The following is a 115,343-nucleotide window of genomic DNA, read 5'->3' on the forward strand; positions in this document are numbered from 1 at the left end:
TGGTGCCGGTGTGGGCCATCACGTCTTCGAGGCGTACCTCGTCGACGCCGCGCTCGCGGATCTCGGCTGCGGCGCCGGCGACGATCCGCGCCCGGGTCGCCGCACCCTTGCGGGTCAACGCGCGTGTCATGGCCCCCACCGTAGCGCGGGTTTTGGACTTGCAGGTCCATTTTTGGCGAGCAAAGGTCGGGTCCGCGCGGTCCGCTCCGCGCCCCCATCACGATCGAGAGGGCACCACGATGAACCACTACTACCTGCTCGGACGGTCGGGCCTGCGGGTGAGCCGACTGGCGCTGGGCACCATGAACTTCGGCGTCGACGGGTTCCACGCCGCGTACGGCAAGACCGAGGAGGAGGCCGAGCCGATCTTCCGGCGGTACCTGGAGGCGGGCGGGAACCTCATCGACACGGCGGACTTCTACACCGCTGGGGAGAGCGAGAAGATCCTCGGCCGTCTCATCGACAAGGCAGGCGTCCGCGAACGACTCGTGCTCACCAGCAAGGCCACCAACACCGTCGACCCGACCGACCCGAACGCCAGCGGCAACGGCCGCAAACACGTCATGCGGGCCGTGGAGGCGTCGCTGCGCCGGCTCGGCACCGACTACATCGACCTGTACCTGCTGCACACCTGGGACCGGATCACCCCGGTCGAGGAGGTCGTGCACACCCTCGACGACCTGGTGCGCTCCGGCAAGATCCGGTACGCCGGCCTCTCCGACGTGCCGGCCTGGTACGCGGCCCGCGCGCAGAGCTACGCCGAGGCGCACGGGCTCGCCCCGATGATCAACGTGCAGCTGCCGTACTCCCTGGTCATGCGGGACATCGAGGCGGAGTTCGTGTCCATGGCCCAGACCCTGGGGATGGGCATCACCGCGTTCAGCCCGATCGGCGGCGGCCTGCTCAGCGGCAAGTACCGGCGCACCAGCGAGGGCCTGAGCGGTACCGGACGGTTGACCACCCCCAACGCCGCGGGTCGGGAGATCAGCCCCAACGACTGGAAGGTCATCGACGCGCTGGAGAGCGTGGCCGCCGACCTGGGTCGCAGCATGGCGCAGGTCGCGATCAACTGGGTGGTCACCCAGCCCGCCGTCGGCTCGGTGATCATCGGAGCGAGCAGCCCGGAGCAGGTCGGCGGCAACTTCGGCGCGCTCGACTTCGAGATCCCGGCCGACGCCCGCCGCCGACTCGACGAGGCCAGCGCCCCGACCCTCGGGCCGCCCTACGGCATGTTCACCCCGCAGTACCAGTCCTGGGTGGTGAGCCCCGGCCTCGGCGTCGGCGACAAGCCCGCCGGTTACGCCCCGCCGGTGTTCAACGGTGCCCGGGAAGCGGGACAGGCGGCGGCGCGGTAGTCGCCGCGGACGGCGGTGCGCCGCGGAGGCAGGTGGACGACTCCGCGGTGCGCCGCCGGGCGACGATCGCGCTCAGCCGCCGACGCTGACGGTCCCGACGAGCCCGGACGTCGACGCCGGACCGCCCTCGTAGAGGTCGACGTACAGCCGGAGCAGTTCGTCGGCGTCGGTGCCGAGTGCGGTGAGGTCGAGGGTGTTGTGGCGGACACCCCACGCCTGCGGCAGCGCGCAGACCCGCAGCGCGACGCCGTTCGCCCGCGCGATGCGGCGCGGCACCCGCACCGCCGCGGCGGGGTCCACCACCGCGTCGAGCGGGCTGATCGCCACGGCCGCGCTCAGCAGGCCGGTGCGCCGTGGCGGACGCGGCAGCGTCCGTGCGATCGTCAGGTACTGGGTGACGGCGGAGAACGAGTATCCCCGCGAGTTGACGCGGTCGCGCAGGAGGCGACGCCCGTACAGCGTGATGAGTGGTCGGACCGCGAAGGCCGGGGCCTGGCGGGGATCCGGGCCGAAGAACGGCGACAGCAGCAACAGCCGCCGGACGACGTCACCACGGACCTGGGCCAGCCACGCGGCGAGCACCGCGCCGCCGGAGATGCCCACGACACCCACCTCGTCCCCCAGGCCCGCCGCGACGGTCACGGCCTGGGCGGCGTACGTCGTCAGCTCGGCGGCCTCGACCCGGTGGTGGGCCCGCGGGTCGACGGTGCCGTGGTGCGGGGCCCGCGGAATCCACACGTTGTAGCCCCGGGCGAAGAACACCTCGGCCAACGCGTCGTACTGCTCCGGCGCAAGGGTGTATCCGTGCAGCAGCAGCACGGCCCTGCCGGTACGGGAGCCGTGGCTCAGCAGGCGGCTGCGCGACTCCGGCCGGATCTCCGGATCGGCGGTCTCCGCCGCCCTGATGGTCTCGGCGATGCGGGTGGCGGCGGCGAAGTCCAGCGGATCGCCCGGTGCGGGCCGCAGCTCGCGGCGGCGCAGCGGCCAGAGGTAGAGCCCGGCGACCGCCGCCACGACCAGCGCCGATCCGCCGACGATGAGGGCGATGATCTCCGGCATGGGCACAGATCCTGGCAGGAGCCGGCGGTGCCGCCGGTGCGGGGTGCGCCCCGGGTGACGCGGGGCGCACCCCGGACGGGTTACGCCTTGTCGGCCGGCGGCGCGAACAGCACGCGCGTGCGGAGCTGCCGGAACCCGGTCCGCTCCAACTCGGCGAGCACCGCGACGCGGTGGGCGTCCACGTCGGCGATCACCTCCCGGGCGCCTCCGGCGGCGAGCACCCGAACTGCCTCGGCCAGCAGCTCACCGCGCGCCGCGTCGTCGAGCAGACCGAGGTACGCCAGCAGGGGGTAGCAGGCGTCGCCGGCCGTGCCGACCAGGCCGACCGGCTGCCCGCCCGCCACGCCGACGCGCCACTGGTCGGTCGACTCCCCCAGCCAGGCCAACGGATCGGTGGCCAGGTCGACGCCGCTGACGGCCCGCGCGATCTCCGCGCCGGTCAGCACGTCCGGTTGGGCGACCCGGGCGACCAGGGCGTTGATCTCCGCCACGTCGACTGGCGGTCGGAACGTGTACCGGCCGGAGGTCGTCGGCAGCGGCGTGCCCGTCCACGAGCACCGCAGCCGCTCACCCACCTCGACCAGGCCGGCGAGTCGGGCCGCCTCCATCGGCGCGGTGACCACGGCCAGCACCTCGGGTCGACGCCGCCAGTGCGCGGGCAGGGCCGCGTAGTACCGACCGGGACCTCCCAGCGCCTCGTGGGCGGCGTGCAGCAGCGCGGCCCCGACCTGCGGCTCGGCGGCCAGGTCGAACCGCTCCAGCCAGGGAGCGCCCACCGCTCCGGGCGGGAGGAGCCAGGCCGCCCGCCCGACCATCCGGCCGTCGCGCAGGGCGATCCAGGTGTTCTCGGGTCGGTAGCCGCCGCCGGTGATGCCGTCGGCGTACGCGATCTGCCGCAGTTGGGGCAGCGGGTCGGTCATGGAGTCGAACAGGTTCTCCTCGCCCGCGACGAGCGGGCGGATGACGAGACTGGTCATGGCGGACCTCCGGAAAGCGAGCGCCCCGGGTCAGATCCGCGTGGACGCCGGTGCGCGGAGGGGGCGCAGAACATCGGACATTGTTCTGACCTCCTCTCGGCTCGACGGCGTGCCCGCCAACCTACGCGAAGCGCCGGCAGTCCCACAACGTTGCGCGGGGCCCGGCTCACAACGTCGGGTTGGTCTCCGCGCCGCGTTGGTGGAGCCGCCCGTCGGCGAGGGCGATCCCGGCCAGGATCAGCGCCGCCGCGGCGGTCACGGCGACCGGCGGGAGAAGGACGCTGGGCAGGGCCGCCACGACCAGCGCCAGCGCGCCGACGAACAACATCCAGCAGCGCGGCGCGGAGCGGTGCGTCCGCTCCAGGTAGCTCCGCCCGATCAGGAACAGCACCGGGCCGCCGAAGATGATGGCCACCAGAGCCCAGTCGATGGGCGGGTGGGGATCCTCGATGACCTGCCCGAAGCCGACTGCGGTGCAGATGATGCCGCCGACGATGAGCAGCAGGCTGTAGCTCGCCCACCGGGACAGTTGCAGGCCCTCACCGCCGGCGCTGCCGGTGGCCTGGCGGCCCGGCCCCACGTGGTAGAAGTAGATCCGCCAGAACGAGACCACGGCCACGAAGGCGGCCACGAGGGTGATGGTCCGCTCGGTCGAGAAGCCCGGAAAGCTGACGGCGGCGCCGGTTTCGAGCACCACCTCGGCCAGCGCGATCATGAAGAACTGGTTGTACCGCTCCGCGAGGTGCACCTCGGAGACCGTGACCAGGTTGGCCAGCGGCACCCGGCCGATACGCGGCACCGGCCAGTCGGAGGCCGCGCCGACGAGCTCGATGGCGAGCGCGAGCGTCCAGAGAACGCCACGGCCGAGCCCGCCGTCGATGCCGCCACTGATCCAGAACACGCCGGAGACCGTGTGCCAGGCCAACACCCGGTACGAGAACATCTGGGCCGGGTGACCCCGCAGGGCGAACGCCAGGTAGAGCGGTCTGCCGAGCTGGATGACGACGTACGTGCAGGCGAAGATCATGCCGCGTTGGCCGAACGCCTGCGGCAGCGAGACCGCCAGCACCAGGGTGCCGAACATGGTGGCGAGAAGGACGACCTGGATTTCGACCCGGCGCGGGTCGTAGGTGCTTGCCAGCAACGCGTTCAGCGACCAGATCATCCACATCGCCGTGAAGAACAGCAGCGTCTGGCCCGCCTCGGACAGCAGCGTGTGCCGGACGATGGTCAGGTCGTCCGCGACCCGCCCGGCGAGGCGGGCGAGCGCGAAGACGTACACGATGTCGAAGAGCAGTTCCAGGACGGTCGCCGAGCGTGGGCTCCTGCTGTCGGCCAGCCCGCGCATCCAGGTGCGCGTCAGCATGGCCGCACCCCCTCGCCGACCGGTCCCGCCTCGTACCCGTTGAGGGGACTTTATCCCGGTCTGTCGGTACGCCCGGTGGTTATGCCGGATCGCCCGGAGGACTGTCGGCGCCGCGTCCCCAGCGCCTCGTTCGGGCGGTCCGCCGCCTCGTCCGGGTCCGCCGGGCCCGCCGGTCGGCGCGCAGGCCGGCGCGGCCGAGCAGCCGGATCAGCAGCCAGCAGAACAGCGCCAGCGTGCCGAACAGGGCGATGGTCACGATCCGCCAGCGCATGCTGTTGACCTGGAGCATCTCGGGCAGCAGCGCCGCGACGCCGGCGACCGCGGTGACCGAGAACAGCCACTGGAGGCGCTGCTGGAACAGCGCCGTCTGCAACCCGAAGAGCTGGCTCAGATTGCTGCGCAGCAGTTCGAGGCGCTGCCGGGCGGCCTGCAGGTGCCGGGGAACCCGCAGCCCGTCGATCAGGAACGTGGCCACCGCGATGCGCATGGGGTCGCGGTACATGAGGTCCACGTTGCCGACCTCGGCCAGCCCTCGACTCAGTTGCAACTGCACCCGGGCCAGCTGGGTGATGCGCGCGCCGAGCGAGTGACCCGGCCCGACGAGTTCGTCGCGGTCGTTCGGGTCCACACCCACCCACAGTTGGCAGAAGAACCACTGGGCGTGGATCTGGCCGTACATGTCCTGGACCATGCGGGCCGCCGCCGACGCTCCCCGTACCCCGTCGTGCAGGACCGCCACGGTGGACCAGCCGGTAGTGCGGACCAGCAGGCCGGGCAGGCGCAGCGGCCCGTCGTCGGCCGCCGCGCCCGCGGTCACCGGCAGGGCGGAGAGCCGCAGCAGCGACTCCACGAGCGGGTCGTTCTCGGACCGTTCGGGACCGCGCAGGACGAAGAACTGACGCATGTTCTGGAACGGGTAACGGCGCTCGCGGGGTTCGAAGCCGGCCGACTCGCCCAGGATGGCGCGCACCGCCTGGACGTGGGCGGACACCGTCAGCCCGCCGTGCTCCCGGGGCTCGGCCTCGATCATGCTCAGGTGCCCGGCCAGGTTCGGCGGGAAGGTGTCCAGGTCGCGCAGGTGCCGGAAGTAGTCGAGGGTGTTCTCGCGGACGAGGTCGTCGTAGAACCGGCAGATGTCCTCGGTGCTGACGGCGGGCTCCGGCGCGGCGAACCGCAGGTCCACCGAGATCACGCCGAGCGCCGGGTAGATGACGATCTGGGTGCTGGTCGCCCACGTCGTACGGCCGATGCGGACCGCCGACGTGCCGAGGGAGATCTGCAACACCGGCGGATGGGTGGCCAGGTAGGAGATGTTGTAGGCCCGGGTCTCCTCGTGCTGGACGACATCGACGGAGGTGGCACCCAGTCTGGCCAGCAGCGGGAGCGCTGGTTCCACGTCCTGCACCGTGCCGCCGAGGTCGAACTTGACCGGCACGTACACGTGATCGATATCGAGGCTCACGCATACATTCTGACCGTGCGGCACAACCGGGTTACGTGCTGAGACGGCCTACAACTGGTCGACGTGGTCGCGCCACGAGTGCCGGGGCTCGTAGCCCAGCAGCCGCCGCGCCTTGTCGATGCTGAGCAGGGTCTCGTGCTCGCCCAGCTCCTTGCGGATCTCGACACCCGGATACACCTCGGCCATCAGGCTGGCGCTCGAGGAGGTCATGACGGTGTCGGCGTTGGCGATGATGAACACCTCCGCGCCGGGCTGGTCGTACGCGAGGGCCCGCTCGACCGCCTGGGCGCCGTCGCGGGCGTCGATGTAGCCCCACAGGTTCCACCGCCGCGAGCGCGGATCGGCGTCGAAGGAGGGGAACTGCAGGTAGTCCTCGACGTCCATCACGTTGGAGAACCGCAGGCCCACCATGACCAGCTCCGGGTCCCACCGGCAGAAGTGCCGCGCCATCTCCTCCTCGAGGGCCTTGTTCAGCGAGTACGTCGACTCCGGCCGGGGCGCGTACTCCTCGTCGACAGGCGCGTACGGCGGCGGGGTGTCGAACGGCAGCCCGAGCACCGTCTCGCTGGACGCCCACACCACCCGCTTGATGCCGGCCGCGCGGGCGGCGGCGAAGACGTTGTACGTCGCGGCGGAGTTGTTGGCGAACGTGGCCGCGTTGGACAGCAGCCCGGGCGCCGGGACCGCGGCCAGGTGCACGACCGCCTCGACGCCACCGGCGTGCTCGTCGGTGCCCCCGGTGAACGCCTCGACCACCTGCCCGTAGTCGGTCAGGTCGCACAGGAGGAACTCGCCGTCGACGTCGCGGGGGTCGCGCCCGCCGACGCGGTCCATCGCCAGCACGTCCACGCCCAGGCCGCGCAGGTGGGCGACCACGGCCCGGCCGAGCTTGCCGGTGGCGCCGGTGACGACGACGCGTCCGGGCAGTACGGGATCGGTCATGGCCCCATCCTCTCCGGCCGGCTCGGGCACGCCGCAGGCGGGTGCATGCGCGCCCGGCACCGCCGCATCGATCAGGAATCGAGAAGTACGCGCCGACGGCCCTACCTAGCATGGCCAGCATGGACATCACCATTCACACGACAGTTCTTCCGCACGTCGACCCGGACGCCTCGGTGGCCTTCTACCGCGACGTCCTCGGCTTCGAGGTCCGCAGCGACGTCGGCAAGGGCACGATGCGGTGGATCACCGTCGGCCCCGTCGACCAGCCCGGCACGTCCATCCTGCTGGCCCCGCCGGCCGCCGACCCCGGCATCACCGAGGACGAGCGGCGCACCATCGCCGAGATGATGGCCAAGGGCACCTACGGGTGGATCCTGCTGGCGACCCGGGACCTGGACGGCACCTTCGAGAAGATCCAGTCCGGCGACGCCGAGGTCGTCCAGGAGCCGACCGAGCAGCCGTACGGCATCCGCGACTGCGCCTTTCGCGATCCCGCCGGCAACATGGTCCGCATCCAGGAGGTGCGCTGAGCCATGTGCCTCGCCGCCTGGGGGCGCGCACGCGCCGAGGAGCAGAGCCTGAACGACCTCGCACGGCTGCGTCACGTGCCGGACGTGCCGTTGGTCGCGGCGGGGGCGACCGAACCGATCGGGGAGCACGAGGTCGACGGGGGCAGACGTGGCGAGCGCGCCACCGCGGGGGCGTGAGGAACGCCTGAGGGACACGCGCAGGAGACTGGAGAACGACGTCGACCTCTGGGTCGCCACGTCGGGCTCCCCGGACGGCGTGCACCTCATCCCGCTCTCCTACCTCTGGGACGGGAGCGTGTTTCTCATCTCGACGCCGCGCGCCTCGGTCACCTGCCGCAACCTGCTCGGGGACGGTCGGGTGCGGCTCAGCCTGGGGACGACGCGCGACGTCGTCATCGTCGACGGTGCCGCCGAGCCGGTGGACACCGCCGAACTGGGCGACGAGAGGCGTACGGCGTTCGCCACCAGGACCGGTTTCGACCCGAGCGGAATCGCCGAGCCCTACCAGTACTTCGTGATCCGGCCGCGGCGCATCCTGGCCTGGCGGGAGGCCAACGAGCTGCGGGGACGCGTCCTCATGCGCGACGGCAGTTGGCTCGACTGAGCCCTTCGGCCTCCTGCCCGCCGCGATCCGCGTCCTGCCGTGCGCGGGCCGGGCGGGTGCGTACCGTGCAGGGGTAAACGCTCATGCGAGGAGGAGCCTTCATGTCCAAGCCACCGCTTCCCGAGGCCGCGGTCGAGATGCTGCGCAAGCCGAACCCGGCCGTCATGACCACGCTCCGCAACGGTGGTCAGCCGGTGTCCGCCGCGACCTGGTACCTGTGGGAAGACGGCCGGATCCTGGTCAACATGGACGAGAGCCGCCGCCGGTTGGAGCACGTCCGCAACGATCCTCGGGTGTCGCTCACGGTGCTGGACGAGGCCGGCTGGTACACCCACGTCAGCATCATCGGGCACGTCGCCGAGCTGCGCGCCGATGAGGATCTCGCCGACATCGACAGGCTGTCCCGGCACTACACGGGCAATGCCTACCCACGGCGGGAGCGGGGTCGGGTCAGCGCCCTCATCGAGATCGACCGCTGGCACGGTTGGGGCTCGCTCAAGGACAACAGCCAGGTCGGCTGACCGTCCGACGCGGGGACGGCGGCACAGCGGCGGCTCTTGACCGCAGAGCGTGATCGGCTTAACTTCATCAATCAGATAAGTGTCTTTACTAATTCTGCTTGATCCCTCGTGGGAGTGCCGATGCGACAATTGCGTCACCGCCGCCTCACCGCCGTCCTCGCCGTGGCGACCCTGCTGCTCACCGCCGCCCCGCCCACCGCGGCGAGCGCCGCCGCCCGGCCCGACCGCCAGCCCGGCTACCACCGGGTCGGCTACTTCACCCAGTGGGGCATCTACGGCCGGGCCTTCACGATCAAGAAGCTCGACGCCTCGGGGGCCGCGAGCCGCCTCACCCACCTCAACTACGCCTTCGGCAACGTCAGCGAGGACGGCCGCTGCTATGTGGACGGCGGGCCCGGCGAGGGCGACGCCTGGGCCGACTATCAACGGCCGGTTTCCGCCGACGAGAGCGTGGACGGCGTCGCCGACGCCCCCGGTCAGGCGCTCAACGGCAACTTCGGCCAGCTCGCCAAGCTCAAGGCCAGGCACCCCGGCCTGAAGGTGCTGATCTCGCTGGGCGGGTGGAGCTGGTCGACGTACTTCTCCAACGCCGCCCGCACCGACGCCTCCCGCAAGGCGTTCGTCGCGTCCTGCATCGACCTGTACCTCAAGGGCAACCTGCCCGGCGCACCCGGCGCGGCAGCGGGCGTCTTCGACGGCGTCGACCTCGACTGGGAGTGGCCGAACTGGGACGGCGAGCCCGGCAACGTCATCCGCCCGCAGGACCGGGAGAACTTCACCAAGCTGCTGGCCGAGTTCCGCCGGCAGCTCGACGCGTACGGGCGCACGACCCGCGCGCACCACCCGCTGACGGCCTTCCTTCCGGCCAACCCGGCCACGATGGACGCCGGCTACGAGGGCCGCAAGATCTTCAAGTACCTCGACTTCGCCACCGTGCAGGGGTACGACTTCCACGGCGGCTGGGAGGCCGTGGCCAACCAGCAGTCCGCGCTGCGCGTGCCGGCGGGCTCGCCGGACAACCCGGACTTCTCTGTCGAGGTGGCCATCGACGGCTGGATCGACCGTGGGGCGCCGCGCGGCAAGCTGGTCCTGGGCATCCCCTACTACGGTCGCGGCTGGACCGGCGTCACCGGCGGCGGCACCGGCCTGTTCCAGCCGGCCGCCGGGCCCGCGCCGGCGACCTTCGAGGCCGGCTACGAGGACTACAAGAACCTCAAGGCCCTGGCCGGCAACGGCTACACCGTGCACCGCGACCTGCGGGCCGGGCACGCCTGGCTCTTCGACGGTACGACCTTCTGGACGTACGACGACCCTGCCGTCGTGTTGCAGAAGATGCTCTACATCCGGCGGGCCGGCCTGGCCGGCGCGATGGTCTGGTCACTCGACGGCGACGACGACAACGCCACCCTGACCAGGACGATCGACCTCGGCCTGACGACCCGGTAGGCGTACCCGACGCCCGTGATCACATGCGGCCCGCGCCGCACGGGGTCACGGGCGTCGTGCCTCCGGCGTCACCGCGCGCACGGTGGCCTCGATGAGCGCGGTCACCTGGGTCATGTCCCGCGCGCGGGGCACGTCCAGGTCGGCCGACCAGCCGTCCCGCCGGCTGAACCCCACCGACACGTCGTCGCGGCGGTTAGTGAGCCACCCGACGACCGCCTGCACGAGCACCATGGCGGTGCCGGCGTCCTCGACCGCCACCCGCAGCACGTCCGCGCCGCCCTCGGATGTCCCCTCCGGTGGCGTCAGGGCGACCCCGTCCCGGAGGCGGTCGTCGGCGCGCAGCCAGGACGCCAACGAGCGCTGGACATCGGCGGTCGGAAGATCCGGACGAACCGCGATCGTGATCGCCTCCGGCACGTTCTGCTCCCTCCAGGACGACGCTGAGTCACACCACCATCCTGCCAGTCGCTCCCGGAGCCGGCATCCCGTGCAGTCATCGGTGTCGATCAGACCTTGACCGCCGTGTCGGCCGTTCATAGGCTCCGGCCACTGCGAGGCTTTCCCCCAAGAAGGGAACCCGAGACATGGCCCCATCATCGCGTCCGTTCTGGACGGTCCCGCCCAGGCGGCTGGCAGGCGTCGCCGCGATCGCGCTCCTGCTCGGCACGACTCCCCTGCTCGGCGGCACACCATCGGCGAGCGCCGCCCCACCGTCGCGCTGCAGCACCGACCCGGGCGCACGGCTGGGCGGCGTACCCACCCCGGAGGCCGTGCTCGGCTTCCCCCTCGGAACGGGACAGGATCGGGTCGTCACCAACGACGAGGTCCGCACGTACCTCGGGGCCGTGGACCGGGCCTCCGACCGCGTCGTCACGGGCGTGACGGCCACCAGCGTGCTCGGCCAGCCCCTGCCGTACGCGGTGGTGTCCAACGAGCGCCACGTGCGGCCCTCGGCCCTGCGAAAGATCGCCGACGACGTACGCGACCTGCGTGACCCCCGCCGGACGAGCGCACGGACCGCCGCGCGGACGGCGAAGGACAGCCCGGCCATCGTCTGGGTCACCGCTAACGTGCACGGCGGTGAGAAGAGCGGCACCGACGCGGCCCTCAAGACACTGTACGAGTTGGCCGCCGGCCTGTCCTGCGAGGTCGCGCGCCGCAACGACAACCTGGTCACCATCATCGTCCCGACCCAGAACCCGGACGGCCGCGACGCGACCCGGCGGCAGAACGAGTACGGCTTCGACCTGAACCGGGACTGGTTCGCCCGCACCCAGCAGGAGACGGACGGCAAACTCGAACTGCTGCGCCGCTACCCGCCGCAGGTCTTCATCGACGCGCACGAGATGGGCGGCCGGGAGTACTTCTTCCCGCCCAACGCCGACCCGATCCACCACGAGATCGCCGGCGTGGCGGTGGACTGGATCAACCGGATCGGCGAGGCCAACAAGGCCGGCTTCGGCTACAACGGCGCGTGCGACGACACCGTCACGACCGAGTGCTACTTCAACTACGACACGTACGACATGTTCTTCATGGGGTACGGCGACACCGTGCCGACCACCGGTTTCGGCGCGGCCGGCATGACGTACGAGAAGGGCAGCGCCTCGGCCGTCGCCGACCGGGTGCAGCAGCAGTTCCACACCCAGTGGTCGACGCTCGGCTGGGCCGCCGCCAACAAGCGGGAGGTGCTGGACGGCTACTTCGACATCTGGACCGACGCGCTCGCCGAGGGCCGGGCGGGCGCCCTTGAGCCGAACGAGGTGGTGCAGCCCACCAACGAGGTCCAGTTCCCGGTGCCCGACATCACGATCCGCTCGTACTTCCTGCTGCCGGACCGGCAGCTCGCCGACGTCCGCCGGCTCGTCGAGCGGCTACGCCGCATGGACGTCGAGGTGTACGAGGTGCGCAAGCCCACCCGCGTGCCCACCGCCCGGGTCTTCGGCGGCCGCAGCGCCACAAACGTGACGGTGCCCAAGGGGGCGTACTGGATCCCGATGGACCAGCCGCAGAAACACTGGATCCAGGCGATCATGGGCGAGGACCCGTACGTGCCGTTCCCGTACTTCTACGACGTGTCCTCCTGGAGCAACCCGCTGCTGATGGGCGTGTCCACGATCTACACGGGCGACGACGTCCGGCCGAACGCCCAGCTCGTCCGGGAGATCACCGGCGGCCGGAGCGGCCTGGCGTGGCCGTGGGGCTCCTACACGTACCCGCTGGACTCGGCAGCCGCCGCGGAGTTCACCTTCACCCTGCTCGGCCGCGGCGTGCCGCTCGTGCGCGACCTGGCCACCAGCCGCGTCGCGATCCCGGCGAGCCGGCTGAGCCGTACGGTCGACGACCTGGCCGAGGCCGCCGGGGTCACCCTCACCCCCGGTGGGCGCCCCACCGGGACGCGCCTCGACCTGCCCGACGTCGGGCTGTTCCAGGGCACCGGCATCTCCACCACGTCCGGCTCGCACGGCGAGGCCCGGTACGTCCTCGGCAAGCGGTGGGGACTTGACCTCACACCGGTCACCACTGCCGACATCAACGACAACACCGCGGCGTTCACCGGGCGTACGGTGCTGCTGGTCCCCGACGGCAGCAGCGCCACCGGCGGACTGACCGCCGCCGGGCAGGCCAACCTGCGCGACTGGATCACCCAGGGCCACACCTACGTCGGGCTGCGCAACGAGGGCACCCGGCTGGCCCGCGCCGCCGGGCTCACCTCCACCACGGAGAAGACCAAACCGGCCGACTACCTGGTGATCGGCTCCCACCTGCGGGTCGACGTCGACACCGACAACCCGGTCGCCCTCGGCCGCCCTGCCGAGGACTTCGAGTTCAACAACAGCGATCCGATCCTCAACCCCAGCACCACCGGGACGAACGTGCTCACCTACCCGGCCGGCGACACGTTCTGGGCCAACGGCTACACCGTCGGCGCGGACATCCTCAAGGGCACGGCGGCGGTCGTCGACGAGCCGACCGGCGCCGGCAGGTCGGTGCTGTTCGCGTTCAACCCGCTCTTCCGCGCGTACAACGAGAATGGTCTGCACCTGGTGGCCAACGCGCTGCTCTACCCGCCGGGCGCACCCGACGCCCGACGCACGCCCGGCACCGACGCGGCGCGCGCCAGCGCCGCCGCAGCGCCGGTCGCGGCGGACCTGGGCGGCGGATGGCGGCCGATCACCATCGAGGTCGCGGCGACGGACCTGGCCCGCACGCGGGCCATCGTCGAACGCTTCACCACCGACGCCCGGACGTCCGCGAAGGGCACCTCGGCGTACGTCGTGCTCCCCAACCCGCAGGGCCTCCAGGCCGACGAACACCCCTTCACGAACGATCTGGTACGCGCGCTGCGCGCCGCCGGAGTGCCACTGCGGTCGGTGGTCGCCTGACCAACCCGCACGACGATCCGCCGAGCGACGTCCTGTCCCGAACGACCTGTTCGGGACAGGACCGAACTCACCCCTGACCGGGGCGGACAGACGCGGCCCGTGCGGAACAGACGTCGACTCTGGAAACGTGCCAAAGCGCGCCAATACCGTGGGGTCGGGCCGGCGGATCCGTCGGCCAGACAGCACCACTCGTGGAGGTCGCACATGCAGGTCCAGCGTCTCGCGCTCACAATGTCGATGGCGATCGCGGCGGTCGCCGGTGCCCTGGTCGTCGGCGCCTCCCCGGCCTCCGCGGCCGGCAACGACGACCATGACGTGACCTATTGGGACGACTACGCGATGTGCGAGGGCGGTCGGCTCGACTTCGTCGACTACGGCGAGGGTGCGCCCGGCGGCGGCATGAACGACGACTATTTCGTCGTGCGGGACACCTGCGCCAACGGCGACGGAGTCCTGGGTCGGGTCTACGTCAACGGCGTCCTGAGGGGCACCAGGTACAACGGCGGCGGCTCCGGGAGTTCGGTCATCTGGGACCCGGCTCAGGTCTACGCGAACGACGTGGTCCGGATGGAGATCTGCGGGGCGAACGGTCCTGAGGACTACTCGGGTTACTCCTGCGCCTCCAACACCTTCCGCAGCATCGACGGCTGACGAAAGGCGCTCGCCAGCACCGAGGATGTCGACCACGTCGCCCCGCGTTCGCACCCGGGGCGGCAATGGAGGCTGTGGAGCTGATGTCGTCGACGAATCAGGCGCGACATCAGCTCCACGGCGTTCATTCGATGGCGCCGCCCTCCCGTACCGGGGCGGTCCTCCGCCCGCCGGCTACGACCGCCCGGCGACCTGGGTGACGAACGCTTGCCACGACGCCGGCCCGAAGACCAGGGCCGGCCCGTCGGGGTCCTTGGAGTCCCGCACACCGACGATGCCCGGCAGGTTGTCCGCAACCTCGACGCAGTCGCCGCCGCCGGAACCACTTCGGGTGGACTTACGCCACACAGCTCCGATCAGGTCCATGAAGTCACCACTTCTTTCATCAGATCGAGGGACTGGCGGCGGGGTAACGCCTCATTGCGAACCGTCTCCCACCTAGAGATCAGAGTATCCACGTCGTCGTCGCGGTCGATGACAACACCGCCGAGCTGGTTCTCCATCTGAGCCACCCATTTGTGGTCGGGAAGGCGTGCCAGGCTGAACGGCCCGGTCAGGCCGACGTGCATGCTGACCTCGTCCGGTAGCAGATGGACGCTGACGTTCGGTCGCTCCGCGAGGGTGGTCAATTGCTTGATCTGCCCGGCCATGGTGTCGCGGAAGTCTGTGCCGGCGCGGCGGAGCACCGCCTCGGCGATGACCGCGATGAACTGCGGGGCGTTCGCTCTCGTGAGGACCGCCTGCCGATCGATCCGGTGCGCCAGCCGCTTCTCGACCTCGTCATCGCTCAACGTGTCATCGCAGCGGATGACCGCGCGGGCGTAGGACTCGGTCTGAAGCAGACCCGGGACGAGGCTCGGTTGAAAGCACCGCAGCTGCGTCGCCGTGCGCTCCGCGTCGAGCCACGGCAGGAACCACGATGGGGCGCCGAGCTTGCCCACCATGCGTTCGAACAGGCCGCCGTTCTTGAAGGCGCGGTCGGCGCCCTTGATGAAGTCCATCGTGAGCGCCCGGGTCTCGCCCTCGACGGCACTGACATGCGAGGCACTGAAGCCGGCACCCCGACCGAACGCCTCCTGCGTCATCCCGGCGGCTCCTCGGGCGCGACGGATCTCGCCCACGATGAACGCGGCGAGCGGGTGCGGCAGATCAGCCATTCAAAGCTCCCCAAGCCGGAAGATCAATTACTCACGCCACTGCCCGGCGTGGAACGTTTCGCCAGCTCAGCCCGAGCCGGCGAACCACCTTCCGAGCGTAATGGACTCCACAGCAGAGTGTCACCAGCGGCGCGGCCGGTGGAGGACCCGAGACCCGGCGGACGCGTTCGTACCGGGGCCGTCCTCTGGGCGAGCACTCACGGGGCGGCCCCTCCCAACGCCTGCCAGGGGGATGACCATGCCCATCGACCAGCCACCGCAGGTGCGGTCCGGTGACCTTCTGTACCTGACCCGCGCCGCTAGCCCGCAGTTCGCCCGCCCCATCACCGTTCGCGTGATCCGCGCCCTCATAGACCGGCACACGTACCACGGTTGGTTGTGGATAGACGCCTACCAGCTCGGCCCAAACGGCGACGCCATCGCCCGCCGCGAGCTGTACCTGATGCTGGCTCACCTCCCCGCCCACCGCGCCCTCCCGGCCCTCCGCACCCACCCGGCCCACGTCCTCGGGACCCGCCGCGCCCTCCCCGCCCGGTGCTCGGCGACCGATCCGGCGCGGCCCGGTACGGGTCGGCTGATGCCCCGTCGCGCTCCCAACCACCAGCCGGCCCGTCCGACGTGGCGCTGCGGCACGTGCGGCATCGCGTGGCCCTGCTCGCCCGCCAAGCTCCGCCTCCTCGCGACATACCGGCTGGATCGCCCGGCCCGACTGGCCCACCTGGCGGCGCTTCAGGCCGAGGCCGCCGCCCACCTCGCCGCACTCAACCCGAGCACCCCACCCCCACCCGCCAAACTGACCGAACGCTTCACCGCCTGGGCCTCCCCTCACAGCGTCCGCGCAGATCTTGGACAGTTACCGTCCTCTGCGGACGGTAACTGTCCAAGATCTGGTGGCGCGGGGACCAACCAACCGCAACGCTCGACGACATGCTGCCCGCCGATGACGCTGACGCTCTCGAATGGCTCGCCTTCGAGCAGGCGGGCGTGCTGACGACCGCGCAAGCCGCGCGACTGCTCGGCGAGGGGGTGGTGCGGAGCCGGATCCGCACCGGCCGCTGGCGGTCGATGTGCCGAGGGGTCCTGTTGACCGGCAACGGCCGGCTGACCCGCGACCAGCAACTGTGGGTGGCCGTGCTGGCGGCGGGCGCGGGAGCAGTCCTGGCCGGGGCAACCGCCGCCGCCGAGGCCGGGGTACGGGGACTGCGGCGTGAACCCCTGCACGTGCTGGTGCCCGCCGACCGTCGCGCCGCGCGGACCAGCCTGCGGCGGCTTCCGATCGACATGCCCGCCGTGCTGGTCCATCGCACCACGGTCCTCCCCGACGCTCATCTCCAGCTCGCCCGCCCGCCGCGCACGACGACCGCACGCGCCCTCGTGGACGCCGCCGGATGGGCGGCCGGTGTGGACGAGGCGCAGGGGGTGCTGGCCGCCGGTTGCCAACAGCGCCGCGTGCTGCCCGCGGAGCTGGATGCCGTGCTCGACGTCCTGCCCCGGGCACCCCGCCGACGACTGATCCGGCAGACCGTCGGCGACATCAGCGGCGGCGCGCAGGCGCTGTCCGAGATCAACTTTGTGCGGCTGTGCCGACAGCATCGGCTGCCCGCACCGGACCTGCAACAACACCGGGTCGACGCGGCGGGCCGCAACCGCTGGCTGGACGCGTACTGGAAACAATGGCGGGTGCAGGTGGAGATCGACGGCGCGCACCACATGGACGCCCGGCAGTGGGCGGCCGACATGCGTCGGCAGAACGACGTCTGGACCAGCGGCGACCGGATCCTGCGCTTCCCGGCCTGGCTCGTCCGCGCCCGCCCCGAGGAGGTCGCCGAAGCCGTCCGCCGGGCTCTCGTCGCGGGCGGCTGGACCCCAACCTCAACGCACTCCGAGGTACGGCCGGCGCGACGTACCCGCTGATCCCGAACGGACCGGGCGACTACGCCCGCCCGCCGCTGCGGTCGACGCCAGATCGACACCACCCGGCCCGGCGCGGTCCGGCGCGGCTCAGGGTGCTGCCACCTGCACCAACACCGGGGTACGACCGGTGGAGAGGTAGCCGCGCCCGGGTGGGCCGGTGAGGTACTGGTCGGGTTCCAGGGTGATGTTGTGGGCCACTGCCGTCGTCCGGTTGCCCGGGGCCAGCACGAGGCGTGTCCCGGCCAGCATGACGGCGTTGACCAGGCGGGTGAGCGGGCTGGGGAAACCGGTCAACAGGGGCGCGGCGTCGGCGCTGACGATCAATGCCCGCCGGCCGCGAGCCGCCGGTTGGACGATGTCGTCGAGGAGCGTGGGGCTGCTCGCGAAGCCCTGTTCGGTGGGCAGCACGGTGACCCGGTCGACGTCGTCGACGACCACCGCGTACGGCCTGTCGCCGAAGGCCACGACGGCATCGCGGAGGTCGGTGTCCCTGATCGCGACGCCGGTGACCAGCCGGAGCCCGGGGTCGTCGGAGAGCAGCGCCGGCAGCGGGGACTGTGGCGGCGCGACGGCGAGTACGCCGATGCCGCGTCGGCGCAGCGCGTGGACCACAGTGGCGGCGGCCGTCGTACGGCCGGTCCCGCCGGTCCCGGAGATCAGCATCAGGTGCGGCCCGGCCTCGAACAGGTCGACGCCGATGGTGGTCGTGTCGGGCCCACCGACACCCAGCGGTATCCACGTCGACCGGCCCTGGGCCGCCGCGGTGGTGTCGAGCGCGGCGAGGTCGACGCGGGACGGCAGGGCGGGGAACCGCCGGGGCCGCCGGTGCGCAGGCGTGTCGTGCGGCTCGGCGGCGACGTCCGCTACCGACCGGGTCGGTAGGCAGATCTGCACGTGCCGCCCGCTGCCGGCGTCGATGGCCCTCCCGGGGAGGACGGGCGGACTGGTCATGCTGGTCAGCAGCTGCATCCGCCGGGTCTCCTCCTTGGGAAACGGCAGGAGCAGCCGACGGTTGTAGAGGGTCGGCAACCGGTGGGTGAGCATGTCCTGACCACCGATCGGCACGACGTGCACTCCGAGCGGCGTACCCGCGCTGATGACGCCGCGCAGGGTGGCGACCAGGGACGTCTCGACGAAGGTCGGGTCGCCGTGGTCCTCGAAGTGCTCCCAGCCGTCGATGACGACCACGATGTACGGTCGCGCCGCGTCCGGCGGGGACGCGCTGCCGGAGCGGCGCTGGATCTCCTCGTCGAGCCAGGTGACCAGGCGACGGATCCGGTCGGGCTCGGCGGGCGAGAAGACCCCGCCGCAGTGCGGCAACGCCGCGTACTCGGCCAGGCCCGCCGGGTGCCGTTCCACGACGTACAGGTGGGCCTGGTCGGGCTGGAAGCGGCCGACCAGGCCGGTGATCAGGGTCCGGGCGAAGGTCGTCCGCCCGGACTGCGGGCCACCGGCGACGAGGAGCCGGTCGACCCCGGCGAGGTCGAGGAAGTCGGCCGGCTGCGCCTGGCGTGCCGGGTCGTCGGCGAGGCCGAATGGTACGGCTGTCCTCGGCGCGGCGGAGGTCCACTGTGCGGGAAGCTCGTCCGCCGTCAGCGTGGCGGGCAGCGGGGGCAGCACCGGTCGGAAGGGGGCCGGTAGCCCGGACCGCTGTGCGGCCTCCTCGATCGCCGCGATGGCGAGTTCCTGGTCGGTGGGCCCGCTGCCGGCTCTCGGCGCGGCGGTGGGTCGCGCGGCGCCGAGGTCCGTCGGGCTCAGGACCCGGACCAGAGCCGGGGTGGCCCCGCCCGCCGGCGGCGGGTCGCCGAGATATCCGGACTGGAACGGTTGCGGGACGCGGCTTTCGGCGGTGGTGCACAGGATCATGCCGCGTCCGCGCAGCGCGCCCGGGATGCTGGCGGCGTCCGGCACGCCGAGGACCTCGGTGCTGTCGGCAGGTTCGTTCTGCCGCAGGCTGATCCGCAGGGACACGTTGTTCTTCAATTCCGGCGACAGCTTGCCCTGCAACGACTGCGTGGCCAGCACGAGGTGCATGCCGAGCGAGCGGCCCTTCGCGGCGACGTTCACCAGTTCCTTGACGAAGTCGGGAGAGGCGTCCAGCACCCGGCCGAACTCGTCGAAGATCAGCACCAGTCGGGGCAGCGGCGGCAGGGCCGTCCCGCCCAGGCGCTTCTGCCAGTACCTGTCGATCTCGCCGTCGTGGCGGGCCAGCAGGGACTCGCGCCGGCTCACCTCCGCCCGGAGCGAGGCGAGGACCCGGGCCGCCGCCGCGTCGTCGAACACGTCGGCGGGGGTCTCACCGGTGGACCGGATGAGGGCGACGACGTGCGGGCAGTGTTCGAACGGCAGGAAGGCGCTGCCGCCCTTGAAGTCGACGAGCACCAGGTTGAGCTCGTCCGGCCGGTTGGCCAGCAGCAACGACGTGACCAGGGTTTGCAGCAGGATGCTCTTTCCGGCGCCCGTCGCGCCGCCCAGCATGGTGTGTGGGCCCTGGCCGGCGAGGTCGACGGCCACCGGCCCGGTCGCGTCCGCGCCGAGCAGCACACGGGTCCGCGGACCCCGACCCCGCTCCCACAGCTCCAGCACGTCGGCGGCGGTGGGCGTGCCGAGGCCGAGGAGATCCAGCAGACGCACCGACCGTGGGATGGCGTTCTGGGCCGCCCCGCGGGTCGCCCGGTCCCGCATCGGCGCCAACGCCCGCGCCAGCCGCTCGGCGGTCGTCGCGTCGACCCCGTCGGCGTCGACAGTCACCGCCTGGCCGTCCGGGCTGGCGGTGAGGCGCGTCGGGTCGCCCGACGTCTCGATCAGCCCCCGGCACTCGTTCATGCTGTGCCGGTCGGCGCAGATCAGGTACACCCCGACCGCCGGCCCGTCCCGCAGGACCTCGTCCATCCCGGGCAGGTCGCGCAGCGCCAGCGCGCCGTCGAGGACGACGACCACGTCCACGAACCGCTGCGGGTCGCGTTCGGCACGCCGGGACGCGACGAGGGTACGCAGCTCCCGTACCCGCTCGGTGCGGGTGGCGGCGGTGTTGCCGATCCGGCACGAGTACGCCGCCGCGTCACCCGCGTCGACGTGCGGCAGCCAGCGCGCCCAGGTCAGGCCGCCGACCTCCGCGGCGCTGAGCAGCACCATCCGCAGATCGTCGGGGGCGCGCAGGGTGGCCAGTTGCAGCAGCAGCCAGCGCAGGACGTCGTGGACCGCCTCGTCCGCGCCGGTCACGCCGAGCACACCGACGACGCCCAGGTCCACGGTGATCGGGACCGCCGACAGTTTCGGGGTGCGGAACTCCGGCCAGGGCTCGCCGCGGACCGTCACCGACGCCGGCTCGTCGGCGACGCCAACCCGCAGCGCCAGCGCGTGCGGTGCCCCGGCGCGGCGGGTCCACAGGCCGGACCGCACACCGCCGGCGATCTCGACGATCTCGGCGGGGCTCGGCGCGAGCGTCCGGCGTACCCGCTGCTCGGCCTCGACCTGGGCGGCGACAGCCGATTCGACTGCCTTCTTCGCCTTGGTGAACTCGGCCTGGCGTTCGGCGTCCTGCTTCTCCTGCGCCGACTGGTTGAGCAGGAGAGCGCCGACGGAGATCGCCGCGCCGAGCAGCAGGATCGGCGTGTGGGTGAACAGGGCGGCCGCCACGGACCCCGCGCCGCCCAGCAGGATCCCGGCGGCCACCGGCCCCCGGGCGACGATCGGTCGCACCGGCATGGACACCTCGACGACTCCGATCACCGGTGCGCGGGCGAAGGCGCGGTCGAAGTCGACCCGACCATCCGCGGCCCGGACCGTCCGCCGCGCCTCGGCGGGCAGGGGTGTCCACCGCAGCTCGTTCCCGCCGATCTGGAGTGCGCTGGTCGGCGCCACGGCGGTCAGGTGCGTGATCCGGGCACCGTCGACGAACGTGCCGTTGCTCGATCCGCCATCGGTGAGGGTGGCCGTGCCGTCCGCCGACACCTCCAGCAGGGCGTGCGTGCGGCGCGAGACGTCCGGGTCGCGCAGCGGCAGCGCCGCCGAGGACGTGCGAGCAATCGGGTGGGTTCCGGGCCGCAACGCGACAGCCAGGCCCGCGTCCGGTCCGGCAACCACCTCGAGTACGCCCACCGCGCCGTCGGTGACGAGACGACCGGCCGGTCCGGGGCCACCCACACTGAGCACCGAGCCGGCCAGCAGCGGGGTGTCCGCCAGACGCGCGGCCGGATCCAGCGCGACGGCCCCGGCGAAGCAGCGCCGGCCGGTGGCCGCGATGGGCAGCGCGGCCAGCAGGGATCGCACGCTGGTGGCCGGTGCGGCGCTCACCTCGATGTCGTGCGTCGCCCCCGTGTCGGCGTCCCGCACGGTCATTCGCAGGATCATCGCCGAGTCCTCACCGGGACGGGCCGTACGTCCACAGCCGCAGCCCCTCGTCGCCGCCGAGGGCGACGACCTCGCCGCGCGGCGCCATCACCACCGCCTCGGACGGCAGGACGTCGGAGTCCAGGAAGCCCTCCTTGTACCTGTGGACCGTCCGGGCGGTGGTGGTGTGCCAGATCCGCACCTCGCCCCGCTCAGCCGTGACGAAGAGGTCGCCTGGCCCGAACGCGGCCGCGTCGGGAGGCGTCGTCCCGCCGTCCAGGGTCGCCACGACGGCGCCGGTGCCGGAGGCACGGATCACCGTGTCACCGTCGGACCTGAATTCCGCCCACGGCGCGATGGGCCCGGTGATCCGGGCGGCGCTGCGGCCGCTGGCCACCTCCCAGGCACGCACCCCGCCCTGCCCGTCGATGCCCACGAGAACACGTCCGTCCGGAGTGAAGCGAATCGTCTGCACCCCCATGTCCCCCGCCGACAGGTCGACCGGCTTGCCCAACGACGCCATCGGCCACACCTTGACGTCGCCGGAACCGACGGCCGCGATGCTGTCCCCACCGGGAGAGAACAGCAGCCGGGTCACCGTGTCGTACTCGCCGAAGACGAGTGTCGCCCGGACCTGCCGGCTGGCGACATCCCAGAGCTTGACGACACCGTCCCGCCCACCACTGGCGAGGGTCTTGCCGTCGGGGCTGAAGACGAGCACCTTGATCTCCTCGCGGTGCCCCGCGGCGACGGCTGCCGTCTTGCGCGTCGCCACATCCCAGAACGTGATCGCGAAGGTCCCGGCGTCCGCGCTGGCGAGCGTCACGCCGTCCGGGCTGAACGCCACCGCGCTGACCTCGGCGTCGTCGAGCGTCACCATCGTGACATTCCGCTGGTGCACAAGGAGATGACCGCACAGGATGAGGCTGGCGACCACCACGAACCGCAGCAGCAGCCCCGGCCGCCGGGGGCCGAGCGGTTGGAACGCCCGAGCCGACCAGACCGGCACCTCCCGGGACTGATCGATCCGGACGTCCTCAGGGACGAGGGTGCCCAGTCTGGCTGCCATCGATCTCGGGCCTATGCCGATGTCCCCGACGACCCACATCGGCCCTCGGCCGTCCCGCTGCGGGGGCCCCTGGAACACCCTCCCGTGCGCCGGCGCGGGCGTACGCGCCGACAGCTCGATCCCCAGCCGCGAGGTGCCGGTCGACGACCCGGCGCCGGGCCACACCGCGATGCTGGCGACATGCTCGAAAGGCAGGTCGGGCGGTGATCCGCGCGCGCCCTGGAAGCGGAGGGAGTCCGGGCCGAACCGCAGCGTGCCGTGCCAGGGCTCGACGATCGCCTCCGCCGCCGTCCAAAACGCCAGCACCCCGATGGTGAGGGCGGCGGGGATCGGCATCCACTCGGGGAGGACGCTTGCCGTCACCACCTCGACGAACAGGACAACCGCCCAGATCGTGAGGACGATCAGGGCCAGCTGAGCCAGGACGAGGGCGCCCCGGGTCTTCTCCGGCACCTCGACCGGGAATGTGGTCGCCACCGCCCCGGTCGACTGTGGTGGTGACGCCGCGCTCTCCCGCTGGCGAGGTGGCGTGGACCGGTCCGGGTGCACGGTCGTGGCCTGCCGCTCCCAGGACTCGCCCACCGGCTCACCGTCGGCCTCGGCATCGGCGTCGGCGTCGGCGTCGGCGTCGGCGTCGGCGTCGACCGAGGCGGGTGGGTCCGGGTCGGCGGCCGCCGTGGAGGCGGTGGTGTCCCGGCGGCCGGTCGCTCCGGCGTCGACCGGAACGGCGAGCAGATCGCGGGCTCGCTGGACGGTGAGCCGGTGCGCCACATCCCGCGTGAGCAGGCCACTGATCACCGTGGCCAGCGGATCCCCACACGTCATGGCCGGGATGTCGTCGTACAGGACGGCGTGCAGGGTGGCCGCGGTGGACGCCCGCTCGAACGGCAGCTCACCGGTGACAGCCTGGGCGAGCGTCACGCCCGCCGACCAGAGATCGGCCGCCGGCGTGGGATCGCTGCCGTGGAACAGCTCCGGTGCGAGGTACCCGGTCGAGCCCATCATGCCGTGCCGGGTCAGGCGCGCGTCCCCCACCGCCTGCGCGATGCCGAAGTCGAGCAACTTCACCGCGTCGCCGGGGAGCACCATGATGTTGCCCGGCTTGACGTCACGGTGCACGACACCTACCGAGTGCGCGGCGTCCAGCGCGTCCAGCATGCGTACGGCGATCGCCGTCACCCGGGCCGGCGGCAACGCCCCCTCCCGTTCCAGGAGGTCGGCCAGCGTGGGGGCGTCCACCAGCTCCGTCACGATGTAGACGGCCTCGTCGTCACCGCCGGCCGGCACCAGGTCGTGGATCGCCACGACCGCCGGATGGTTGATCTGCCCGGCGGTCCGCGCCTCCCGCAGCGCCCGCTCGCCGAACAGCAGGCGTTCCTCACCAGTCAGGCCGGCCGGTGCGCGGACCTCCTTGACCGCGACGACGCGCCCGATCAGCTCGTCGGTCGCGCGCCACACGACCCCCATGCCACCCCGGCCGAGCACGCTCTCCAACCGGTAGCGACCCGCGACGAGCCGCTGCGCCGGCTGGGGATCTGACACCCTCGCGCTCCTTGCCGTCGAGCACTACAGTCGGCGCGTACGATACTCCGCCCGGTCACGGGCCGGTGTCCGTCCACAACAGACCGACCCGCCCGGTGGGTCCGTCGCCAGTGGTCCGCGAGGCCGACTCCGATCGCCGGAGACACGGCTTCCCGAAAGGGTCACGGGGCGATGGCAACCGGGTTCGGTTTTGATCGGGACGCGGTCGTCGACGCCGCCCGACAGTTGACGCACGTACGCTCGGATCTGGAGTCGACCGGGCAGCAGACCCCGCGCCTCGCGGCCACCGGTTCGCGAGACGTCGACGTCGCCCTCACGGACTTCACGACGGCGGCGACGCGGCACCGGGCCGGCCTGCTGGCTGCCGTGGCGGCGGCCGCGGCCCGGCTCGACGGTGTGGTCGCGGGCCACGCCCAGCTCGACAGCGCACTCGGCAGTCAGTTGCCGACCAACCAACCTTCGAAGGGGAAGACTCATGAGTGACGTCAGCGTCGGCTACGAGGGTCTCCAGTCGGCGGCCCGGAGCCTGACCAGCGGGCAGGAGGAGATGACCCAGAAGCTGAACGCCCTGAAGGCGATGATCGACCAACTGGTCAACAGCGAGTTCCGCACCCAGCTGGCGTCGGGCCGTTTCCAGGACTCCTACCAGCAGTGGACCACCGGCGCCCAGAACATGATCGGTGGGCTGGAGGGCATGTCGTCGTTCCTGGTGGGGGTCGTCCGCGAGCACCAGGAGCTGGACGCCCGGCTGGCCGGGGGCATCAACGGCTGAGCACCTGCCGACATGGACGACTGGCAGGTCCTCGACCTCTACGACGGTGATCCGACCCCCGGCGAACCAGCCTCGATCCAGGCCATGGCGGCCGATCTCCAGCGCCGGGCCGCGGCGGCCGACGGGCACCACGTCCGACTGCGGTCCATCGCGGCGAGCAGCGGCGCGCTGGCCCTGCGGGGCGACTTCGCCGCGACCGTGGACCGCGAACTCGCGCAACTGCCCGACCAGGCGAAGGCCCTGGCCGACGCCTACCTCGCCGGCGCACAGGCCCTGTCCGCCTTCGCGAACGAGCTGGCGCGTGCCCAGGCACAGTCCCGGGCCGCGCTGCGCCTCGCGATGGCCGCGGACAGTCAGTACCGGAACCTGCTCGGTCAGTTCTGCGGCCTGACCGGTCGGCGCACCTACGGGCCGGGTGTCTGGCGCGGGCTCAACGAGTCGTACGCGGCGGGGCAACGAGAGCCGGTCTTCACGATGGTCGTCCGCATCGGGCAGGCCGCGCGGTTGTGCGAGGCGGAACGCGAGCAGGCTCGGGCTTCCGCGCTTGCAGCGAAGAGCCTCTATCAGGCCGCGGCGGCTCGCTGCGCCACCGCGATCCGCGCGGCGCTGGCGCCCCTCGGCCGTCCGCAGCCCGGAGGTTCGCCGATCTCCAGTGGCCCCCCGACGACGGTGCGGATGTCGCAGCAGCGGCCCCGGGCCGGGTCGAGCGGCTCGGGCGCCACCAACTCCGCCCCGACGCAGCGCAGCGCACCGCGCACGCCGCCCGCGTCGACGCAGCCCACCCAGCCAGCCAAGCCGACGCGGCCGCCGAACCCGGGCGACATCCGGTACACCGATGCGTCCAAGAAGCACATCATCGAGGGTGACGGCGGCCGGCAGGGCGGCCACCTCGCGGGCACCGGCTTGCGCGACAAGACGGAGTTCCCGAAGACCTGGGACGAGTCGAAGATTCGCGACGCCGCGATTCAGGTGACGCAGCAGGGCCCACCGGTGAAAGGGCCGTACCTGACCAAGGACGCGGACGGCAATCGGCGGTGGGCGTACGACTACGAAGGCGCTGTAGACGGCGTCAAGGTCAAGACGACGGTGCTCGCCGACGGCGAGATACGCACGTCCTACCCGGTGGACCCGAGCGACCCGGGCGTCATCAAGAACCCGAATGCGCCGACCCCCGCTCCCCGGGGAGTCCCGGGCAGCGTCGCGCCTCGTTACAGTAATCCCGCTGTCGGCGGCGACGGCAGTTGGACCTGGGAAGGCCCGAAGGGCAGAAGGATTGTCAGGGTTGTCCAGGACGCCCAGGGGAACGTCACGACGACCGATCTCGGCCCCTACAACAAGAGATGAACACCATGGATGTGAAGTCGTACGCGGCGGTCGCCGAGGTGTGCCGCCGCCTCGCGGGGCGGCTGGCCGACGACACCCTCGGCGCCGTGCGGGAGCACTATTCCGCAGGTGAACTGGACCTGGCCGACGACACGCTGCTGCTGAACCTCGCGTACCACGGGGTCGGCATCACCGCCGAGGAGCAGGCCCTGATGCGCTCCTTCCTCGGTGACCCGGACGGCAGCGACCTGGCCGAGGTGCCGATCATCGCCGAGGTGCCGGCCCCGCCCTACCGGTTCAGCCCCACCGGCCCGGCGGACGCCCCCGACCCGACACCGGCCGACGACCTTCTGTCCACCGATGCCCCGCGTCGGGGTGGCCGCAGCCTGCACCGCGTCTGGCGGGCGCCGCTCGACGGCGCACCGGACAACGCAGCCTGGCTGTACGTGTTGCAGGTGGCCGAGGGCGCCGACGAGCTGGCGACGTACTCGGGAGTGATGGCGCAGTTGTGGACGACGCTGCGGCAGAAGTGGCCGGTCGAGGTCATCGCCGACGGCTCAACGCGGACGCCGTACCACGAAGCCGCACTGGCCGGCGCGGCCGCGATCTGGCGCCCCTGACGGCCGCGCCCGGCCGTCGGGCGCGTCGGCTACTGGACATCCGCCGGGCCGGATGACGACAGCGCTCACCCGCACCTGCGGCGCAGGCTGGCCGGTATCGCCGACGACGGACGTCGGTCCGAGGAGGCGCGCGGCCCATGGGCGTACCCCGGGCAGGGTCGGCAGGGCGGGCGGCGCTCGCCGGCTGCCTCGCCGTGCTGCTACTGGCCACGACTGTCGGATGCCGCCGGTCGCGTCCCGCGCCGGCCCCCTCCGGCGGTACGGCGACTGTCGGCCTCACCGTCACGGCGTCGCAGCCCGCGTACCGGGTGGGTGAACAGGTCAACCTGCGGCTCAAGCTGGTCAACAACCGGGACGCCGAGTGCCGGCTGAGCCGGGTGCCGGACGGGGCGGTGACGGTGCTGTCGCTCACGCGCGACGGAGCGCCGGTCGCCCCCGCCATCGGTGCTGCCGCCTACTACCGGGACTTCACGGCGTACCTCATCGAGAACCTGGTCCCGGTGCCACCGCGCGGTTCGGTGGAGCTGACCCTCGGCAGTGACCCGCAGAGCCCCGTCGGGGCGGCGCTGACCACCTCCGCCTCCGACGGGCGCGGCGGCGCAACGGTGACGTGGTGGCCGGTGGACCAGCCGGGGGCGTACCGGCTGGTGGTGGGCTACCTGCGGGCACCCCTGCCGGATGTGCCGGCGGACGCCTGCGCCGCGACGGCCGAGCAGGGCCCTGTCGACTTCGAGGTGAGGGGCGGGTGACCGGCGTGCGCGCGATCCGTCTGGGCGTGGTCCTGGCCGGGGTGCTGGTGCTGCTGGCCCCCCAGTCGGCGTCCGCCGTGATCAGCGTCAACTCCGACGTGCAGACGGAGTACGCGGGCTGCGTCGGGCAGATCCGCGGCTCGGGCAACGGCGCGGTGCTCGACGCGTTGCAGGCCCACAAGAAGACGATCAAGGTGCGCCGGCCCATCGTCGGCAACGAGAGCGACACGACGACGTACGTCCCGGGCAGCGACGTGCAGATCAACTGGGTGCCGGAGAACGACGGGCGCGCGTTGCCGGGCGAGGGGAAGGACTTCACCGAGGACCAGTGCGCCACCCTCATCCACGAGATGAACCACGCCCTAGACCTCACCAACGACACCGATCGGGGTCAGTTCTGCACCCAGGGCGGCCAGTTCGCCAGCGGCGTGGATCCCGGCGAGGTGCACGCGGTCCTGGCGGAGAACGCGTACCGCGCAGGCGCCGGGTTGCCGCTTCGCACGACGTACAGCGGCATGAAGCTGCCGGCGAACGGCAAGGACTGCGATCCGCCCGCGCCGCGCCCGCCCTCGGGCGGGGGTTGTTCGATCTCCGTGATCGGCAAGGGTTACCGCTGCGCGAACAGCAACGGCGACCCGCACCTGCTGACCTACGACGGCCTCCGGTACGACTTCCAGGCCGCCGGCGAGTTCGTGCTCAGCCGCTCGACGACCGACGACTTCGAGGTCCAGACCCGACAGACGATGTTCCCGGCCAGCTCGACGGTGGCCGTCAACTCCGCGGTCGCGGCACGGGTGCGCGGCGACCGGGTCGCCGTGTACGCGACGCCCGGCGGCCCGGTCGTCCGGGTGAACGGCGCACCGGCGACCGTCGCGCCGACCGGGACGAAGCTGCCGCACGGCGGCACGGTCACCACCTGGTGGGACGGCACGGTGACGGTGGACTGGCCGGACGGTACCCGGCTCACCGCGCACCCCCTCGGCGTGTGGGGGCTGAGCGTGAGCGTCAGCGCGCCGGACGCCCGGGCCGGGACGCTGGAGGGTCTGCTCGGTGACCACGACGGTGACCCGGGCGACGATCTGACCGTCCGCGACGGTAAGCGGGTGGCCCAGCCGCCCACGTTCGAGGCGCTCTACCCCGGCTTCGCCGACAGTTGGCGCGTCGAGGCCCCCCGGTCGCTGTTCGACTACGAACCGGGTCAGGACACCGGCACGTTCACCGACCGGCGCTTCCCCGACCGGCTGCTCACCGTCGGCGACCTTCCCAACCGGGCCACCGCCGAACTCATCTGCCGGCGGGCCGGCGTCACCGACCCGCGGACCCTCGCCGACTGCACACTCGACGTCGCCCTCACCGGACAGGTCGCGTTCGCCACCGACGCCGCGCGGGCCCAGCGGGACGTTCCCGGCGTCGGCGACGTCACCCTGGAGGTCACCCGACCCGGTGCCACCGCCGCCCTGAAGGTGCCCGGCCGCGCCGGTCAGAAGATCTTCGTCGGGGTGCCGGCCGCCACCACGCCGGACCGGTGCGGCATCCTGCTGCTGCTCGACCCGCAGGGGCGTCAACTGGCGACCGGCTGCGTCATCTCCGGTGTCGGCTTCATCGACACCACCACGCTCACCGAGACCGGCGACCACCAGGTGGTGCTCGACCCGGCCGACGCCGACCTGGGCCGCGCGACGGTACGGGTCGTCACCGTCACCGACGAGGAGAAGACACTCACGCTGGACGGGCCGGCGGTGCGGGCGACGCTCGCCCAACCGGGGGCGGTGAGCCGCCTGGCGTTCGACGGGCGTGCCGGCCAGAAGGTCTTCCTCCAGGTCACCGCCGCGACCCTGCCGGACCGGTGCGGCGTGCTGGGCCTGCGCGACCCGGCGGGAGTGGAGGTGGCCACCGGCTGCGTGATCGGCGGCCAGGGCAACGTGGACGGGTTCGTCCTACCGGCCACGGGCCGCTACGTCCTGGAGGTCGACGGGACCTCCACCGACACCGGCTGGGCGGACGTGCGGCTGCGCGACGCGCACGACGAGCAGGCCGACACCGTGGCGGACGGGCGGGCCGTCACGTTGACCGTCGGCCGGCCGGGCGCGGTGAGCCGGCTGCGGTTCCCCGCCGACGCCGGTCGCCGCGTCACCGTCGAGGTGACCGGCGCCAGCCTGTCCGACAGGTGCGGAATCCTGCTGCTGAACGGTCCGGACGGTGCGACGGTGGCCACCGGTTGTGTGATCGGCGGCAGCGGCAGGTTCGAGGCGGGCCCGCTGCCGAAGAAGGGCACGTACACCCTGGTTCTCGACCCGTGGGCGGACGACACCGGGACGGCCACGGTGACCGTACGACAGGCGGGCTGACCACGGCGGGCAGTTCCTGTCCTGACGAGCGTGATGCCTGTGAGTCATCTAGATGACGCACAGGCATCACGCTCATCGCGGCGGTGTCAGCCGCTCGTGCAGACGGTGCCGTTGAGGGTGAACGCGGTGGGCAGCACGTTCGGCCCGCTGTAGGCGCCGACGAATCCGGCGCTCACGCTCGCGCCCGGAGCGATCTGCCGGTTGTCGTCGGTCGGCGTGACGCGCACTGCCGTGCCGACCTGCTCCCAGCCGGCGCTCCAGCCGCTGCTCACCTGCTGCCAGCCGGTCGGCCAGGTCCAGGTGAGCGTCCAGCCGGTGATCGGCTTCGTCCCGTTGTTGGTGATCTCGACGCCCCCGATGTAGCCGTTGCCCCAGTCGTTGGCGGCGGTGAAGCGGACCGTGCACGCGCTGGTCGCCGGGCTGCCGGTGGCGAACGTCAACGGCGGTGAGGCCCAGGACACCCGGCCGGCCGTGTCACGGGCCAGCACGTTGACGGTGTACCTGCTGCCCGGCACCAGGTTGCCGACCGTGAACGACGTCGTCGCCGTCTCGCCGAGCTGCTCGCTGACCGCGCCGTTCTGCCGGTACACCTCGTACTTGGCGATCGGGCTGCTGCCGGCGGTGGCCGCCGGCCAGGTGATCGTCGCGCCCCGGTCGGTGACGCCGCTGGCGGTGGGCTGGCCCGGGGCCGACGGCCGTCCGGCGGTCGTGCCGGCCGGGCGCAGCACGAGCGTCGTCAGCGAGTACGGCGGAAGCGTCCTGCTGGTCGCCGAGCCGGACTGGTCGGTGGCGATGCCCGTCGCGCCGTTGGTGAGGGTGGACACCGTCGGCGCGGCCGTCGACGGCGTGAACCCGGCGTAGTCGATGGCGACGTCGTGGGCCGCCTCCGGGTCCTTGTTGATCAGCAGCACGGCCAGGTCGCCGTTGCCCCGCCGAACGGCGTGCGCGCTGACCAGTGGCTCGTCGGTGCCGGCGCGCACGAACTGGTCGCCGGTCTTCGCGAAGAGCTTCATCATCGTCAGAGCGTGGTACGGCGCGAACGGCGTGTTCAACGGTGGCTCGCACACCGAGCCGTCCGCCGTGCAGCCGCCGCTGGACAGCATCCCGAAGTCGCCGTAGTCGGTCTGGCCCGCCACCTCGCTCACGGTGCCGATGCCGTTGTGCACGTTCCACCACTGGGCGGTGAAGACGCCGTTCTCCAGCAGCCCGCTGTACGCGTCGGCCAGGAACAGCGCCCCGGGCTGGGTGTTCTGGCCGGCGCCGACGTTCAGCTCGGTGAAGCTGATGCCGATCCGGTCGGCGTTCGGGCCCGCGTACCTGCTGAGCTGCTGCCGGAGCAGGTACGTCGCGTCCGGTAGCTGGTTGGTGCGGGTCAGCGACTCGGCGGCGGTGCCACCCGGGTACCAGTGCACGTCCACGAAGTCGATCTTCGGGCCGGCGATTGAGAGCACCGTCTGGTTCCAGGAGCCGGGGTCGCTGCCGGCGGTGATCCCGTCCGGCCAGTTCCCCGGCATCGTGAGCACCGCGCCCACCCTGATGCTCGGGTCGACCGCCTTCATCGCGTCGGCGTACTCGACGACCAGCCGCGCGTACTGGCTGGCGCTCTTGTCCGGGTGGTCGTCCGCCTCCCACGCCGACCCGTAGTGCCCGTTGCCGTAGTTCTCGTTGCCGATCGTCCAGTACTTCGCGCCGTAGCCCTTGGTCACGTTGGCGTAGCGCACCCAGTCGGCGGCCTCGGCCGGCGTACCGGTGCCGTAGTTCGCGATGATCATCGGTTGGGCGCCGACCCGCCTGACCGCCGCCATGAACGTGTCGAAGTCGGTGTCCGGGGCGACGTACCCACCGGGCGCGCTGTGGTCCTTCCAGTGGTAGATGTCGGCGTACGAGCCGCCGGGATAGCGCATCATCTGCACACCGGCGTCGCGCAGCAGGTCGGACGTCTCGGCGGTGCCCAGGTTCTGGTCCCAGATGGCGTGGTTGACGCCCAACGCGGTGTCGGACACCCGCGCCAGCCCGGCGCGGGCGTTCACGGTCACGGCGACGGTGTCGGGGTCGGCTGCCGCGCTGGCGTTGGGTGGGTCGATGCCGGGGAGTGCGGTCGCGGCGAGCAGCACGCCCGCCAGGAGCGCCGCACGGCGGATCGGTTTGCGCATGGTCGGGTTCCTTTGCGTGAACGACAGTGGGTCACCCGGCCGGCATGCAGCGACGCGGCGGCGGGCGGACTCGTGGACGGACAGGCCCCGGCGCCCCATCGCTCGTGCTCCGTCCCCCGGGATCCGTGGTCCGGTCCCGGCTGCCCAGTGGACGGGCGTCAGCCCCGCGCGCAGCGAGTTATCGACGGCCAAGAATGTCATGGCCGAATCGGGGATCTCAAGTGGACCCGCTCGCACGGGTGAATTGACGTCATACGGCACGCCTTGACGAACCGAATGTTATCGCTCACAGTCGATGCGTCCGGGCCTTCTTTCCGCACGCTTCACCGCCACCGCCGCACGCACACTGTGAAGGAACCGCCGATGAGAACAAGGCTCGCGCTGCTGGCCGCCGGGTTGGCGACGGCCCTGGCGACGATGACGGCAGTGGTCACGCCCGCCACGCCGGCGTCGGCCGCGACGCTCACCCAGGTGAGCAACTTCGGCACCAACCCGACGAACCTGCAGATGCACCTGTACGTGCCGGACCGGGTCGCGGCCCGCCCGGCGCTGCTGCTCGCCCTGCACTACTGCACGGGCAGCGGCCCGGCCGTGCACACCGGCTTCGGCCTCAGCGCCCTGGCCGACCGCTACGGCTTCATCGTGATCTACCCGTCGGTGACCCGCAGCAGCAAGTGCTGGGACGTCTCCTCCCCGCAGGCCCTGCGCCGCGACGGCGGCAGCGACCCCGTCGGCCTCAAGTCCATGCTCGACTACGTCCGCGCCCGCTACCCGGTCGACCCGACCCGGATCGCGGTGGGCGGCTTCTCCTCCGGCGCCATGATGACCAACGTCATGCTCGGCCTCTATCCGGACGTGTTCAGCGCCGGCTTCAGCTCCTCCGGAGTCCCGTTCGGCTGCTTCGCCACCACCAACGGCGCGGAATGGAACAGCGAATGCTCCGGCGGACGGATCACCCGCACCCCCCAGCAGTGGGGTGACCTGGTCCGCAACGCCTACCCCGGCTACACCGGCGCCCGCCCCCGCGTCCAGATCTGGCACGGCACCACGGACACCACGCTGAGCTACGTCAACTTCGGCGAACAGATCAAACAGTGGACCAACGTGCTGGGCATCTCGCAGACCCCCAGCTACACCGACTACCCGCAGACCAGCGCCACCCGCACCCGCTACGGAGGCACCGGCCCGACCGCCCCGGTCGAGGCGATCAGCTTCCAGGGCTACGGCCACTCGATCCCGTTCGACGCCGCCCAGGCCATCCGCTTCCTCGGCTTCGACACCACCACCCCCACCACCCCGCCGCCGGGCGGCACGGCCGCGCCCCTGCGCAACGTCAACGCCGGCCGGTGTCTGGACGTCCCGTCCCGCTCGCAGACGAACGGCACCCAGGTGGCGCTGTGGGACTGCAACGGCGGCACCAACCAGCAGTGGACGTCGACGGCCGGCCGGCAACTCCAGGTGTACGGCACCAAGTGCCTGGACGCCGAGGGCGCCGGGACGACCTCGGGCACCCGGGTGATCATCTGGGACTGCAACGGTGGCGCCAACCAGCAGTGGAACCTCGGATCCGACGGCACGGTCACCGGGGTCCAGTCGGGTCTGTGCCTCACCCCGAACTCCGCCGGCACCGCCAACGGCAGCCCGGTGGTCCTCTCCACCTGCAACGGCGGGACCAGCCAGCGGTGGACCAGAAGCTGACACGGTAGCCCGACCGCGCGGCCCGGCCCCGGGCTCCGTCCGGGGTCGGGCCCGCGGTCCCCCGGGATCCGTGGCCCGACCCGGCCGCACAGTGGACGGACGGCCATCCGCGGGACAAATGTCCTGGCCGACCGCGTACCGGTGGCTCTGCCCGCGTCGCCGGAGCGTGCATAGCGTGACGGGCATGGATGACACAGCCGTACGCCTCAGCGGCCTCACCCGGCGGTTCGGTCCCGTCCGGGCCGTCGACGGGCTCGACCTGAGCATCGCGCGGGGCAGCACGGTGGCCCTGCTCGGCCCCAACGGCGCCGGCAAGACCACCGCCCTCTCGCTCCTGCTGGGTCTGGACCGGCCCGACAGCGGCACCGTGACCCTGTTCGGTCGACCCCCCGCCGAGGCGGTGCGGGCGGGACAGGTCGGCGCGATGCTCCAGGACGCCGGCTGGGTGCCGAGCGCGACGATCCGGGAGGTCGTCGACCTCGCCCGGGCGCTCTACCCCCGAGCGGTGGCCACCGACCGCGTACTGGCCCTGGCCGGGCTGACCGAACGCGCCGACCGCCGCCTCGACAAGCTCTCCGGCGGTGAGGCGCAACGGGCGCGGTTCGCCTTCGCGCTGGCCGGCGACCCGGACCTGCTGGTCCTCGACGAACCCACGGCCGCGCTGGACGTCGCCGCCCGGCAGGCGTTCTGGGCGGCCATCCACAGGTACACCGCCGACGGGCACACCGTCCTGTTCAGCACCCACCACCTGCACGAGGCGGACGAGTTCGCCGACCGCGTCGTGGTGCTCGCCGCGGGGCGGGTGGTGGCCGACGGACCGCCGGCGCAGATCCGGGCGCTTGCCGGCGGCCGTACCGTCTCCTTCGACCTCGCCGGCGGGCCGGTCGACGGCCTCGACACGCTCCCCGGAGTCCGGTCGGTGCAGCTCCGGGGCGAGCGGGTCGTGCTCACCACCGACGACGCCGACGCCACGGTGCTCGCGCTGGCCGGCACCCGCGGCTTCCGGGGCCTGGAGGTCACCGCCGTCGCCCTGGAAGCCGCCTTCCTCACCCTCACCACCACCTCGACGGAGCACTGACATGCGCGCGTACCTGCGATTCGAGCTGCGCCGGCTGGCCCGCGACCCACGGCTGCTGCTGTTCACCGTCCTCTCACCGGTGGTCACGTACGTCATCTTCTCGTCGGTGGGCCCCGGCGACGACCGGCTGGAGGGCGTCGACGCCGCCGCCGCCCTCATGGTCGGCCTGGCCGGCTACGGCGCGGTGGCGGGTGTGCTCTCGGTGGGCGCGTCGGTCGCCCACGAGCGCGCGTCGGGTTGGCTGCGCCAGCTGCGTGTCACCCCGCTGCCCGCCTGGCAGGCGGTGACCGCGAAGGCCCTGGTCTGCACGCTCAGCGGCGTGCCGTCGGTGCTGGCGGTCGGCTGCGCCGGACGGATCCAGCACCACGTCGAGCTGGGCGCCGGCCGGTGGGCGGCGCTGCTGCTGCTGATGTGGGTGGGCACGGTGCCGTTCGCGCTGCTGGGGCTCGCCATCGGGTACGGCCTCACCCCGCAGTTCGCCCAGTCGGTCAACTTCCTCGTCTTTCTCGGCCTGTCGGTCCTCGGCGGCCTGCTCGTGCCGGTGGCGTACTTTCCCGCCGTGCTGCGTCACCTGGCACACGCCCTGCCGACGTACCGGTTCGCGGAACTCGGTTGGCGCTCGGCAGCAGGTCTGGCACCCACCCCGTCCGGGCTCGCCGTGCTCGCGGGGTGGACCGTGGCGTTCCTGGGCCTCTCGGCCTGGGCGTACCGGCGGTCCACCGCCCGCCGGTGACCCTCGATACGGTGTCCAGCATGTCGTCCGGGGCCGCCGCGCTCAGCCGGAACCCTCGTGGGTTCGTGCTCGTCGCGGCCCACACCCTCTGGCTGTGGCTGCTGCTGACGCCGGCCGCCGCGATCGTGCGCGGGCAGGTGCACCCCGCGACTCCGGCGGCGGTGGGGCTGGGCGCCTTCGCGCTGCTCTATCTCGCGCTGGTGGCCGTGCCCGTGGCCGACCTGGTCGTCCGACCGGCGGTGCACCACGCCGGGCTGGTCGCCTTCGCGCTGCTCGGGGTCGGGCTCGCCCTCGCGTACGCCGGCGGCCCGGAGGGCTGGCTGGTCCTGCTCCTGTACGTCGCCACGGCCGGCGCGGTCGGTTTCGTGCGGGTGGCCTGGGGGTTCGCCTGGGTGGGCGGATCTGCCGCCGCCGTCGTGATCATCGGTGTGGTGGACCGGGCGTCGGCCACCGACACCGCCCAGATGGCGCTGATCACGGTGCTCGCGGGCGCCCTGACGTTGGCGTTCGCCCGGACGGCCCGACTGGTCGAGGAGCTGCGCCGCACCCAACGGGAGCTGGCCCGCACGGCGGTGGAGCAGGAACGGCTGCGCTTCGCCCGGGACCTGCACGACCTGCTGGGCCACACGCTGTCCCTGGTGGTCGTGAAGGCGGAGGTCGTACGCCGGCTCGCGCCGACGGACCCGCAGCGGGCCGCGGCGGAGGCGGCGGACATCGAGCGGATCGGACGGACGGCACTCACCGAGGTCCGCGAGGCGGTCACCGGCTATCGGGAGCGCAGCTTCGCGCGGGAACTCGACGGCGTCCGGACGGCCCTGGCCGACGTCGGCATCACCGTCAGCGTGTCCGACATCGACCGCCCGCTGAGCGTGGAGGCGGACGACGCGTTCGGCTGGGTGCTGCGGGAAGGGGTGACGAACGTGGTGCGGCACAGCCGGGCATCGCGGTGCGATGTCGACGTCACCTCCGACGCCGACGAGGCGGTGCTGACCATCCGCGACGACGGGGTGGGCGGTCGTCCGCAGTTCGGCAACGGTCTGCGCGGCCTCGCCGAGCGGTTGGCGCAGGCCGGTGGGACGCTGCACGTCGGCCCGGCGCGCGGTGGGGGCCTGCTGCTCACCGCCCGGATCCCCCACTCCCCCACGGGACGGTGGGCGCGGTGATCCGACTGCTGCTCGCCGAGGACCAGGGCATGATGCGCGGGGCATTGGCCCTGCTGTTGAACCTCGAACCCGACATCGAGGTGGTCGCCGAGGCCGCGACCGGGGCCCAGGCGACGGAGGTGGCTCTGCGGGTACGTCCCGACGTGGCGCTCCTGGACATCGAGATGCCCGACGGCAGCGGCCTCGACACCGCCGCCGCGCTGCGCGACCAGCTGCCCTCCTGCCGGGTGCTGATCCTCACCACCTTCGGGCGGCCCGGCTACCTGCGCCGGGCGATGGAGGCCGGCGCCCACGGCTTCCTCGTCAAGGACGGGCCGGTGCAGGAGCTGGCGGTGGCCGTCCGACGGGTCCTGGCCGGCGAGCGGGTGATCGACCCGGCACTGGCCGCCGCGGCCCTCGCGGCCGGCCCGAACCCGCTCACCGACCGGGAACGCGACGTGCTCGCCGCCGCCGTCGACGGGGCAACCGTCGCGGACATGGCCGCCGGGCTGCACCTGTCCGAGAGCACCGTGCGCAACTACCTCTCCGCCGCGATCGGAAAGACCGGCACCCGCAACCGCATCGAGGCCGCCCGCACCGCGCGGGCCAACGGCTGGCTCTGAGCGGGCCGGACTAGTCTCGCCCGAATGCGGGGACGTTTCGGTGTGGCGCGGTGGTACGGGGAGCACCGGCGGCTCGTCCGTCGTACCCTCTTCGTTCTGGTGGTGGGTGCGGTGGTCCTGGCCGGCGGCACCGTGGCCAGCGTGTCGTGGGTCCGCGACGAGTCGGACGGCCACCTCTTCAGCGAAGCCGACGTGCCGGCGGCGCCGGTCGCCCTGGTGCTCGGCACCAAGGTGGACAGCGACGGTACGCCCTCGCCGGTCCTCGCCGCCCGGTTGGAGATCGCCCGGCGGTTGTTCGGCGCCGGCCGGGTGGACGCGATCCTGGTGTCCGGCGACAACATGAACGCCGACTACAACGAGCCGGAGGCGATGCTGCGCTGGCTGGTCGACCGGGGGGTGCCGGCGCGCAAGGTGGTCCTCGACTACGCCGGCTTCGACACGTACGACTCCTGCGCGCGGGCCCGGCAGATCTTCGGCGTGCAACGGGCGACGGTCGTGACCCAGTCGTTCCATCTGCCCCGGGCCGTGGCGTTGTGTCGGCGGCTCGGCATCGACGCCCAAGGGGTGGGCGACGACAGTGCGAAGCGGTACGCGACGACGTGGCGGTTCGGTTCGCTGCGCGAGACCGGCGCCTGCCTGAAGGCCGCGGTGGAGGTGTTGTCGGGCCGGGAGCCCGCTCACCTCGGTCGCCGCGAGACGGGCGTCGACGACGCCCTGCGCGACGCCTGAGCGCAGCAGGCGGGGTGCCGCGACGGTCGTGCGGTCAGCGGGGCGGGCCGGCGCTGTCGCGCACGACGAGTTCGGTGGCGAGTTCGATGCGCGGGCTCTCGGTCTTCTCGCCCCCGGCGAGACGCAGCACGGTCCGGGCGGCCAGCATGCCCATCTCGGCCAGGGGCTGGCGGACCGTGGTCAGCGGCGGGGAACACCAGCGGACCTCCGGCAGGTCGTCGAAACCGACCACGCTGACGTCGTCGGGCACCCGCAGGCCGCGTTTGCGGACGGCCTCGTAGACGCCGAGCGCCATCTGGTCGCTGGAGGCGAAGATGGCGGTCGGTGGGTCGGGCAGGGCCAGTAGTTGCGTACCCGAGGTGAAGCCGGCCTCGTGGTAGAAGTTGCCGGGCCTGATCAGGGCGTCGTCGACGGCGACGCCGGCGGCGCCGAGCGCCGCGCGGTACCCGTCCATCCGGGCCCGGCTGCACATCAGGTGTGGTGGTCCGGCGATGAAGCCGATGCGGCGGTGCCCGAGGCCGAGCAGGTACTGGTTGGCGCTCAGGCTGCCCGCCCAGTTGGTGGCGCCGATGGTGGGCGACTCCTGCGGGTCGACACCGGCGGGGTCGATGATGACCACCGGCAGGTGCAGCCGGCGCAGCTCCGCCTGCAGAGGTGGGTTCACCATCGAGGTCACGAAGATGACGCCCTCGGTGGAGCGGGTACGCATGTTGTCCAGCCACTGCTTGGCCGACGAGATCCGCCAGTGGATGGCGGAGACGACGGTCCCGACGCCACTGGCCCGGGCGACGTCCTCCACCCCGCGAATGATCTCCACGGCCCACGGGCTGTCCAGGTCGTTGAAGACCAGGTCGATCAGCGCGGCCTCGGTCCGCCGGGCCTGGGTGCGCCGGCGGTAACCATGGTGGTTGAGCAGCCGCTCGACGCGCTCCCGGGTCTCGGGAGCGACGTCGGAGCGACCGTTGATGACCCGGGAGACCGTGGGCACTGACACACCGGCCAGCCGCGCGATCATCGCGATGGTGACGTTTCGGCCGTTGTCGGAGCCCACGGTCCGCTCCTTTGTCTGGCGGGACGCTTCAGGTGGGTTGACGATCCGGTGTCGTCACCCCTTGACACTGCCGGTCAGGCCGCCGATGAGTTGGCGTTCGGCCACGGCGTAGAAGCCCAGGGCGGGAATCATGGACAGGACGACGTAGGCGAGCACCCGGGCGGTGTCGTCGGCGTACTGGCCCTGGAACGCCTGGACCCCGACGGGGAGCGTCCACCAACTCTGGTCGCTGAAGACGACAAGCGGGAGCATGAAGTTGTTCCAGCTCGTCACGACGGCCAGCACCGAGACGGTGGCCAGGGCGGGACGGGCCATCGGCAGCAGGACCCGCCAGAAGAACCCGAAGGAGCTGCAGCCGTCGAGGACGGCTGCCTCCTCCACCTCGGCGGGGATGGTCCGGAAGAACTGGCGCAGGATGATGATGGTGATCGGCAGCCCGAACGCGGCCTGGGGCAGGATGACACCGAGTGGGTTGTCCAGCAGGCCCAAGCCCCGGAGCAGGACGAACAGCGGCAGGATCGCCACCGCGAACGGGAACATCAGGCCGATCGCGAACAGGGTGACCAGAAACTCACGGCCCCGGAAGGCGTAGCGGGCGAAGACGAACGCCGCCATCGCCGCCGCGGCGACCACGATGAACGTGCTGCTGACGGCGATGAGCAGGCTGTTGCCGAGCTGCCGCCAGAACACACCGGAGGCGAAGAGGTCGGTGTAGTTCTCCGGCACCCACGGGTCGGGCAGGCCCAGTGGGTTGGTCGACAACTGGCCGTTGTCCTTGAAGCCGCCGATCACACCGAACCAGACCGGCACGACGATGAGCGCGCCGACGCCGATGCAGATGAGGTGCAGGACGAGGCTGCGGGTCCGCTGGGCGCTGCTGGTGGTGGCGGTCATCGCTGGCCTCCCTGGTTGGTGATCGCGCCCGCGGTGTCCCGACGCAGGACGATGCGCTGGTAGAACAGGGCGAAGACGAGGCTCAGCAGGAACATGACGATGCTGATCGCGCTGGCGTAGCCGACCTCGAAGCGGCGGAAGCCGTACTGGTACATCGTGACGGCCATGGTCTCCGAGGTGTGGATCGGGCCACCGCCGGTCAGCACCCACACCATGTCGAACAGTTGGATGGTGCCGATGACCGACAGGAAGATGCTGATGCGGATCGTCGGGCCGAGCAGGGGCAGGGTGACGTGCCGGAACGCCTGCCAGGCGGTGGCGCCGTCGGTGACCGCGGCCTCGGACAGCTCCTTCGGGATGCCCTGACGGGCTGCCAGGAAGAGCATCATGTAGAGGCCGAAGTACTTCCAGGACACCACCAGGAAGACGGCGAACAGCACGGTGTCCGGGTCGGCGAAGACGGCGCCCGCGTCGGCGCCCAGCCAGCGGGAGACCGACTCGCCCAGGCCCCGGTTCGGCGAGAACACCAGGGTGAACAGGACGGCAGTGGTGACCTCGGAGAGCACGTACGGGGCGAAGAAGATCAGCCGGTACACGGCCCGGCCGCGCAGCGGCTGGTTGAGGAGCATGGCCAGGGCCAGCGCCGCGGGCAGCTGCACGGCGAGGGACAGCAGCACGAGCACGAGGCCGCGCCACAGGTCACCCCGGAAGGTCGGATCGCCGAAGGCACGGGTGTAGTTGTCCAGCCCGACGAAGTTCTCGGGCAGCCCGAAGCCGTTCCACTTGTAGAGGCTGGCGTAGCCGGCCACCAGGATGGGCGCGACCACCAGCAGCAGGAACAGCGCCAGGGCGGGCGCCAGGAAGACGGCGAGGACGCCCCCCCGCCCCGGCCGGGGCTGGCGGCCACGCTGTCGCGTGGTGCCCGGCCCCGGTGCCGGCGGATCGGTCGCCGTGTCGCCGCGCCTCGTGTCCGACACGGTCGATGGCCTGGTCATGCCTGCTCCACTCGGGTTCTATCGCCGGCTAGGGATGGATACGGGGTCACGGTCAGACGGTCTTGGCCACCTGCGTGATGTCCTTGAGGATCGCCGCGGGCGCCTTCTTGCCGGCGATGATCTCAGCGACGCTGTCGTTGATCTGCTGCCCGAGCGCGGGCGCGTACGCCTGGTCGAGGTAGAGCTGGAAGCCGGTGTTCTTGGCCAGGGTCTCCGCGACGACCTTGTTGTTGGGGTCGCTGATGGCGTCGGTGGCCTCCTTCACCGTGGGCAGCACCGCGCCGGTCTTCGCGGAACGACGCTGGTTGTCGGCGCTCAGCAGGAACTTCAAAAAGTCGATGGTGGCGGCCGGCGCGTCCTTGCCGACGGCGAAGCCGTTGCCACCGCCGAAGACCTCGGTGGCGGTGCCCTTGCCGCCGTCGACGGCGGGGAACGGGAAGAAGCCCAGCTTGTCGCCGAGACCCTTCTTGCTGGTGGAGCTGGACGCCTGGACCGCCGGCGCCCACTGCCCCATCAGCTCCATGCCGGCCTTGCCGTTGCCCATGGTGGCGGCCTGCCCGTCGGGCGAGCCGAACTCGGCACCGAGGAAGCCCTTCTGGAACGGCTGGAGGTCGACGAGTTCCTTGAGTCGCTCACCAGCGGCGGCGAGGTCGGGGGTGTCGAAGTTCTTGTCGTCGACGGCCTTCTGCAGCGCGCCGACGCCGCCGATACGCATGGCGAGGTAGGACCAGTAGAAGTGCGCCGGCCACTTGTCCTTGCCGGCCAGGGCGACCGGGGTGATGCCTGCGGTCTTGAGCTTGCGTACCGCGTCGAGCAGGGCGGCCCAGGTGGCGGGCGGCTCGGTGATGCCGGCACGGGCGAAGTGGTCCTTGTTGTACCAGAACCCGACCATGCCGATGTCGAACGGGATGCCGTAGATCTTGCCGTCGATCGTGTACGGCTGCATGGCGGCGGGCAGGATGCCGCCGACCAGGTCCTTCACGTCGTCGGTGAGGTCCTTGACCAGGCCCGCGTCGACCTGCTGCTTGAGCACGCCGCCGCCCCAGGACTGGAAGAGGTCCGGCGGGTCGCCGGCCTGGGTGGCGGTGGTCAGCTTGGCCTTGAACGCCTCGTTCTCCAGCGGCTGGATGGTGAACGTGACGTTGCTGTGCGCGGTCTTGTACTCGTTGGCCATCGCGGCCCACACCGGCAGCATCGGCTCGGTGTTCTGGATGTGCCACCAGTTGATGGTCTGCGGGGCGTTCGGGTCGCTGGACTTCTCGTCGCCACTGCAGGCGCTCAGCAGGTAGGCGCCGGCGCCGGCGCCGGCGAGGCCGAGCAGCGATCGGCGGGAAAGGTGCGCTGTCATGATCCATCCCTTCGGGGACTCACGGGGTGCTCGGACGCCGGCCGAGCCGGCAAGGGTTCGAACCTGGATCTCCGGAACTTTCATTGCTTCGTCGGTATTACCGATCGATGGCCGGGACGCTACGAGCAGTTCCCCCAGCGGTCAAGACCCCTGTCCTATCGCGATAAGACCGGCTACCGTACGAGGGGCTTCCAGTGATCTGGTCCCTGCAAGTTTCCGGAAGTTTCATAGCCGCACAGAGGAGCCCCCGTGTCGACCGACACCGCTGACGTGGCGACCGCTGCCTGGTCGATCCGCAACCCCGTCCTCGCCGGGTTCCACCCGGATCCGTCGATCCTGCGCGTCGGCGATGACTTCTACCTGGCCACCTCGACCTTCGAGTGGTATCCGGGGGTCCGCGTGCACCACTCGCGCGACCTCGTGAACTGGCGCCCGTTGGGCGGGATCATCACCGACCGCCGCCTGCTCGACCTTCGGGGCTGCGGCGACTCCAACGGTGTGTGGGCGCCCGACCTGACGTACCACGATGGGGAGTTCCACCTCGTCTACAGCGACGTGGCCAGCTTCGCCAGCGGTTACTGGGATCCGCAGAACTTCCTGATCACCGCACCCGACATCGCCGGCCCCTGGTCGGATCCGGTGAAACTGCACGGGCGCGGCTTCGACGCCGCCCTGTTCCACGACGACGACGGCACCAGCTGGCTGCTGAGCATGAGCGCCGACTGGCGTCCTGGCCGCGACCGCTTCGGCGGCATCGAGATCCAGCAGTACGACCGGGCGGCGCGTCGTCTCGTCGGCCGGCCCCGCATCCTGTTCACCGGCACGCCGGTCGGGGTCACCGAGGGCCCGCACCTGTACCGCCACGACGGCTGGTACTGGCTGATCACCGCCGAGGGCGGCACGAGCTGGGAGCACCAGGTCACCGTGGCGCGCTCGCGGGAGTTGTTCGGTCCGTACGAGGTGGACCCGGACGGTCCGTTGCTCACCTCTGTCGGTCGGCCGGACCTGCCGTTGCAGAAGGCCGGTCACGGCAGCCTGGTCCAGACCCCGGACGGCGGGTGGTACCTGGCCCACCTGGTCGGCCGCCCCTACTCACCGCTGGGCAACTGCGTGCTCGGCCGGGAGACGGCGATCCAGCGGGTCGAGTGGCCCTCGGGCGGTTGGCCCCGGATTCCCGGCGGGGTCCCCGCCGAGGAGGTCGCCGGGCCCGACCTGTCCCCGCACCCGTGGCCCACGGAGCCGGCCACCGACGACTTCGAGGCCGCCGAGCTGGCTTCCTGCTGGTCGACGCTGCGCCGGCCGGCCAGCGCGGACTGGATCGACCTGACGTCGCGCCCCTCGCACCTGCGGGTGCACGGTGGACAGTCACCGGTGGGTCGGCAGGCGCCGAGCCTGGTCGCGCGACGCGTCGGGGCGACGCACTGCTCGCTGGAGACAGTCGTCGAGTTCGACCCGGTCGACCACCGTCAGCTCGCCGGGATCACCGCGTACTACAACACCCTCAACTGGCATCACCTCTACCTGACCCGCGCCGACGACGGCCGTACGGTGCTGGAGCTGCTCAGCTCCGACAACGGGCGGCGCACCCCGTACCCCGAGCTGACCGTCGATGCCAGCGGCGTCGACCGGGTCGGTCTGCGGGCGGTGTTCGACGGGCCCGTGGTGCGCTTCGACTACGACCTCGGCGCGGGCTGGCAGCGGCTGCCGGTCGATCTGGACGCGACGATCCTGTCCGACGAGCACGCCGCTCTGATCATCGACGGGGAGCCGGCGGCGTGGGGCTTCACCGGGGCGTTCGTCGGCCTGTGGGTGCAGGATCTGGGCGGCGACGGGGTGTACGCCGACTTCGACCGGGCCACCTACCGGGAGCACTGACCGCGCGGACGCGGCCCGGCGGGCGCCGTCCGGTCACCTCGACGTGCTCGTCAGCTCGTCCAGGTGCCGGAGCGCCCGCCGGGCGGCGTCCGGACCGGCGGGCACCAGCGGCAGCCGTACGCCGGCCGTCGGGATGCGACCCTGCGCGTGGAGCACCGACTTGATCACTGTCGGGTTGGGTTCGGCGAACAGCGCCGCGGACAGGCCGGCGAGCCGATGGCCGAGCGCCCGCCCCCGCACGAGGTCCCCGGCCTGCCAGTGCGCGACCAGTTGGACGAAGTCCGCGGGGGCGACCTGGGCCGAGGCCACGATGGCGCCGTGCGCGCCGAGGGCGAGCAGCGGCGAGATGAGCGGGTCCTCGCCACCGAGCACGGCGAAACCGGGCCGGATGTCGGCGAGGAAGTCGACGGTGTCCCCGTCGATCCCTCCGGTGGCGTACTTGATGCCGATGACGCCGGGCAGGCTGGCGAGTTGCCGAAGGTCGTCCGGGCTGAGCTGCTGCCCCGTGCGGTACGGGACGTGGTAGACGACCAGCGGCACCGGGCTGGCCTGGGCGAGGTGGGCGAAGTGGGCGTGCACTCCCGCGCCGCCCGGCCGCAGGAACGGGGGCACCAGGCTGAGCGCCGCCGTCACCTCGGCCCGGTCGGACAGGGCGCGCAACGCCTCGACGGTGTTGGCGCCGACGAGCAGGTGCGCGCGGCGGGCACGGCAGACCGCGGACAGGACGTCGAGCACCGAGCCGCGCTCGTCGTCGCTGAGGGCGGCCGGCTCTCCCGTCGTGCCGAGAGCGACCACGCCGGCCGCGCCGGCGTCCAGGGCGTCATTCGCGAGGGCCGCCAGGGCGTCGATGGCGACGCCTCCCGCGAGATCGAACGGGGTGATGAGCGGAACGTACAGGCCGGTCAGGGTCATGCCTCCACTCTCGGCCGACCGACCAGGAAGGTCCAGTTCCGATTGCTCCACCTATCCGTAAGCTGAGCTGATGCTTGATGTCCGCCGCCTGGTCCTGCTGCGGGACCTGGGCCGCCTCGGCACCATCGCCGCGGTCGCCCAGGCCCACGCCTACACGCCGTCGGCCGTCTCGCAGCAGCTGGCCGCCCTGCAACGGGAGGCGGGCACCCGGTTGCTGGAGCGCACCGGACGCCGGGTCAGCCTCACGTCGACCGCCACCGCGCTCGTGCAGCACACCGAGGTCATCCTCGCCGCACTGGAGGCCGCCGACGCGACAGTGGCGGCCGCCCGAACCGGTCTGCGCGCGAGCGTACGCATCGGGGCCTTCCCCAGCGCCGTACGCACCCTGCTGCCGGCAGCCCTGGCCACGCTGGCCCGCGAGCATCCCGCGCTCGATCTCATGATCAGTGAGCTGGACCCGGTCGACATGCCGGCCGCCCTGCGGAGCCGACGGCTCGACGTCGCGCTGCTGCACGACTACGACATCGCGCCGACCCCGCCCGATCCGACGGTGGACTCGATCGCGCTGCTGCAGGAGACGGTCTTCCTCGCCGTGCCCCGCACCACCGCCGACGACACCGCCGCCGAGCCGATCAGCGCGGCTCGCGACGCGCAGTGGATCCTCGGCAGTCCCGGCACGCTCTGCCACTCGGTAGCCCTGCACGCCTGCCAGTTGGCCGGCTTCACGCCGGCGGTGCGGCATCACGCCGACGATTTCACCGCAACGCTCGCTCTCGTGGCCGCCGGTCAGGGCGTCGCCCTCATTCCGCAGCTCGCCATCGCGCAGCCCTCCCCGCAGGTCCGGCTGCTGCCGCTGGCCATGCGCCGCCGCACGCGCGTCGCCTACCGCAGGGGCGCGGGCGGCCACCCCGCGGTCCTCGCGTGCGTCTCCGCGCTGCGGGGCGCCGCCACCGCCTTCCGCGATTGATCCCGATAGTCGCCGATCGACAGTTGATCGACGTACCGCTATCTGTTAATACTGTTTCCTGAAGCTCGCGGTGCCCGCCGGGGCCGATCGCCGCGTCGGGCACCGACCGGCCGGCGGCACGCCGCCCCTTCCCCGAGGAACACCATGGTGCGCAAGAGAACAGCCGCCTACGTCGTGGGCACCCTGCTGACCGGCGTCGCCGCGGTCGGCTACGGCCTCCCGTCGGCCAGCGCCGCGACCGCCGGCCCGATCACCGGCCTCGGTGGCAAGTGCGTCGACGTCGCGGGCGCCAATCCGGCCAACGGCACGCCGGTGCAGCTCTACGACTGCAACGGCAGCGCGGCCCAGACGTGGACGGTCGGCAACAGCGACAGCTCGATCCGCGCGCTCGGCAAGTGCCTCGACGTCACCGCCGCGTCGACCGCCAACGGCGCCAAGATCCAGCTGTACGACTGCAACGGCACCGGCGCCCAGAAGTGGAGCGCCGCCAGCGGTGGCGCCCTGATCAACACCGCTTCGGGCAAGTGCCTCGACGTGACCGACCGGAGCACCGCCAACGGCGCCCGACTGCAGATCTGGACCTGCGGCGGCACCACCAACCAGCAGTGGACCCTTCCCGGCGGCGGCACCCCCACCCCCACGCCGACCGCCACGGTCCCGGCCGGCACCAACCTGGACGACCCGGCGAAGAAGGACGTCGCCATGCAGCTCGTCTCGGCGGCCGAGAACTCCTCGCTCGACTGGCGCGCGCAGTTCTCCTACATCGAGGACATCGGCGACGGCCGCGGCTACACCGCAGGCATCATCGGCTTCTGCTCCGGCACCGGAGACATGCTCGAACTGGTCCAGGCGTACACCAACACCAAGCCGGGCAACGTGCTGGCCGGCTACCTGCCGGCGCTGCGCGCCGTCAACGGCACCGCGTCGCACGCCGGCCTCGACCCCAACTTCCCCCGCGACTGGCGCACCGCAGCCAACGACTCGGTGTTCCGCGCCGCGCAGGAAGCCGAGCGGGACCGGGTCTACTTCAACCCCTCGGTCCGCGACGGCAAGAACGACGGGGTACGCGCACTCGGCCAGTTCGCCTACTACGACGCGGCGGTCATGCACGGGTACGAGGGGATGCGCCAGATCCGCAGCCGCGCCCTCGCCCGCGCGAAGCCGCCGGCCCAGGGTGGCGACGAGCGGACCTGGCTCAACGCGTTCCTCGACGAGCGGGTCATCGAGATGCGCAAGGAGGAGGCGCACTCGGACACCTCCCGCGTCGACACCGCCCAGCGGGTGTTCCTCAACAACGGCAACTTCAACCTGAACACGCCACTGACGTTCGCCGTCTACGGCGAGCAGTTCCGCATCGGCTAGTACCCCCACGGCACACGCACCGACGCTCAGGGCGCCGCACCGCGGCGCCCTGAGCCGTGCCCGGGCACGACCCTTGCCTTGACGCTGACGACAAGGTTTAGCGTGGTCACGACGGGCTGGGCGAGGAGGTTCGATGCTGATCGGCGAGCTGGCTGAACGGGCCGGCACGAGCACCCGGACGCTGCGCTACTACGAGGCGCACGGGTTGGTACGCCCGCAGCGCTCGGCCAACGGCTACCGCGTCTACGACGAGGCGGAGCTGCGGGTCGTCCGGGAGATCCGGGCGCTGCTCGACGTCGGCTTCGGCCTCGACGACGTCCGACCGTTCGTCGCCTGCCTGCGCGCCGGCAACGCGTCCGGCGATGTCTGCCCGGACTCCGTGCTGGTACTGCGGCGCAAGCTCGCCGAGGTCGACGACTACCTCGATCGGCTCACCGCGGTCCGTCAGCAGTTACGCACCCAGCTCACCCACGCCATCGCGCACCGGGAGAAGACATGCCCCAGGAAACGACAGTCCGCCCCCTGACCACCGTCACCGACGCCACGTTCGCCGAGCTGGTGCTGGCCAGTGACCGGCCCGTCGTGGTCGACTTCTGGGCCGAGTGGTGCCCGCCCTGCAAGATGATCGAGAAGAGCCTCGTCGAGCTGGCGCAGGAGTTCGGCGACCGCATGACCATCGCCAAGCTCAACTCCGACGACAACCCGCAGACCACGCGCCGCTACGCGGTCATGTCGCTGCCGACGCTGCTGGTGTTCCGTCGGGGCGAGGTCGTCGGCTCGGTCGTCGGCTCCCGGCCGAAGCTCCACCTGCGGCAGAGCCTGACCCTGCACGCGGGCCTCTGACCGCCGTGCCGGATCACCGGCTCAGCTCTCGACCCAGCCGTGTGATCTGGCGTGGTCGACAAGCGACTGTCGGATCGCGGAGAGCTGGGCCCCGGTCAGCGTCGGCACCCGCTCGATCAGCAACTCCGTCACCTCGTACGTGAACTCGCGCGGCGACAGGACGTCGCACATCCCGTCGTCCTCGCCGGCCAGCCCGGTCCGGCTCGGTGTGACGGTCGGCGCCCGTTCCGGCCGGGAGACCCCGACCGGCTCGATGATCCGCAGGGACGCCACCTTCAGACCGCGCTCACCGGACTCCACCTCGTACTCGACGCGCATGCCGGGATGCACGAGATGCCGCTGCTCGCCGAAGTCGTTCGCGTGGACGAAGATGTCCTCTCCACCCTTCGACGGCGCGATGAACCCGTAACCACGGGCGTCGTCGAACCGGATGACCTTACCTACCGCACCCACCGCCACCACCCACTCCACCACCCGACCAGGCCCCCGACCCGGCTCGCACACGGTCTGCCAACGGTACCGGAGCACAGTGGGTGGCCCGTGGTGAGCGATCTCGTCCGATCGGACGATCCGCGTCAGTGGTGGCACCGGCCCGGTACGCGGCGACGCCCCGACCGCTGTGACTGATGCGGTCGGGGCGTCGCCAGTCCTGGTCAGTCGTCGTCGCCGGAGTCGTCGTCATCGTCGTCGGACTGGTCTCCCTTGTCGTCCGACCGGTCGCCCTTGTCGTCGTCGTCGACCGGCTCCTGCTCGGCCTTGATCACCGAGCCGTTGTCCCGGTCGACGTCCACCTCGTGCTCGGTGCCGCCGGCGACGATCTCGACGCTCCACACCGGGCGACCGTTCTCCTGCTCGGCCTCGACCTCGACGATCTGGCCGCCACCGGCCCTGGCGAGCGCGATCTCACCGGCGCGCTGCGCGTCGACCGCGCTGCCCGTCGGCGCGGTGCCGGCGGACGGCGTGCCGCTCGACGGCGTACCCGACGGGGTTGCGGCCGACGGCGTGCCGCTGGCTCCCGGCGCGACAGCGGTGGCGCTGTCGTCCGGCGCGTCCGTGCCCGTCGGCGCGATGGTCGCCGCGGCGAGCGCCGTGTCGCCGCCCCGCGTGTCGTTCGCGGCGGCGACGCCCAGCGCGATCCCGGCCACGGCCAGCACCGCCGAACCGCCGACCGTCGCCAGAAGCAGATTGGTGCGCTTCATCGTGGTGTCCACCTCTCCTCGGTTGTCGACTCCGAGGATCGGTCGGATCGCGATAGCACCGCGCTGTCCGGACCCTAAGGCCGGGTTAAGTCCCTCAGCCGCGTCGGTGGAGTTCCGCTTCGAGCCGCTGGACGAGCGTCTTGCGGTCCTTGCCGGCGTGCTCGTTGCGCAGGGCCGTTCTGAGCTGCCGCGTGTCGAGTCCACGGACCAGCTTGCTGGCCTCGGCGACCGACATCTCCGACATCCGGCCGGCGGTGGTGGCGTCCCGACGTGCCTTCTTCGCCGGCCCGGTGTTGGCGACGTACTGCCTGCCGGTGCGGGAGGCCTCCCGCTTCTTGGTGTCGGTCGCGCGCTTCTGGCTCTCCGACATCTCGTCCCAGGCCTTCTTGGGCAGGTAGCGGCTCGTCGTGCCGTCCTTGCGCGCACGGGTGTCGCCCTCTTTGGTCTGCCACTTCTCGTTGCCCCAGCGCTGGAGCGCTTTCTGCCGCTCGTCCTTTTCGCCCAGGAAACCGCCGCCGCGCTTCTTGTACTCCTGGGTGACCAGCTGTGACTTGCGCGCCGACCACTGTCCCGGCCGGCCGCCCTTGTCGGACGCCTTGATCTCTTCCTTGATCTGCTCTCTGAGCTCGGGTTTCGTATACCGCGCCATGGGTGGCAGCTACCCGGCACCGCAGCGGCTATGCCTCTCGACGCGACGTCGGCGGGCCGAGCCGGAGCAGCACCTGCGCCCCGCCCTGCGGACCGGACCGCAGCTCCAGCCGACCGCCGCCGGCCTGCGCGGCGCGGCGGGCGATGTCCAGGCCGAGCCCGGTCGACCCGGCCGCGCTGGCACCCCGCCGGACCGCGCCCGACGGCATGCCCGGTCCCTCGTCGGCGACGGTGAGCAGCACCTCGCCGTCGTCGCGCGCGAGCCGGACGGTGAAGGGTGTGCCGTCGGGGGTGTGCGCGAAGACGTTGCCGAGCAGGGCGTCCACGGCGGCCGTCAGATCGTCGGCGGGCACCCCGACGGTGAGGGGGCCGGGGGTCAGGTCGAGGTGCACGGCCCGACCGGTGTCCTCGGCCAGCACCGACCAGAACGCCACCCGGTCCGCGACGATCGCCGCGGCATCCGACGCGGCCGTCCCCGTCGTCGGCACGCGACGCCAGCGGGCCTGCTGGATCAGACCGGTGACCGCCCGTTCGAGCCCGTCGGCGGCGGCGGCGATCCGGGCCGCGTCGTCCGGGTCACGCAGCGACTCCGCCTCCAGCCGCAGCGCCGTCAGCGGCGTCCGCAGTCGGTGCGACAGGTCGGCGACCTGCTCGCGCTCCTGCACCAGGAGAACCTGGATCCGGGCCGCCAGGTGGTTGAGAGCACCGGCCACCTCACGCAGCTCCGCCGGGCCGGCGGGCGTGACCCGGGCGTCCAGCTCGGCGTTCGCCAGCCGGTGCGACACGGCGGAGAGGTCGCTGATCGGCCGCACCAGCCTGCGCGCCAGCCGATCAGCGACCGCCAACCCGATCAGCACCAGCACCACACCCAGCAGCGCCAGCACCAGCCAGGCCCGGGTCACCCCGGCGGTCAACTCCTGCCGCGGCACCACGATGCGGATCACGCCGGTGCCGTCCGCCCGGCCCTGCACGGCGATGACCACCTCCCGGCCGGCCGCCGACTCCCCGGTGAGGCTCTGGCCGCGCGCCGCCAGCGCCACCGCGGGCGTACGGGGTGCCTGGGCGCCGAGCACCGTGCCGTCGGGCAGGAAGACGCTCACCTGTCGACCGGACTCCGCGGCGAGCTGCTCGACGGTGAGCCGGATGGTCGACGCGTCGGCGGTGCCGACCACCGGCACGAGGCTCTGCGCGTCGGCGGTGGCCCGCACGGTGGCCCGGTCCTGGGCGACGGTGCGGACCAGCAGCGCCAGCGGCACCAGGAAGGCGACGAGCGTGAGCACGCTGACCGCCGCGACCAGCAGCGCGAGCCGCGCCCTCACGGCGCCTCCAGTCGCACTCCGACGCCGCGCACGGTGTGCAGGTAGCGGGGCTGTTGGGCGCTCTCCCCCAGCTTGCGGCGCAGCCAGGACAGGTGCACGTCGACAGTCTTGTCGGCGCCGCCGTACGGGATCTGCCAGACCTGGGTGAGCAGCTCGCGTTTGGTGACCACCTGGCCGGGCCGGCCGGCCAGGTGGTGCAGCAGGTCGAACTCGCGCGGCGTCAGCTCCACCGGCGTGCCGTCCAGGGTGACCTGCCGGGACCGGGGGTCGATACGCAGCCCGCCCACGACGAGGGACGGGTCCTGCGGGTCGGCGCTGGTGGGGCCTCGTCGCAGCACCGCTCGGGCGCGGGCGTCGAGCTGCGCGGCGGTGAACGGCTTGACCACGTAGTCGTCGGCGCCCGCGTCGAGGACCCGGACGATCTCGGTCTCGTCGTCGCGGGCGGTGGCGACGATGACCGGCACCGAGCTGACCGCGCGCAGCATCCGCAGCAGCTCGCGTCCGTCCAGGTCGGGCAGGCCCAGGTCGAGCACGACCAGGTCGGGTCGGTCCTCCAGCGCGTCGCGCAGCCCGGCCATCGCGGTCGAGGCCGCGGCCACCGCATGGCCGCGTTCCCGCAGTGCCCGAATCAGCGGCGTACGGATCGTCAGGTCGTCCTCGATGAGCAGCAGGCGGGCCACAGCAGGCAGGCTAGCCGCTGCCGGTGCCGGCGGGACGCACGTTAACCGTGCCTTAGCCTCCGGATGTGCTGCCGACAACCACCGATCGGGGATAGTCGGTGGCATGAGCCGTCGTTCTGTCCTCGTCGCCGCCGGATGGGTCGCCACGGTCGCCGTGGCAACAGTGATCGGGCTGGGCGCGATCCGGCTGGTCGGCGAGAGCATCACCGGCACCCCGGGCGGGATACGCAGCGAGGCGGAGATCGAACGGGCGCTCGCCTCGCCGGAGCCGGTGCCCACCGGCAGCACGGGCACCGGCCCGGCCGCACCCGGCACCGCGTCACCCGGCCCCGGCACCGCGAGCGCCGCGTCACCGAACCCCGGGGTCCGCCGCAGTTTCGCCACCGGCGGCGGCACGGCCGTGGCCGAGTGCGGCCCCGCCGGCGTACGCCTCGTCTCCTGGGCGCCCGCACAGGGCTATCGGGTGCACGAGGTGGACCGGGGCCCGGACGACGACGTCGAGGTCACGTTCGAGGGTGCGGCCGGCAGGCACGAGTTGAAGGTCCGGTGCATCGGCGCCGAGCCGGTGGCCGTCGCCGACGACTAGCGGGCCCCGCGCCGTGCACCGGGCTGCTTGTCGAACCCCCGGTGGGCGTTCGACAAGCAGCCCGACCCGAAGTCCAGCAGCTGAGCGACGGGCGTGGCCGGCAGGGGATGCCGTGCCGGCCACGTCGTCGCTGTGGTTCAGCTGCTGTACGCCTCCACCTCCCAGAGCGAGTGGCCGTAGCCGGTCCCCCGGGCCGTGCCGTAGATGCGCAGGTAACGGCCGTTGGCGCCGAGGCCGCTGTGCTCGTCCACGCCACCGTCGGCGCCGGTAACCGTCTTCACCGTGGTCCAGGTGGTGCCGTCGTTCGAGGTCTGGATCTGGTACGCGCTGCTGTACGCCGCCTCCCAGCTCAGCTTGACCCGACCGATGGCGGTCGGGCTGCCGAGGTCGACGCGGATCCACTGCGGGTCGGAGAACGTGCTCGACCAGCGGGTGGTGAGACTGCCGTCGACCGCCTGCGCGCCGGTCACGTCGGCCCCCTCGGTGCTGGACGTCGTCGTCGGCTTGTTCAGCAGCAGGTTGCCGCCGGTCGGGCCGCCGGCGCTCCCGTACACCTCGAACTCGTAGAGCGAGTAGCCCCACGCCGTGCCGCGGGTGGTGCCGAGGAGCCGGACGTACCTGCCGGAGCCGGTGAGCCCGGTCAGGTCGTCCACCCCGCCGTCGCCGCCGGTCACCGTCCGGACCGTGGTGAAGTTGACCCCGTCCGTCGAGGTCTGGATCTGGTACCCGCTGCCGTACGCCGCCTCCCAGGTCAGCTTGACCCGGCTGAGGGCGTACGTGGCACCCAGGTCGACGTCGATCCACTGTGGATCGCCGAAGGCGCTGCCCCAGCGGGTGCCGGCCACGCCGTCGAACGCGTTCGCCGCGACGAAGGCGCCCTCGTAGCTGGATGCCCGCGCCGGCTTTCCCTTGGCCAGGTTGGTGCCGGGGTCCGGGTCGGGGTCCGGGTCCGGCCCGGGACCGCCGGGGCTGGTGGAGAGGGTGAACTCGTCGATGTCGAACCACGGCCCGGCACCCTTGAAGACCAGGTACAGGGTGCGGGTGCCGGTCGGCGCGGTGACCCCGCCGGTGACCGTGGCGAAATTGGCGTACCCGCCGGTGGGTGTGACAGTGGCCGAGCCCACCAGCGGCCCGGTGGGCGAGTCGACGCGCAGTTCCAGCGTCCCGCCGCCGCCGGCCGGGGCGCCGACCCGTGCGCTGAACGACTGGATGCCGGTCAGGTTGTAGGGGCGGAACGAGATCCAGTCGTTGTTGTCGACGTAGCCGACCGCCGCGCCGCCGTGCCCGGCCGCCCCGGCGACGATCTGGACACCCGAGGAGTCGCCGAAGTGCTCGGCCTGGCGCACCCGCGGTTGCAGCACGGCCTGGGTGTGCGTGGTCAGCGCCGGTTGGCCGCCGCCGCCCAGATCCGTGTACTCGGCGTCGATGATGCCGAAGATGTTCGCCGCCGTGTCGTGCTCGCCGTCGGCCGAGGTCTGGATGACCCCGGTGCAGCCCTGCACGCTGCCGAGCTGGTGGCCGTGCGAGTCGTGACCGAGGACGTAGTTCACCTTGACCCGGGCGCAGTTGATCGCGCCGTCCTGTGCGTCGGTGACGGTGACGCTGAACGGCACCGCGTCGCCGAAGGTGAAGGTCTGCCCGTTCAACGGGGTGTTGACGGTGACGACCGGGGCGCTGTTGCCGACGGTGACGACCACGCTCGCGGTGGCGGTCTTGCCGGTGGTGTCCCGGACCGTCAGGGTCGGGCTGCGGGTCCCGTTGGTGGTGTACGTGAAGCTCGGGTTCGGCGCGGTCGAGTCGGTGGTGCCGTTGTTGTCGAAGTCCCAGGCGTAGGTGAACGGGTCGCCGTCCGGGTCGAGGGTGCCGGCCGAGGAGAAGGCGACGGTCAGCGGCGCGGTGCCGCTGGTCGGGGTGGCGGTGACCTTCGCGACGGGCGCCCTGCCCTCGCGGGCGTACTCGATGCGGTAGAGCGCCGAGTTGGCGTCGCCGTTGAACCAGCCGGTGCCGTAGTCGAGCACGTAGAGCGCGCCGTCCGGGCCGAATTCCATGTCCATGACCTGCGTGCCGGTCCACGGGAACGGGTTGATCTTCAGTGGCTGGCCGGTCGCGTCGAGCTTGACGTTCTTGATCCAGCGGCGGCCGAACTCACCGGCGAAGAAGGTGCCGTCGTAGTACTGCGGGAACGCCACGGCGGAGGTGTTGTTCGGGTCGTACCGGTAGACCGGTCCGGCCATCGGTGACAGCCCACCGCCGGTGAACTCCGGCGGGGAGCCCGAACCGCCGTACGGCAGCCAGGCCGGGACGGCCGGCGGCAGCTGGGTGATGCCCGTGTTGTTGGGCGAGTTGTTGACCGGCCCACCCGCACAGTCGAACTTCGGACCGGACGGCCCGGACGGGAACGTGTAGTCGTTGTAGGCGTCGTTGCGGGCGGTGCAGTACGGCCAGCCGTAGAAACCGGGCCTGTCGATCCGGGCGAACTCCACGTTGCCCGCCGGCCCCCGGTTCGGGTCGGCGGTGCCCGCGTCGGGGCCGTAGTCACCGAGGTAGACGACGCCGGTGGCCTTGTCCACGCTCATCCGGAACGGGTTGCGGAACCCCATCGCGTAGATCTCCGGGCGGGTCCGCGCGGTGCCGGGCGCGAACATGTTGCCGGCCGGGACGGTGTACCCGCCGGCCGCGCCCGGCTTGATGCGCAGCACCTTGCCGCGCAGGTCGTTGCTGTTCGCCGCCGTGCGCTGGGCGTCGAAGGCCGGGTTACGACCGGCCCGCTCGTCGATGGGGGTGAACCCGGCCGAGTCGAACGGGTTGGTGTCGTCGCCGGTGGACAGGTACAGGTTGCCGGCCGCGTCGAAGTCCATGTCGCCGCCGACGTGGCAGCACATGCCCCGGCTGGTGGGCACGTTGAGGATCAGCGTCTCGCTGGCCAGGTTGATGGTGTTGTCCGCGTTCACGGTGAAGCGGGACAACCGGTTGACGCCGTCCCAGACGGCGAAGTCGGCAGGCGTGCCGGTGGCCGGGGCGCCACCGCCGGGTGTGCTCAATGGGGGCGCGTAGTAGGCGTACACCCAGCGGTTGCTGGCGAAGTTCGGGTCGGCCTTGATGCCCTGCAGGCCCTCCTCGTCGCCGGTGTAGACGGCCAACGTGGCGGCGATCTTGGTGTTGCCGGCCGCGTCGGTGTGCCGGATCACGCCGTCGCGCGAGGTGTGCAGCACGCCCCGGTCGGGCAGGACGGTGAGGCTCATCGGCTCGCCGGTCTCGGCAGCCCCCTTGGCCAGCTCCACCTGCTGGAAGTTGGTGGTGACGGTGGGGCCGCAGTCGGCGTCGACCGCCCCGGCCGCGGTCTGGATGCCGCCGAGCAGGTGCTGACGGAAGGCCGTGTCGGTGTACGAGGCGTCGGTGTGACCGAGGCCGGTGTACCAGGCCCGCCCGCCGGAGTAGTTCTGGCACCAGGAGATCGGGTGGTCGTACCCCATGCTGCCGCCGGTGTAGGTGCTCTCGTCCAGGGTGGCCAGCACGTGCACGTTGCCCCGGGGGTTGGCGCGGTAGTTGTACAGCTCGTCGAACCGGCTCCACCGCTGCGGCAGCGCCCGGGTGGACGGGTGCGCCTGGTCGGCGACCGTGACGGTGGCGGTCTGCTCGGCCGGGTGCGAGGCGAAGTACGCGCCGACGAGCCCGCCGTACCAGGGCCAGTCGTATTCGGTGTCGGAGGCGGAGTGCACGCCCACGTACCCGCCGCCGCCGGTGATGTAGCGCTCGAACGCCGCCTGCTGTGCGGCGTTGAGCACGTCGCCGGTGGTGGACAGCCAGATCACCGCCGCGAACCGGTCCAGGTTGGCGTCGGTGAACTGGGCGGCGTCCTCGGTGGCCTCGACGGTGAACCCGTTGGCGGCGCCGAGCTGCTGGATCGCGGTGATGCCGGGGGTGATGGATCCGTGTCGGAATCCGGCGGTCTTGCTGAAGACCAGCACGGTGAACGGCGCGGCGCTGGCCGCGGGTGGGGTGGCGACGACGCCGCCCACCACGAGGATCGCGCTCAGCGCAGCGCCGAACCACGCTCTCAGGGATCTGCGCACGGGTAGGTCCTTTCGCGGATGCGGGACGACGTGCGCCGATCACGCCGGGTGGTGGTGTCCATGCATCGTTGCGGCTCGATACCCGGCGCGTCAAGGGTTCTCGCACCATCCGTGAGAGCGTTATCTCCGCAGCTCACAGCGACTCTCAGCGGAAAGATCAGATTACGGTTTCCACGCCGGCTCGCGACCCTCGCAGCGCCGGCAGCGCCGGCGCGAGCGCCACCAGCATGCACAGCCCGCCCAGGGGCAGCAGGTCGAGCGTGACGGCCGGCAGGACGATGCCCACGAGCAGCACGGCGACGCTCCACCACGGCAGCCGCCCGCGGGCGGCGAGCAGGCCCGCCAGGACGACCAGACCGAGGAAGAACAGCTGCGGTACGACGTCGTAGAAGACCACCTCGACACCGGGGACGTCCTTGAAGTCCGCCCCGAGCGCCGACATCTCCGCCCGGTCGGCGGCCAGCAGCCCTTCGACGATGTCCGCCCCGAACTGCACCATCGTGGCGGCGAGCCCGACCAGCGTGACAGCCACCACCGTCGTGCGCCACGGGCTGCGGCGCAGCAGGCCGGCCAGGGCCAGGACCACCGGCACGAAGCACACCATGCCCGCAAGGCCGATCAGGTGCGCCGCCTGCCAGTCGAACCCCGGGCCGTACGTCCCGTCGGACTTTCCCCACAGGCGTACGAGCCCGTAACCCACGATGCAGGCCGGCCCGGCGATGACGAAGAATGCGGCGCGTCTCATGGCAGCCATCGTCAGGTGGAGGGCACACGGCTGACCTCCGGGCGCAGCCCCGGTGCGGCCCCGGTTTCCACCTCAGGTCTTCCACCGAGCAACCCTGAGCCCCGTCACGCCGGTGACGGCGGCTCATCGACATCGCGCAGGTGGCTGACCAGCGTGTCGGCCCCGCCGACGAGGCCGAGCACCACGGCGGCCAGGACCAGTACCGCCAGGCCGGGCGGGCGGGCCACAGCAGGCAGGCTAACCGTTCGTCATCAGGACCATGCGATCTCACCGTGACGGTCGACGAAGCGGCCCGAGCGATGGCCGGGCCCCTCCGTGGCGAGGATGACGATGGCGTCCGTGCCCTCGGTGACGGTCTGTGGCCCGCTGTGGCCGTTGAGGTCCGTGGCGGTGTAACCGGGGTCGGCGGCGTTGATGCGCACGTCTGTCAGCGCCTTGGCGTACTGGGTGGTCAGCATGGTCAGCGCCGCCTTCGACGAGGTGTAGACCGGGGCGATGACGCCCGACTCGGCCCGCGACGGGTCGTGCGTGGCCAACAGGGAGCCCATCGCGCTGCTCACGTTGATGATCACGGGGTCGGTCGAGCGGCGCAGCAGCGGCAGGAAGGCGGTGGTCGTCCGCACCACGCCGACGAGGTTGACGTTGAGGACGTCGAGCAGGACGTCGCCGGTCAGGTGGCTCGGGTCGCCGAACGGCCCGTGGACGCCGGCGTTGTTGACCAGTACGTCGATGTGGCCCTCGTGCCTCTCGACATCGGCGGCGGCAGCGGCGACGGATTCGTCGTCGGTGACGTCGATCTGCACGAACCGCGCGCCGAGGGTGTCGGCCGTCGCGGCGCCGGCCTCGGGGTCACGCGCCCCGACGAGAACGGTGTGACCCAGGCCGATGAGGCGGCGGGCTGTCTCGCGGCCGAGGCCCTTGTTGGCTCCGGTGATGAAGGTGATCGTCATGCGGTCCATCGTTTGCCGTGGCGCATCGCCGTGCCAGAGACGTCACAACGGTAGGACAAGCGATACCACCCTCATGGCCAGGGTGTGCGTGACAATCGAGACGTGATGACGCAGGCCGCGGGGCTGGGGGCGACGATCCGCGCCTGGCGTGACCGCCTGTCGCCGGCCACCACGGGTCTGCCCGCCGGCCGTGGGCGCCGGGCCGCCGGACTGCGACGGGAGGAACTGGCCGAGCTGGCCGGCGTCTCGGTCGACTACATCGTGCGACTGGAGCAGGGCCGGGCGACCACACCCTCGGCGCAGGTCACCGCCGCGCTCGCCCGCGCCCTCCAGCTGACCACCGCCGAGCGCGACCACCTGTTCCGGTTGGCTCACCTCGCTCCCCCGGCGGCGGACCAGATCTCCGACCACATCCCGCCGGGTGTGCAGCGGGTGGTCGGTCGCCTCGGTGACGCCGCCGTCGCCGTCTTCGCCGCCGACTGGCAGGTGATCTGGTGGAACCGGAGCTGGGCCGCGCTGCTGGGGGATCCGTCGGCGTCCCCGCCGGGCCTGCGCAACTTCGCCCGCGACACCTTCCCGGTGACCTCCGACGGGCCGGCCATGTCGCGCTGGCCGGTGATCTCACTGGACGCCGACGCCACGAGCGCCGCAGTCGTCTCCGACCTCCGGCGTGCCACCGGCCGGTTTCCACACGACAGACGTCTCGCGAAGCTCATCCGCGACCTCACCGAGGGCAACGATCGGTTCGCCGAGTTGTGGGCCGCCGGGACGGTCGCCGCACACCGCGAGGACCGCAAGATCGTCAAGCACCCGTCGGTCGGTGCCGTCACTGTCGACTGCGACGTTCTGACCGACGGCGACGCCGAGCTGAAGATCGTGATCCTCACCGCGGCGCCCGGCACCAGGGACGAGGCCAGCATGCGCCTCGCCGCGGTGGCCGGGGTGGCCAGCCCGTCCGAGCCCGTTGGTGAGGCCGCCCGGCACGACCTGCGTTAACCCCGGCCCAGCGGCCCGCCACGGCGCCGCCGGGCGCGAGGGCGGACGGTCGAGTCGCCACGCGGACCGGGATCGGCTCGACCGCCAACCTTCGGCACACCTTCCGGCGCGAGCTGGGGGTATCGCCCCAGGCGTACCGCGCCCGCTTCCGTGCCCGCCACGCTTCGACCGGGACCGCGTGAGCGCCTGTGGAGGCCGGCCCGGCCGGAGGCCACAGAGTGGACGACGCCGCAGGTCAAGGCCGGGAAGCATCGAGATCTGTCAAGTTGGCGACACTTCGTCGATCACACGGTTCCGGCCTCGACTAATACCATAGGCCCATGTCACCAAAGGTCTCGATTGTCGTCACGGACCGCCACCGTGATCTGGGCCCGAGAGCCGGTGCCGACGTGACCTTTCTGCCGCTCGGCGAGGACGACGGCGTCCCGGTCTACCCCAACTCGACCCCGACGCTGATGCGGGAGCTGGCGGCCGCGGGTCTGGTGGCCGAGACCTGGCATCCCGCCGCGGAATGCGAGTTCGTCGCGTCGCGTGGTCCGGTAACCGACACTCTGCTCCAGATCGTCGCCGGGGTGGGCTCCTCCGCGGGGTGGTATGCCCTGCTGTCGCTGCTGCGCCGGCGCACCGGGCAGGTCACCGTCCGCGCCGTCGTGGACGACGGCGTCCAGCGGCGGCGCGTGGAGGTGACCGGCGAGGCCGCCGACGTCGTCGAGGCGCTGGGGATGCTCGACCCGTTCCGGTCGGAGCCCTCCTGATGGCGCTGGCCGGGATGGCCCGCCGAGTCCCCGCCAGTGAGCGGTGACATGAGGCCCGCCCGGGAGGCCTCGCGGCGCTACTCACCGGCCGTCGTGGACGAACGCCGCCGGCTCGTCGGGCAGATCGCGACAGTCATGGAGACGTCCTCGATCATCCGTGACCCGGGCAGCCGGCAGTTGCTGCTCCAGGAACTGAACCACGCGTTGGCCGGCGCGCTGGGCTACCGGGAGCTGAGCCTGCTGCGACCCCAGATCGTCGAGCTCGTGACGGTGTGCGTGGATCGCCCGGGCTGGCTGCGCCGCCTCGTCGACTGCATGGAGCTACTCGAACCAGGCAGTGAGCACACCATCACGCTGCTGCGCCTGGCCGACGAGTGGCACACGGTCGAGCTGTTCATCGACCACGACGTCCCCTGGCTGCGCGACGCGCTGTCGGCCGTCGACGTGACCGGGGAGCTGCGGCGGTTCGTCGCCGAGACCCGCGCGACCCCTCCCCCGCCCTGGTGCCGGACGGCGTGGGATCTCCTCACCCACCTCGCGTCGGCGAACTCGCACGCCTCGGTGCCGCCGTGGCTGGCGCTGCTGGACAGGGTGACACCTGCCGTACCGGAGGCGGTTCAGGAGCGGATGCGCGACCTGGTCACGCAATTGGCCCGGGACTGGGGGGCCACCGAACAGATCGAGGCGTCCCAGCCGGAGCTTCCCGCGCCCGTCGGCACCGCCTATCTGGTCATCCAGTTCGAGAAGTACGGCGGCGACGACGACAGCTACATCATGTCGCACTGGTATCAGTGGTCGTCCCCGGTGTGGCAGCCGATTCGCGGCGAGGACCGGCGCGTCTGGTACGGGGAGCTCGAGGCGGCCGTCGACCAGGTCATTAACGAGACCGAACGCCGGTGGGCGGATCAGAGCGGTGCGGTGACCATTGAGTTCGTGCTGCCCTGGCAGCTGATCAACGAGCCGGTCGACACCTGGCGCAAGGAACTCCAGTCACCGCTGCCCAGCCCGCTGACGACGGAATATCCGCTGGTGATCAGGAGCCTGGACCGCATCCGCGCCGGCCACTGGCACCGGGTCTGGCGCAACCGGTGGCAGGCCCTATCCGGAAGTGACGGCGACCGGCAGCTGATCCACTGCGCGTCGCGGCACCAGGTCGACGTCCAGCTCCAGGCGGCCCTCAACAGCAAGAGCAGCGTCGCGGTGCTGGTGCTCAGCGAAACCCCGACCGCGAACAGCGACGGTGAGCGGCAACTGCTCGTCGGGTTGCGGTCCGGAGTTCCGGCAATCGTCTGGCACCGGAACGCACCATCCACAAAGGACCTGTGCGAGACTGTCGCGTCGATGATCGGCGATCACGTGTCCGGCCGAGGGGTGGTCGAGCTTCCGCGTCATGCCGCGCGCCTGCGGCAGCTCGCGTGGAGTGAGGACCCCGACGTGCTCGGCCCGCACATGGGACACGGCTTGGTGATTTTGTTCGACGACCCGGACCGGCAGCCAGGGGGCACGGCCGCCACCGACGACGGCAGGCGAAAGGTTTTGGCATGAGCGGCACCGACCACCGGACGTGGTGTGCCGCCGACGGGGCCCGCCGCCAGCGATCGGCGCGGCTCACCTCCACCTCGGCGGGTACGCGATGAGCCGGCCGGCCTCGGCGACCGCCACCGCGGGGGGTCGGCAGGCCGAGGCCCTCGGGCTCGTTCCGGCACGCGGCGGGCGCGAGCTCGTCGTGGTCGTCGACCACGATCCGGTGATGGAGTTCTGGGCCGACGAGGTCTCGACGTTCGTCGCGGTGCTGCGGGCCCAGCGCGCCTTCACGTCGGTCGAGGTGATGCGCCTGACGGTCGACGACGGCGCGGTGTGGGTGGCCGGCGAGTCGGGGGCGGGCAAGGCCCCGCCCGCCAGCCTGGTCGACTCCGCCGGCGAGCGGGTCATCTTCCTGGTGACGCACGGCGGGTCGGACGCCTGGCGAACCGGACTGGTCCATCCCGTGCTGGCCGCGTGGGCCGGCAGCGTGCCCGTCGCCGTGGTCAATCTGCTGCCGCAGCAGCGCTGGCGCGAGCGGGGCATGGAAACGACCGAGGTGGCGTGGCGCCTCGACGGCGCGGGATCGGCGACCGCCCGGTCGCCCTGGCGGCTCACCGGCCCGGATCTGCGCGCCCCCGACGATCGGGACGACGCCCAGCCGACGGCCGTGCCGGTCATCGAACGTGGCATGGACTGGTTGCAGCGGTGGAGCCGACTACTGGCCGAACCGTCGGCGGGCGAGCTGCGGACACCCGCGCTGCTCCTGCCGTCCGACGAGCCGACAGCCCGCCGACCGGGCCGGTCACTGACCGCTCACGATCTCGTCGCCCGGTTCCGGGCCACCGTGTCGCCCGCCTCGTTCACGCTGGCGACACGGCTGGCGGCCGCACCGCTCAATGTCCGGATGATCCGCGCCGTGGCGCGCACCACGGTCCGCTCCGGGCCGGAGCAGGTGACCGAGGTGCTGACGAGCGACCTGGTACGCCCGGTTCCGCGCACGGCAGCGGCCAGCGGCGACACCAGCATCAGGTACGAGTTCGTGCACGGTGCACGCGAGCGGCTCCTCACGCTCGGATACCGCGACCGCACGATCGAGGTCCAGCACCTCGTCGAGTACGAACTCGCACACGACGTGGAGGCGGTGCGCAACCTCGCCCTCCGCGTGAAGGACCCGCGGAACGCGTCGTACGACCGCGTCACTCCGGTCGCCGAGCCCTACCTGCGGGTCGAACTGGCTGTTCACCTCTCGTTGGGTGGGCCGAACCTCGTCGCAGCCGCACGGCTGGGTGAGTCGCTCGGCTCTCCCATCCCACGGCAGGTACGTCGAGTACTGCAGCCGCCTTCCGTTATCGCCCACAGGACCATGGAGTCCGGAATGTCTGACAGAGTGAACTCGCCGGACCAGGGGGGCTCGTTCGGTAGCGCGCCCCACCTCACGCTGGACGCCGCGCGGGGCATCGTCCCGAGCAGCCGGCCGAGCAACGACCTGCAGCCCGCGCAATGGCTCGACGGGCAACTGCCGGCCATCGTCGGCAACCTGCCGCTGCGAAACACCAACTTCACCGGGCGGCGGGAGCTGCTCGACGGCCTGCACCAGCGGCTGCGCGCCGGCACCACCGCCGTGTTGCCGGAGGCGCTGCACGGCGCCGGCGGGGTGGGCAAGTCCCAGCTCGCCATCGAGTACGTCTACCTCCATCAGCAGGACTTCGACCTGATCTGGTGGATCCCGGCCGAACGACCGGCCCAGATCCAGTCCGCGCTGGTCGAGTTGGCGGCACGCCTGGAGCTGCCGGTCCCGTCCACCGCCAACACGGCGGTACCTGCGGCCCTGGAGGCACTGCGCATCGGGCGCCCGTACTCCAACTGGTTGCTCGTGTTCGACAACGCCGAGGACCCGGAGAGCGTCGAACAGTTCTTCCCCAAGGGCGGTCCCGGCAGCATCGTCGTCACCTCCCGCAACGGTGCGTGGCGGGAGGTGGCCAACAGCCTCCCGGTCGATGTGTTCGAACGGCAGGAGAGCATCGATCTGCTCCGCCGTCGCGGGCCCGACCTGGCTGTCAACGACGCCGACCGGCTCGCCGCGGCACTGGGTGACCTACCGCTGGCCATCGAGCAGGCGGCGGCCTGGCGCGCGGAGACGCGGATGCCGGCCGACGAATACCTGGAACTCCTCGACGCCAACCGGCCGCTGCTCGACGACGAGAGCACCCAGCAGGACTATCCGGAGCTCGTCGCCGCGGCGTGGAACGTGTCGCTCAACTGGCTGCGCGGCCAGGACCTGCCGGCGCTGCGGCTGCTGCAGATGTGCGCGTTCTTCGCGCCCGAGCCGATCGGCAAGGTGCTCCTGTCGAAGCCGCGCGCGCTGCGCATCCATCCCGATCTCGATCTCCTCGTCCGCAACCCGGTCCGCCTCAACCGGGCGATCCGCACGATCGGCCGGCTCTCGCTGGCGCGCATCGACCACCGGACGAACTCCTTCCAGATGCACCGCCTCGTCCAACGGGTGCTGATCAATCAGATGGACCCGCAGGACCGGGACGCCCTGCGGCACGGCGCCCACATGCTGCTGGCCGGCAACGACCCCGACCAGCCCGACGACGCCGACCACTGGCCGCGGTACGCGCAGCTCTACCCGCACATCGTCGCCTCCGGGGCGGAGCGGTGCGGGAACGAACTCGTCCGGGACATGGTGCGCAACGAGGCCCGGTACCTCTGGCGGTGGGGCGACCATCTCGGCGCCCGGGACCTGGCCCAGCGTGCGTGGTCGGCCTGGCGGGCCGACGGCAACGTGGCCGACCCGGACAGCCTCCGGATGGCGAGCTGGCTCGGCTTCATGCACTTCGTCGTGGGCGATTACGCCGCTGCGGCCAGCCTGAACGCCGAGACCCTCAAGCTCTACCGGCAGACCCTCGGCGAGGACCAGGAGGAGACGTTGGACGCGCTCGGCGCGGTGGCCGCCGACCACCGCGTCGCCGGCGACTTCGCCGGTGCGCTGGACCGCTCACTGGCCGTGTACGAGCAGGCGAAGCGGAATTTCGGTGAGGAGGAGCCGTTCACGCTGCGCGCCGCGCACAACCTCGCCGTCAGCATGCGGTTGTCCGGCCTGTTCGGCCGGGCACTCCAGCTCGACGAGCAGTCCTACCAGCGCCGGGTGCAGATCTACGGCACCGACCACCTGGACAGCCTGAGCACCTTCGGCGGCATCAACCTCGACCGCCGGGAGTTGGGTGACTACGTCGCGGCGCACGCCAACCAGGAGACGGTGGTGGCCACGGCCCGCCGGATGCTGAGGTACGACGACCACCCGGAGGTCCTGCGGCAGAGCCACATGCTGGCGAGCTTCAGGCGCAAGGCTGGCCACCACCACGACGCCCTCGACCTGTCCAGCGACGTGCTCCGCCGGTTCCGTACCCGCTACGGCGACGACCATCCGGACACCGTGCTCGCGACGTTGACCTTCTCCATCGACCAGCGGCTGACCGGTGACCTGCGGGCCGCCCGGGAAGCGGCGGAGGTGGCGGTGGACGGGCTGCGCCGGCTGTACGGCGAGCACCACCCGCACGCGGCGGGCGCGCAGGTCGACCTGGCCGTGACGGTGCGCCTGCTGGGCGAGAGCGAACAGGCCCGCGAGCTCGACGAGGCGGCGCTGGACCGGCTGACCAGGCGGCTCGGCGATGCGCACGCCCTGGTGCTGGTCGCCCGGATCAACCTGGCAAGCGACCACTACGACCTCGGCGACGCCGCCGCGGCGCGGGCCCTCGACGCGGACACCCTCGAACAGTGCCGTCGGGTGCTGGGTACCACGCATCCCACCAGCCTCGTGTGCGCGCTGAACCTCGCCATGGACCTACGCGATCTCGGACGCGACGCGGAGGCCGGCGCGCTGTTCGACACGAGCCTCGAGCAACTCCGGCAGACCCTCGGCGCCCGGCACCCGGCGGTCGCGGCGGTCGGCGCCGGCGTACGGGCCAACTGCGACATCGACCCGCTGCCGCTGTAGCGGCCGGCGTGCGGTCCGGCGGGTCAGGCAGTAGGCCAGCCCGCCGGATCTGCGCTGTCGAGCTCCCGGTCCCCCAGCCCGGCACCGATCCAGCCGGCCAACTCCAGCGGATCCGGGATGACCGCGGCCGGTCCGCGTGACCGCAGCCCGTGGAGCACGGCCAGGACGAGTTCCGGCCGGCCCAGGAGGGCCCGCGTCACCGGATCGCCGGGCTGGTCGACGTGGGCGAGGCCGAGACCCACCCAGCCGTGCACGCTGAATGGGTCCCGCCGCAGTTCGCCGAGGTAGTCGGCACGCGCCCGTTCGACGTCGCCGGCGACGAGGGCCAGGTCGGCCGCTGTGGCGCCGGCCACCGTCGCACCGACATCGTCGGGCTGAGCGGCCAGCCGGTTGAAGGCGTCCGGGTCGAACAGCAGGTACCGGCTCAGCACGGCCCGCGCGTCGAGCAGGCCCACCGGCGGTTCGGCCCGCACCTTCGCGGTGCCGACGGCGTGGACCGCGTCCGCTGCCGGGGTACCGCGCCGCCAGGCTGCCGCGAGCGCGTCGTGGTCGGCGGGGTCGAGGACGATGTTGTGACCCCGCCACAACGCGTGGTGGTCCACGGCGGCGGCGTGCGCCACATCGCCGGCGGCGACCGACACGGGCTCGTCCTGGCATGCCGTCAGCTCCGCGGACAGGGTGTCGACGAACCGCTGACCATGCCCGGTCAGCCGACCGGACCCCGCGAGCGCCCGCAGGATGCTCAGGGTCTGTCGCCGCCACAGCGCGAACTCGAAGTCGGCGGCTGCCCGCTGCCCCGGCGCGGCCCGCTGTCGGTGGACCCGCCAGAACTGGGTGATGCCGGCGAACGCGTACGCACCCTGTAGCAGGCCGGGAAGCGGCCGGGGATCGTCCCGCCAGGGGGCGTAGTAGCGGAGGCGGCCGTCGGCCTCGCAGAGGGTGAGCAGGTGGGTCAGGGCACCGAGCTTCTGATGCTGGGACTCGTGTACCAGGGTCACCGCCAGTTGCAGCGGGTCGTCGGGTCGGGAGAGCAGGATGCCGCCGAACGCCTCGGTGCCGGAGGCCGACAGCGGGCGGAACCGCTCGCGGGACGGCACCGGCGTGAAGGTGCGCACGATGCCGCCGATCGCCTCGGCGGGGCCGGGTTGCTCGTCGACCAGCAACGCCCAGGCGCGGGCGAGGTCCGCGCGCCAGCCGGCGATCTCGGACTGCGACAGCTGGTCCGGCGGCGTGGGGCCGCGCAGGTCGCGGTACAGGTCGCGGTCGAGCAGTTCGACCCGGAGCCCGGTGCCGCCCGCGCGGACCTCGATGACAACGGGTTCGTGCCAGTCCGGGTCGCCGGCTCGGCACCGTACGGTGCGGGCGCCGGTCTCCAGGTCGACCTCTCCCCCACCGTGGGCCCGGACCCGGACGACGTCGGCCTCCGGCGGTACCGACGCGGCGCCCACGGTGGGCAGGACCGCCGTCCCGTGCCGCGCCGGGATGTCCAGTTCGAACGAGAGGCCGGCCCGGACGGCACTCGCCGCCGCGAGTGCGTGCAGGTAGCCGACGTCGGGCCAGGACGGTGCCGGGTCGCCGCTGGTACGCAGCCGGCGCAGGGTGTGTGCGGCCCAGCTGCCGACCTGCGGCCGGGCCAGAATGTCCTCGGTGATCTCTGGTGCGGCGTCGTACGCCCGGACCAGCAGGTCCCAGGCGTCGCTGGCGGGGGCGAGCGGACCGCAGGCGTCGGCCCGGTCGGCGCAGATGTCCAACAGGGCCCGCAGCACGATCAGCCGCCAGCTGCGCTCGGAGCGCCAGAGCGCCGCGATGCTCTGGTCGTCGCCGGCCCCGGTGGCCAGGGCGTGGAAGTGTGCGTGTGGGAGGCGGGTCGGACCTAACGGGAGGGGATCAGACGACATGCTCCTCCGAATCCGGCCCGGCGGACCGTATCCGGCTCGGGAAGGAGCCGCTGTAGCCACTGATGCTGCCCCCCGAGTCAGCGACTCTTTCTGCTACCCGCGAGATCGCCGCAGTCATGCCGGTGGGGTCAAGGGATCGCAGCGTCGCCACGGTCACCGCCGACAAGTCAGGCAGCTCAGACTCGATACCGGCGAGGCGTTCCTCCATGTACGGCAACCCCCAAGTGATGACAGTCGATAGCGACATTATTACGTACCGCTGCATGCGGCGAAAGCGGCGAGCGACGGGCACCAGGGTGGAACCGGGTTCTCGGCATCCGATGTGGACGCCCGGCGAAACCCGCGCCGGACGTCAGGGATTCGGTACCAGCCGCGTGGCGGCGTTCTCGACCCGGGCCATCGCGGCCTCGTCGGTGGCGAAGAAGCGAACCGCCTCGACGAGTTCGGACAGGGCGCCTGGATACCGCAGGCAGGTGCGCACGACACTGATCGCGTCGAGCCGCGCCGCGCTGCTGCGCCGGATGGCCGCGTACACCTGGCCACGCAGCAGGCTCAGAATCTCCTCACGGTCGTTCGGCCGCAGGAACTCCGGTACCTCGAGCAGGGCCTCCACGAACGGACCCAGCAGGGCCGGGGACGGCGACGCCGGAGCCGGTGGCGGTGCGCTCCCGGCCGCGGGCCCGTGCAGGACCAGGCCCTCGTCGCCGAGGGCGTTGCGGTGCCAGAGGTAGGTCGGGGTCTGCGCGGTGAGCCCGTTCGCCCGCAGCGCGACGAACCGCTCCCGCAGCAGGGCCATGAGCCGCTCCGGCTGCGCGAGGCCGCCGGCCTCCCCGCCGTCGAGCAGCCGCAGGACCTCCCGGCTGAACAGCCCGGTGCGCCGCACACCCAGGTTGGCCGCGGCCTGGCCGAGACCGGCGGCGAACAGGACGTCCTGCTGGCGGCCGACAACCGGCGCACCCACGGGAAAGGTCTCGCTGCCGGGCACGTGAGCGCCGTCCGATCGACCGTGCAACTGACACGCGTCGATGATCCACACCTGCCGGTCGCATGCCGGTACGAGGTCCGAGGCGTACGAGGCGAGCATGGCGTCGAGGTCGAGGGAGCCGGCATCGGTGACCGTGGCATCGGCGTAGTAGAGCTGCCGGTGCCGGCCGGTGTCGACCTGGCCGTGCCCGCCCCAGATCACATAGAGGATCGGCGCCCGCCGCGCCGGCAGGTCGCGCAACAGCACCTCGCGTACGGTCGCCCGGTCGGCCGGACGCCGCACGACTCCCGGCGCGAGGGCGTCCGGGCCGGGATCGGGCGAGGACAGCACTGTCACCTGCCCGGGCGGCACGCCCTGGGCCACGAACCAGCGAGCGAACCGGACGGCGTCGTCGACCGGTCCGGCCAGGCTCCACTCGGGGCCCGCCGCGTACCTGTCGATACCGACCACGACCACGTGCACATCGCGCGGATCGCGGTCACGGTCCATCGTTCACCCCTCATCTGCGGTGCGGCCGGTGAGCCGATCCAGGGCGGTCCGGGATCCGATGCCGGTCGGTCCGCACCGCAGGGCACCCCTGCCGGTTCCGCCGGGGACTCCCGCCACAGTAGTAAGCGGTGGACCTGCCGGCCACCCGCGTCGCCGGGCGGCGACCCCGGGGCGGTGCGGCAGCCGAGGGCTTCCCTGGCTGCCGCACGGCTGGTCGCGGGTCCAGGGGCCGGCTACGTGACGCGGTAGGCGGTGTAGCGCACCCGGTCGGCCTCGCGGATCGCGGACGCCACGAAAACGCTCTGCTCCAGGACCGCCAGCGCGGGCACCGAGGTCTCCAGCCGTACGCCCAGGCGGAAGTAGTACTCGGCGGGGTCGACCGGATCGCCGCGGAGCAACGCTTCGAGGATCTCCGGGCGTCCGCTGCGGACCCCGAACGTACGGAGGTAGATGTGGCCGCCGTCGGCGGTGCGCGCCGAGTATCGTGTGTCGATCTCGATGGCGCCGTCGGGGCGGACCACTTGCCAGTCGGCGCCGCCCGGGAGGATCTCCGCCTCGAACAGGCCGGTGATCTGGCCGCCGACGATGGGCACGACGCGGCGGTGGCCCGCGCGGGTCACCCCGTGGTCCTCCAACGCGCCGAGCCGGGCCGCCACCTCGAACGCGGCCTCCAGACCGGGAATCGGCGGGGCGCTCACCGGGCCCCGACCGGCAGCTCGACGCGTACTCATGGGGTGTCCTTGGTTTGCGCGAGGGCGTCGCGGAGGCGTTCCAGCGCGGGCACCGCGGCGGCGAGGGCCGCGCGGTCCGCCGCCGGCAGGGTCGCCGCGGCGCGGGCGACCAGGTCTCCGCTCGCGAGGTCGAAGCGGTCGAACAGGTCGAGGGCCTTCGGGGTGGCGAGGACGTCGACGTGGCGGTGGTTGCCGGGACGGGGGCGGCGCTCGACGAGACCGTTGCCCTCCATCGTGGTCAGCAGGTTGCTGACCGTCGAGCGGCTCAGGCGGAGTCGTTCGGCCAGCTCGCCGGGACCGGACACGGTGCCCCGGGGCAGGGCCCGCACGATCTCGATCTGCGCGTCCGGGATCTCCGGCAGGTGCTCGGCGGCCCGGGCGGCGGCGAGCAGCGTGCGGCGCAGCGGCGAGATCACCGACGCCAGTCGCGCCGCGTCCAGCCCGGTCGGCTCCGGGCCGGTCACGGCAGGACACCGGAGAAGACAGTCGGCGTCAGGGAGGCCCGTTCGTTGAGGTCGGCGGGCAGGAAGCCGGCCGCCTTCTTGTACCCGGTGGCGATCTCGGTCAGCTCCTCCGGCGGGATGACGTCGTGGATGTGCGCGAACCCGTCGGGGGCCCGCTCGCGGGCGAGCACCATCACCTGTTCCGGGCCCTGCCGCCGGTTGCTCAGCACGAGCGCGGTGGTCGCCGGCCGCCGGTCCGCCTCGTAGGCGTCGAGCGCCTGCCGCACCGTCGGCGCGGTGGCGAGGTGGAAGGCGAGGGTACGCGCGTCGAGGATCGCCTGCGACGCCCCGTTGGAACCGTTCGGATACATCGGGTGCGCCGCGTCCCCGAGCAGCGTCGTGTTCCCGTGGGTCCAGGTGTCGATCGGGTCGCGGTCCACCATGGGGTATTCGAGGATCTCGTCGGCGGCGGCGAGCAGTGCCGGGACGTCGAGCCACGGGAAACGCCAGTCTGCGAAGAGGGAGACGACCGGCGCGGGGTCGACCGTCCGGTTCCAGTCCGCGTTGGGCCCGGCGAAACCGGGCCCGCGCCGCTCCGCGACGACGTTGATCAGGCCGGCACCGATCGGGTACGCGACGAACTTCTGTTCCGCGTCCCCCGCCATGATCATGGTTCGCCCGTCCAGGAAGCCGGACGCCCGTGCCGTGCCCCGCCACAGCGTCAGCCCGTTCCAGAGCGGCGGTCCCTCGCCGGGATGGTGTTGCCCGCGCAGCGCGGAGTGGATGCCGTCCGCTCCGACGATCAGGTCGCCCGCGACGCTCACCTCCCCCGCCGCCGTCGCGAAGTGCGCGACGCCGTCGCGGACGCCGACGAGCCGGTGCCCGGTGCGCACCACGTCGGGCCCCAGCCGTTCCCGCACCACGGTGAGCAGTTCCATCTGGAACCGGCCGCGGTGCACGGAAAGCTGCGGCCAGCGATATCCGGCGTCCCGTCCGCGCGGTTCGCTCCAGATCTGCTGACCGTGCCGGTTGTAGTAGGCAAGCGTGCCGGGGGCGGCGCCCAGCCTTTCCACGCGGTCGCCGAGGCCCAATTCGGTCAGCTCCCGGACGGCGTGCGGGAGCAGATTGATCCCGACGCCGAGTGGGCGCAGCACGTCGGCCCGCTCGTAGATGGTGATCTCACGGAAGCCGGCCCGGTGCAGGCTGAGAGCGGTGGTGAGGCCACCGATCCCCGCGCCCACGATCACGATCGCCAAGTCGTCGCTCCCTCCGCCACCGGACCACCAATCGCATAGTTTGGTCACAAAATCGTCACGCGTCAAGACGTATTCCCATCGAGATCCGACCACTCGTCTCGCATTGCGATTCGCCTTATCGGAATTCTTGACAATCAATCACCTCTGCATGACGCTGATCGACGCGGTCGGATGGTTCACCTCTCCTCGCCGGCCCTCACTCCTCCGGATGCACCAGCGCTTCGCACGGAAGGGCTCGTCCATGAAGAAGGCCACCGCCCTCGCTGTTCTCGCCGGCCTCGTGATCGCCCTGACCGGCTGTACGGACTCCGACGCCACCGATCCGTCCCCCGGGACGAGCGGCGACCTGCGCAAGGTCCGCGTGGCCGCGCTGCCGATCAGCGAGACCGCCGCGCTGTGGGGCGGCATCAAGGCGGGCATCTTCCGGGAGCAGGGGCTCGACGTGGAGGTCGTGCCCGCGCAGGGCGGCGCGCAGGCCATCCCGGCGCTGCTCAACGGCGACATCGACTTCGCCATCGGTCAGCCGTTCGGCCCGTTCCGCGCCGACCTGCAGAACCTCGGCGTGGTGATCATCGGGAACTACGCGTCGTCCTACGCCGACGGTGACGACATCAACGCCGTGGTGGCGTCGGCGAAGTCGGGCATCACCCGGCCCGCCCAGCTCGCCGGGCGCAAGGTGTCGGTGAACAGCCTGGGCGCCGCCGGCGACGTCACGATCATGGCAGCGGTCGAGAAGGACGGCGGCGATCCGGCGAAGGTCAAGTTCGTCGAGGTGGCCTTCCCGGACGCGCCGGCCCAGCTCGCCGCCGGCAACATCGACGCCGCCTGGGTGACCGAGCCGTTCATCACCCAGCTGCGCAAACGCGGTGACGTCCTCGTGGTCGCCCCCTATCAGGCCACCGTTCCCGGACTCACCACCCTGACGACGATCACGTCGAGCAAGCTGAAGGACTCCGACGCCTCCCTGGTCGCGGACTTCTCGGCGGCGATGAAGAAGACGCTCACCTGGGCCAAGGATCCGGCGAACGAGAAGGACCTGCGTCAGGCCATCAAGGACAACCTCAAACTGCCGGAGGCGGTGGCGGACTCCGTGCGGCTCCCGGCGTTCGGATGGGAGCTCGACCGGGCCGGCCTGGAGCAACTGGCGACGCTCGCCCAGAAGTACCGCGTCCTCGACCGGCGACCCGACTTCGACCGCCTCATCCAGCAGCAGTAGCCGGCCGATGCGCAAGATCCTGCTGGGCGCCGCCGGTCTGCTGGGGTTCCTCGTCGTCTGGCAACTGATCCCGACCCTGGGACTGGTCGACCCGCACTACCTGCCGTACGCCACCGACGTGTTCGGACGGTTGGCCGAGGAGGTCCGCGACCTGGCGTTCTGGCGGCGGGTCCGGCTCACCATGACGTCGTGGGCGATCGGCCTGACGGTGGCCACGCTCGCCGCGGTCGCGCTGGGGACCGTGATCGGGATGGTGCCGTTCCTGCGTCGCGCGACGCACACGACTGTCGAGTTCCTGCGGCCGGTGCCGTCGGTCGCGCTGATCCCGCTCGCCGTGCTGATGTTCGGCCTGCAGATGCGCGCCGCGCTCGTCATCATCGTCTACGCGGCGTTCTGGCAGGTGTTCGTGCAGGTGATCTACGGGGTCGCCGACGTCGACACGGTCGCCCGGGACACCGCGCGGAGTTTCGGCCTCACCCGTGCCGAGCGGCTTCGGTATCTCGTCCTGCCGACCGCGCTGCCGTACCTGATGACCGGCCTGCGTCTCGGCGCGGCGGTCGCCCTCATCCTGGCCGTGACCGCGGAGATGGTGATCGGTAACCCCGGCCTCGGGCGCATGATCGAGCTGTCCCGCTCCGCCGGAGACGCGGTCGGCCTCTACGGGCTCGTCGTGGTCACCGGGATGCTCGGGCTGCTGGTGAACGTCGTGTTCCGCTTCGTCGAACGGCGCTCGCTGGCCTGGCACCAGTCGGTGCTCGCGGACGAGGCGACCCGGTGACCGCCGTCGGCACGGGCCGGGCCCGCCCTCGCGACCTGGGCGTCCGGGTCGCCGAGAACGTCCTGTTCACGGTCGGGCTCCCCGTTCTGGCCGTCGGGCTCTGGGCCGTCTGGTCCACCCGGTCGACGAACCGGTTCCTCGTCGGCCCCCGTACGCTCCTCGACGCGTTCCGGCAGACCTGGATCGGCCCGGCGTTCGTCGACGACGTCCTGCCGAGCGTGTACCGGCTCCTGATCGGACTGTTCGCGTCGATCCTGCTCGGCGTCGCCGCCGGCGTCGTCATCGGCCGGTTCCGCCCGCTCCGCGAGATCCTCGAACCGCTGCTGGAGTTCTTCCGCGCGATTCCGCCGCCCGTCCTGATCCCGGTCGCGATGCTCCTGCTCGGCATCACCGACACCATGAAGGTCGTCGTCATCTCCTCCGGCGCGATCTGGCCGATCCTGCTGAACACGATCGAGGGCGTCCGGGCGACCGACAGCGTGATGCTGGAGACCGCGTACTCGTTCCGGATCTCCCGGTGGGACCGGCTGTGGCGGCTGATCCTCCCGGCGGCGAGTCCGCGCATCATGACCGGCGTACGGCAGGCGCTCTCGGTGGCCCTGATCCTCATGGTGATCTCGGAGATGTTCGCGTCGTCGGCCGGCCTCGGCTACCGGATCGCCTACTTCCAGCGGAACTACCTCATCGCCGAGATGTGGAGCGGCATCCTCCTGCTCGGCCTCATCGGCGTCGTCCTCGCCGTGGTCTTCGGTGTCGTCGAACGCCGCGTCCTGCGCTGGTACCACGGAATGAAGGAGGTCACCCGTGGCTGACGGGCGTCCCCTGCTGAGGGTCGAGCACCTGCGGAAGGTCTACGCGTCCGGCCGGGGCGAGGTCGAGGCGATCGGGGACATCAGCTTCACGATGGATCCCGGCGAGCTGCTGTGCGTCGTCGGACCCTCGGGCTGCGGGAAGACCACGCTCCTGAAATGCCTGTCCGGGCTGCTCCGGCCGACCAGCGGCCTCGTCGAGATGGAGGGGTCGCCGGTGACCGGCCCGAGCCCGGCGATGGCGGTGGTCTTTCAGGAGTACGGCCGCAGCCTGTATCCGTGGCTGACCGTCCGAGGCAACGTCGAGCTTCCGCTTCGCCACAAGAAGCTCTCCCGCGCCGAACGCGCCCGGCTGGTCGACGACGCCCTCGACGCGGTCGGGCTGCCGCATTCGGGGCGCAGCCATCCGTGGCAGCTGTCCGGCGGGATGCAGCAGCGGGTCGCGATAGCGCGGGCCCTCGCGTACCAGCCGGACGTGCTGATCATGGACGAGCCGTTCGCCGCGGTGGACGCGCAGACCCGCGCCGACCTGGAGGACCTCGTCCGCGAACTGCACCGCACGCGGCGGATCTCGACGGTCTTCGTGACGCACGACATCGACGAGTCGGTGTATCTGGGCCAACGCGTGCTCGTCCTGTCCAACTCCCCCACCCGGGTGCAGGAGGACCTCGCGATCGACCTCCCGCCCGAGCGCGACCAGCTCACCACCCGGGCCCTGCCCCGCTTCACCGAGCTGCGGACCCGCGTCTACGAGCAGATCCAGCGGGCCAAGCGCGGGCCGGTCCCCCCGGGACCGGCCCGTCGTCAGTAGACGCCCGTCCGGCTCGGCCAGAACACCGGAGCGCATCAGTGGTGATCCCGTACGAGATGGCGGACATCGTCCCCGACGTCGCCGGCTCCGTGCGGTTGCCCCGTCGCCAGGCGGGCAGCTCGCCGCAGGGCCTGGCGACGACGTTGATCGCTGACTACACCGCGCGTACGCGGGCCTGGCTGCCCTCGGCGTCGATCGTCGCGCTGCTCGCGGAGACCGGGGTCAGCCCCACCGGCGGCCGCACCGCCATCAGCCGGCTGGCCCGCCGGGGAGTCCTCGAGAACCACCGGGACGGGCGGCGCAGCTCGTACCGGCTGACCCGGACCGCCGCCGACGAACTGCTGGGCGGCGGGGCCTGGATAGCCGGATTCGCCGCCGGGGGCGACTCGTGGGACGGGTCCTGGACGCTTGTCGCCTTCTCCCTACCCCAGGAGGCCAACGGTCACCGGCGCGCGCTGCGCGACCAGCTGCGCTGGCTGGGGTTCGCGTCGCTGTTCGACGGGCTGTGGATCTCTCCCGACAAGCTGAACCCGACCGTCGAGAACCGCCTCCGGGCCTTCGGCGTCGGTGCCATGAGCATCTTCCGGGCCCGGCACGTGGACCTGGCGAATACGAGCGACAGGTCGCCGATCGAGGCGTGGGACGTGGCCGCCATCGCCCACCAGTACGAGACGTTCATCGAGCGCTGGCGGCCGCTGCTCCCGCAGATCCGGACCGGGCGGATCACCGGCGCCCGCGCGGTCGCCACCCGCACCGAGGTCATGGACACCTACCGGCGTTTCCCCGTCCTCGACCCGCAGCTGCCGATCGCGCTGATGCCCGCCGACTGGCCCCGAGGCCGTGCCCGGGAGCTGTTCGTCTCGGTCTACGACGGCCTCGCCGCGCCCGCCGAGGAACACGTGCGCGCGGTCGTCGCCCGGTTCGCCGACTCCCCCGACCCGGGCATCCGCGCCCACACCACCGGGGATCTCCGCGCGGGCGCCGCCTGACGGCCTCGACGCCGCGTCAGCCACGCCCGCCGCCGGTCGCCGGTGCCCACCCGTCCCAAACCGGCAGGTCGATCCGGGACGGGTGGGCGGGGTCGTGGGAGATCTCCTGCTCCGCCCGGACGGTGGTGGCCGCGGTGGCGGCCGGTTCGCCGGTGCCCGGATTGCGGGCGTAGCGCGGATGCGCCCCCGAGCTGACCTGCACGGCGATCCGGTGGCCGGGGGCGAAGCGGTGGAAGGCCGGCCACAGCGGCACGTCCAGGGTCACGAAACCGTCCCCTTCGGGCGGCGGGTCGGTGGCCGCCGTGCCGACGCTGCCGATGCGGCGGATGCCGTCGCACACGCTCATCGAGCGGCCGTCGGGGTGCACGTCGCAGATCCGCACGAACACGTCGGCGCTGGCGGCCGTCGAGCGGAACCGGACCCGGGCGACCGGCTCCCCGGCGAGGACGACCGGGCGTGCCAGCGGTGGGCTGCGGAAGACGACCACGTCCGGGCGGCGTTCGTGGGCGCTGGTGTCGACCGGTCCGCAGCTGGGGCCCATGTCGGGGCCACCGAGCGCCGGTGTGGGCCGGTCGGGGTCGTAGCTGTAGCGGGTGGTGCCCCCGGCGGGGATCGCCGGGTCGAGCAGCCCGGACGGGTGCAGGTACCAGCGCCGCGTCGCGGTGCCCGGTGGCGGCCACACAGGTAGGTCGTGCCACTGGTCCGCACCCGTGAGGAAAGCGCGCACGGGCGCCGGCCGGGTCGCGGAAGCGCCGGCGAAGTGTTCCTTGAGGAACGCGATCGACTCGGCGAGAAACGGGCTCCGCTCACCGCCGTGGCCCCACGGGCCGATGGTCAGCCGGGGCGGGCGGCCGGCCGCGACCAGTTGGGCGTAGTTGCGCAGCTGCCAGGGCAGGAAGATGTCGTACCAGCCGGTGGCCAGGTAGACGGGTGCGGTCACGTCGGGCACCGATGCGGTGTGCGACTGCCGGGTCCAGTAGTCGTCGGTGAGCTTCTCGTGCGCCAGCCAGTCCTGGTACCAGCCGATCGGGTGGCCGGCCACGGCGGTGTCGCCGCCGGACAGGGGCAGGACGTCGAGGGCCTCGGCCAGCTTCCGATCCGGGCGCCGGGCGAGCCGCGCCCGGATCAGGGCGCCGCGCGGGCCCCGCAGGACCATCCGGCGCGACCAGCCGAGCGAGCCGCCCAGCCAGAAGGCGCCGTTGGTCCAGGTGACCGCACCGAAGTCGGCCATGGTGACGTTCAGGCACAGGGCGTCCGGGGCGTTCCCGGGGTCGTCGCGGCACATCCGTCCGGCCACCGCCCACTGGGTGTAGCCGAGGTAGCTCTCCCCGTACGTCGCGACGGCGCCGGTGAACCACGGCTGGCGGCGTACCCACCGGTGGGTGGCCATGCCGTCGCACTCCTCGTCGAGCTGGGGCCGGAAGGTGCCTCCGGAACCGCCCGTGCCCCGGCAGCTCTGCACCAGCACGGTGAACCCGGCCCCGGCCAGCGCGGGCGCATGGGTGAGCGAGCCGTGCCGGCCGTACGGCGAGCGGACCACGATCGTGGGCAGCGGCGGTTCCCCGGCGCCGACCGGTTGGTACAGGTCGGCTACCAGTTCGACGCCGTCGTCCATCGGCACGCGCAGCCTGCGCCGCACGGTGAACGGGTAGGGCGGCCTGGTCGGGCGGCGGGCACGTCGAAGCAGGCCGGCCAGCCGGCGGCGGACACCTGTCATCGTCCGTCCCTGTTCGGCCTCGGTCGCTGTGGTCAGGAGGTGGTGGGCCGGGCACCTCAGCCCTTGAACGCGCCTTCCATGATTCCCTGCACCAGCTTGCGCCCGACGAAGACGAAGAGCACCAGCAGCGGAATGGTGGCCAGGAACGAGCCGGACATGGCCAGGCCCAGATCGATGTCCCGGTTCTGCTGCAGTGCCTTGATGGCGATCTGGGCGGTGTAGTTCTCCGGCGACTTCAGCACGATGAACGGCCAGAGGAAGTCGTTCCAGGCGTAGACGAACGTGAACAGCCCCAGCACGAACGCCGCCGGCCGCACCAGCGGGAACGCCACCCGCCAGAAGATCTGCCAGGTGGTCGCTCCGTCCACCCGAGCAGCGTTCATCAACTCGTCGTCGATGGTGTTGCCGATGTGCTGGCGCATCCAGAAGATGCCGAACGCGCTGACCAGCCCAGGAACGATCACCGCCTGGAGGCTGTCCACCCAGTTGAGGCGGGAGATGATCAGATATTGCGGCACGACAGCCAGTTGAGCCGGCACCGTCATGGTCAGCACGACGATGAGGAACAGCGTGTTGCGGCCGGGGAAGGACAGCTTGGCGAAGGCGAAGCCGGCCAACGCGCAGAGCACCGCCTGCCCCACGGCGATGGTGCTGGCCACGATGAGGCTGTTGAGCAGGGACTGTACGAACGGCACGATGGTGAAGACCAGCTTCGCCAGGTGCAGGAAGTTGCCGCCGGGCGTGAGGTGCGGCGGGAGGGTCGTGGCGGTGGCGGAGTCCGTCGTGGCCACCACGAACATCCAGTAGAGCGGAAAGACGCTGACCAGGCTCGTGAGGGTGAGCAGGAGGTAGACCGTCGTCGGGACGCGGTTGGCGTGACGCCGCCGGGCCCGCTTGGGTGCGGCGGTCGAGGTTCCGGGCTTCACGGACGCTCCGAGCGGATGCGGGTGGCCAGCAGGTAGTTGAGGCCGGCGAAGGCCACCACGATGAGGAAGAGCGCGACACCGACGGCCGCGCCGTAGCCGAAGTGGAACTGCCCGAACGACTGTTCGTAGAGGTAGAGGGTGACGGTCTGGCACTGCCGCGCCGCCCCGCAGGTGAGCCCACCGACCGGGTTGGCAAGCAGAGGCTCGGTGAAGACCTGCAGGCCGCCGATGGTCGACGTGACGACGGTGAAGGCGATGATCGGCCGCAGCGACGGGATGGTGATGTGCAGGAACTGCTTCCAGCCGTTCGCACCGTCCGCCGCGGCGGCCTCGAACAGTTCTCGGGGGACCGCCTGCAACGAGGCGAGGTACAGCAGCGTGTTGTAGCCGGTCCAGCGCCAGGCGATCATCGTGGCGATCATGACGTGGCTGCCCCACAGCGAGGCGGTGAAATCGATGTGCTCGAAGCCCAGCAGGCCGAGGATCCAGTTGATCATGCCGTAGTCCCGGTCGAACATCTGGGCGAACACGATAGTGGTGGCCGCCACCGAGGTGACGTAGGGAACGAGCACCGACATCCGGAACACCGTGGCCAGCCGCAGCCGCGCGTGGTTCAACATGTGCGCCAGGCCCAGGGCCAGGAGCAACTGCGGCACCGTCGACAGCACCCAGATGCTGAACGTGTTGCGCAGCGCGCCCCAGAAGCGCGGGTCGTGCACGAGGTCGGAAAAGTTGTCCAGCCCCACGAAGCGGTGTTCACCGATCGGATCCCAGTCGAACAGGGAGATGTAGAAGGTGAACAGCAACGGGAAGAGGCCGAAGATCAGGAACAGGATGAAGAAGGGCGAGATGTACGCGTACGGAGCCAGCCGCTCCCGTACGCTCTGCCGGATCTGCCGGTTGCGGCTGGGCCGTGGGAGGTCCGGTGCGGCGGCGGCCGGGCTGAGCATGGTGGTCAAGGCGTCACCTTCCCGACGCGCGGCAGCCGGGCCGGACCCGGCTGCCGCACATCAACCGTCCGTCATTCGCGCACGGCGTTCTTGACATTGGTCAGGGCGGTGTTCCAGGCGTTGGCCGGGTCCACCTTGCCCTGCTCGACGCTGGTGAGGGTGTTGAGCAGTTCGGTGCCGATGGGGCCGTCCTTCGGGCCGAAGTAGAAGGGCTTGATCCCGACCACCGACTGGGTGTAGATCTTGCCGATCGGCGCGTTGTTGAAGAACGGGTCGGTCTTGCCGACCAGCTGCGGGTCCGTGTAGACCGACGGCGTGGTGGGCAGCGATCCCTGCGACACGAAGTGCGCCAGCTGGCCCTTGGGTGACTGCATCTCGGAGATGTAGTTCCACGCCGCCTTCGCGTTCTTGGCGCGCTTGGGGATGGCGAGGAAGCTGCCACCCCAGTTGCCCGAGCCGCCGGGGATGGTGGCGATGTCCCACTTGCCGTTGGTCTCCGGGGCGTTCGTCTTCATCTGGCTGAGCATCCAGGACGGCGAGCACACCACCGCGTAGTCGCCCTTCTTCATGGCGGCGGTCCAGCCGGACGAGAACGATTCCTGCTTGGCGGAGATGCCCGCGGTGAAGGCCCTCAGCGTCACGTCGAACGCCGCCTTGACCTGGTCGTTGTCGTAGTCCAGCTTGCGGTCGGCGCTGTAGTAGCGCTGGCTGCCCTGGTTGACCGCCTGGAAGAAGACGCTCGTCGGCGTGTTGTCCACGAACGGCTTGCCGGTCTTCTGGACGTAGGTCTTGCCGACGTTGATGAAGTCGTCCCACGTCGGCCAGAGCTTGGCGACCGCCTCCCGGTCGGTGGGCAGCCCGGCCGCCTTGAACAGGTCGGTGCGGTAGGCGACCGCCAGGCCACCGACGTCGGTCGGCACACCGACGATCTTGTTGTCCTTGGTGGTCGACTGCGCCATCACCCAGTCGAGGTAGTTGCCCTTGATGTCGCCCGCGCCCAGCGTGGTGAGGTCGACGAAGTTGTCCGGCGACTGCATGAACTTCGGCAGGTCGTCGGCCTGGATCAGCACCAGGTCGGGCACCTTGCCGCCGGCCAGCGCGGCGGTGAGCGCCTGGGCGGTCTCGGTAGTGGTGCCCACCTCGGTGAGCTTGACGCGCACATCCGGGTGCGCCTTGGTGTAGACGTCGACGTCGGCCTTCTGGTTGATGTTGGCGAACGACCAGAAGTCGAACGTCTTCGTGTCGGCCGAGCTGGATGTGCCATCCGATCCCTGACAGCCGGCCAGGAGGAGGGCGGCTGTGGCGACGATGGCTGCGGCGGTGGTCCGGACGCGTTTCAACGGCCCTCCATACGGTGATCGTGCGGGGCGGTGGTCGGGTGACCGCGGTGGATCGGAGCGATGGGCGTGCCGGCTGCGGGCACGGGAGGCAGCGGCTGACGGGCGGCCGCACCGACGGGGTCAACTCTGGCCGCGTCGTAGGCGAGGTCGTCGGTTCCCGTCTCCGAAATCTATCGAGACATTTGCATGCCACTATTTCGTGCGCTGAGGCTACTAACTGCCACGTCATCCGTCAACAACCTCGCTGCCAGCAGGACCGCCCGCCGGCCGGGGAGCGTCCCGACCTCACCGCGCCGAAAGTTTCAGGCACCAGCAACCCGCCCGGGACCGGCGAAAGCCGGTGGCGGCGGGATCGCTGCCGCGGGGCACACAGGGTGCCGATGCCGAGGCGTACCAGCCGGCGGGCGACCTGCGGATCAGCCACCTCGACCGGGACGGCCCAGGTCGGCCCCGCCGACGAGGCCGAGCACCACGGCGGCCAGGACCAGGACCGCCAGGCCCGGCAGCCGGGCGCCGACCGGGACAGCCGCCATCAGCACCAGCGCCCCGCCCAGCCGGTGGACGGAGCGCCGCCCGCGGACCTCGTACTCCGCCCAGCCCTGCGCGAGGAGGAACAACGCCGGACCGCCGAGCATGATGACCGCCGGCGGCAACCCGCCCTCGTCGGTGGGGTGGGCGATGACCAGCTCGAATCCGACGGCGGTGACCAGCACACTGGCCACCGTCACCAGGTGGATGTAGGTCGCCCGCTCGCCGAGTCGCGCCGGGGACGTCGAGTCGCGGATCGCGGCGGGGAGCAGGTGTCCGGCGCGGTGGAAGTAGATCCGCCAGAACAGCACCGTGACGGCGAACGCGATGACGAACGCGGCGACCTTCGCGGGGGTCAACCGGTCCGCGCTGGAGGCCAGGCCGATCACCAGGATCGCCTCGCCGAGCGCGATCAGGAACACCTGCTGGTAGCGCTCCACCAGGTGGACCCCGTTGATCACCCACTGGTTCACCCGGGAGGCGCCGAGCCGGGGTATCGGCCAGCCGGTGGCGAACCCCACGTACTCGATGGCCAGGGCACCGGCCCAGACCGCGGGACGGGAGTGCTCGCTCACGGCGGCGCCGATGAGCCAGGGCACCGCGGCGACTGCCGTCCAGATCGTGATGCGGGTCGTCACCAACCGTCGTGGATGGTGGCGCAACGCCAGCGTGAGCGCGAGCGGCCGGCCGAGCTGGATGGTGACGTAGGTGACCGCGAACACCACGGCTCGGCCGCCGAACGCGTACGGCATCCCGATGGCCAGCACCAGCGCGCCGAACATGACCACGATGACCAGCGCCTGGACGAACGCCAGCGCCGGATCGTAGAGGCTGGTGACCCAGGCCGCCAACATCCAGATCAACCAGAGCAGCAGGAAGAAGAACAGCGCCTCGGCGGCCCCCGCCCGCACGTCGCGCTCCGGCTCGCTGGCGTTCAGCTCGGTGATGAGCCGTTGCGCGACCCGGGTGAGGGCGAAGACGAAGACCAGGTCGTAGAAGAGTTCGAGAAACGCCGCCCGGGGCGAGGCCACCGGATCGCGCAGCAGCCGTCCCGTCCACCCGTGCGCCATCCCGGCCACCCCCGGGCACTAACGATCTTCTGGACGGGCGGTTGCGTGCGGTCGGTCGCCCGGAGGGCGGAGCTCCTATAGTCGGGCGGTGGGCACGGAACAGGTACAGCAGGCGTACGCCGCGGTCGCGGATCTTTACATCGAACTGTTCGGCACGCGGGAGAAGGTGGACCCCGACGACCTCGCCCTCATCGGCCGGCACCTGGGGGGCCGACCCGGTCCGGTGCTCGACCTGGGCTGCGGCCCGGGTCACCTCACCGACCACCTTCGTTCGCTGGGCGTCGACGCCACGGGCGTCGACGTGGTCCCCGAGTTCATCGCCCACGCGCGGGCGACCCACCCCGGCGGCAGCTACCGCCTCGGGTCGCTGGACGACCTCGACGTCGCCGACCACTCAGTCGCCGGCATCCTGGCCTGGTACTCGCTGATCCACCTGCCGCCGGAGCGCCTCGACGGCGTGCTCGCCACGTTCCGCCGCGCCCTGGCCCCGTCCGGACGATTGGTGCTGGGCCTCTTCGCCGGCGACGAGGTCGACGCCTTCGACCACAAGGTCCTGACCGCCTACCGGTGGCCCGTCGACGAGATCTCCGAGCGGCTGGCGCGCGCCGGCTTCACCGAGGTCGAACGCCTCGAGCGCCGGGATGGTGGCATCCATCGGCCGCATTTCGCCATCGTGGCGGTCGTCACCGAGGAATGAGCCGGCGCGGTCGCGCGGCGGACACCGCACGGAACTCAGCCGACGCTAGTTCCGCCGATCCTGCATGAACCGGCAGGATTTCAACCAGAGCTTCACCGCGGTAGTCGCCGCCACCGTGCTGACGAACTGCCAATCCTTCACCCGGTCGGGCTCACCGAAGTCGGCGATCCCCCGCATGACCATCCAGGGAACGGCCTGCTCGTCGCAGGTGACCGCAAATCCGGCGCCCTCCATCTCCAATGCGCCGGTGCGGCGCTCCGGGCCGAACCACCGCGCCCGCCGTCCGACTTTGCCGTCCTCCACCAACTCGTCCTTGGCCTGGATCGTCTTCAGTATGAGCCTTGGACGGTAGGTCGCCGGGTCGAAGAGCTCAGGAACCTGCAGATCGTCCAGGTCGGCGGTTGCCGCCGCGACCTCCTTGGCGATCAGGTCGTGCCAGCCGAGCCGCTCCGGCCGGAACGACGTCATCTCGCGGGCGATCCTGAGGTCCGGGTCCAGCGACGCCGGGTCGGGCTCGTACCCGCGGGTCGTCGATATTCCGCGCCCGGTGTCGATGATCTTGTCGCCGAACACGACGTCGCCCAGTCTGACCTGCCCACTGTGACCGGCTGCCATGCCGACGAGGCAGCACAGCCTGACCTCGTACGTGGAGAACACGGTGTGCAGGAAGGCGGCCATCCGACTGTTACCGGCCGTCCCGCACTTGGTGATGATCCCCTTCAGCGGTGGCTGACCCTCACGCGCCACTTCGACGTCGAAGAAGTACGCGCCTCGCGCTGAATAGTCAGGTTCGCGTCGGAGGTCGACGCCCAGCGCCACCTTCGCTGCGTCGAACTCCCGCTCCTTCACCGTAACGAGCGCAAAGTCGACGCTACGCGACACCTGCCATCTGTCGAGCTGATCGAAGATGTCCTTGGCGCGCTCGGCATCAAGCCACCGCGAGCCCATGATCGCCGCAGCATGGACAAGGACCTTGGAGCGAAATCTCTCGTCGAGGCGGCTGACGGACCAAACAAGATCATCGAACATGATCGAAGCCACGTCATCAGACGCCTCTGACCGCAGCAGCGCGAGCAACGTCAGAACGTCGTTCTCCGTCGGCTGTCGGGTCACGGCCTGCGCACCGCTTCCGCATCGGAGTCCGCGCGCTGCGTGGGCACGTCCTTCCGGGGGGCTGGCGGCCGCCAGCCGTAGAGCGAGTGTCGCTGTCCTGCGGCCTCGGGCGCAAAGTCGAGCAGTGTGCAGACGGCCTTCACGTTCAAGCCCTTCGCGAGGGCGATGCGCTCCATGGCGTCGATCGTGTCGCCGGCACCGACGAACTCGTCGATGAGGACCACCTCCTTGGTGGCGACGGAGTCCAGTTCCTGGCACCAGGGGGCGGCGTCATCGAAGACCCGCTCCGGGGCGGTGCCGTCAACCACCTTCTCGATCGCCTCGCGGGGGATCCTCACCACTTGGGCGCCCGACCGCAGGGACAAGCTGTTGGACAGCTTGCGGGATCCCTGTTCGCGTTCGGGGCAGACCAACAGGATGTCCTGCCCCACCGTGCTCGTCGACCGACGCACAAACATCCATAGCTTGTCGGCCAGCCAATTCCCATACTTTTCAAGGATCCGAGGGACGTCAGGGACCACGGGGTAGGCGCCCCGGCGGGGAGTCGGCACGTCATCCTCGGGCTTCACGCCGCACATTCGTACGAGGTCCCAGAACTCCGCGGTGGTCAGCGTGTTGGTCCGCTCCTCGTACCGCCTGGTCTCTCCCACCACTGCCAGGCGGCACTCGGCCTCCAACTCGGTGCGTTGTTCGACCGACAAGAAGTATTCGACGTCGTACTCCGTGCCGTCGTCGCCCTCGATCCGACGGCGTCCGAACCGTGGCTGCGCTCCACCGACACAGAGGACGGCCAGGATCCGCAACCGGGTGGGACGCAGCGCAGCGGTAATGGTGGCGACCCGTTCCGCGAGTGACACCCCTGTGTTGACGACGGCGACGACGAGCAGCACCGATCGAGGGTGGGGATCCTCTGGCGCCTTGACGATCGCCTCGGAGAAGGACCGGACCGGCAGTGAGCCGGCGGATATGCAGGATCCCTTCAGTGGATTGGCAAGCCAGTTCGACACGGACTCGTGATAGACGACCAGGTCAGGCCGCTCGGCGGAGTCAGAGCCGAGCGCGTCGTCCAGCAGATGGCCGAGTTCGTCCTGTGCCCGGCTGGCGTCGAAGTAATGGCGCAACACCTTCCGCTCACCCTGACGGCCATGCGGGCTGAACCAGCCGAGCCGAGTGATCAGCTTTCGTTCCAACAGATCGATCGGCGCGGTCCGCAGACGATTCAACGCGCTCCGATAGTCGTCGACATCGTCGTCCGACCAGGACGAGGTGCCGCCGTCGGAGAGGAGATGGATCTGACCGGAGGTCAACCGCGTCTGCAAGCGTTCACGAAGTTTGATGTCTTCCGCCTGTTCGGTGGGCAGCAGGATAACCAGGGTTCGATCGGCCCACTGCTCGGTGTCGCATGCGGCGCTCACCGCCGAGGCGAGATGCAGCAACGCCTCAGGACGGAGAAACAGCTCGCTGTTGACTGTCTGGGTGCTCACCGACAGATCGAGGATTCCGAGGTCGGCCCGGTCAGGAAGCTCCATCAACGCCTGAAAGAGCGGCTGGTAGACCGAACCGGTTTCGACGAGCGCCTTGTCCGTGGCGACGGTGTGGAAGGCAGCTGCCGATTCCGCGTAGCGCAGCGTGCGGCCGGCGACGATCCGGGCAACGTCCGCGTAGAAGGCGCGCTGCCGGTCGTCCGGTTCCTCGCCCGGCCCCAACCCGAAGCGAACGAGATCGAACGTGGTCTGTGACATCTGTGGGGACTGTTCCAGCATCGGACAGGCGCCGGACTAGTCGTTGAGCGGGAGGGTCACGACAACGAGATCACCGAGCACTGCCCCGCCGTTCGACCGATCGTAGGTGAGGGTCGGAGTCGGGGCTGGGACATCGGTGCCATCGCGCTGGTCGCGGGCCAGGGCGAGATGCGCATCGGCGCCGTAGGTGTCGAGTTGGCCGCCGAAGATGTCAACCACCGCGCTGGCGAGGACGGTGGGGCTGCTCGGCAGTTGCCAGGCATCCTGAACAGCCATGGGCGTGTGCGGCAAGGCTGCCAGCACGTTCTCCGGCTCGTCGAACACCAGTTCAAGCAAGTCAGTCGTCGCCACCCTGGTGGATCGCTCACCAGCCCCGTCCCACCAGAAGGCGATCTGGAGGTAGGCACGATCGTCTCGATGCAGTCCATAATGCGCGGCGACAACCGCGGTCTGCTTGTCGTGACCGATCGACGCGCGGATGAGGGTTTCCAGGATCACCAACCGGGCCACCTGGGCGCCAGGGCCGGCCAGATCCCGGTCGAGCGCGGCCACCACGTGCTTCGACAGCCAATCCGCCGCGTACCGTACCGCCGGCGCGTGCCGGGTGTTCGACCCCAGTTGGAGGACCTTGAGCGGAAAGATGTTGAAGGGAAGAGTCGGGCGCCTGCTGTTCCCCGGCGCGCGCTTGAGGTAGGAGTCGACGCGGGTCAGTCGGTACAGGCTCTCGGTGGTCAGCAATTGGGACAGCGACGTCTCGGAAGCGACCGTCACGGCATCCAGGAAGTTGATTTCCCGGAGAAAGTCGATCATCTCTGGCTGCTCGGGGAGTCGAACTCTGGTAACCAGCCCGAGACGGTGCCGTTCGACGATTTTCGAGATGAGGTAGACCGGCCCGGCAACATCGGAGAAAGAGCATTCCGTCAGGTCCAGCAACGCCCTCGGCTCGCTTCGCCAGTATTCGGCTGCCTTGGCCCACGAACGCCGCAGCGACTCAATTGCGCCGTCGCCTGGGATGGGGACCAGATAGCCGTCTTCGGCGGCCAACCTCTTCGCCGCCGACCTGCGGTCCAGGGCGTCCTGCAAACTGCGGCTCAGCGAACTGGTCGCCAGGCCCACGAACAACTTGGCGACGTGCAGCGCCAGCTGATCGCCCTTCGTCGGCTGGTACACCGTTGCCGATATCGACGCCTGCCGCCCCGTCATCGATACCCCAAGTCAAGTCGCGGACGGAGTGATCCTGAGCCCGTCCTTGTCCGATTGGGCGACACACCCATGCGTCAACATGACCAGCGGGTGAATCCCGAGCAGAAACCTAGCAGCGCGAACACGGCCTGTGAAGGTGCGACAGCACGTTACCGCGGTGTCGAAACCCGACAATGGACGGACGACCGATGCGGAGACCGACACTCGGGCCACGAAGCAGACCAAAAGGCAACCATGACGCCAGGTAGTGACTGGGGGGCGACTGTCGGATTCTGCCGACGATCTCCGGTCGGCCGAGGGCCATGTTCAAGATCGTCTATGCACGTGCTGACCGTTCGTTTGGCTGCTTCGGGCATCATGGGACGCATCATCGGTCGCGCGGGAAGGACGTGCATGGGCGGCGAAATCACCACCGGCGGGCTACTGCTCACCGAGTACGAGCAGCTGAAGCACGAGCAACGCACGCGAATCGGATTCCGCGACAACCTGATCTATGCCACTCTCGGATCGATGGCGGCGGTGGTCGCGGCCGTTCTCTCCGTCAAGGACCACGCCAATCTGTTGCTCCTGCTGCCCGTGGCCAGCGCCGTCCTCGGATGGACCTATCTGATCAACGATGAGAAGATCTCGGCCATTGGTCGCTACGTCCGCACGGACCTTGGTCCCCGCCTGATGGCGCTGACGTCGGACAGTCAGCCCGTATTCGGCTGGGAGACGGCCCACCGCTCCGACGCCCGCCGCATCTCCCGGAAGTACCTACAACTCGCCGTCGACCTGGGTACCTTCGTCGCTCCGCCAGTTGCCGCCCTGATCGTCTTCTGGGCGAATGGGCCCCTGAGCTTCGCCTTCGTCGCCGTGTCCGGCATCGAGGTCGCCGCCACGGCCGTGCTCGCCTGGCAGATCGTCGTCTACGCCGACCTGACCCGCTGACCCACGACGTGCACAACCATGGGCGGTGGCCCGGCTCGACGGCAGTGATGACGAAGCCGTTACGGGGCAAGCGAAACCGTCGTCACACGGGCTTTCACGGCCACCAGCGTGTCGCCGAGGTGCCGCCCGGCATCGGCCGCGCCCAGCGGACACCGCGACGAACCCTCAGCCGACGCTAAGACCGCTGTCACGGCCCGTTCCTAGCGTGTGCGGGCATGGCGACACCACCCGTATCCCTGCCGGCGACCGCCGCCCGAACGGCCGGCGCCGCAGCCTGGTTGAGCTGCGTCGCGCCGCGCCCGGCCGCCCGACTGCGGCTGGTGTGCCTGCCGTACGCCGGTGCCGGCGCTGCCGCGTACCGGCCGTGGGCCACCCTGCTGGGCGACGACGTGGAGGTGTGGGCCGCGCAGCTGCCCGGCCGTGAGCGCCGGCTGGCCGACCCGCCACTGAGCACCATGGACGAGCTGGCGCCCCCGCTGGTCGCGGCGATCGTCGAGCGGGTGCCGGTGCCGTTCGCGATCTTCGGGCACAGCATGGGCGGCCTGATCGGGTACGAGGTGACCGCCCGCCTGGTCGCGCGGGGAGACCACGTACCCCAGCGTCTGGTGGTCTCGGCGGCCCGTCCGCCGCGCACCGCGGCACCGCTGGGCGCGGCGCACCGCCTCGACGACGCGGCGCTGACCCGGTGGCTGCGCGACCTGGGCGGGATCCCCGACGAGGTGCTCACCGACCCGGGCCTGCTGGAGCTGATCCTGCCCACCGTGCGGGCCGACCTGACAGTCGTCGCGTCGTACCGGCCGGCGACCGTGCCGCCGCTGCCGCTGCCCGTGGACGCGGTGGCGGCGGCCGACGATCCCCTGGTCGACCCGGACGAGGTGGCCGGCTGGGCGGCCTGCACCGACTCCGGTTTCTCGCTGACCGTCGTGCCCGGGGGCCACCTCTACCTGCACGACACCCCTCCCCCGCTGTCCCGCCTGCTCGGCGGCGGGCCGGCCGCCGACCGCGCGTACGTCGAAGGGGCCACCCGATGACCCAGGACCTGCACCCGGACCTCGCCGACCTCACCCCCGAGCAGCGGGAGCTGCTGGCCCTGCGGCTGCGCCGGAGCCGTGCCGGCAAGGCCCCCGCCAGCCGCCCCGACACCGCCGTGCCGTCGCCCCGATCGGGCAGCGGACCGGCCAGCTACCCGCTCTCCTTCACCCAGGAGCAGCTCTGGTTCCTGGACCGGCTGGAGCCGGGCACGCCTGTCTACAACGTGCCCTTCGCCGAGCGGATCACCGGTCCCCTGGACGTCCCGGCGCTGCACCGGGCGATCGACGCGGTCGTGGCCCGGCACGACGCGCTGCGGATCGTGTTCGCGTCCGTCGACGGCGTCGTCACCCAGCGGGTGTCGGACGCCCTGGAGGTGCCGCTTGCGGTAGTCGACCTGACGGCGCTGCCGGAGTCGGAGCGGCAGGCCGCGATCGATCGGGAGGTCGCCGCGCACGCGGCAGTCACCTTCGACCTCACCAGCGGGCTGCTGCTCGCCGTCCGGCTGCTCGCCCTCGCCGCCGACGAACACCTGCTGCTGGTGACCGCGCACCACATCGTCTTCGACGCCTGGTCGGCAGGCGTGTTCGTCGAGGAGCTGGTGCGCTGGTACGGCGAGTTCGCCGCCGACGTGCCGGCCGGGCTGCCCGCGCTGCCCACCCGGTTCGTCGCGCACGTCGCCGCCCGCCGCCGGCCGGAGGCGGAGCGGGAGCTGGCCGGTCACCTGGCGCACTGGCGGGAACGGCTCGCCTCGGCGCCGTCCCGCTCGACGCTGCCACCGGACCGCCCCCGGCCGCCGGTGCAGACCCACCGTGGCCGGAGCCTGCCGTTCACCGTCGACGCCGAGGTGACGGCCGCCCTCGCGGGGCTGGCCCGCAGCGCCGGCGCGACAGTCAACGCAGTGGTCCTCGCCGGGCTGACCGCCCTGCTGCGCCAGGCCACCGGCCAGGACGACCTGTTGCTCGGGATGCCCGCCGCCGGCCGGGCGAGCACCGACCTGGAGCCGCTGATCGGCTGCTTCGCCACGATGCTGGTGCTGCGGGTGGACACCGGTGGCGACCCGAGCGTGCGCGACCTCGTCCGCCGGGTGCACCGCACGGTCAGCGAGGCGTACGCCCATCAGGAGGCCCCGTACGCGCGGGTGGTGGAGGAGGTCCGGCCGGTCCGCGATCCGAGCGTGAACCCGCTGTTCCAGGTGCTGGCGACAATGACCGACGGCGGTGTGGAGCAGCGGCAGGCCGGCGGGGTCACCTTCCGGCCGGTGCCCGCCGAGAGCGGCCTCACCGACTTCGACCTGTTCGTCAGCCTGACCGCGCACGGAGACCGGATCGACGGCGCTGTCGACTTCAACGCCGACCTGTACCTCGACGAGACGATCGCCGCAACCGTGGGCCGGCTGCCGGAGCTGCTGCGCGCCATGGCGGACGCGCCGGATGAGCCGCTGTCGGAGGTGACCGGGCTGCGCCGCCACCGCATCGCCCTGGCGGCCACCTTCACCGTGGACCCGCTGCGCGATCCGGTGAACTTCTGGCTGCGCTTCCTGCGCGTACCCGCGTCGGTGGAGCTGGCCGGGTACGGCCAGCTGGTGGCCCACCTGCTGGCCGGGCCGACGGCCGACGCCACTGTCTGCCTGCTGCGGTGGGAGGACTGGCTGCGCCGGCAGGACCACACCGCCGCCGAGGCGGCCCTCGACGCGGCGATGGACGACCTCGACGCGGCGGTGGCCGCGTACCGGCGGCGAACCGACGCCCCGCTGCTGCTGGTGGTGTGCCCCGCGTCGCCGCGCGCCGCCGACCGGCTCGGCGAGCGGTCCGGCCGCCTCGACGACCGGCTGGCCGCGTTGGCCGCCCGCACGCCGGGGGTCCACGCGGCCTGGGCCGCCGACCACGCCGGCACCTACCCGGTGAGCGAGGTGAGCGACGAGCGCGCGGACGAGTTGGGTCATGTGCCGTACACGGGCGAGTACTTCGCGGCGCTGGGCACGATCGTGCTGCGTGAGCTGCGGCGGCTCGTCGGCCAGCCGCGCCGCCTCGTGCTCGTCGACGCCGAGCGGCTGCCGCTCGACCGGCTCGCCGGCGCGCTGCCCGGCCACGACGTACGGGCGTACACGGCCGCCGCGCTCGCCGACGCCGACCCGGCCACCACAGTGGTGCTCGACGCCGACCCACAGGCGGTCGCGGCGCTGCACGAGGCGCACCCGGGCGTGCTGGCGCTTGCCGTGCCCGCCGGGTGGGACGAGCTGCGCCGGATGCTCGCCCACGTCTGGCCGCTCGACCCACCCGCGCCGACGCCGGCCACCGGGGCGAGCGGGCTGCACCCGGCGATCGGGGCGGAGCGGGCCGCGTACCTGGTCGAGGAGTTGAGCACGGCCGCGGCGATCGCCGACCGGAGCCGCCCGGCCCCGGCGGTTGCGGCGGCGGTCGACGGCGAGATCGTCGCGCCGCGTACCCCGACCGAGGAGCGGCTCGCCGGCCTGTGGGCCGCCGCGCTCGGCGTCGAGCAGGTAGGCGTGACAAGCGACTTCTTCCACCTCGGCGGGCACTCGCTGCTCGCCACCGGTCTGCTGTCGCAGGTGCAGGCCGAGTTCGGCCGCGAGGTGTCGCTCTACACCCTGTTCACCAACCCGACAGTGGCCGGGCTCGCGGCCGTGCTGGACGCCGACCCGGACGCCACCGCCCTCGCCCCGCTCACCCCCGCCCCGCCGGGTGTGCCCGCGGTGGCCTCCTCCGCGCAGGTGCGGCTCTGGGCCCTGGACCAGCTCGGCGACGACGTCGTCCGGCACAACACCACAGCCGCCGTCGAGCTGCGCGGCGACCTCGACAAGACGTCGCTGCGCCGGGCGTTCGACGACGTGCTGGCCCGGCACGAGGTGCTGCGCACGACCTTCGCCGACCGGGGCGGCGAACCGGAGCCCGTGGTACGCCCGCACATCGACCCGTGGCTGGAGACGCTGGACCTGACCGGGCTGCCGGCGGCGAAGCAGGCCCGGACCCTGCGCCGGGCGGCCGCCGAGCTGGCCGCGCACCGGTACGACCTGGCCGCCGGCCCGCTGGTGCGGGCCCGCCTGCTGCGGCTGCCCGACCAGCGCTGGCACCTGCTGCTCGGCATGCACCACATCGTCTGCGACAACACCTCGTGGAGCGTCCTGCTCGACGACCTCGCCGCCCGGTACGCCCACCACACCACAGGCGTCGACCGGCCGCTCGCCCCGCTGCCGGTGCAGTTCGCCGACTACGCCCGGCACCAACGCGACTGGTTGGCGTCGAGCGCCGTCGAGCCGCACCTGGCGTACTGGCGGGAACGGCTGGCCGACGCGCCGCCGCTGCTGGAGCTGCCCACCGACCACCCCCGCCCCGACGAGCGCTCGGACGTCGCCGGCTACCAGGCCCAGCGGCTGGGCACCGGGCTCGGCGCGGCGGTGCGGGAGCTGGCCCGGGCCGAGGGGGTCACCCCGTTCGCCGTGCTGCTGGCCGGCTTCACCGCCCTGCTGCACACCGAGAGCGGGCAACCGGACCTGGTGCTCGGCGTCCCCACCGCCGGCCGGGAACGCGCCGAACTCGCCCCGCTGATCGGCTGCTTCGCCGACCTGCTGCCGCTGCGCATGGACGTGGGCGGCCGGCCCACCTTCCGGCAGCTCGTGACCCGGGCGTACCGCACGGCACGGGAGGCGTACCGGCATCAGGGGCTGCCGTTCGCGACGATCGTGGAGGCGCTGCGGCTGCCCCGCCAGGCCGCGTACCACCCGCTGTTCCAGTGCGTGCTCAACGTCCTCGACGGCGCCGACGAGCTGCCGGAGTTCGCCGGGCTGGCGGCCACGCCTGTCGAGGTGCCGAGCGCCGGTGTCGACTTCGACCTCTTCCTCAGCCTCACCTGGCAGGGCGACGACCTGCACGCCGACCTGGCGTACCGGGCCGACCTGTTCGGGCCGGAGCGGATGGTCCGGCTGCTGACCGGCCTCGCGAAGGTGCTCGACGACGGGGTTCGTCGGCCGGACGCCCCGCTCGGCGGTGGACGGCGCGCGTCGGTGCCGCGCCGCCTCGCGCCGCCCGCGCCCCGGCTGGTCGTCGGCGGCACCGTCGAGGTGCCCGCTCTGGCGGCGACCGTCCGCTTCTGGACGGGGCTGCTGGGCCTGCCGCACGCCCTCGAACAGCTGCCGGCCGGCGCGCTGCTGCGGCTGCTGCGCGACCCGGCCGCCGGCCTGGCGGCCGGGCGACGGGACCACAACGTGCTGATGCTGCGCTGGGAGGACCGCCGGACACCCGGCCCGCTCGGCGCGGGCATCGTCGGGCTGCGCGACTTCCACACCGAGCTGCTGGCGGCACTTGACGTCCACCGGCAGCACAGCGCGGCGGCGCTGACGCTCGTGGTGTGCCCGTCGTCGCCGGAGTACCGGACGTCGCCGTGGAACGCGGTCTTCACCGAGCTGACCGCGCGGCTGGCCGAGGCCCGGCCCGACGTCGACGTCGTCGCGGTGCAGGCGTGGGCGCGACGCTACCGGGTGCACGAGCTGTTCGCCGGCGACGCCTGGTCGCCGGAGCTGGCGGCGGTCACCGGGACCCTGGTGGTGCGGCGGGCGGTCCGGCACCCGGCCCTGCGCCGGCTGGTCGTACCGGCCGGGCCGGCGCACCGGCAGGCGGAGCTGGCCCGGCTGCTCGCGGCCCAGGCCCGCTCCGGGCGCGAGGTGCTGCTCACCACCATGCCGCAGGGCGCGAAGCTGTCCGCGCTGGTCACCGCCGGGATCATCCGGTACGCCCCGACCCCGCCCACCGACGCGGCCACGCTGGTCCTGCACCCGGTCACCGAGCCCACGCCACCGGACGCCACGGCGCTGCCCGTCGACCCGGCGAACGGGCCGGTGGACGTGCTGCGTGGCCTCTGGTCCCTCGACGCGGACGTCTCCGGGGCCGCCGACGCGCCTGTCGACCGGATTGCCGCCGGCCTGCTCGCCGAGGTGGCCACCGAGCTGGGCGACGCGGCGGCGCTGCGCGTTGCGGTCACCGACGGGTACCGGCGCTCGGCCGACCGGGCCGCCGCCGCGCCGCGCACCGACCGGGAACGTCAGCTCGTGGCGATCTGGTCGGAGCTGCTGCGCACCAGCCAGCTCGGCATCAACGACGACTTCTTCGCCGTCGGCGGTGACTCGCTGCTCGCGATGCAGCTCGTCGCCCGCTGCGCGACGGCCGGCATCCAGGTCACCCCGCGACAGCTCGTCCGGCATCCCACCGTCGCCGAGCTGGCCGCCAGCCTCGGGGAGTCGACTGTGGCGCTGGACGCCGAACAGGGCGAGGTGCACGGCGACGCGCCGCTGACCGGCGCGCAGCGCTGGTTCACCGACGTGGTCGCCCCCACCATGGGCCGACCCGCCCTGTTCAACCACCCCTACTACCTCCAGCTGGCCCGCCCGCTGCCGGCGGACCTGCTCCGCGAGGCGGTCCGTCGGCTGGTGGCCCACCACGACGCCCTGCGGCTGCGCCTGACCCGTCAGCCGGACGGGAGCTGGCGTCAGCACCACGCCGACCCCGCCGACGCCGTTCCCTTCGTCAGCCACGACCTGACCGGACTCCCGCCCGACGAGCGGGAGGCGGCAGTCGAGGCCCGCTGCGCCGAGGCGCAGACCGGCCTGGACCTCACGGCCGGCCCGCTGGCCCGGGTGGCGCACTTCCGGCTCGGCCCGGAGCTGCCCGACCGGCTGCTGCTCGTCAACCACCACCTCGTCGTCGACGCGGTCTCCCGGGGCGTGCTCCTGGCCGACCTGGAGACGCTCTGCGACCAGCTCGAACGCGGCGCCGAGCCGGCGTTGCCCGCCAAGACCACGTCGTACCGGGCCTGGGCGCGGCGACTGGCCGGGTACGCGGGCTCGCCGCACCTGCGCGAGCAGCTGCCGTTCTGGCTGGCGCAGGCCGACGACCGTGTGCTGGCCCGGCTGGCCGACGAGCCGGCCGCAGCGCCGTTCCGCCTCGGTGACCTGGGCCTGGCCACCGTGACGCTGGACGAGGCGGCGACCCGGGGACTGCACGCCGCCGCCCGCCGGCTGCGCGCGAGCGTGCGGGACCTGCTCGTGTGGGCCGTGGTGGCCACCGTCGCGGGGCGTACCGGTGGCGCGGTCACCGTCGCCACGACCGGCCACGGCCGGGAACCGCTCTTCGACGACGTCGACGTCAGTCGCACCGCGGGCTGGTTCCAGGTGCTGTATCCGCTGCGGCTGGAGCTGCCCGCCACCACCGACGCGGCGCGCTCGGCCCGCTCGGTGATCCGCCAGCTCGGCCGGGTCCCGGACAACGGCATCGGGTACTCGCTGCTGCGCCACCTCTGCCCCGACGACGACGTACGCGCCCGGTTGGCCGCGACACCGCCACCGCAGGTCGCGGTCAACTACATGGGCGGCTTCGGATTCGACGACGTCGCCCCGGCCAACCAGCTCCTCGATGTCTGCGCGGCGCCGTTCGGGCCGACCGAGGACCCCGACGGGCACTGGCCCTTCCCCTTCGACGTGACGGGGTCGCTCACCGGCCCCGCGCTGCGCGTCGATCTGAGTTACGCCACTCCGGCCTTCCGGCCGGAGACCGCTGAGAACCTGCTCGACGGCATCCGGACCAGCCTTCTGCGCCTGGTCGGGAACCACGGGCAACCGCCACGGCAGTAGGAGGAGACCCCATGGCGTTCCGACGCCCGTCCCGGTTCGCCGGGTTCACCACGATCTGGTTCGGCCAGCTGCTGTCGGCGCTCGGCACCCGGATGACGAACTTCGCCCTGAGCATCTGGGTGTGGGACGCCACCGGCCGGGCCTTCGACCTGACCATGCTGATGGCGTTCGCGTTCGGCGCGACAGTGATCTTCAGCCCGATCGCCGGCGCGCTTGTCGACAGGTGGGGACGACGACTGACCATCGTGCTCAGTGACGTCGGCTCGGCGATCACCACGGCGGTCGTGCTGCTGCTGTTCCTCACCGGTTCGGTCGAGGTGTGGCACCTGTACCTGGTCAACCTGGTCACCGGCGCGTTCCTCGCGTTCCAGCTGCCGGCGTACCAGGCGACCATCACGGTGATGATGGAGAAGGGCCAGTACCCGCGGGCCAACGCGATGATGTTCGCGGTCCGGACCATCCCGGTGATCTTCGCCCCCGGCTTCGCCGCCGCGCTGCTCGGCCTGATGGACATCAAGGTCATCCTGTTCATCGACGCGCTGTCCTACCTGGTGGCGATCGGCGCGGTGCTGCTGGTGCAGCTCCCACCCCTGCCCCGCTCGACGCAGCCCGACGAGGGCGGCTTCTGGTACGACACGATCTACGGCTTCCGCTACATCCTGGCCAGTCGGGCGTTCACCGGGCTGGAGGCGATCATGTTCGCCATCAACGTGCTCGCCGCGGTCGGCTTCGCCCTGCTGGTGCCGCAGATCCTGGCCCGCACCGACAGCAGCACCAACGCGGTGGGCCTGGTGCAGACCATCGGCGCGGTGGGCGGTGTGGCCGGCGCGCTCCTGCTGGGCCTGCTGCCCAACACCCGCCACAAGATCCGCCGGATGCTCATCGCCATCCTGGTCTTCAGCGTCCTCGGGCGGATCGTCTACGGCGTCGGGGACAGCATCATCGTCTGGTCGGTCGCGCTGCTCTTCCTGCACCTGTCCATCCCCTTCATCGACGGGTACGCCCAGTCGGTCTGGCAGGAGAAGGTCGAGCCGTCGCACCAGGGCCGGGTCTTCGCCGCCCGCCAGTTCATCGAGGACCTCGCGTACCCCGGCGGCACCGCCCTGGCCGGTATCGCCGCGGACCGCTGGTTCGAGCCGATGATGCGCGACGGCGGGCCCGGGGTGCCGTACTTCGGGTGGCTGGTCGGCAGCGGACCGGGCGCCGGAATGGGCCTGATCTTCGTGATCGTCGGCCTGTTCGGCATCGGCGTCGCGGCGGCCGGTTTCGCGTCGCCGAGCATCCGCCGGATGGAGGTCGACCTGCCCGACTACGACGAGCCGGCCGACCCGCCGGCCCCGCTGCCGTCGCCGAGCGGCACCGACGAGCTGACCGACGACCGCGCGGTGGTGGCGAAGTGACGCTGACCGAGGTGGTGGCCGGGGTCCTGGAGGTCGACCCGGCCGAGGTGACCGACGAGTCCGGGCCGCAGACCATCGGCACCTGGACCAGCCTGCGGCACCTGCAACTGGTGGTGACCCTGGAGGAGGTCTACGGGCTCTCCTTCGCCTTCGAGGAGATCCGCGACGTGCGCAGCGTCGGCGAGCTGCGCACCGTGCTGCGCGCCAAGGGCACGGAGACGCGATGAGCGCCGTTCTGTTCGCCCGACGCACCCGCTGGCAGGCGCTCACCCGCCAGCGGCCGACCCCGGCGCTGCGCGTCGCGCTGCTGGCCAGCTACACGGTGGACCCGCTGGTGCCGTACCTGGGCCTGGGCCTGCACGACACCGCTCTGAGCGCCACGCTCACCGTCGGCCCGTTCCAGCAGGTCGTGCAGCAGTGCCTCGCCACCGACGGCTTCCTCGCCGAGGCTCGGCCCGACGTGCTGGTGGTGGCGCAGCGCCTGGAGGAGGCCGGCGACCCCGGTCCGGCCGGCGACGCGTGGGCGGCGGAGCTGCTGGCCGGGGCCGAGGCGGCCGTCACCGCCGCGCGCCGGCACGGGGCCCTGCTGGTGTACGTCCTGCCGGCCGTCCCCGCCTCCCGCCCGTACGGGCCGGCCGACGCGATGCACGCCGACGGGGTGACCGCCAGCGGCACCGCCGTCCGGCAACGGCTGCGCGATCGGCTGGCCGGCGACCCGTGGGTGCTGCTCGTCGACGCCGACGAGGCGGTCCGCGCCGTCGGGGACGAGCGGGCGTACCACCCGGCGCTGTTCCGCTTCGCGAAGGTGCCGTACACCGAGGAGGTCTTCGCGCGGCTCGGTGCCACCGTCGCCGCGCTGGTGGCCACCTGGTTCGGCGCGGGCTGCCGGGCGCTGGTGCTCGACGGCGACGGCCTGACCGGGGCGGCGCACCTGCTGCCGGCGCTGCGCGAGCTGCGCGCCGCCGGCGTACGCGTGGCGCTGCGGGCCACCGACGCCGACTGGTGGTCGAGCGCCGACGCCACGGACCTGTTGGCGGTGCTGGACGGCTGGGTCACCGACGGGCGGCCCCTGGCCGACCAGCTCGCCGAGATCGCCGACGAGCTGGACGTCACGCCGGCCCAGCTCGTGCTGGCGGGCACCGGCCCCGCGCAGGCGCCGCCGCGACACGTACCGCTCGGGTCCGATCCCGCGCTCTGGTCGGACGAGCTGCGGGCGGCGGGACTGACCGACCGGCTGCCGATCCGACTGTGGACCGGCGGCACGTCCCGACCCTCCGTCGCGCCCGTCGAGCTGTCCCTGGACGACTTCGTGGCCGGCCTGGACGTCCACGTCGACTACCGACCGGTGGCCGCCGACAGCGTCGCCGAGGTCGCCGAGGTCGTCGCCCGGGCGCACGACTTCGCGCTGGCGCCCGCCCCGCCGGCCGCCGCGCTGGCCGGGCGGGCCGCCGACCTGCTGGCGATCCGGGTATGCGACCGGCTCGGCGACTACGGCACCTCGGGCCTCGTCGCGCTGGACCGGACCGCCGACCGCTGGACCGTCGACGTCTTCTCCCTCTCCTGCCCGGTGCTGGGCAAGGGCGTCGAGGCGGCAGTGCTGCGGGAGGTGACCCGGCGGGCGGGCGCGGCCGGCGCCGGCGAGGTGCTGGTCCGCTTCACCGACACGGGCCGCAACGGCACCGCCCGACGCTTCCTGTCCGAGCTGGACGGTGTCGCGCCCGCCGACCCCCGGGTCCGGCTGCACGCCGCCCAGACGTCCGCCGACGACCCGACGCCAGGATCGCCGGCGGCGACGGCATCGACACCGCTGACAGCCACGGCGGTACGGCGATGAGCGGGCCGCCGGTCGGCGTCGGAGTGGCCGCCCTGGCCCACGTCCTCGGCGAGCCTGTCGACGTGGCGGCTGCCGCGGCCGCGTACACCCAGGATCTGGACCGCCTGCGGTCCTGGGAGTACCGCGCGTTCCACCGGGCCGGCCCCGGCGTCGGGGTGACCGACCTGGCGGTGGTGGCCGGCGGCACGGCCCTGGACCGGGCCGGGGTGAGCGCCGCCGACGTGGACCTGGTGGTGCTGGCCATCCCCGACCTGGCCGAATACCTCTACTGGGATCCGGCAGCGCACACCCAGGCCCGCCTCGGCGCGCACCGCGCCGAGGCGGTGCTGCTCAACCAGGCGTGCGGCGGCGGGGTGGCCGCGTTCGACACCGTGGCCGGGCGGTTCGCCACCCACCCCGAATACCGGACGGCGCTGCTGATCGGCGGGAACCGGGTGTGCGAGCCGTACTGGAACCGGATGGAGGTGAACACGAGCGTCTTCTCCGACGGAGCGGCGGCGGCCGTGCTGGTGCGCGACCACGACCGGTGCCGTTGGCTGGCCACCGAGACGATCACCGACGGCCGGTACGCGGGCTTCATGCGCATGCCCGTCGGTGGCGCTGCGCAGCCGTTCACCCCGGACGGCGGCACCCCTCGCGTCGGCGACCCGGCCGACCGGCTCAACGAGTTCTTCGCCGGGGACGTACGCCGGATGTTCCGGTTCGTCGCGACCATCCGGGAGCGCAACCGGCAGGTGGTGGAGACGGCGTGCGCCCGGGCGGGCGTGACGCTTGCCGACGTCCACCGGTTCGTGCACTTCCACGACAACGCCCGGCAGTTCGCGGAGCTGGCCAAGGACCTCGGCGTCCCGCTGGAGCGGACCAACGTCGAGCTGGCCCTCGCCCACGGCCACATCGGCTGCGCCGACCAGCTCATCGGCCTGGAACGCCACCTCGACAGCGGCGAGCTGACCGACGGCGACGTGGTCGCCCTGACCAGCACCGGCAGCGGCATGCACTGGGTCTGCACCCTGCTGCGGGTCTGACCGGCCGCACCAATCCGACGGGAAGGAACACCGAACATGAGAGTCGAGGAGGTCCTGCACCGGATCCGCCGGCTGCGCCGACCCGACGCGGCCGCCGATCCGGAGCTGGCGCCCGGCCTGGTCCACCTGGACGGCGCGGCGGTCACCACAGTCGCGTCCGCCGGCCGGCTGCTCGCCGACGTGCCCGTCGAGAAGCTGGCCAGTCCCGACTTCCCACTGCGCCCGCTGCGGGTCGCGGTCACCGGCACGTTCACGCCGGGCACGCTGGAACCGCTGCTGCGGGTGGCCCTGCTGCGGATCGGCATCGCCGCCGAGATCCACGTCTCCGGCTTCGACCAGCTCGTGCTCGACCTCAGCGATCCGCGCTCGGCGCTCGCCGAGTTCCGGGCCGACGTCACGCTCTGCCTGCTGCACGACGGCTGGTTCCTGCCCGCCGAGTGGGACCCCGGCGACCTCGCCGGCCTCGCCGACGTGCTGGGCGAACGGGCCGGCGTGCTCGCCGCCGCGCTGCGCGGCTACGCGACGCGCACCGAGGGCGCGGTGCTGCTGCACACCGTGCCGCTGTCGCCGTTGGAGCACCGTGGCCTGGTCAGCTTCCGGGGCCGGGCCGAGCTGGGCCGCGTCTGGCGAGAGCTGAACTCCCAGCTGTTGGAGCTGGGGGCGCGGGACACGACGTACACCCTGGATCTGGAGACACTGCTGGTGGACCACGACGGTCCCGTGCGCGACGAGCGCCTGTACCGGTTCGCCAGCATGGCGTGGACGCCCACAGTGGAGCGCCGGTACGCCCACGAGGCCGCCACCTTCTGCCGCGCGGTCCTCGGCCGGACGGCGAAGGTGCTCGCGCTGGATCTGGACAACACCCTCTGGGCGGGCGTGCTCGGCGACGACGGGCTCACCGGCATCCGGCTGGGCAGCGACTATCCCGGCAACTGCCACCGGGACGTGCAGCGTCGTGCCCTGGCGCTGCGCCGGCAGGGCGTGCTGCTCGCGGTGTGCAGCAAGAACGACCCCGACCTGGTGGCCGAGGCGTTCACGCAGCACCCGGACCTGCTGCTGCGCTCCGACGACTTCGTCGCCCAGGCGGTGAACTGGGGACGCAAGGACGAGAACCTGCGCCAGCTCGCCACCACCCTCAACCTGGGCCTGGACGCGGTCGTGTTCGCCGACGACAGCCCGTTCGAGTGCGACCTGGTACGCCGCGAGCTGCCGACCGTACGGGTGGTGGAGTTGGCCGGCGACCCGGCGGGCTTCCCGACCAGGCTGCTCACCGAGGGGCACTTCACCGTGCTGGCCACCGGCGCGACCGACCGGGAACGCACCGCGCTGTACCGGGCCCGCGCCGGGCGGGAGCGCTTCGCCGCCACGTTCGACTCGGCGGCCGACTATCTGCACGAGCTGAAGCTGCGCGTCACCGTCCGGGAGGTGGACGAGCACAGCCTGCCCCGGCTCGCGCAGCTCGGGCTGCGCACCAACCAGTTCACGATGACCGAGCGCGCACACACCGAGGCGCAGACCCGGGCGCGCGCCGACTCCCCCGACCACCTGGTGCTCACCGTCGAGGTGACCGACCGGTTCGGTGCCGAAGGGCTGGTGGGCGGCCTGTGGCTGGACCGGACCGACCCGGACGCCTGGGTGATCGAGAACTTCGTGCTCAGCTGCCGGGTCTTCTCCCGCGGCGTCGAGCAGGCGGCGCTGCACCGGGTGGCGGAGCTGGCCCGAGCGGCCGGCGCGACCCGGCTGGAGGCCCTGTTCCGGCCCACCGCCCGCAACAAGCCCGGCGGGACCGTCTGGCCCTCGGCCGGTTTCACCGTGGCATCCGTCGACGACGGCACCACCCGGCACGTGTTGCCGCTGCACCCCCCGCCCCGGCTGCTGCCGGCGTGGATCGCCACTGAGGAGGGAGACATCCGTGCCTGACCTGTTCACCACCGTCGCGGACCTCATCGAGCAGGTCGCGGACGTGCCGGCCGAGGAGATCGCGCCCGACGTCCGGTTCGCGTCGCTGGCCAACTGGACCAGCCTGGAGGCGCTGCGGCTGCTCTCCGCGCTGGAGGACGACCTCGGCGTACGCCTGGACCTGCGGGCGTACCTGGCGGTGAGCGCGGTCGGCGAGCTGGTCGACCTGGTCGCCCGCGAACGGGACGGGGTCGCCCGGTGACCGCCACCCGCACCGAGGCGGCGCCGATCGCGCCGACCCGCCTCACCGACGCCGACCTGGACCTGTTGCTGCTGATCCGGCACTTCGAGCTGGCCCTGCTGGACATGTTCGGCCGCGGCGAACTGCACGGCACCACCCACACCTGCCTGGGCCAGGAGTACGTGCCGGTGGCGCTGCGCCCGCTGCTCGACGACGGCGACTTCGTGTTCAGCAACCACCGCGGGCACGGGCACTACCTGGCCCGGTTCGACGACCCGCACGGCCTGCTGGCCGAGGTGATGGGCCGCGAGGGCGCGGTGTGCCACGGCGTCGGCGGCAGCCAGCACATCCTGCGGGACCGCTACCTGTCGACAGGCGTGCAGGGCGAGAGCGCCCCGGTGGCCGCCGGGGTGGCGCTGCACCTCAAGCGCACCGAACCGGGCCGGTTGGCGCTCGTCTACCTGGGCGACGGCACCTGGGGTGAGGGCGCCGTCTACGAGGCGCTGAACATGGCCGCGCTGTGGGGCCTGCCGCTGCTGCTGGTGGTCGAGAACAACGGCATCGCCCAGTCCACGCCCACCGACGCGCAGCTCGCCGGCAGCATCGGCGGGCGGGCGCGGGCGTTCGGGGTGGACCACCTGCGGGTCACCTCCACCGACACCGAGGTGGTCCGGGCCGCGCTGACGCCGGTGCTGCGCCGGGTCCGCGAGCGGTCCACGCCGTACGTGGTGGAACTGCTCACGCACCGGGTGGGACCGCACAGCAAGGGCGACGACAGCCGCCGACCGGAGGAGATCGCGCACGCGCGGGCGCACGACTGGTACGCCCGGTACGCGCAGGCGTACCCGGAGCAGTTCGGCGCGCACGACGAGCGGCAACGGGCGTACGTGGCGCAGGTGGTCGCCGACGTCGCCGGCCGGCCGGCGAGCCGCTGGGCGGAGGAGAGCCGTGGCTGAGCGGGTGGTGGAGAACCTCAACCAGGCGTTGCACGCGCTGCTTGCCGACGACCCCGCGCTGACAGTGCTCGGGGAGGATCTCGTCGACCCGTACGGCGGGGCGTTCAAGGTGACCCGGGGCCTGTCGGCGCGCTGGCCGGAGCGGGTGCTGTCCACCCCGTTGAGCGAGGGCGGCATCGTCGGTGTGGCCGGCGGGCTGGCCCTGGCCGGGCAGAGCGCCATCGTCGAGATCATGTTCAGCGACTTCGTGGCGCTGGCGTTCGACCAGCTTCTCAACTTCGCCAGCAAGTCCACAGCCATGTACGGCCGGCGGGTGCCGATTCGGCTTGTGGTGCGCTGCCCGAGCGGCGGCAACCGGGGCTACGGCCCGACGCACAGCCAGAGCCCGCTGAAGCACTTCATCGGCATCCCCGGCCTCAGCGTGCACGAGGTGTCGCCGTTCCACGACAACCGGGCGGTGCTCGCGGGCATGCTCGCCACCGGCCGGCCGGGTCTGCTCTTCGAGGACAAGGTCCTCTACACCACACGCATGTACGCCGACGGCGTCGTGGACGAGCTGTTCCGCTACGACCTGATCGGCCCGGACGCCGACGTCGCCCGGATCCGGGTGGACGAGGAGGAGCAGGCCGACTGCGTGCTGGTCGTACCCGGCGGGCTGGCCGCCCGGGCGGTGTCGGTGGCCCGGGAGCTGCTGCTACGCGACGACATCGTCTGCCAGGTGCTGGTGCCGTCACGGCTCTGGCCGCTGGACACCGACACCCTGCTGCCGCCGATCGCGCGGGCCGGGCGGGTGGTGGTGGCCGAGGAGAGCACCGCCGGCGGCACCTGGGGCGCGGAGCTGGCGCAGGTCGTGCACCGGCGGCTCTGGGGATCGCTGCGCGCGCCGGTACGCCTCGTGCACTCCGCCGACAGCGTCATCCCGACCGCCGCGCATCTCGAACGCACCGTGCTGGTGCAGGACACCGACATCCACCAGGCCGTGAAGGAGGTCGTCAGTGGTGACTGACCTGGTCGTCCCCAAGCTCAACAACAACGACACGACGTACGTCCTGCTCGACTGGCTGGCCGAGAACGGCGAGCGGGTGCGCGCCGGCGAGCCGATCGCCGAGGTGGAGACCTCCAAGGCGGCCGAGGAGCTGCTCAGCGACGGCGACGGCGTCCTGCACCGGCTCGTCGAGGTGAATCAGGAGTGCGCCCCGGGCGACGTCATCGGTCGCGTCTTCGACAGCGAGGAGGCCCGGCAGCGCTTCCTCGCCGAGGCGGTCGCCCCGGCTGTCGTACAGCTGCCGGACGCCTCCCTCGGCGGGCCGGTGCTCACCGACTCGGCCCGGGAACTCGCGGCCGCGCACGGCCTCGGCGACGACGAGCTGCGCGGCCTCGGCAAGGCTGTCGTGCGGCGTACCGACGTGGAACGCCTGCTGGCCGACCGGTCGTCGGCGCCCGCGGCGGCGACCGAGCCGGTGGTGGTGGCCGCAGCCGCCGCGCTGGCCGCCGGCGACGGCCCGGAGCCGGACGATCCGCGCCCGGTGCACGCGCTCTCGCGCGCGCAGCGCGCCGTCGCCGCGGTGGTCACCGAGTCCCACCGGGAGGTGCCGGCGGCGCTCGCCGTCATCAAGGTCCGCGCCGACGCCGCCCTCGCGGTGGCCCGGCAGCTCACCCGCTCCACCCGCACCCTTGTCGGCCTGCCGGAGCTGCTGGTCAAGGCCATCGGCGGGTTGCGCGAGGACCACCCGTTGCTCTTCGCCGCACCCGGTGACGGCGCCAGCGTACGACTGGCCGAGGCGGCCCACGTCGGCGTCACCATCGACGTCGGTACGGGGCTGTTCATCCCGGTGGTCCGCGATGTGGAGGAGCTGACCTGCGCGGAGATCGCCGAGACGCTGATGGACTTCCGGTCCCGGGCCGGCGGTGAGGGCTTCCGGGCCGGCGAGCTGGCCGGCGGCACCATCGTCGTCTCGCTGCACACCGACCCCGACGTGGTGCTCGCCGGGCCGATCGTCTTTCCCGGCCAGACCTGCGTGGTGGCGATCGGCGGCACCCAGGACGAGTTGGCGCTGGACGCGGACGGTCAGGTCGTGACGCGCCGGTTCGTCAACCTCAGCGCCGTCTACGACCACCGGGTGGTCAACGGCCGGGAGGCTGTCGCGTTCCTGCAGGCCGTGAAGGCGGCCCTGGAGTCCCCCGACCACCTCGCCGAGGAGTAGAGCGCGGCGGTCACGCGAAGGCGTCGTCGCACACCTGCCAGGCCGAGCCCAACGTCAGGTGCAGGTCGAGTGTCGTGGTCCGGCCCGTCCGGCCGGTCAGCTCGACGGTCACGAAGGCGCTGGTTCCGGCCTCGTTCCCGAAGCCGGCCTCACCCGTGGTGTGGGAGACGGGCCGGCCGAGGCGCTCCACCGCCGCGGTGAACACCGCCAGGTCGACCTTCTCCCTCATCGCCGGGCAGAGAGATTCGTGCGCTGCAGCGTCGTCGTTGCTCTCCAGTCGACTGACGAACTGGTCGGCCGCCGCACGCGGCTCGTCCACGTCCGGCCCGGCGTACATCCACAGCAGGAAGCCGCCGACGGGCAGGGCCAGCGCCCCCAGGCACGCGACGACGATGACGCCCGCGACGATCCACGTGGTGCGCTGCGCCTTCGGAGGTTTGTCAACCGACGGTGGGTGGGGCGACAGGGCTGGACGCATGACGAGACGTTAACGACTGCCGATACCTCTCCAGCGGCGGTACGGCCACGAATCGATCTCGGCCCCCCGCAGTCCGTCGTACCCTTGGCGCGGTGATCTCCGCTGCTCTGCGCCGCGCCCTCACCGCACCCGGCGACCCGGTGTTGCGGCCCCTCCCCGACCAGGTCGTCGCAATGCTGGAGACGGTGCACGCGCCACCGCGCCTGGCCGCGCACCTGCGCGCCGTCCACGATGTCGCCGCACAGCTCACCGACGCGCTGGCGGACGGGTTTCCGCAGCTGCCCGTCGACCGATCGGCGGTGCTGTTCGGCGCCGCCACCCACGACATCGGCAAGGTCCTGCACCCGCAGGAGCTGTCCGAGCCCGGCTCGTCGCACGAACCCGCCGGCTACGAACTGCTGCTGCGCCACGGTGTCGCGCCGTCGCTGGCCCGGTTCGCACGCACACACGCCTCGTGGCAGCAGGACGGCATAGGCGTCGACGATCTGCTGGTCAGCCTTGCCGACAAGGTGTGGAAGGGCAAACGGGTCACCGACCTGGAAGGGCTGCTCGTCGACCGCCTGGCCGACGCCACCGGCCGCGAGAGATGGTCGGTGTTCCTGAACCTGGACGACGTCCTCGACCGGATCGCCGCCGACGCGGACCGCCGGCTCGCCTTCCAGGCCACCCATCCGGTACGCGATCCACACGGCGCCGTCGACGGCTGACCTCGGGCATACGCCTGCCGTGATCGTTGGCAGCTGAGCGGTGGCGGGGCCGGCGTGTCACGCCGCTCAGCTGCCAACGATCACGAGCGGGGCGCTCTCTTCGGGTCGTCGTGGCTTCGGCACGCGCAGGGTGACCGCGGCGGCCAGGCAGAGCACGGCGGCGGCGATCAGCGGGGGACGGCCGCCGAGGTGGACGGCGGCGGAACCGAGCGGGATCGCCAGGACGAGCGGGCCGAACATCGCGGTGTTGGCAGTCGCGGCGACCCGGCCGAGCAGCGCCGCCGGGGTGTGCGTCTGCACGGCGGTCACCGCCGCGACGAGGGTCCACGGCAGCCCGATGCCGGCGACGACGGCGCCCACGACCGTGGCCGGCCACCAGGGTAGGCAGCGGACCAGGCAACCCACGGCGAACAGCACAGTGCCGGCGACGCCGACGGCGACGGGACCCCGTCGGGTGAGGAACCGGCCGACGACCAGTCCACCCAGGATGGATCCCGCGCCCTGGGCACCGGCCAGCACACCCAGGAAGGTCGTCGGCAGACGCAGCTCCGCGACGACGATCGCGTAGACGGCGGCGGTCCCGAAGCCGGACATGGCGATCGACGTCGCCGCGAGCAGGACCGGCACGCGGGTGGCCCGCTGTCCGATCAGGACCGCCAGCCCGGTACGGAGGTCATGGTCCCACGACGTCGGTCGCTCGGATGGCGTCCGGTTCAGGCGGACCGCCCGGTAGAGGACGGCGACCAGGATCGGCATCGCCGCGCTCAGCACGGCGACCGCGTGGCCGCCCTGCCAGGCGTACAGGCCCGCGCCGGCCAGGGGCGCGACCAGCTTCATGCCCTCCTGCGCGCTGGAGCGCCACCCGTTGACATCGCCCAGTTCCGAGGCCGACAGCGCGGACGGCAGCAGCGCGGTCTCCCCCGCGTCGATCAGCACGTAGCTGACACCGTAGGCGCCCGAGACGGCGAAGATGACCCACGTCTGCCCCGGGCCACGCACGGCGAGGAGCGTCAGCAGCGCGGCCGCCAGCAAAAGGTTGACGGCGATCACCAGCGGTCGTCGCGACGCCCGATCGAGCAGGCCGCCGAGCCACGGGCCGGCGAGCACCGGGGCGTACACGCAGAGCCCGGCGAGAGCGGCCAGACCGGTGGAGCCGGTGAGGTCCAGGATCCAGATGCCGGACACGAGGGACATGGCGCTGCTGCCGAAGCCGGACAGCATCGAGATCGCCACGAACAGACCCGCGTTGCGCCGCATGCGCCCTCCAGGTTGAGTCGAATTGACTCACATCCTGATTCTTGAGCCGCACCCAGGCAATGCCCTCGGCAGACGTCAATCTCGCGTTGACAACGCGGTCGTCAACGTCGTCGCGACCGCTCGCACCGGCGGCGGCAGCCGGTCGCCCGCGTCGTCGAGATCGGTCCGCAGGTGCAGCGCCAGCGCGTAGAGCGAGCCCGGGTCGGCGTCCAGAGCCGCGTCGACCGTGTTCCGCACGAGAGCCGCCCGACGGAAGCGGGAGTCCCACCGCCGGTCCGTCGCAATCCAACGCTCTACCTCGGCCACCGCGGCTCGCAACGCCGCGATCTGCGGCGAGTAGCCACGATCCAGGTCCTGCCGCCGCGCACGCCGAGCGGCCGCGAGGCGCTGACGGCGCTGCTCGGCGGCCTGCCGACTGCCAAGCCCGAGCGCCGTCGCGACCTGCGCCCAGGTCGCGCCGTCGTGACGCGCCCGGTCGATCAGCTCCGCCTCCCGCTCGTCCAGGCGGCCACGAGCGGCACGCACCTCAGCCAGGCCGACCAACGGCGTCGTCATCGCGTCAACATTACATTGACAACTCGCCACCGTCTCGGCCCGGCCCCGCGAACGCTCGACCCGCGAGCCCGATACCGCGAGGCCCGGCCACCGGAAGCGCCCAGCGCGGTATGAGCCCAGCGCGGCGTGAGCCCAGCGCGGCGTGAGCCCAGCGCGGCGTGAGCCCAGCGCGGCGTGAGCCCAGCGCCTCAAGCGCCCGATGCCGCGAAAGCCCGACACCGGCGTCCAGCCCCGCGAGCGCCCGGCCGCGCCAGAACCTGGCACCGCGAGCGCCTGCGCCACAGGAGCCCTGCGAGGGGGTGGCCCCACTCCCCTGCGGCCCTGTCGAGCTGCCCCATTTCTGGGGCAGCTCGACAGGCAGCACAGGGCACCTGCCACCCTCGGGCGAGCCACCGCCAGACCGGGCCACCGCCCGCCCGGGCCACCGCCCGCCCGGGCCACCGCCCGGCAGGGCCACCGCCCGGCAGGGCCACCGCCCGGCCACCACCAAGCCCGGCCACCACCAAGCCGGACGTTCAGCCGGCGGCGAGGTGCTCCCGCACGCTGCGGGGGCGCATGTCGGTCCAGGTGCGCGTCACGAAGTCCAGGCACTCCTCGCGGCTGCCGGCGCAGCCGGCGTCCCGCCAGCCGTCCGGCACCTCCTTGTGCCGGGGCCACAGGGCGTACTGCTCCTCGTCGTTGATCACCACGCGGTGCTCGTCAGCCATCGGGGTTGCCTTCCTCGTGTCGGGCCAGGTGCAGCTCGCGGGCCAGGCTCTCCGGGGACAGCGCCCGGATCTCCGCGAGCAGGTCGGTGAGGTCGCTGTCCGTGGGCGGGGAAACCGCCGGGGGTACGACGGGAGCCGGCCCCGCCAGCGCGGCGACGGTACGGGCCAACGCGGCGGGCGTCGGTGACTCGAAGATCGCGGCGGGTGGCAGGTCGACGCCGAGCGCGTCGCGCAGTCGCGCCACCACCCGGGTGCCGAGCAACGAGTGCCCGCCCAGCTCGAAGAAGTCGTCGTCGGGGCCGATCTCGTCCACCCCGAGCAGATCCACCCAGATCCGCCGCACCACCTCATACGGCTCGTCGCTCGGCGCGATCGCCGTCGAGGCCGCCGCCGGTTCCACCGAGACCGGTGGCGGTGACGCGGTGACCGGCGTGACCGCGGCCGGGGCGGCGGATTCGGGCCGGTACGCGTCGACCCAGTGCCGCTCGCGCGCGAACGGGTACGTGGGCAGCGGCACCCGTCGTCGTCCGTCGGCGCGGCCGTCGGGCCAGCGCAGGGGCGTCCCGGCGAGCCAGAGCCGGCCGACGGCCAGGGCGACGGCATCGTCCTCGCCGGCCGGGGTGCGACCGGCGGGCAGGCTGGTCAGCACGGGCACTTCGCGTGCGGCGTCGTGCTGGCGGACGAGGGTGGCCAGGGTGCGACCCGGGCCGACCTCCAGCAGCGCGTACCGCTCGTCGAGCAGCAGTTCGGCGGCGGCGGTGAAGTTGACCGGGCGGCGCAGCTGTCGTACCCAGTAGTCGGGGTCGGTTGCCTCGTCGTCGGTGAGCCAGCCGCCTGTCACGTTCGACACGACCGGCACGGTGGGCGGGCGCAACGGCACCTCCCGCAGGTGCGCGGCGAAGCCGGCCAGAGCCGGGTCCATCAGGGCCGAGTGGAAGGCGTGGGAGGTGCGTACCTCCCGGCAGGCCACCCCGCGCCCGCGCAGGTCGGCGGCGAGCGCGGCGACGGCGGTGGTCTCGCCGGAGACGGTGGTGAGGTTGGGCGCGTTGGCGGCGGCCACCTCCACTGTGGCCGGCAGCAGCGCCGTCACCTCGTCGACGCCGAGAGCCACCGAGAGCATCGACCCGGGGGCCTGGGCCTGCATGAGCCGGCCGCGCACGGCGACTGTGGCGAGCGCGTCGGGCAGGGTGAAGACGCCGGCCAGGCAGGCGGCCACGTACTCGCCGAGGCTGTGTCCCGCCATCGCGGCCGGACGTACGCCGTGGTGGCGCAGCAGTTCGGCGAGGGCGTACTCGACGGCGAACAGGGCCGGCTGGGTGAGCCGGGTCTCGTCCAGTTCGGGTGCGGCCGGGACCGCGTCGCCGGGTGGGCAGAGCAGGGTCCGCAGGTCCACGTCGAGGTGCGGGCGCAGCAGGTCGGCGCAGCTGTCGAAGGCCGCCCGGTAGACCGGCTCGGTGCGGTAGAGGGTGCGGCCCATCCCCGCGTACTGCGCGCCCTGGCCGGGAAAGAGCAGCGCCACACCGGGCGGCGTACCGGTGGCGACGCCGGTGCGGACCAGCGGCGACCCGCGGTCGGCGAGCTGGGCGGCGGCGGTCGTGGCGTCACGGGCGACGGTGACGAGCCGGTGGCCGAACTCCCGTCGGGTGCGCGCGAGGGTGTACGCGACGTCGGCCAGCGGCACGTCGGTGTGCTCGCTCAGGTGGTTGGCGAGCTGGTCGCGGGCCCGGTCGAGCGCGTCGGCGTCCCGGGCGGAGAGCACCAGCAGATGCGCGGACCGGTCGTCGCCGGGGCTGTGGTCCGCCGGTTCGGCGGCCTGGAGCACGACGTGGGCGTTGGTGCCGCCGATGCCGAAGGAGCTGACCGCCGCCCGGGACGGCGTGCCCAGGTCCGGCCAGGGCTGCGCGGTGGTCGGCACGTGGAACGGCCCACCGGCCAGCTCGGGGTGGGGCTCGGTGCAGTACGGGCTGGGCGGCACCACCTTGTGGTGCAGCGCCAGCGTGGCCTTGATCAGCCCGGTCACCCCGGCGGCGACGTCGAGGTGACCGAGGATCGACTTGACCGAGCCGAGCGCGCACCGGACCCCGTCGGCGCCCCGACCGTCGTGCGGGCCCGGGCTCGCGTCTGCGCCCCGGAACGCCTCGGCCAGGGCGCGCAGCTCGATCTGGTCGCCCAGCTCGGTGCCGGTGCCGTGCGCCTCGACGTAGCCGATGGTGGCGGGGTCGACCTCGGCGACCTCCTGGGCGGCCCGGATCGCGGCGACCTGCCCGTCCACACCGGGCGCGGTGAAGCCGACCTTCATCCGGCCGTCGTTGTTGATCGCGGAGCCGCGGATCACGGCGTACACCGTGTCTCCGTCGTCGCGGGCGTCCGCCAGTCGGCGCAGGACGACCACTGCGGCGCCGTCGCCTCCCACGGTGCCGGTGGCGCGCACGTCGAACGGGCGGCAGTGCCCGTCGCGGGACATGATGCCGCCGGCCTCGTGCCGGTAGCCGGTGCCGGTGGGCAACAGGACGTGCGCGGCGCCGGCGAGCGCGACGTCGCACTCGCGGGCGAGCAGCGCCTGCACGGCGAGGTGCACGGCGACCAGCGACGACGAGCAGGCCGTCTGCACCGCCACTGCGGGTCCCCGCAGGTCCAGGTGGTACGCCACCCGGGTGGGCAACGAGTCCTTGTCGTTGGCGAGCATCAGCTCGTACTCGGAGACCGAGTCGAGCCGCGGGTTGCGGAACAGGTGGTGCAGGAGGTAGCCGCTGGCCGCGGCGGCGGCGTACACGCCGACCAGCCGGTCGGGGTTCCCGGCGAGGTGACCGGCGCGTTCCAGGGCGGCCCAGGCGGTCTGCAGGAAGAGTCGTTGTTGCGGGTCGAGCAGCCGGGCGTCGCGGGGCGAGTAGCCGAAGAAGCCGGCGTCGAACCGGTCGATGTCCGGCAGCGCGCCGTGCGCCGGCACGTGGTCGGGGTGTCGCCGCTCGTTCTCGGTGAGGCCGGCGGCCGCCAGCTCCGCGTCGGTGAACCGGGTGATGGTCTCCTCCCCGGCGAGGATCCGCCGCCACAACTCGTCGACGTCGGCGGCGCCGGGAAAGCGGCCGGCCATCCCGACGATGGCGATCTCCAGTCCGGTCTCCTGGTCGGTCACGCTCGTCCCTCCCCCGCCGGCACCGGGCGGGCCCGGCGAGCCCGCTCGGCCAGCGCCTGTTTGCGTTCGTCCCGTCGCCGGCCGCCGGCCGGTGCGGTTGTCGGGGCGGCCGTGCCGTCGAGGAACCGGGCCAGCAGCGCGATGGTCGGGTAGCGGAACAGCTCGACGGCGGGCACCGGCCGGCCGAGCCGTTCGGCGAGTCGGGTCTGCACCCGCGCCAGCAGCAGTGACGTGCCGCCCAGGTCGAAGAAGTTGTCGTCCGCGCCGACGGCGTCGACGCCGAGCACCTGCCGCCAGGTGTCGGCGATGGCCCTTTCGACAGCGCCGTCGGGTGCCACGTACGCGGCGCCGAGGTCGGCGCGGGCCACGGTGGGGGCGGGCAACCGGGACGGGTCGAGCTTGCCGCTGGCGGTCACCGGCAGGTCGGGGACCACCACGAAGGCGCTCGGCACGAGATAGCGGGGCAACCGCCGCAGCAGGCTCTGGCGCAGCTCGTCGATCGCCAACCCGTCGCCGACGAGGTAGCCGACCAGTCGTCGACCGCCGGGCGCGTCGGTCCGCACCACGGCGGCGGCCCGGCGCACACCCGCGCACTGCCGCAGCTGGGCCTCGACCTCACCCAGCTCGATCCGGTAGCCGTTGATCTTCACCTGGTTGTCCGCCCGGCCGAGGAAGACCAGTTGCCCGTCGGCACGCCAGCGGACCAGGTCGCCGGTGGCGTACATCCGCTCGCCAGGTGTCGGCGCGTACGGGTCGGGCAGGAAACGCCCGGCGGTGAGCGCGGGGTCGCCGTGGTAGCCGCGGGCCACCCCGGCGCCGCCGAGGTGCAGCTCGCCGGGCACCCCGGGCGGCACCGGCCGCAGCTCGGTGTCGAGCACGTAGGCGCGGACCCCGGTCAGCGGCCGGCCGATCGGCAGCTCGGTGTCGGCGGGTGCGCAGTGGGCGGCGGTGGCGGTGACGGTGGCCTCGGTCGGCCCGTACCCGTTGATCAGGAGCCGGTCGCGCGACCAGGCGGCGGCGACGTCCGGGGCGCAGGGTTCGCCGCCGACGGTGAGTATCCGCAGGTCGGGCACGGCGGCGGGGTCCAACGCGTCGAGGACCACCGGTGGCAGGTCGGCCACCGAGACGCGGTGCCGGGTGAGCGCGGCGGCCAGGTCGGGGCCGGGGGTGCGCTCGTCCGGGCCGAGCAGGCGCAGCGTCGCGCCCGCCGTGAGCGCGGTGACCACATCGGACAGCGCCACGTCGAAGCTGATCGAGTGGAACTGCAGGACGCGATCGCCGGCCTCTACGCCGACCAGCCGGGCCTGCGCCGCGGCGAGGTTGCTCAGCCCCCGGTGCGTGCCGACGACGCCCTTGGGCAGCCCGGTCGAGCCCGACGTGTAGATCAGGTAGGCGGCGGCGTCGGGGTGGACGGCGGTCGGGAGCGCGGCGTCGACGGCCGGCGGCTGCTCGTCGAGGCGCAGCAGCGGCACGTCGGTGGTGGGCAGCGCCAACTCCGCGTCGGCAGTGGTGACCACCAGCGCGGCGGCCGAGTCGGTGAGCAGGTGCGCCAGCCGGGCCGCCGGCAACTGCGGGTCCAGGGGCAGGTAGACCCCACCGGCGCGGAGCACGGCGAGGAAGGTGACCACCCAGTCCGGGCCGGCGGGCAGGCAGACCCCGACCGTCGTCTCGGCCCGCACGCCTCGGGCGGCGAGGGTCCGGGCCAGGCGGTCGGCCCGCGCGTCCAGCTCCCGGTAGGTCAGGGCCTGATCGCGGTACGCCAGGGCGACCGTCTCCGGTGCCGCCGCGGCCTGGCGGGCGACCAGCTCGGGCAGGGTCGGTTGGTCCCTGGGCGCGGGCGCGGTGGCGGCCCAGCGGTCGATGAGGTCCCGTCCGGCGGTCGCGTCGAGCAGCGGCAGCCGGTCCACGGGGGTGTCCGGGGCGGCGAGCGCGGCGGTGAGCAGGGTGTCGAGCTGGTCGGCGAGCGCCCGGGCGGTGGACTCGTCGAAGAGCCGCGTCCGGTACTCGATCCGCCCGTCGATGCGGCAGTCGTGCGGGATGACGGTAAGCGTCAGGTCGAACATGGACGTCCCGGTGTGCGTCTCACCGCTGGCCAGCACGCTCACCCCGGGCAGGGTCAGCCGCTGCTCCCAGCCGTCCTCGACGGCGAACATCACCTGGGCGAGCGGGTGGCGGCCGGCGTCGCGGACCGGGCGCAGCTCCTGCACCAGGGCGTCGAACGGCACCGGGTCGGTCAGCGCGGTCAGCGCGGAGTCCCGCAGCCGGTCCAGCAGCGCGGCGAAGGTCAGTCGACTGTCGACACGGCTGCGCAGCACCAGGGTGTTGACGAAGAAGCCGACAGCGGTCTCGCTGTCGAGCGTCTGCCGGTTCGCCACCGGGGTGGCGATCAGCAGGTCCGGCTGCTGGCTGCGTCGGTGCAGCAACGCCGCCCAGGCCGCCGCGAAGATCATGTACGGTGTCGCGCCGGTGCGGCGGCCCGCCTCGGCGACCCGGTCGGCCAGCTCCGGGGGCCAGGAGAATTCGATCTCGTGGCCGGCGTCCTCCAGCTCGGCCGGGCGGGGCCGGTCGGTGGGCAGGTCGAGCCCCGGCGGTGCGCCGGTCAACGCGTCGCGCCACCAGTCGAGGCGTCGGGCCAGCTCGGCCGGGCCGAG

General features: G+C 72.1%; 95 protein-coding genes and 1 pseudogene (2 of these 96 running past the window's edge). 51 read left to right on the forward strand and 45 right to left on the reverse strand.

What is annotated here, in order from left to right; translation table 11 throughout:
• Positions 1-130 carry the start of a TetR/AcrR family transcriptional regulator gene (locus tag AB0B97_RS10715; RefSeq protein WP_357492536.1) on the reverse strand. Its footprint begins 485 nt before the window's first position, so only the first 130 of its 615 coding nucleotides appear in the window; it begins with the start codon at positions 128-130; the stop codon falls past the left edge of the window.
• 109 nt (positions 131-239) lie between these two features.
• Between AB0B97_RS10715 and AB0B97_RS10720 the strand changes: the two genes are divergently transcribed.
• Positions 240-1,355, forward strand: coding sequence for an aldo/keto reductase (locus AB0B97_RS10720; protein WP_357492538.1), 1,116 nt, complete (start codon positions 240-242; stop codon positions 1,353-1,355).
• A 72-nt stretch (positions 1,356-1,427) separates the two neighbouring features.
• Here the strand turns inward: AB0B97_RS10720 and AB0B97_RS10725 are convergent, their stop codons facing one another.
• The 5 genes from AB0B97_RS10725 to AB0B97_RS10745 form a co-directional block, all read right to left on the reverse strand.
• Positions 1,428-2,414 carry an alpha/beta hydrolase gene (locus AB0B97_RS10725; RefSeq protein ID WP_357492540.1) on the reverse strand — a complete coding sequence of 329 codons (987 nt, stop codon included), beginning with the start codon at positions 2,412-2,414 and terminating at the stop codon, positions 1,428-1,430.
• A gap of 80 nt (positions 2,415-2,494) precedes the next feature.
• Positions 2,495-3,391, reverse strand: a complete 897-nt coding sequence (locus tag AB0B97_RS10730; RefSeq protein WP_357492542.1) for an acetyltransferase — start codon at positions 3,389-3,391, stop codon at positions 2,495-2,497.
• A gap of 166 nt (positions 3,392-3,557) precedes the next feature.
• Positions 3,558-4,757: a low temperature requirement protein A gene (locus AB0B97_RS10735; RefSeq protein ID WP_357492544.1), complete on the reverse strand. Its 1,200-nt coding sequence runs from the start codon at positions 4,755-4,757 to the stop codon at positions 3,558-3,560.
• A 79-nt stretch (positions 4,758-4,836) separates the two neighbouring features.
• A complete protein-coding gene (locus tag AB0B97_RS10740) occupies positions 4,837-6,219 on the reverse strand; it encodes a hypothetical protein (RefSeq protein WP_357492546.1) in 1,383 nt (460 codons plus the stop codon).
• A 48-nt stretch (positions 6,220-6,267) separates the two neighbouring features.
• Positions 6,268-7,161, reverse strand: a complete 894-nt coding sequence (locus tag AB0B97_RS10745; protein WP_357492548.1) for an NAD(P)-dependent oxidoreductase — start codon at positions 7,159-7,161, stop codon at positions 6,268-6,270.
• Between the two features lie 119 nt (positions 7,162-7,280).
• Here AB0B97_RS10745 and AB0B97_RS10750 point away from each other — a divergent pair, with 119 nt between their 5' ends.
• The 5 genes from AB0B97_RS10750 to AB0B97_RS10770 all read left to right on the forward strand — a co-directional run bounded on the left by AB0B97_RS10750 (position 7,281) and on the right by AB0B97_RS10770 (position 10,262).
• Positions 7,281-7,691: a VOC family protein gene (locus AB0B97_RS10750; RefSeq protein WP_357492550.1), complete on the forward strand. Its 411-nt coding sequence runs from the start codon at positions 7,281-7,283 to the stop codon at positions 7,689-7,691.
• A 3-nt stretch (positions 7,692-7,694) separates the two neighbouring features.
• Positions 7,695-7,868: a hypothetical protein gene (locus tag AB0B97_RS10755; protein WP_357492552.1), complete on the forward strand. Its 174-nt coding sequence runs from the start codon at positions 7,695-7,697 to the stop codon at positions 7,866-7,868.
• Entirely contained in the window at positions 7,840-8,295 is a 456-nt protein-coding gene (locus AB0B97_RS10760; protein WP_357492554.1) for a pyridoxamine 5'-phosphate oxidase family protein, read from the forward strand. The genes AB0B97_RS10755 and AB0B97_RS10760 overlap by 29 nt, the downstream gene beginning before the upstream one ends.
• A 101-nt stretch (positions 8,296-8,396) precedes the next feature.
• Positions 8,397-8,816 carry a PPOX class F420-dependent oxidoreductase gene (locus AB0B97_RS10765; RefSeq protein WP_234582764.1) on the forward strand — a complete coding sequence of 140 codons (420 nt, stop codon included), beginning with the start codon at positions 8,397-8,399 and terminating at the stop codon, positions 8,814-8,816.
• Between the two features lie 120 nt (positions 8,817-8,936).
• Positions 8,937-10,262, forward strand: coding sequence for a glycoside hydrolase family 18 protein (locus AB0B97_RS10770; protein WP_357492557.1), 1,326 nt, complete (start codon positions 8,937-8,939; stop codon positions 10,260-10,262).
• A gap of 45 nt (positions 10,263-10,307) precedes the next feature.
• Here the strand turns inward: AB0B97_RS10770 and AB0B97_RS10775 are convergent, their stop codons facing one another.
• A complete protein-coding gene (locus tag AB0B97_RS10775; protein ID WP_357492559.1) occupies positions 10,308-10,679 on the reverse strand; it encodes a hypothetical protein in 372 nt (123 codons plus the stop codon).
• A gap of 167 nt (positions 10,680-10,846) precedes the next feature.
• Here AB0B97_RS10775 and AB0B97_RS10780 point away from each other — a divergent pair, with 167 nt between their 5' ends.
• The gene (locus AB0B97_RS10780; RefSeq protein WP_357492561.1) at positions 10,847-13,648 is read left to right on the forward strand and encodes a M14 family zinc carboxypeptidase; all 2,802 of its coding nucleotides are present in this window, start codon (positions 10,847-10,849) and stop codon (positions 13,646-13,648) included.
• 204 nt (positions 13,649-13,852) lie between these two features.
• Positions 13,853-14,299: a hypothetical protein gene (locus AB0B97_RS10785; RefSeq protein ID WP_357492563.1), complete on the forward strand. Its 447-nt coding sequence runs from the start codon at positions 13,853-13,855 to the stop codon at positions 14,297-14,299.
• A 174-nt stretch (positions 14,300-14,473) separates the two neighbouring features.
• Here AB0B97_RS10785 and AB0B97_RS10790 read toward each other — a convergent pair whose 3' ends face one another.
• Together AB0B97_RS10790 and AB0B97_RS10795 are read right to left on the reverse strand one after the other, a co-directional pair.
• Positions 14,474-14,665, reverse strand: coding sequence for a DUF397 domain-containing protein (locus AB0B97_RS10790; protein ID WP_357492565.1), 192 nt, complete (start codon positions 14,663-14,665; stop codon positions 14,474-14,476).
• Positions 14,656-15,456: a helix-turn-helix transcriptional regulator gene (locus AB0B97_RS10795; RefSeq protein WP_357492567.1), complete on the reverse strand. Its 801-nt coding sequence runs from the start codon at positions 15,454-15,456 to the stop codon at positions 14,656-14,658. The genes AB0B97_RS10790 and AB0B97_RS10795 overlap by 10 nt, the downstream gene beginning before the upstream one ends.
• A gap of 238 nt (positions 15,457-15,694) precedes the next feature.
• Between AB0B97_RS10795 and AB0B97_RS10800 the strand changes: the two are divergent.
• Both AB0B97_RS10800 and AB0B97_RS10805 read left to right on the forward strand, forming a co-directional pair.
• A pseudogene (locus tag AB0B97_RS10800) lies at positions 15,695-15,982 on the forward strand (hypothetical protein); the annotation flags it as partial.
• A 401-nt stretch (positions 15,983-16,383) separates the two neighbouring features.
• Entirely contained in the window at positions 16,384-17,370 is a 987-nt protein-coding gene (locus tag AB0B97_RS10805) for a DUF559 domain-containing protein (protein ID WP_357492569.1), read from the forward strand.
• A gap of 87 nt (positions 17,371-17,457) precedes the next feature.
• On the opposite strand, the gene AB0B97_RS10810 is transcribed toward AB0B97_RS10805, so the two are convergent.
• Together AB0B97_RS10810 and AB0B97_RS10815 are read right to left on the reverse strand one after the other, a co-directional pair.
• A complete protein-coding gene (locus AB0B97_RS10810) occupies positions 17,458-21,723 on the reverse strand; it encodes an FtsK/SpoIIIE domain-containing protein (protein WP_357492571.1) in 4,266 nt (1,421 codons plus the stop codon).
• Positions 21,724-21,733: 10 nt separating this feature from the next.
• Positions 21,734-24,313, reverse strand: a complete 2,580-nt coding sequence (locus AB0B97_RS10815; RefSeq protein ID WP_357492573.1) for a serine/threonine-protein kinase — start codon at positions 24,311-24,313, stop codon at positions 21,734-21,736.
• Positions 24,314-24,484: 171 nt separating this feature from the next.
• Here AB0B97_RS10815 and AB0B97_RS10820 point away from each other — a divergent pair, with 171 nt between their 5' ends.
• The 6 genes from AB0B97_RS10820 (at position 24,485) to AB0B97_RS10845 (ending at position 30,125) form a co-directional block, all read left to right on the forward strand.
• Positions 24,485-24,796: a hypothetical protein gene (locus AB0B97_RS10820; protein WP_234582756.1), complete on the forward strand. Its 312-nt coding sequence runs from the start codon at positions 24,485-24,487 to the stop codon at positions 24,794-24,796.
• The gene (locus tag AB0B97_RS10825; protein WP_234582755.1) at positions 24,789-25,085 is read left to right on the forward strand and encodes a WXG100 family type VII secretion target; all 297 of its coding nucleotides are present in this window, start codon (positions 24,789-24,791) and stop codon (positions 25,083-25,085) included. The genes AB0B97_RS10820 and AB0B97_RS10825 overlap by 8 nt, the downstream gene beginning before the upstream one ends.
• 12 nt (positions 25,086-25,097) lie before the next feature.
• On the forward strand, positions 25,098-26,429 hold the full coding sequence (locus AB0B97_RS10830; protein WP_357492576.1) for an EndoU domain-containing protein: 1,332 nt from the start codon (positions 25,098-25,100) through the stop codon (positions 26,427-26,429).
• Between the two features lie 5 nt (positions 26,430-26,434).
• A complete protein-coding gene (locus tag AB0B97_RS10835; RefSeq protein WP_357492578.1) occupies positions 26,435-27,028 on the forward strand; it encodes a hypothetical protein in 594 nt (197 codons plus the stop codon).
• Between the two features lie 137 nt (positions 27,029-27,165).
• Positions 27,166-27,777, forward strand: coding sequence for a hypothetical protein (locus AB0B97_RS10840; RefSeq protein WP_357492580.1), 612 nt, complete (start codon positions 27,166-27,168; stop codon positions 27,775-27,777).
• A gap of 5 nt (positions 27,778-27,782) precedes the next feature.
• On the forward strand, positions 27,783-30,125 hold the full coding sequence (locus tag AB0B97_RS10845) for a VWD domain-containing protein (protein WP_357492582.1): 2,343 nt from the start codon (positions 27,783-27,785) through the stop codon (positions 30,123-30,125).
• 86 nt (positions 30,126-30,211) lie between these two features.
• On the opposite strand, the gene AB0B97_RS10850 is transcribed toward AB0B97_RS10845, so the two are convergent.
• On the reverse strand, positions 30,212-32,278 hold the full coding sequence (locus AB0B97_RS10850) for a cellulose binding domain-containing protein (RefSeq protein ID WP_357492584.1): 2,067 nt from the start codon (positions 32,276-32,278) through the stop codon (positions 30,212-30,214).
• Between the two features lie 363 nt (positions 32,279-32,641).
• Here AB0B97_RS10850 and AB0B97_RS10855 point away from each other — a divergent pair, with 363 nt between their 5' ends.
• From AB0B97_RS10855 to AB0B97_RS10880, 6 genes are all read left to right on the forward strand, one after another.
• Positions 32,642-33,976, forward strand: a complete 1,335-nt coding sequence (locus tag AB0B97_RS10855; protein WP_357492586.1) for a PHB depolymerase family esterase — start codon at positions 32,642-32,644, stop codon at positions 33,974-33,976.
• A gap of 184 nt (positions 33,977-34,160) precedes the next feature.
• On the forward strand, positions 34,161-35,054 hold the full coding sequence (locus tag AB0B97_RS10860; protein ID WP_357492588.1) for an ABC transporter ATP-binding protein: 894 nt from the start codon (positions 34,161-34,163) through the stop codon (positions 35,052-35,054).
• 1 nt (position 35,055) lies between these two features.
• The gene (locus tag AB0B97_RS10865) at positions 35,056-35,787 is read left to right on the forward strand and encodes an ABC transporter permease (RefSeq protein WP_357492590.1); all 732 of its coding nucleotides are present in this window, start codon (positions 35,056-35,058) and stop codon (positions 35,785-35,787) included.
• Between the two features lie 20 nt (positions 35,788-35,807).
• Positions 35,808-36,950 carry a sensor histidine kinase gene (locus AB0B97_RS10870; RefSeq protein ID WP_357492592.1) on the forward strand — a complete coding sequence of 381 codons (1,143 nt, stop codon included), beginning with the start codon at positions 35,808-35,810 and terminating at the stop codon, positions 36,948-36,950.
• On the forward strand, positions 36,947-37,552 hold the full coding sequence (locus tag AB0B97_RS10875; protein WP_234582745.1) for a response regulator transcription factor: 606 nt from the start codon (positions 36,947-36,949) through the stop codon (positions 37,550-37,552). Before AB0B97_RS10870 ends, AB0B97_RS10875 begins: the two co-directional genes overlap by 4 nt.
• A gap of 24 nt (positions 37,553-37,576) precedes the next feature.
• A complete protein-coding gene (locus AB0B97_RS10880; RefSeq protein ID WP_357492594.1) occupies positions 37,577-38,281 on the forward strand; it encodes an ElyC/SanA/YdcF family protein in 705 nt (234 codons plus the stop codon).
• Positions 38,282-38,315: 34 nt separating this feature from the next.
• Here the strand turns inward: AB0B97_RS10880 and AB0B97_RS10885 are convergent, their stop codons facing one another.
• Genes AB0B97_RS10885 through AB0B97_RS10900 form a run of 4 tightly spaced genes read right to left on the reverse strand, consistent with a single transcriptional unit; the run spans position 38,316 to position 42,569 of the window.
• Entirely contained in the window at positions 38,316-39,332 is a 1,017-nt protein-coding gene (locus AB0B97_RS10885) for a LacI family DNA-binding transcriptional regulator (protein ID WP_357492596.1), read from the reverse strand.
• Positions 39,333-39,386: 54 nt separating this feature from the next.
• Positions 39,387-40,226: a carbohydrate ABC transporter permease gene (locus AB0B97_RS10890; RefSeq protein ID WP_357492598.1), complete on the reverse strand. Its 840-nt coding sequence runs from the start codon at positions 40,224-40,226 to the stop codon at positions 39,387-39,389.
• On the reverse strand, positions 40,223-41,221 hold the full coding sequence (locus AB0B97_RS10895) for a sugar ABC transporter permease (protein ID WP_357492600.1): 999 nt from the start codon (positions 41,219-41,221) through the stop codon (positions 40,223-40,225). The genes AB0B97_RS10890 and AB0B97_RS10895 overlap by 4 nt, the downstream gene beginning before the upstream one ends.
• A gap of 52 nt (positions 41,222-41,273) precedes the next feature.
• The gene (locus AB0B97_RS10900; RefSeq protein ID WP_357492602.1) at positions 41,274-42,569 is read right to left on the reverse strand and encodes an extracellular solute-binding protein; all 1,296 of its coding nucleotides are present in this window, start codon (positions 42,567-42,569) and stop codon (positions 41,274-41,276) included.
• 249 nt (positions 42,570-42,818) lie between these two features.
• On the opposite strand from AB0B97_RS10900, the gene AB0B97_RS10905 reads away from it, so the two are divergent.
• Entirely contained in the window at positions 42,819-44,444 is a 1,626-nt protein-coding gene (locus AB0B97_RS10905) for a glycoside hydrolase family 43 protein (protein ID WP_357492604.1), read from the forward strand.
• Positions 44,445-44,477: 33 nt separating this feature from the next.
• Here the strand turns inward: AB0B97_RS10905 and AB0B97_RS10910 are convergent, their stop codons facing one another.
• Entirely contained in the window at positions 44,478-45,356 is an 879-nt protein-coding gene (locus AB0B97_RS10910) for a dihydrodipicolinate synthase family protein (RefSeq protein WP_357492606.1), read from the reverse strand.
• 70 nt (positions 45,357-45,426) lie between these two features.
• On the opposite strand from AB0B97_RS10910, the gene AB0B97_RS10915 reads away from it, so the two are divergent.
• The 4 genes from AB0B97_RS10915 (at position 45,427) to trxA (ending at position 48,528) form a co-directional block, all read left to right on the forward strand.
• Positions 45,427-46,323 carry a LysR family transcriptional regulator gene (locus AB0B97_RS10915; RefSeq protein WP_357492608.1) on the forward strand — a complete coding sequence of 299 codons (897 nt, stop codon included), beginning with the start codon at positions 45,427-45,429 and terminating at the stop codon, positions 46,321-46,323.
• 144 nt (positions 46,324-46,467) lie between these two features.
• The gene (locus AB0B97_RS10920; RefSeq protein WP_357492610.1) at positions 46,468-47,685 is read left to right on the forward strand and encodes a chitosanase; all 1,218 of its coding nucleotides are present in this window, start codon (positions 46,468-46,470) and stop codon (positions 47,683-47,685) included.
• A gap of 133 nt (positions 47,686-47,818) precedes the next feature.
• Complete coding sequence (locus AB0B97_RS10925) at positions 47,819-48,211, forward strand: MerR family transcriptional regulator (protein WP_234582735.1); 393 nt, start codon at positions 47,819-47,821, stop codon at positions 48,209-48,211.
• Entirely contained in the window at positions 48,181-48,528 is a 348-nt protein-coding gene (gene trxA, locus AB0B97_RS10930; RefSeq protein ID WP_234582734.1) for a thioredoxin, read from the forward strand. Before AB0B97_RS10925 ends, trxA begins: the two co-directional genes overlap by 31 nt.
• A gap of 21 nt (positions 48,529-48,549) precedes the next feature.
• On the opposite strand, the gene AB0B97_RS10935 is transcribed toward trxA, so the two are convergent.
• The 5 genes from AB0B97_RS10935 to AB0B97_RS10955 all read right to left on the reverse strand — a co-directional run bounded on the left by AB0B97_RS10935 (position 48,550) and on the right by AB0B97_RS10955 (position 52,374).
• Positions 48,550-48,981, reverse strand: coding sequence for a cold shock domain-containing protein (locus tag AB0B97_RS10935; protein WP_357493418.1), 432 nt, complete (start codon positions 48,979-48,981; stop codon positions 48,550-48,552).
• A 200-nt stretch (positions 48,982-49,181) separates the two neighbouring features.
• Positions 49,182-49,727: a PepSY domain-containing protein gene (locus AB0B97_RS10940; protein ID WP_357492613.1), complete on the reverse strand. Its 546-nt coding sequence runs from the start codon at positions 49,725-49,727 to the stop codon at positions 49,182-49,184.
• Positions 49,728-49,821: 94 nt separating this feature from the next.
• A complete protein-coding gene (locus AB0B97_RS10945; protein ID WP_234582732.1) occupies positions 49,822-50,376 on the reverse strand; it encodes a DUF5872 domain-containing protein in 555 nt (184 codons plus the stop codon).
• Positions 50,377-50,404: 28 nt separating this feature from the next.
• A complete protein-coding gene (locus tag AB0B97_RS10950) occupies positions 50,405-51,694 on the reverse strand; it encodes a HAMP domain-containing sensor histidine kinase (RefSeq protein WP_357492615.1) in 1,290 nt (429 codons plus the stop codon).
• Positions 51,691-52,374 carry a response regulator transcription factor gene (locus AB0B97_RS10955; protein ID WP_357492617.1) on the reverse strand — a complete coding sequence of 228 codons (684 nt, stop codon included), beginning with the start codon at positions 52,372-52,374 and terminating at the stop codon, positions 51,691-51,693. The genes AB0B97_RS10950 and AB0B97_RS10955 overlap by 4 nt, the downstream gene beginning before the upstream one ends.
• 103 nt (positions 52,375-52,477) lie before the next feature.
• Between AB0B97_RS10955 and AB0B97_RS10960 the strand changes: the two genes are divergently transcribed.
• Positions 52,478-52,960: a septum formation initiator gene (locus AB0B97_RS10960; protein ID WP_357492619.1), complete on the forward strand. Its 483-nt coding sequence runs from the start codon at positions 52,478-52,480 to the stop codon at positions 52,958-52,960.
• A gap of 137 nt (positions 52,961-53,097) precedes the next feature.
• Here AB0B97_RS10960 and AB0B97_RS10965 read toward each other — a convergent pair whose 3' ends face one another.
• The 4 genes from AB0B97_RS10965 to AB0B97_RS10980 all read right to left on the reverse strand — a co-directional run bounded on the left by AB0B97_RS10965 (position 53,098) and on the right by AB0B97_RS10980 (position 58,728).
• Positions 53,098-57,033 (reverse strand): ThuA domain-containing protein, encoded by a 3,936-nt coding sequence (locus AB0B97_RS10965; RefSeq protein WP_357492621.1) that lies wholly within the window; start codon positions 57,031-57,033, stop codon positions 53,098-53,100.
• A gap of 157 nt (positions 57,034-57,190) precedes the next feature.
• Positions 57,191-57,778: a hypothetical protein gene (locus tag AB0B97_RS10970; protein WP_357492623.1), complete on the reverse strand. Its 588-nt coding sequence runs from the start codon at positions 57,776-57,778 to the stop codon at positions 57,191-57,193.
• Positions 57,779-57,882: 104 nt separating this feature from the next.
• On the reverse strand, positions 57,883-58,005 hold the full coding sequence (locus AB0B97_RS10975) for a hypothetical protein (protein WP_357492625.1): 123 nt from the start codon (positions 58,003-58,005) through the stop codon (positions 57,883-57,885).
• A gap of 24 nt (positions 58,006-58,029) precedes the next feature.
• Positions 58,030-58,728 (reverse strand): SDR family NAD(P)-dependent oxidoreductase, encoded by a 699-nt coding sequence (locus tag AB0B97_RS10980; protein WP_357492627.1) that lies wholly within the window; start codon positions 58,726-58,728, stop codon positions 58,030-58,032.
• Between the two features lie 105 nt (positions 58,729-58,833).
• On the opposite strand from AB0B97_RS10980, the gene AB0B97_RS10985 reads away from it, so the two are divergent.
• From AB0B97_RS10985 to fxsT, 4 genes are all read left to right on the forward strand, one after another.
• On the forward strand, positions 58,834-59,724 hold the full coding sequence (locus AB0B97_RS10985; RefSeq protein WP_357493420.1) for a helix-turn-helix transcriptional regulator: 891 nt from the start codon (positions 58,834-58,836) through the stop codon (positions 59,722-59,724).
• 389 nt (positions 59,725-60,113) lie between these two features.
• Positions 60,114-60,479 carry a hypothetical protein gene (locus AB0B97_RS10990; RefSeq protein ID WP_357492629.1) on the forward strand — a complete coding sequence of 122 codons (366 nt, stop codon included), beginning with the start codon at positions 60,114-60,116 and terminating at the stop codon, positions 60,477-60,479.
• Positions 60,480-60,527: 48 nt separating this feature from the next.
• A complete protein-coding gene (locus AB0B97_RS10995) occupies positions 60,528-62,024 on the forward strand; it encodes a hypothetical protein (protein WP_357492631.1) in 1,497 nt (498 codons plus the stop codon).
• Positions 62,025-62,112: 88 nt separating this feature from the next.
• On the forward strand, positions 62,113-66,003 hold the full coding sequence (gene fxsT, locus AB0B97_RS11000) for an FxSxx-COOH system tetratricopeptide repeat protein (protein ID WP_357492633.1): 3,891 nt from the start codon (positions 62,113-62,115) through the stop codon (positions 66,001-66,003).
• 23 nt (positions 66,004-66,026) lie between these two features.
• Here fxsT and AB0B97_RS11005 read toward each other — a convergent pair whose 3' ends face one another.
• From AB0B97_RS11005 to AB0B97_RS11025, 5 genes are all read right to left on the reverse strand, one after another.
• Positions 66,027-67,901, reverse strand: a complete 1,875-nt coding sequence (locus tag AB0B97_RS11005; RefSeq protein ID WP_357492635.1) for an HEXXH motif domain-containing protein — start codon at positions 67,899-67,901, stop codon at positions 66,027-66,029.
• A gap of 352 nt (positions 67,902-68,253) precedes the next feature.
• A complete protein-coding gene (locus AB0B97_RS11010; RefSeq protein WP_357492637.1) occupies positions 68,254-69,375 on the reverse strand; it encodes a hypothetical protein in 1,122 nt (373 codons plus the stop codon).
• Between the two features lie 233 nt (positions 69,376-69,608).
• Positions 69,609-70,106: a DUF3237 domain-containing protein gene (locus AB0B97_RS11015; RefSeq protein ID WP_357492639.1), complete on the reverse strand. Its 498-nt coding sequence runs from the start codon at positions 70,104-70,106 to the stop codon at positions 69,609-69,611.
• On the reverse strand, positions 70,103-70,570 hold the full coding sequence (locus AB0B97_RS11020; protein WP_357492641.1) for a MarR family transcriptional regulator: 468 nt from the start codon (positions 70,568-70,570) through the stop codon (positions 70,103-70,105). The genes AB0B97_RS11015 and AB0B97_RS11020 overlap by 4 nt, the downstream gene beginning before the upstream one ends.
• A complete protein-coding gene (locus AB0B97_RS11025) occupies positions 70,567-71,796 on the reverse strand; it encodes a flavin-dependent oxidoreductase (protein WP_357493422.1) in 1,230 nt (409 codons plus the stop codon). The genes AB0B97_RS11020 and AB0B97_RS11025 overlap by 4 nt, the downstream gene beginning before the upstream one ends.
• 250 nt (positions 71,797-72,046) lie before the next feature.
• Here AB0B97_RS11025 and AB0B97_RS11030 point away from each other — a divergent pair, with 250 nt between their 5' ends.
• Genes AB0B97_RS11030 through AB0B97_RS11050 form a run of 5 tightly spaced genes read left to right on the forward strand, consistent with a single transcriptional unit; the run spans position 72,047 to position 76,408 of the window.
• Positions 72,047-73,021 (forward strand): ABC transporter substrate-binding protein, encoded by a 975-nt coding sequence (locus tag AB0B97_RS11030; protein ID WP_357492643.1) that lies wholly within the window; start codon positions 72,047-72,049, stop codon positions 73,019-73,021.
• 7 nt (positions 73,022-73,028) lie between these two features.
• On the forward strand, positions 73,029-73,799 hold the full coding sequence (locus AB0B97_RS11035) for an ABC transporter permease (RefSeq protein WP_234582715.1): 771 nt from the start codon (positions 73,029-73,031) through the stop codon (positions 73,797-73,799).
• Positions 73,796-74,611: an ABC transporter permease gene (locus AB0B97_RS11040; protein ID WP_357492645.1), complete on the forward strand. Its 816-nt coding sequence runs from the start codon at positions 73,796-73,798 to the stop codon at positions 74,609-74,611. The genes AB0B97_RS11035 and AB0B97_RS11040 overlap by 4 nt, the downstream gene beginning before the upstream one ends.
• Positions 74,604-75,419, forward strand: coding sequence for an ABC transporter ATP-binding protein (locus AB0B97_RS11045; protein ID WP_357492647.1), 816 nt, complete (start codon positions 74,604-74,606; stop codon positions 75,417-75,419). The genes AB0B97_RS11040 and AB0B97_RS11045 overlap by 8 nt, the downstream gene beginning before the upstream one ends.
• A gap of 38 nt (positions 75,420-75,457) precedes the next feature.
• Positions 75,458-76,408, forward strand: coding sequence for a PaaX family transcriptional regulator C-terminal domain-containing protein (locus AB0B97_RS11050; protein ID WP_357492649.1), 951 nt, complete (start codon positions 75,458-75,460; stop codon positions 76,406-76,408).
• 16 nt (positions 76,409-76,424) lie between these two features.
• On the opposite strand, the gene AB0B97_RS11055 is transcribed toward AB0B97_RS11050, so the two are convergent.
• From AB0B97_RS11055 to AB0B97_RS11075, 5 genes are all read right to left on the reverse strand, one after another.
• Entirely contained in the window at positions 76,425-78,125 is a 1,701-nt protein-coding gene (locus AB0B97_RS11055; RefSeq protein WP_357492651.1) for a CocE/NonD family hydrolase, read from the reverse strand.
• A gap of 56 nt (positions 78,126-78,181) precedes the next feature.
• A complete protein-coding gene (locus AB0B97_RS11060; RefSeq protein WP_234582710.1) occupies positions 78,182-79,051 on the reverse strand; it encodes a carbohydrate ABC transporter permease in 870 nt (289 codons plus the stop codon).
• On the reverse strand, positions 79,048-80,001 hold the full coding sequence (locus AB0B97_RS11065) for a sugar ABC transporter permease (RefSeq protein ID WP_357493424.1): 954 nt from the start codon (positions 79,999-80,001) through the stop codon (positions 79,048-79,050). The genes AB0B97_RS11060 and AB0B97_RS11065 overlap by 4 nt, the downstream gene beginning before the upstream one ends.
• A 71-nt stretch (positions 80,002-80,072) precedes the next feature.
• Positions 80,073-81,341 (reverse strand): ABC transporter substrate-binding protein, encoded by a 1,269-nt coding sequence (locus tag AB0B97_RS11070; RefSeq protein WP_357492653.1) that lies wholly within the window; start codon positions 81,339-81,341, stop codon positions 80,073-80,075.
• 416 nt (positions 81,342-81,757) lie between these two features.
• Complete coding sequence (locus AB0B97_RS11075; RefSeq protein ID WP_357492655.1) at positions 81,758-82,939, reverse strand: low temperature requirement protein A; 1,182 nt, start codon at positions 82,937-82,939, stop codon at positions 81,758-81,760.
• Between the two features lie 88 nt (positions 82,940-83,027).
• Between AB0B97_RS11075 and AB0B97_RS11080 the strand changes: the two genes are divergently transcribed.
• Entirely contained in the window at positions 83,028-83,636 is a 609-nt protein-coding gene (locus AB0B97_RS11080; RefSeq protein WP_357492657.1) for a methyltransferase domain-containing protein, read from the forward strand.
• 45 nt (positions 83,637-83,681) lie between these two features.
• Here AB0B97_RS11080 and AB0B97_RS11085 read toward each other — a convergent pair whose 3' ends face one another.
• The 3 genes from AB0B97_RS11085 to AB0B97_RS11095 are packed head-to-tail and all read right to left on the reverse strand — an operon-like array spanning position 83,682 to position 87,694.
• Positions 83,682-84,749, reverse strand: coding sequence for a hypothetical protein (locus tag AB0B97_RS11085; RefSeq protein ID WP_357492659.1), 1,068 nt, complete (start codon positions 84,747-84,749; stop codon positions 83,682-83,684).
• Entirely contained in the window at positions 84,746-86,491 is a 1,746-nt protein-coding gene (locus AB0B97_RS11090; RefSeq protein WP_357492661.1) for a hypothetical protein, read from the reverse strand. The genes AB0B97_RS11085 and AB0B97_RS11090 overlap by 4 nt, the downstream gene beginning before the upstream one ends.
• Positions 86,492-86,527: 36 nt before the next feature.
• On the reverse strand, positions 86,528-87,694 hold the full coding sequence (locus tag AB0B97_RS11095; RefSeq protein WP_357492663.1) for a hypothetical protein: 1,167 nt from the start codon (positions 87,692-87,694) through the stop codon (positions 86,528-86,530).
• Between the two features lie 318 nt (positions 87,695-88,012).
• Here AB0B97_RS11095 and AB0B97_RS11100 point away from each other — a divergent pair, with 318 nt between their 5' ends.
• The 12 genes from AB0B97_RS11100 (at position 88,013) to AB0B97_RS11155 (ending at position 105,855) form a co-directional block, all read left to right on the forward strand.
• Positions 88,013-88,624 carry a hypothetical protein gene (locus AB0B97_RS11100; protein WP_234582703.1) on the forward strand — a complete coding sequence of 204 codons (612 nt, stop codon included), beginning with the start codon at positions 88,013-88,015 and terminating at the stop codon, positions 88,622-88,624.
• A 215-nt stretch (positions 88,625-88,839) separates the two neighbouring features.
• Positions 88,840-89,655, forward strand: a complete 816-nt coding sequence (locus AB0B97_RS11105; protein ID WP_357492665.1) for an alpha/beta fold hydrolase — start codon at positions 88,840-88,842, stop codon at positions 89,653-89,655.
• Positions 89,652-96,296: a condensation domain-containing protein gene (locus AB0B97_RS11110; RefSeq protein WP_357492667.1), complete on the forward strand. Its 6,645-nt coding sequence runs from the start codon at positions 89,652-89,654 to the stop codon at positions 96,294-96,296. Before AB0B97_RS11105 ends, AB0B97_RS11110 begins: the two co-directional genes overlap by 4 nt.
• An 11-nt stretch (positions 96,297-96,307) precedes the next feature.
• A complete protein-coding gene (locus AB0B97_RS11115) occupies positions 96,308-97,696 on the forward strand; it encodes an MFS transporter (RefSeq protein WP_357492669.1) in 1,389 nt (462 codons plus the stop codon).
• A complete protein-coding gene (locus AB0B97_RS11120) occupies positions 97,693-97,923 on the forward strand; it encodes an acyl carrier protein (RefSeq protein WP_234591281.1) in 231 nt (76 codons plus the stop codon). The genes AB0B97_RS11115 and AB0B97_RS11120 overlap by 4 nt, the downstream gene beginning before the upstream one ends.
• The gene (locus AB0B97_RS11125) at positions 97,920-99,530 is read left to right on the forward strand and encodes a hypothetical protein (RefSeq protein ID WP_357492671.1); all 1,611 of its coding nucleotides are present in this window, start codon (positions 97,920-97,922) and stop codon (positions 99,528-99,530) included. Before AB0B97_RS11120 ends, AB0B97_RS11125 begins: the two co-directional genes overlap by 4 nt.
• On the forward strand, positions 99,527-100,555 hold the full coding sequence (locus tag AB0B97_RS11130) for a 3-oxoacyl-[acyl-carrier-protein] synthase III C-terminal domain-containing protein (protein WP_357492673.1): 1,029 nt from the start codon (positions 99,527-99,529) through the stop codon (positions 100,553-100,555). Before AB0B97_RS11125 ends, AB0B97_RS11130 begins: the two co-directional genes overlap by 4 nt.
• 36 nt (positions 100,556-100,591) lie before the next feature.
• Positions 100,592-102,475, forward strand: coding sequence for an HAD-IIIC family phosphatase (locus tag AB0B97_RS11135; protein ID WP_357492675.1), 1,884 nt, complete (start codon positions 100,592-100,594; stop codon positions 102,473-102,475).
• Complete coding sequence (locus AB0B97_RS11140) at positions 102,468-102,716, forward strand: acyl carrier protein (protein WP_357492677.1); 249 nt, start codon at positions 102,468-102,470, stop codon at positions 102,714-102,716. The genes AB0B97_RS11135 and AB0B97_RS11140 overlap by 8 nt, the downstream gene beginning before the upstream one ends.
• On the forward strand, positions 102,713-103,651 hold the full coding sequence (locus AB0B97_RS11145) for a thiamine pyrophosphate-dependent dehydrogenase E1 component subunit alpha (RefSeq protein ID WP_357492679.1): 939 nt from the start codon (positions 102,713-102,715) through the stop codon (positions 103,649-103,651). The genes AB0B97_RS11140 and AB0B97_RS11145 overlap by 4 nt, the downstream gene beginning before the upstream one ends.
• On the forward strand, positions 103,644-104,657 hold the full coding sequence (locus AB0B97_RS11150) for a transketolase C-terminal domain-containing protein (protein WP_357492681.1): 1,014 nt from the start codon (positions 103,644-103,646) through the stop codon (positions 104,655-104,657). Before AB0B97_RS11145 ends, AB0B97_RS11150 begins: the two co-directional genes overlap by 8 nt.
• A complete protein-coding gene (locus AB0B97_RS11155; RefSeq protein ID WP_357492683.1) occupies positions 104,650-105,855 on the forward strand; it encodes a 2-oxo acid dehydrogenase subunit E2 in 1,206 nt (401 codons plus the stop codon). The genes AB0B97_RS11150 and AB0B97_RS11155 overlap by 8 nt, the downstream gene beginning before the upstream one ends.
• Positions 105,856-105,865: 10 nt before the next feature.
• On the opposite strand, the gene AB0B97_RS11160 is transcribed toward AB0B97_RS11155, so the two are convergent.
• Positions 105,866-106,333 carry a hypothetical protein gene (locus AB0B97_RS11160; protein ID WP_357492685.1) on the reverse strand — a complete coding sequence of 156 codons (468 nt, stop codon included), beginning with the start codon at positions 106,331-106,333 and terminating at the stop codon, positions 105,866-105,868.
• Between the two features lie 92 nt (positions 106,334-106,425).
• Here AB0B97_RS11160 and AB0B97_RS11165 point away from each other — a divergent pair, with 92 nt between their 5' ends.
• Positions 106,426-107,040: an HD domain-containing protein gene (locus AB0B97_RS11165; protein ID WP_357492687.1), complete on the forward strand. Its 615-nt coding sequence runs from the start codon at positions 106,426-106,428 to the stop codon at positions 107,038-107,040.
• Positions 107,041-107,106: 66 nt separating this feature from the next.
• Here the strand turns inward: AB0B97_RS11165 and AB0B97_RS11170 are convergent, their stop codons facing one another.
• From AB0B97_RS11170 to AB0B97_RS11190, 5 genes are all read right to left on the reverse strand, one after another.
• Positions 107,107-108,297 carry an MFS transporter gene (locus tag AB0B97_RS11170; RefSeq protein WP_357492689.1) on the reverse strand — a complete coding sequence of 397 codons (1,191 nt, stop codon included), beginning with the start codon at positions 108,295-108,297 and terminating at the stop codon, positions 107,107-107,109.
• A gap of 75 nt (positions 108,298-108,372) precedes the next feature.
• On the reverse strand, positions 108,373-108,852 hold the full coding sequence (locus AB0B97_RS11175; protein ID WP_357492691.1) for a hypothetical protein: 480 nt from the start codon (positions 108,850-108,852) through the stop codon (positions 108,373-108,375).
• Positions 108,853-109,367: 515 nt separating this feature from the next.
• Positions 109,368-109,559, reverse strand: coding sequence for an MbtH family NRPS accessory protein (locus AB0B97_RS11180; protein WP_234581241.1), 192 nt, complete (start codon positions 109,557-109,559; stop codon positions 109,368-109,370).
• Positions 109,552-112,692: a beta-ketoacyl synthase N-terminal-like domain-containing protein gene (locus tag AB0B97_RS11185; RefSeq protein ID WP_357492694.1), complete on the reverse strand. Its 3,141-nt coding sequence runs from the start codon at positions 112,690-112,692 to the stop codon at positions 109,552-109,554. Before AB0B97_RS11185 ends, AB0B97_RS11180 begins: the two co-directional genes overlap by 8 nt.
• On the reverse strand, positions 112,689-115,343 hold the 3' portion of the coding sequence (locus AB0B97_RS11190) for an amino acid adenylation domain-containing protein (protein ID WP_357492696.1). 633 nt of this gene lie beyond the right edge of the window; 2,655 of the gene's 3,288 nt are visible here — the last part of the coding sequence; its start codon lies off the right edge, out of view; the stop codon is at positions 112,689-112,691. The genes AB0B97_RS11185 and AB0B97_RS11190 overlap by 4 nt, the downstream gene beginning before the upstream one ends.

It is taken from the genome of Micromonospora sp. NPDC049004 (assembly GCF_040649315.1).
Lineage (GTDB): Bacteria > Actinomycetota > Actinomycetes > Mycobacteriales > Micromonosporaceae > Micromonospora.

Excerpts from the sequence above, each read along its gene's own strand:
- AB0B97_RS10720 (WP_357492538.1), top strand. The coding sequence starts at position 240 with ATGAACCACTACTACCTGCTCGGACGGTCGGGCCTGCGGGTGAGCCGA.
- AB0B97_RS10725 (WP_357492540.1), bottom strand. The coding sequence starts at position 2,414 with ATGCCGGAGATCATCGCCCTCATCGTCGGCGGATCGGCGCTGGTCGTG.
- AB0B97_RS10730 (WP_357492542.1), bottom strand. The coding sequence starts at position 3,391 with ATGACCAGTCTCGTCATCCGCCCGCTCGTCGCGGGCGAGGAGAACCTG.
- AB0B97_RS10735 (WP_357492544.1), bottom strand. The coding sequence starts at position 4,757 with ATGCTGACGCGCACCTGGATGCGCGGGCTGGCCGACAGCAGGAGCCCA.
- AB0B97_RS10745 (WP_357492548.1), bottom strand. The coding sequence starts at position 7,161 with ATGACCGATCCCGTACTGCCCGGACGCGTCGTCGTCACCGGCGCCACC.
- AB0B97_RS10750 (WP_357492550.1), top strand. The coding sequence starts at position 7,281 with ATGGACATCACCATTCACACGACAGTTCTTCCGCACGTCGACCCGGAC.
- AB0B97_RS10755 (WP_357492552.1), top strand. The coding sequence starts at position 7,695 with ATGTGCCTCGCCGCCTGGGGGCGCGCACGCGCCGAGGAGCAGAGCCTG.
- AB0B97_RS10765 (WP_234582764.1), top strand. The coding sequence starts at position 8,397 with ATGTCCAAGCCACCGCTTCCCGAGGCCGCGGTCGAGATGCTGCGCAAG.
- AB0B97_RS10770 (WP_357492557.1), top strand. The coding sequence starts at position 8,937 with ATGCGACAATTGCGTCACCGCCGCCTCACCGCCGTCCTCGCCGTGGCG.
- AB0B97_RS10780 (WP_357492561.1), top strand. The coding sequence starts at position 10,847 with ATGGCCCCATCATCGCGTCCGTTCTGGACGGTCCCGCCCAGGCGGCTG.
- AB0B97_RS10785 (WP_357492563.1), top strand. The coding sequence starts at position 13,853 with ATGCAGGTCCAGCGTCTCGCGCTCACAATGTCGATGGCGATCGCGGCG.
- AB0B97_RS10790 (WP_357492565.1), bottom strand. The coding sequence starts at position 14,665 with ATGGACCTGATCGGAGCTGTGTGGCGTAAGTCCACCCGAAGTGGTTCC.
- AB0B97_RS10795 (WP_357492567.1), bottom strand. The coding sequence starts at position 15,456 with ATGGCTGATCTGCCGCACCCGCTCGCCGCGTTCATCGTGGGCGAGATC.
- AB0B97_RS10805 (WP_357492569.1), top strand. The coding sequence starts at position 16,384 with ATGCTGCCCGCCGATGACGCTGACGCTCTCGAATGGCTCGCCTTCGAG.
- AB0B97_RS10810 (WP_357492571.1), bottom strand. The coding sequence starts at position 21,723 with ATGATCCTGCGAATGACCGTGCGGGACGCCGACACGGGGGCGACGCAC.
- AB0B97_RS10820 (WP_234582756.1), top strand. The coding sequence starts at position 24,485 with ATGGCAACCGGGTTCGGTTTTGATCGGGACGCGGTCGTCGACGCCGCC.
- AB0B97_RS10825 (WP_234582755.1), top strand. The coding sequence starts at position 24,789 with ATGAGTGACGTCAGCGTCGGCTACGAGGGTCTCCAGTCGGCGGCCCGG.
- AB0B97_RS10830 (WP_357492576.1), top strand. The coding sequence starts at position 25,098 with ATGGACGACTGGCAGGTCCTCGACCTCTACGACGGTGATCCGACCCCC.
- AB0B97_RS10835 (WP_357492578.1), top strand. The coding sequence starts at position 26,435 with ATGGATGTGAAGTCGTACGCGGCGGTCGCCGAGGTGTGCCGCCGCCTC.
- AB0B97_RS10840 (WP_357492580.1), top strand. The coding sequence starts at position 27,166 with ATGGGCGTACCCCGGGCAGGGTCGGCAGGGCGGGCGGCGCTCGCCGGC.
- AB0B97_RS10850 (WP_357492584.1), bottom strand. The coding sequence starts at position 32,278 with ATGCGCAAACCGATCCGCCGTGCGGCGCTCCTGGCGGGCGTGCTGCTC.
- AB0B97_RS10855 (WP_357492586.1), top strand. The coding sequence starts at position 32,642 with ATGAGAACAAGGCTCGCGCTGCTGGCCGCCGGGTTGGCGACGGCCCTG.
- AB0B97_RS10860 (WP_357492588.1), top strand. The coding sequence starts at position 34,161 with ATGGATGACACAGCCGTACGCCTCAGCGGCCTCACCCGGCGGTTCGGT.
- AB0B97_RS10865 (WP_357492590.1), top strand. The coding sequence starts at position 35,056 with ATGCGCGCGTACCTGCGATTCGAGCTGCGCCGGCTGGCCCGCGACCCA.
- AB0B97_RS10870 (WP_357492592.1), top strand. The coding sequence starts at position 35,808 with ATGTCGTCCGGGGCCGCCGCGCTCAGCCGGAACCCTCGTGGGTTCGTG.
- AB0B97_RS10880 (WP_357492594.1), top strand. The coding sequence starts at position 37,577 with ATGCGGGGACGTTTCGGTGTGGCGCGGTGGTACGGGGAGCACCGGCGG.
- AB0B97_RS10890 (WP_357492598.1), bottom strand. The coding sequence starts at position 40,226 with ATGACCGCCACCACCAGCAGCGCCCAGCGGACCCGCAGCCTCGTCCTG.
- AB0B97_RS10895 (WP_357492600.1), bottom strand. The coding sequence starts at position 41,221 with ATGACCAGGCCATCGACCGTGTCGGACACGAGGCGCGGCGACACGGCG.
- AB0B97_RS10900 (WP_357492602.1), bottom strand. The coding sequence starts at position 42,569 with ATGACAGCGCACCTTTCCCGCCGATCGCTGCTCGGCCTCGCCGGCGCC.
- AB0B97_RS10910 (WP_357492606.1), bottom strand. The coding sequence starts at position 45,356 with ATGACCCTGACCGGCCTGTACGTTCCGCTCATCACCCCGTTCGATCTC.
- AB0B97_RS10915 (WP_357492608.1), top strand. The coding sequence starts at position 45,427 with ATGCTTGATGTCCGCCGCCTGGTCCTGCTGCGGGACCTGGGCCGCCTC.
- AB0B97_RS10920 (WP_357492610.1), top strand. The coding sequence starts at position 46,468 with ATGGTGCGCAAGAGAACAGCCGCCTACGTCGTGGGCACCCTGCTGACC.
- AB0B97_RS10925 (WP_234582735.1), top strand. The coding sequence starts at position 47,819 with ATGCTGATCGGCGAGCTGGCTGAACGGGCCGGCACGAGCACCCGGACG.
- trxA (WP_234582734.1), top strand. The coding sequence starts at position 48,181 with ATGCCCCAGGAAACGACAGTCCGCCCCCTGACCACCGTCACCGACGCC.
- AB0B97_RS10940 (WP_357492613.1), bottom strand. The coding sequence starts at position 49,727 with ATGAAGCGCACCAATCTGCTTCTGGCGACGGTCGGCGGTTCGGCGGTG.
- AB0B97_RS10945 (WP_234582732.1), bottom strand. The coding sequence starts at position 50,376 with ATGGCGCGGTATACGAAACCCGAGCTCAGAGAGCAGATCAAGGAAGAG.
- AB0B97_RS10960 (WP_357492619.1), top strand. The coding sequence starts at position 52,478 with ATGAGCCGTCGTTCTGTCCTCGTCGCCGCCGGATGGGTCGCCACGGTC.
- AB0B97_RS10970 (WP_357492623.1), bottom strand. The coding sequence starts at position 57,778 with ATGAGACGCGCCGCATTCTTCGTCATCGCCGGGCCGGCCTGCATCGTG.
- AB0B97_RS10980 (WP_357492627.1), bottom strand. The coding sequence starts at position 58,728 with ATGACGATCACCTTCATCACCGGAGCCAACAAGGGCCTCGGCCGCGAG.
- AB0B97_RS10985 (WP_357493420.1), top strand. The coding sequence starts at position 58,834 with ATGACGCAGGCCGCGGGGCTGGGGGCGACGATCCGCGCCTGGCGTGAC.
- AB0B97_RS10995 (WP_357492631.1), top strand. The coding sequence starts at position 60,528 with ATGAGGCCCGCCCGGGAGGCCTCGCGGCGCTACTCACCGGCCGTCGTG.
- fxsT (WP_357492633.1), top strand. The coding sequence starts at position 62,113 with ATGAGCCGGCCGGCCTCGGCGACCGCCACCGCGGGGGGTCGGCAGGCC.
- AB0B97_RS11005 (WP_357492635.1), bottom strand. The coding sequence starts at position 67,901 with ATGTCGTCTGATCCCCTCCCGTTAGGTCCGACCCGCCTCCCACACGCA.
- AB0B97_RS11010 (WP_357492637.1), bottom strand. The coding sequence starts at position 69,375 with ATGGACCGTGACCGCGATCCGCGCGATGTGCACGTGGTCGTGGTCGGT.
- AB0B97_RS11015 (WP_357492639.1), bottom strand. The coding sequence starts at position 70,106 with ATGAGTACGCGTCGAGCTGCCGGTCGGGGCCCGGTGAGCGCCCCGCCG.
- AB0B97_RS11030 (WP_357492643.1), top strand. The coding sequence starts at position 72,047 with ATGAAGAAGGCCACCGCCCTCGCTGTTCTCGCCGGCCTCGTGATCGCC.
- AB0B97_RS11035 (WP_234582715.1), top strand. The coding sequence starts at position 73,029 with ATGCGCAAGATCCTGCTGGGCGCCGCCGGTCTGCTGGGGTTCCTCGTC.
- AB0B97_RS11055 (WP_357492651.1), bottom strand. The coding sequence starts at position 78,125 with ATGACAGGTGTCCGCCGCCGGCTGGCCGGCCTGCTTCGACGTGCCCGC.
- AB0B97_RS11065 (WP_357493424.1), bottom strand. The coding sequence starts at position 80,001 with ATGCTCAGCCCGGCCGCCGCCGCACCGGACCTCCCACGGCCCAGCCGC.
- AB0B97_RS11075 (WP_357492655.1), bottom strand. The coding sequence starts at position 82,939 with ATGGCGCACGGGTGGACGGGACGGCTGCTGCGCGATCCGGTGGCCTCG.
- AB0B97_RS11090 (WP_357492661.1), bottom strand. The coding sequence starts at position 86,491 with ATGTCACAGACCACGTTCGATCTCGTTCGCTTCGGGTTGGGGCCGGGC.
- AB0B97_RS11095 (WP_357492663.1), bottom strand. The coding sequence starts at position 87,694 with ATGACGGGGCGGCAGGCGTCGATATCGGCAACGGTGTACCAGCCGACG.
- AB0B97_RS11100 (WP_234582703.1), top strand. The coding sequence starts at position 88,013 with ATGCACGTGCTGACCGTTCGTTTGGCTGCTTCGGGCATCATGGGACGC.
- AB0B97_RS11105 (WP_357492665.1), top strand. The coding sequence starts at position 88,840 with ATGGCGACACCACCCGTATCCCTGCCGGCGACCGCCGCCCGAACGGCC.
- AB0B97_RS11110 (WP_357492667.1), top strand. The coding sequence starts at position 89,652 with ATGACCCAGGACCTGCACCCGGACCTCGCCGACCTCACCCCCGAGCAG.
- AB0B97_RS11115 (WP_357492669.1), top strand. The coding sequence starts at position 96,308 with ATGGCGTTCCGACGCCCGTCCCGGTTCGCCGGGTTCACCACGATCTGG.
- AB0B97_RS11125 (WP_357492671.1), top strand. The coding sequence starts at position 97,920 with ATGAGCGCCGTTCTGTTCGCCCGACGCACCCGCTGGCAGGCGCTCACC.
- AB0B97_RS11130 (WP_357492673.1), top strand. The coding sequence starts at position 99,527 with ATGAGCGGGCCGCCGGTCGGCGTCGGAGTGGCCGCCCTGGCCCACGTC.
- AB0B97_RS11135 (WP_357492675.1), top strand. The coding sequence starts at position 100,592 with ATGAGAGTCGAGGAGGTCCTGCACCGGATCCGCCGGCTGCGCCGACCC.
- AB0B97_RS11160 (WP_357492685.1), bottom strand. The coding sequence starts at position 106,333 with ATGCGTCCAGCCCTGTCGCCCCACCCACCGTCGGTTGACAAACCTCCG.
- AB0B97_RS11170 (WP_357492689.1), bottom strand. The coding sequence starts at position 108,297 with ATGCGGCGCAACGCGGGTCTGTTCGTGGCGATCTCGATGCTGTCCGGC.
- AB0B97_RS11175 (WP_357492691.1), bottom strand. The coding sequence starts at position 108,852 with ATGACGACGCCGTTGGTCGGCCTGGCTGAGGTGCGTGCCGCTCGTGGC.
- AB0B97_RS11180 (WP_234581241.1), bottom strand. The coding sequence starts at position 109,559 with ATGGCTGACGAGCACCGCGTGGTGATCAACGACGAGGAGCAGTACGCC.